The organism is Vibrio rotiferianus (assembly GCF_002214395.1).
Lineage (GTDB): Bacteria > Pseudomonadota > Gammaproteobacteria > Enterobacterales > Vibrionaceae > Vibrio > Vibrio rotiferianus.
Genome location: NZ_CP018312.1, coordinates 748,831 through 864,173 on the forward strand (window position 1 = coordinate 748,831; position 115,343 = coordinate 864,173).

Sequence of the window (115,343 nt, forward strand, 5' to 3'; positions counted from 1 at the left end):
TTGGTGAGACAGGTAGAAGTTTGGAATGATGGCATCATGAGCAAAGTCTTTTGAAGATGCAGAGTGATAGATTGGCTGGCCAGTAATTGGGTTCTTAGCAGTTGTCGTGCCATTAACATCAATGTTTGGGTTTACATAGATAGCGCCAACAGACACTTGGGTACCTTCTAGGTAAGTTAGCATTGCTGGGTTACGCCATTGTGAACTTGCGTTATCAGCCATTGCTGCTTCGCCAGCGTATGCACGGCCTAGGCCTGTTGCTGAGTACTCTGCAAGTTGGAAACCTGCTGCGTTTGCAACACCTGATGTGCTCAATAGGCCAAATGCCACTGCTGCTGAAAGGAGAGTCTTGTTGGTTTTCATTGTAATGTTCGCTGAGTTATTTATAACGTGGGGCGAAATTTTACGACTAGAGTTATTACTTTAAAAACGAAAATCCAATAAAACAGTGTTTTTGGTCTAAATTCCTAAAAAATGAGCGTTTTGTAGAATCTTTATCTGACTGTAACTGCTGTGTGAATAAAACTCAGCGAACAACTGTGAGTTATAATGGTGTCTTAGAGGTACAGTTGTGCGCTTAAATACAGGGAGTTATCTGGAATAGATAAGAAAAAAGGCTGGAATTCCAGCCTTTTACATAGAGAGTGATTATATTAGTTCGTCGCTTACTGCTTAGAAGCTGCGGCTGTATTGTAAGCCGAATAGAATCGCGTCTGCATGGGTTGTCGCTGATAGCGATGAGATGTTTGCAGGCCCTGTTAGAGGGTTTCCTGGAACATGCATTGGGTTCGGCGTTGACTCGTTTACATCTACATCTTTACCCATCAAGTAAGTAAAGCCAAAGTCTACGTTTGACTTGTTATCGATGTGGTATGTGAAGCCTGCTGAGAACCATTGACGGTCTGAATCAGGAACCGATACAGAAGTTAGGGAGTCTTGTGCACTTGTGTCGTACATGTAACCTGTACGAAGCGTCCAATCGCTGTTTAGGTAGTAAGTACCACCAATTGCGTAGTGCCAACCATCTTGCCATTGGTATTGCTTATCGTAGCTTGAACCAAGTGGTGAGCCCTGAAGGTTACGGAATTCGATCTGATCAAAGGCGCTCCAGCCAATGTACTGAACAGAGTAGTGTACGGCAAACTTAGTGTCGGTAATTTTATGGTAGCCAGAGAACTCTGCCATATCTGGTAGAGGAAGTGTGATTTTCTGACCTTTGTCGTCTTTTGCTTCCATCTCTGGGCTGTAGCGGTAAGACAAACCAAAGCGGTTGTTTTCGTCTAACTCGTAAACCGTACCTACGTTAAAGCCTACTGCCCAACCATCAGCTTTATCAACATCCACTAGAGTACCTAGCATGCCATGTTCGCGCTTCATTGTTCCTTGGCCATAGATAAGATCTAGACCAGCACCAAAGCTCCATTGTTCATTTAGACGGTAAGAGCCCGCAACGCCGAGGTTTGCACTTTTAACGTCAGTCAGGCCGCCGTACTCTTTTGCTACAAAGCTGTCATCAAACTCAGTTTTGGTACCAAAGTTAGAGTAAGCATTTACACCCCAAGCAAATTTGTCATTTACAGGAACGATTAGGTGGATATTGGGTGCAATAGAAGTGTCACCAGCATCGTCGTAGTTTGAAGGTGTGCCTAGTGGGGCAGTTAAACCGCGGTAAGTTGCATCTTTTACTTCAATCATTGAAGTAATGCTTTCAAAACCTACCGACAGTTCCATTGTGTCAAATAGTGCCATTGCTGCAGGGTTACGAGCCATTACAGATGCGTTATCTGCAATTACGGCATCACCTGCGAATGCGCGACCGATACCTGTCGCTGATTGTGCGTTTAGCTGGAAACCAGCTGCCATTGCTTGGCCTGATGCCATTGCAACCGTTACTGCTAGGAGAGTCTTTTTAAACAGACGCGTGTTCTGAGTCATTTTTTATTCCTTATTAGTTTCGTCTCTTTGGACGATAAGTTGAGCTTTTGCTCAGTGGCGCAGATATTAGTATTAAGAGTGGACCATACAAATCCGACCATTGAATAAATTTGAATAAAAATTGCAGAAATGATGTCTAAATGTCGGGAAATTGCATCTAAAGTGCATAAATTAGAGTTTTGACTCTAAATCAAATAGCTGGCGTGAATGCTTTTGAGGTGTTTTATAAACAAAAAGCCGCCAAATTTCGAAATTTAGCGGCTTTTAACTTGTTAGTAGCGTAGTTTCGCTGAAGTTGTTACATCGGCTGAATAAGCGTCGCTAGCTTGTCAGCGATGGTTTCAACATCTTCACCGCTTTCACCTACTAGGATCATACTGTTGGACCCAACAGGTTTTACAACGCCAGTCATTCCATCTTTATCGAAGCCGACGGTTGCATCACTCTCTACTTGAGTAATGAACATCGTCACTTTGCCTTTCGACCCCTCGAAAACCATGTGCAGTGCGTGTGAGTCAGCGAAACCACAATGGTTTAGATAGTAAACGTGATAAGGGAAGCTCTTCGTAAACTGGTAATGGAAGGGCATCATCTTGGCGTTTACTTGTTTGCTTGAAACGTCTTCATTTAACGTTTTCACAAACGGTTCTTCTGCGATGACGTGTTCAATCGCGGTATCAGCTAAGCTTGCTTGCGCAGGAGAAACCACAAAATTCCCCCAGTTGATCTGCCCAACGAGTAAACCTGCGGTAAAGGCAACGGATGCGGCTAGAGCCATCGCTTTACGTGCAAAGTTTGGTCTAACCACGTTATCTTCATCAAGTGCGTTTGATGTCTGGCTAAATAAAATTTTGTCAGCAAGATCTTCCGGTGCATCCACATTCATGGCTTGCTTAATCTTTAGGTCAAGATCCAAAACGTCATCAACAAACTTACTATTAGCGTCGTTACTAGCGATAGCTTGGAGAATCTCTTCATCCTTTTGTTTTGGATCCGACAAAATACGACGACGAAACTCTAAATCATCCATTTTTTTGTCCTCTCTGAGTATCTTGAGAATCCAACATCTCTTTTAATTGATTACGTGCACGAAATAGGCGCGTCATTACCGTGTTCTTATTTAGTTCAAGAATGTTGCCGATTTCTTCTCCACTGAAACCGCCCACAACTTGAAGAAATAAAGGTTCACGATATTCGACATCAAGCTTCATGATCTGAGCTTGTAGCCATTCCTGTTGATGATGTGGGTCATCGGTAACTTTAGCATCATTGCCATAGTCATCGATATCAACCAAATCAAATTGTTTACGTTCGAAGCGGCGCGCGTTTTCTCGTCTTAATATGGTAATAAGCCAAGATTTCGCAGCCTTTTCATCTTGAAGACTATCCAACGACTTCCATGCTCGCAGACAGGTCTCTTGAACCAAATCTTCTGCAACCGCTTTATCCTTGCACAACCAGTATGCGTAGCGATACAAGTCTCTGTGATAGCCCCGAACAAGAGCTTCGTATTTTCTTTGTCTGTCCATATCAGAGTTGACCGGACTGTCGGAGTTTTTCTTTCCGAACATTTTAAATATTGCCACAGGAGCCTCCATCTTGCTCTGTGAGGTCTTAAATACCAAAGTGACTACATATCAATGTAGCTCAGCAGCATAAATTACTAGTCTTATAGTCAGTCGCTTACCGAGAGCGATGACAATTTGTCTTTATTGTTTTTTATGATGTCGTTTGTCAGCTCGATACCGTTCAAATACTCTTTTTGATCTTTGAGTGAACAGGAATATATAAAAACACCATAAAAATTGATCTATTTCAAAATCTCATACACTGAAGGGGCTATAGTACATCTTGTCATCTAGTTAGTCATTGCGACTAACATGTTGAGCAAGATGACACTTCCTTTTGAAGGCTGACTTTACTTTCTCCTAATCAGGAAACTGATTAATTTTACAATTGGCGTATGTTAATTGTTTTATAGATATTCCGACCACACAGTTTTGTGTGGTTTTTTTTTGCCAATTTTCCACTTCCCCCTCTCTTCCTACTAGAGCTTATATAGTTCGTTTATCTTAAACGCAGAAGAATCAATGAACTAGCGCAATAGATCTACTCGCTTCACGTTTATTTAAACGCATGTTTGATAAATTTAACAAACTGATTACAATGCATCAGGTCAGACCTCTTGTATTTAAGGAGAAACAATGGGCAAGCAGGAAGTGAAAACACGCCACGGTGAACGTGTTGCTATTGTCGCAGGGCTACGAACCCCCTTTGCTCGTCAAAGCACTGAGTTCAGCCAGGTGCCAGCGGTCGATTTAGGCAAAATGGTAGTGAGCGAAATGCTTGCTCGTACAGACATCGATCCGAAACTCATCGAACAAGTGGTATTTGGGCAAGTAGTTCAAATGCCAGAAGCGCCAAATATTGCACGTGAAATCGTGCTTGGTACCGGTATGCATATCCATACCGATGCGTACAGTGTGACTCGTGCGTGTGCAACCAGCTTCCAAGCTGCAGTCAACGTGGCTGAAAGCATTATGGCGGGCAGCATTGATGTTGGTATCGCGGGTGGTGCGGATTCTTCATCTGTTCTGCCAATTGGTGTTTCGAAGAAACTTGCCGCTAACTTGCTTGCGTTAAGCAAAACCAAAACGCTGGGTCAAAAGCTCAACATTCTTAAGAAACTCAGCTTCAAAGATTTAATGCCAGTGCCGCCGGCAGTGGCTGAATATTCGACGGGGCTTTCTATGGGCCAGACTGCCGAGCAAATGGCGAAATCGCACGGCATTACTCGTGCAGAGCAAGATGCTTTGGCGCACCGTTCTCATTCTTTAGCTTCGCAAGCTTGGAAAGACGGAAAGATCCAAGATGAAGTGATGACCGCTTTCCCTGAACCTTACAAAAAGTGGATCTCTGAAGATAACAACATTCGTCATGACTCAACATTAGAAGGCTACGCAAAACTGCGTCCGGCCTTTGATCGCCAATACGGCAGCGTAACAGCAGCGAACAGTACGCCATTAACCGATGGTGGTGCAGCTGTGATGCTAATGCGTGAAGGCAAAGCGAAAGAACTTGGCATGGAAATTCTTGGCTACATTCGCGGTTATGCGTTTTCGGCTATTGGCGTAGAAATGGACATGCTGATGGGGCCAACATACGCAACAGCAAAAGTGTTGGAGAATACGGGTCTAGAGTTGTCAGACCTGACGTTAATCGACATGCATGAAGCGTTTGCTGCTCAAGCGCTTGCGAACGTGAAGATGTTTGCTTCTGATAAATTTGCCCAAGAAAACCTAGGTCGTTCGAAAGCGATAGGTGAAATCGACATGGATAAGTTCAACGTTCTTGGTGGTTCAATTGCCTACGGTCACCCATTTGCAGCAACTGGCGCTCGTATGATGACCCAAACACTGCGTGAGCTTAAACGTCGTGGCGGTGGTCTCGCGTTGAATACAGCATGTGCCGCAGGTGGTCTTGGTGCAGCAATGATTTTGGAGGTTGAGTAATGAGCGAGCAAAAAGCATTTAGTCTAAAGATTGATGAGCAGAACATTGCTTGGCTAGCCATCGATGTGCCAAACGAAAAAATGAACACTCTGCAAGCTGCGTTTGCAGATGAGATGAAAGAGATCTTCGCTCTACTCAAAGACTCCAGTGGCGTAAAAGGGATGATCATTCATTCCCTAAAACCAGATAATTTTGTCGCGGGCGCCGATGTTCGTATGCTTGAAGCGTGCACCACGGCAAGTGAAGCCGAGGCATTGGCTAAGCAAGGTCAAGAGTTGTTCCAACAGCTTTCCGAGCTGCCTTATCCGGTTGTTGCTGCGATTCATGGTCCGTGTCTTGGTGGTGGTTTAGAGCTTGCTCTCGCGTGTGACTACCGTGTATGTACCGATTCAGATAAAACGCGTCTAGGCCTGCCAGAAGTGCAGCTTGGTCTGCTGCCAGGTTCTGGCGGTACTCAACGTCTTCCGCGTTTGATTGGTCTGTTGCCTTCGTTAGATTTAATCCTTACAGGTAAACAACTGCGTGCTAAGAAAGCGAAAAAACTGGGTGTGGTTGATGCGTGTGTGCCACATACGATCCTTCTTGATGTAGCAAAACAGCTTATCGAAAAAGGGAAGAGCAAAGGTAAGAAGAAGCAATCGACCAAAGAGAAGTTGATGTCGGGCAGCGGTTTAGGTCGTAAGTTTGTGTTTGAGCAAGCCGCGAAGAAAACCAATGAAAAGACCCGTGGTAACTACCCAGCAACGGTTGCGATTCTAGAAGTGATCCAGCATGGCCTTGAAAAGGGCTTTGCGCAAGGTCAAGAGCTTGAAGCGAAGCGCTTTGGCGAACTGGTGATGAGCTCAGAATCTAAAGCATTGCGCTCTATCTTCTTCGCCACCACTGAAATGAAGAAAGAAAACGGTGCGGAAGCAGACCCAGTTACAGTCAATAAAGTTGGCGTGTTGGGTGGCGGTTTAATGGGGGCGGGCATCAGCCACGTTTCTGTTGCGAAAGCGAAAGTGCCAGTACGAATTAAAGACGTCAGCAATGATGGTGTGCTTAACGCATTGAACTACAACTACAAGTTGTTCGACAAACAGCGTAAGCGCCGCATTATCTCGAAAGCAGGTCTGCAATCGAAGATGCTGCAATTGTCTGGTGGTATTGATTTTACAAGCTTCAACCATATTGATGTGGTTATCGAAGCGGTGTTTGAAGATCTCGATCTGAAGCAAAAGATGGTTGCGGATATTGAAGCGAACGCTAAACCGGAAACCATTTTTGCGACCAATACGTCTTCTCTGCCAATCCACAAAATTGCGGAAAAAGCAGAGCGCCCAGAAAACATCGTCGGTCTGCACTACTTCAGCCCTGTAGAGAAAATGCCGCTGGTGGAAGTGATTCCTCATGAAACTACGTCAGAAGAGACCATTTCTACGGTTGTTGCACTTGCGAAGAAACAGGGCAAGACACCAATCGTTGTTAAAGACAAAGCTGGCTTCTATGTAAACCGTATTCTGGCACCTTACATGAACGAAGCTGCGCACATCTTGCTGGCAAATGAGCCGATTGAACAACTTGATGGTGCTCTGCTTGACTTCGGTTTCCCAGTTGGTCCGATTACTTTGTTGGATGAAGTCGGCGTTGATATCGGTGCGAAAATCATGCCGATCTTGGTTAATGAGTTGGGCGAGCGATTCAAAGGTCCAGACGTGTTCGACACACTACTGAACGACGGTCGTAAAGGCCGTAAGAGTGGCAAAGGCTTCTACACCTACAAAGGTAAGAAGAAAGAAGTCGATAAGTCTGTGTACAAGCTGCTGAACCTAACGCCAGAATCAAAACTGAGCGACAGTGACATTGCATTACGCTGTGTATTGCCAATGCTAAATGAAGCCGTTCGCTGTTTAGATGACGGTATTATTCGTTCTCCACGAGATGGCGATATCGGGGCGATCTTTGGTATTGGTTTCCCGCCATTCCTAGGTGGTCCATTCCGCTACATGGATCAATTCGGTTTGAAAGAGCTGGTTGAGAAAATGAACGAGTTTGCATCGAAATACGGCGATCGTTACGCGCCATGTGATGGTTTGCTGACTCGAGCTGGCGAAGGTCGTAATTTCTACGACTAATTGCCATAGCAAAAATTAGAAAGGCTTGCGTGATGCAAGCCTTTTTGATTTCTGAAAGAGGAGCCGTTTACAGACAATTAGTCGTCATTCTTGCCTTTGTTTTTTCCCTTTCCTTTATCATTTCCATGACCTTTACCAGGGTTATCATCACCATGGATACTGGCGTTACCTTTCCCTTTTCCTTTGTCGTGTTTACCAGAGCAGTCGTCTGACTTAATTGATACGTTATCACCATCAAGGCGCAAACAGTCCTCACTTAACTCGAAGCCGTCACCTTTAATTGAGATATCTGCGTAAGCAGCGGGAGCAAGTGGCATTAGTACAGCAGCAAGTAAAAGTAGCTTTTTCATGTAATCCTCGTGTCTGCGTATTTATTGAACAAGGTAATTACAGCATAAACGAAAGTCTCATTTTTACCATTTTACGCCAGTCCTGTGGTCGAGCTTTACCCTAAACCACAGTCTTTTGGACGCAGTTGAAATTCCTCTGTTGAACCTATTTCTAACCCTAAATCAATACGCGGAGCATCAATATGCGATGTTCCTTGAGAATGCATTACTAAACGATTGGCAGTACGAGGTTTAAGTTCATTTACGACAAAACGAATCATATCTGTACGGGTAAGGCTTTTTAGTTCCTGTAGTACTTTTTCTCGCTGGTTGAACTCAGTATCTTTGTTTCCGATGGCAACCCAAAGACGCTGTGCTCTGCCACGTAATGTCGTGTCTGGCGCTGCTATCTGGTTCCACAGCCCGCGTTTACTACTGTGCCACTGGTACTCATTGAGCTCTAATAGCACCATGTAAAAAGCATTTAAGAATTCATCAATCGAGGTAACCAGTTCGGCGGGAGCTGCGTTAGGTGATTGCACGTAAAGCACTATACCTGGATGGCGATTAAGCGGCATATTGCCAGTGCCGACCATGTAACCAAGCTGCTGTTTAGTCCGGATTTCATGGAAGAAGGTTGCGGACATCAAATGATTCGCAAGTGAGTACAGGGCAATATTGCGAGGCTCTATATCTTCACACTGATGGTAGATAACAACCGCAGAATCTTGCTGGTTGCAATGCACTTCACGTTGGAAGCTGCCGTTTTCACCCAGCATGACCAATGGACGGAGCGCCTCCTCGTAGCGCTGCTCTTTTACGCGCAGAGCATCTTTCAAGGTAGTTGCCATATTGTGAGCTTGCTGGCGCTGCCAGTCGCCATATACAAACATCTCAACGTGCAGCTCGGCAAGAATCGACTCCACAAACACAGACAGCTCATCCACCTCAATTTCTTCCAGTGCTTCAACCAATGTTGCGAATGGAGGATTGTTTGGTTGAAGTAATCCTGTCAACGCATTGAAAAGCTGCGAAATAGGACGATCTTGGGAAGAATTTCGCCAATTACGTAGCAGTTGCTGTTTGATGGTTTCAAATCGAGCAGGACTAAATTCACGCGCCGCAAAACGATGCAGAATCATCTCTAGCAGTTGAGGCAGTTTTTGGCTAAAGCCCGACAGCGTGAGAGTAACTCCGCCTTGGTGAGCGTACATGTTGTAGCCCATGCCTGCGATTTCCGCTTGGTAGGTTTCTTGCGCCAGAGAATCGAGGAACATCTCAACACATAGCCGGGTTTTCACGATGTTTTTCGGAGATGCTACCGCGTGAGAACTATCAATAGCGACATACACGACGCCTTTTGGTACGCGGAATTCGTCATCTTGCAGATGCCAGAGTCGGAAGCCTTCCAGATCTTCAACCAATTCTGGTAGCGACCCTCCATTTTCGAATGGCCTCGGGTCTAGGTCATAACAAATGTATGGGTTCTTTTCTGGTAGCACGAAGTGCCAGCTAGGATCGATTTGTTGATAGAAACGACGTTGGTCTTCGCTGAATGGGGTGACCGAGTAAGGCGTGAAGTACCACTCTGCGGTTTGGTTGTATTCCAAACCTTTTGCAATCAACGTGACACGAACATTTTCAACCGAAAGATATTGCAACAATGAACGTTGAAGCTCTTCATCGTAGCCTGCCATTTTGTAGTCACCATAAACCGTGTCTTCCGGTTGATAGTGCTGCATGTTGATCACTAGATGGCTGACCAAATCCATTGGACGAGATGGCTCTTGGAAGCGGAAAGCCGATTCTAACACCGCTTGTTTTTCCAAGTAGCGCCACTCATCCATGCCATCTTGTTTGATCATGGAAAGGTACTGGAATACAGCTTGAACGATCTCATCGACATGATCTAAGCCGCTTGGCGTCAGTGTACAGCTCACCGTAAAGTCTCGATAGTTGCTGCCACTCGCGCCACCCCCTGCAGAGAGGGAAGTGATCCAGCCTTTCTCTTTCAATTGGATCATCAGACTGCCTTCGCCTTCATAGCCTAACAGGTGGGCAAAGTAGGAGAGGGGCTTCACGCTATAGTGCTCATCCATTCCTGGCATTGGGAAAGTCAGGATCAGTTTGCGGAATTCTTTGATAGGTTCGACTTGGACCAAAATGCTTGTGCTGTCTTCAGTGCCGATAGGCACATCGATCGACTTACCGCGCAGCTGGTGGTTTGGAATATCAGCAAACATGGTTTCCACCCACGCTTGCTGTTCATCCAGAGATTGCGGACCAAACAAAGTCAGCGTCATCAAATCTGCGGAATACTGTGAATGGTGAAACTCAACAATCTCATCGCGAATGGATTTGCCATCGCGATCGCCTAGTGTACCTGCGTTGCCGACGGAGAATTTAGCGAATGGATGTTCAGGGTTAATGACTTCTTTGTTTACTTGATACAGACGGCGAGAGTCATCATTGAGTTTGAGCTTGTATTCGGAGTCGACTGCTTGGCGCTCTTTGTCTAGCGCTTCTTCATTAAACAGTGGTGCGGTAAAAAATTGACTAAAGCGATCGAGTGCCGTTTCAAATGCAGTTGGTGTCACATCGAAGAAGAAACAAGTGTGCTCAGTACCCGTCCAAGCATTGTTGGTGCCACCATGTTGACTAATATAACTTTGAAACTCGCCAACTTTAGGGTATTTTTCCGTACCCAAAAAAAGCATGTGTTCTAGGTAGTGTGCCAGACCTTGACGATCCATTGGGTCATCAAAGTGTCCAACGTTAACTGCTAGGGCTGCTGCCGACTGTTGAGCCGTGTCAGAATGAATCAGCAATACGCGCAGAGCGTTACTCAATGTAATGTAGCGGTATTGATTTGAATCGTTTGGACTTAGGTGCACGATGCGTCTCCAGATTTCGCATTACAGTAATTATGATCCCTGAGTGGGGAGGCGCAAATCTGCGCTTCGACAAATACTGCTTGCCGCATTTTTGTTATTCGTAAGAGTACTGCATAAGCCCACTAGCTATTGCTATGGGGTTCGAGCTATTTGAAGGAATGCACTGAGTTCATAACTTCATCGTAGAATGTGATGAACTGAGTATATTCTTTTTAATAGATTGTTAAGAAAGTCGCTATCTTTAGCAAGCGAATTGGTATAATGAACCGATAATTATATCAGTATTTTGATTCCAGCATTATTAAAGTTAGCCCGCTATCCATATAAAGATAGCAGTCAACCTTTTGGTAGCGTTAGCTATCCCTAGGAAATAACATGAAAATATTTATCTTGCGTCACGGTGAAGCGGAACATTTTGCGAACTCCGACGCAGAAAGACAACTGACCCCAAGAGGCAGAACTGAATCGGAAGCAGTTGCTCGTGCATGTAAAGAACAAGGTTTTGCCCAATTCGATAAAGTATTGGTGAGTCCGTACATTCGGGCTGAGCAAACTTGGCAAGAAATCAGCGCACACTTTTCGGCAAAGAGCATCGAAACGTGTGAAGAGATTACGCCTTATGGGCAATCAGACCAAGTATTTGATTTTGCAAATGCATTGATCGAAGTAGAAAAGCTTGAATCGCTGCTGTTTGTGTCACACTTACCACTGGTGGGATACTTAACGTCAGAGTTTGTAAAAGACATGACGCCGCCAATGTTCCCGACATCAGGTTTAGCGTGTATTGAATATGATCCGCAAACACAACGCGGTGAAGTCCTGTGGCATATCACGCCATAGGACTTTAGAACTCGGGATTCCAGCTCGAGACAAACAAAAAGGCAGGGTCAACCTGCCTTTGTCGTTCTTGCTAGCTAGTGCCTTATTTTTCTGGAATAGAAAGCAGCACCAGTAGGGCACCATCACCGCCAAATTCTAGAGGTGCTTGGTGGAATGCCATTACGTCTGGATGTTGAGCCAGCCAAAGCGGCGCTTTCTGCTTCAAGATATGCTTACCAATGCCGTGTTGCACACACGCACAGTGGATTTCGTTTTTCACGCAGTAAGCGATCATCGCGCCGAGCTCACGCTTGGCTTCTTGCTGTGTCATGCCGTGCATGTCTAAGAAGACATCCGGCACATACACACCACGACGAAGTCGTTTCACTTCATAAGTGGACACATCGTCGCGCGCATAACGAGTTGGTCCCTCTTCGTTAAGAAGTGGAACGAACTCATCAGAAAAGTAAAACTCAGAATCACTCGCTTCACGGTTTGAGCGTTTGATTTCTTTTTGCTTAGTATTTTTTTTTGGTTGCTGGATTATGGTATCCTGTCGCAACTTTTTTACGCCCTGTACTGCATCCTGAAATAAGGCGAAATCGTCATCGTGTTCGGTGTCTTTTTTGCTCATTAGGTTAACAATTTCATTTTTACAATTTATGGCAGTATTGTAGCGCTTTTCGGAGGCAATTTTGGATAAGATTTTTGTAGAAGAGGCGGTATCGGAGCTGCATACCCTTCAAGATATGATTCGTTGGACGGTAAGCCGCTTTAACGCCGCTAACCTGTTTTACGGTCATGGCACTGATAATGCGTGGGATGAAGCGGTTCAGCTTATCCTGCCAACATTATACTTGCCGATTGACGTGCCTCCGCATGTATTGAACTCTCGCCTAACGACAAGCGAGCGTTTGCGTATTGTTGAGCGCGTAGTAAAACGCATCAACGAACGTACACCAACTGCATACCTAACCAACAAAGCATGGTTCTGTGGTCTTGAGTTCTTCGTTGATGAGCGTGTACTTGTGCCACGTTCTCCAATCGGTGAATTGATTCAAGCGGAATTCCAACCTTGGTTGGTGGAAGAGCCTACGCGTATCATGGACCTATGTACGGGTTCTGGTTGTATCGCAATTGCTTGTGCACATGCATTCCCTGACGCAGAAGTAGACGCGATCGATATCTCAACCGACGCACTTCAAGTTGCTGAGCAAAACGTACAAGATCACGGCATGGAGCAGCAAGTGTTCCCAATCCGTTCTGACTTGTTCCGCGATCTACCAAAAGAGAAGTACAACCTGATCGTGTCTAACCCACCTTACGTGGACGAAGAAGACATGAACAGCCTACCAGACGAGTTCACGCACGAGCCTGAACTGGGTCTTGCTGCAGGTACTGACGGTCTAAAACTGGTTCGTCGTATTCTTGCTAACGCACCAGACTACCTAACAGACGATGGTATTATTGTGTGTGAAGTCGGTAACTCAATGGTTCACATGATGGAACAGTACCCACAAATTCCATTCACTTGGATTGAGTTCGAGAACGGTGGTCACGGCGTATTCATGCTAACGCGTGACCAGCTGGTTGAGTGTGCAGAAGAGTTCAAACTGTACAAAGACTAAGTCAGTCGAAACAAACGAGTTGATCAAATAATGAAAACACCGAGCCTAGTGCTCGGTGTTTTTTTATCCGCTTCGCACTGAGCTTGGAAAATTTCGGATGTTTTGTTTTTTCCACCAAATCGGGCTTTACATCAAAACGTAATACCGCCACTATGATTCCACGAAGAATTGAAAAGCAGTTGCGCTCATGGAGAGCGTGGCGACAAGAACTTGAGGAAGTAATGGCAGGAAACAGTATCGGACAACATTTCCGAGTGACGACATTCGGAGAAAGTCACGGTATCGCACTAGGATGTATCGTAGACGGATGCCCTCCAGGTTTGGAAATCACTGAGGCAGATCTGCAAACGGATCTTGATCGTCGCCGTCCTGGCACATCACGTTACACTACCCAACGTCGTGAACCGGACGAAGTAAAAATTCTTTCTGGCGTATTTGAAGGTCAAACAACAGGTACTTCAATTGGTTTGATGATCGAGAACACAGATCAACGCTCTAAAGACTACTCAGACATCAAAGACAAGTTCCGTCCAGGACACGCTGATTACACTTACCACCAAAAATACGGTGTGCGCGATTATCGAGGTGGCGGCCGTTCGTCTGCTCGTGAAACGGCAATGCGTGTGGCGGCTGGTGCAATCGCTAAGAAATATCTGAAAGACGAGTTCGGTGTTGAAATCCGCGCTTACTTGTCGCAAATGGGTGACGTTTCAATCGATAAAGTGGATTGGAATGAAATCGAAAATAATGCGTTCTTCTGCCCAGATGCAGACAAAGTAGAAGCGTTTGACCAACTTATCCGTGACCTGAAAAAAGAAGGCGACTCCATTGGCGCAAAAATTCAGGTTGTGGCAACAAACGTACCTGTTGGCCTTGGTGAACCTGTATTTGATCGTCTAGATGCAGACATCGCACATGCGCTAATGAGCATCAATGCGGTGAAAGGCGTGGAAATCGGCGACGGTTTTGATGTGGTAAACCAAAAAGGCAGCGAGCACCGTGATACGCTTTCTCCAGAAGGCTTCGGCAGCAACCACGCGGGTGGCATTCTTGGCGGTATCTCTACCGGCCAAGAGATTGTGGCAAACATCGCGCTTAAGCCAACCTCAAGCATTACGGTTCCAGGCGAGACTATCACTAAAGAAGGTGAACCAACTCAGTTGATCACTAAAGGCCGTCATGACCCATGTGTGGGTATCCGTGCTGTGCCTATTGCAGAAGCGATGCTGGCTATTGTCGTGATGGATCATTTGTTACGCCACCGTGGTCAAAACCATGGCGTACAAACCGAGACTCCAAAGATTTAAAAAATAGCGCCGATGGGCGCTATTTTTTTATTTTGAGTCGCGGAGGAAGAACTCTTGCGAGCTCATCCCAAACCGCTCTACTCGCTTTGGAATGAGTGGCTTTCCCGAGACAAAGTAGTTGAATGGGAGCGGTAAAGTCCACAGTATAGCTGTCGAGTATGGTTGTCAGTTCGCCGCTCTTTAATTCTGATGCGATGACATTAGGATCAAGTCTCGCAATACCTACTCCTTGTTTGAGCAACTCTACCAAGGCCCTTGCATCATCACTTTGTATTGCGCCCTCTACTGATACGGATTCAATGTTTTTATTTTCATCGACAAATTGCCAATGGTTCTGTGTAGAAGTCTGATTGGCAAAAACTAAACACTGATGGAAAACCAATTGGTTCGGGTGGGTGGGATAGCCATTCACTTTTAAATAGTCATCACTTGCGACGAAGCACCAACGCTTTTCTCCAATCTTTCTCGCCAGCATTGGTGAGTCTGGTAACTCACCTATCCGGATTGCAATATCAATTTTGCTCTCAATTAAGTCGACACAGTTGTCATCAAAACTCAGTTGAAATTGGATCTGTGGAAAGCAAGCTACCAGATATTTCATTTGTGGTAGCAAATAGTGTTGCCCAAGAAGTGTCGAGCAACTGATTTTCACCTTGCCACTCGGTATCGTTTGTTGGTCGAGTAGAAAGGTTTCCATCTTGTCTATTAGAGAAGGAAGTTCTTGAGTAGTATTGAGTAACGCTTCTCCCGCCTCAGTTAAAGTTAGCTTTCGAGTGGTTCTTTGGAGCAGGCGTTGCTCTACAATCTCTTCTAACTGGCGAATTTTCTTGCTTACAGAAGAGCGCGGTAAATTGAGTTCATTTGCTGCAGACTGAAAACTTCCTCGCTCTGCGACAAGGCGAAAGGTTGCCAAGTGTGGGAGTAATTTATGGATATCAAAGAGGCTATTGGTGCTCATATAGAAACAAAATGATGATGGTTTGGTAGCTAATAATTATTGATACTTTCAATTAACCTGACTTTGGATTCAATTCAAAGGAAGGAAAACATGAAGTCAAACGCAATATTGGTCACAGGAGCAACGTCTGGGATAGGGTTGGAATTAGCTCGAAAGTTAGCAAGTGAAGGCTATCACGTTGTTATAACAGGTCGAAATAAAGTGAAATTAGATGATGTTGCAACAAGATTAGGCGCTAACATCACTACGTTACTGTGTGACAATGAAAACCACCATGATGTACAAGCTATTGGTAAAGAGATTCAAGCGCTGAATATTAAGTTGGATGGCGTGGTTTTTAATGCTGGTGTTTACTTCCCTAACGAATTAGGAACTACATCGCTTGAAGAATTTGAGCTTACTTTAAATACCAATTTTAAAGCGCCGTTTTTTATGTTGCAGTCGTTACTTCCGGTGATGAATAACCCGGCCAGTGTCGTGATGGTCTCCAGTTTGGTTGTTGAAAAGGCCTTTGTGAATTCTTCACTTTATACGTCGAGTAAAATGGCGCTAGAAGGTCTAGTGGGAGTATTGAATCTAGAACTTGCTGAACGAGGGATTCGTATTAACAGCGTACGGCCAGGAGTAACCGCTACCGATATTCAAGAGAAAGCAGGAATGTCTCAAGAAGCATTTAATGGGTTGAAATTGGCGATGAAAGAGACACCAGCAGGTAGAATTTTAACGCCAAAGGACATCGTTCCTGCGATAGAGTTTCTACTATCTGAGTCATCCATTGGGCTGCGAGGTGCTGCTTTCGATATTGATGGAGGTTTTAGCTTATAAACACAAAAGGCAGCTCAATGAGCTGCCTTTTTTAATTGGGTTTCAATTGGTTTCGCATTCAATTAGTGAATTGAACCTTCCGTTTCCAAGTGGAATGAAGGTAAGCGCCATTTGAAGCGTACTGCAGCCATACGCAGCATGTAACCAGTAATCAGAGTGACAATCGTCGCGGTTACATCTGGTACGTTGAACTCAAGCAGAGCTAGGTACAAACCTGATGCGATAAGTGCTACCGATGCGTAAAGCTCTTCATGCAACACAAGCGGCGTTTGGCGACAAATCAAATCGCGTAGCAGGCCACCAAATACGCCAGTTACCAATGCAGATACCATACAGATTCCAGGGTGCAAGCCCATGCCAATCGCCACTTTGGTACCGATGATGCTAAATACGATCAAGCCCAGCGCATCCAAACGGATGAACAGGCCTTTGAGCTTAATTACCCATTTTGCTAAGCCAGTAGTTAGTACACCCGCAACGCACGTGATTGCTAGAAATTCTGGGTTCTTTACCCAACCCAGTGGGTAGTGACCTAGTAGAATGTCGCGTACTGTACCGCCACCAATTGCCGTTGCACTGGCTACCAACATAACGCCAAACCAATCCATTTTTCTTCGACCAGCGCTCAATGCACCAGTCATGGCTTCAGCCGTGATACCAATGATGTACAACACACTTAGCAGCATAAGGGGACACTCAAATAAAAGGGCTCTGTCATGATCCTTGAGATTAAGGAAAACAGCAGCAAAACTTACCAACAAGATTTAAGCCTTGGGAGGGGCTCAAACCCAAAAAGAATCTCGCTTTAAGTGGCGTTGAAGTCGCCAGCATTAAGCTTAAAAATAAGGCGTGAGTGTAGTGGGAAATGTGATCTGTGACGAATGAGAAATTGTATGGAGAAAGCCGCTTTCAGATAAACTCAGCTAATAACCAAACTTGTTGTGTGGCTTTACCTGCGTAACAAAAACAGCGACAATGCGCACCGCATATCAATTTGAAGTACAGAATCGATCATGAACCACGAATATCAAGACCTTATCACCATTTTCAATAATACATTTCTCGAGTCTTTTAATACTAAGCTAGAACTCGGTGGTGATGAGCCGATTTACTTACCAGCAGATCAAGAGCATCCCCATCATCGGATTATTTTTGCTCGTGGTTTCTATGCGTCAGCGCTGCACGAAATTGCCCATTGGTGCGTAGCAGGACCCGAGCGTCGTTTGCTGGAAGATTTTGGTTACTGGTATGAACCTGACGGCCGCACAGCCGAGGTTCAAGCTGAGTTTGAAAAAGTTGAAATTCGCCCTCAAGCGTATGAGTGGATTCTAGCGAAAAGTGCTGACTTCCCTTTTAACGTCAGTTGTGACAATCTACACGGCGATTTTGAACCAGATCGTCTTGGTTTCATGCACAAAGTGCACAATGAAGTAATGGGTATTCTAGAAAACGGTCTTCCGCCTCGCGTGAAAATGCTATCGGATGCGTTGTGTGCTTTTTACCAAACCAAGCCGCTGGAAACGTCTGACTTTATCGTTAAATAACCTCAGAGAAGCTCCATGATTATTGAATTTGAAGAAAAACTACTAGAACTGATTGATGCTCGCATTGAAACGGCATCGGATGATGAATTGTTTGCTGGTGGTTATTTGCGTGGTCACATTTCTCTGTCTGCTGCAGCGTGTGAAGAAGAAGGCATTAACGATGTGACAGAGCTGAAATCTCGCATCGAAAATAGCCTCGAAGCAGCGCGCTCAGAACTGACGCCTGCGGATCGCGTGATAGTGAGCGATCTGTGGCAAGAGCTTCAAGCGCAAGCTTAAGGCTCGGTTAGTTGCTCTAAGCTTCTAGTCAAAACAAAAAAGAGTTGAAATAAACTCCTTCGAAATTTTCGAATCTCTCCTTAAAATTTTTGTGGTTGTAGCACCTAGGCTCACCTTTTACTCTAGTGAGTACAAAACGTGAACAAAGGATTACAACCATGAAAATTATCGCATTCGGCGCTTCTACTAGCTCCACCTCTATCAATAAAACCCTTGCGACTTACGCTGCCAACCTTGTTGAAGGTGCAGATGTGCAAGTGTTAGACCTCAATAGCTACGATGTTCCTTTGTTCAGTGAAGACAAAGAGAAAGAAATTGGTCAAGCGGAAGGTGCAAAGGCGTTCCTTGCAGACATCGCTACGGCTGATGCTTTGGTGGTTTCTTTTGCTGAGCATAACGGCTCTTACCCAGCGGCTTACAAAAATCTATTCGATTGGGCGACACGTATCGAGCGCAACGTATTCCAAAACAAACCTGCGGTGTACTTAGCAACGTCACCAGGCCCTGGTGGTGCACAAACGGTTCTCGCTGCGGCAACAGGCTCTGCGCCTTACTTTGGTGCTGAAGTGAAAGCATCGCAATCTATTCCGAGCTTCTACGATAACTTTGATTTGGAAACAGGTCAGTTCCGTAATGCGGAAGTTGCCGAGCAAGTGAAAGCGGCTGTGGCAGCATTGAACTAAAAACTTGTAACCCCCTCTAACTCCCCCTTAGAAAGGGGGAGGACGAATGCGGAGCTAAGAACTTGTTCCTCCCCTTTTTAAGGGGAGGCTAGGAGGGGTTCTTTGCGTATTCGAAACGCGTTACAACTCAGTAATCGCCTTACCTTTACGTAGCTTTCTTACCCACATACGGCTAGGGTGCAGCTCAGTTAGGACATCAACAGGCAGTGGCAACGGGTCGCCACAGATTTGTGATGCCAACACTTCGGCCATTAGGGGCGCTGAGCTCAAACCGCGAGAACCTAAGCCTAGGAAACAGAATAGGTTAGGGAGCTGGTGAATCGCTTCAACGTCTTGTTCTTGCTGATTTTGCAGATCCGCATATTGCGTTTTGATGGTTTCAAAGTCGCCTACGTTACCTACAAACGGCAGGTGATCACGGCTAACGCAGCGAATGCCTTGGCGTGATAAATTACCAGAGGTATCGACTTCTTTCGTCCAAGCTTGGTTTGGCAGACACTTCACCAATTTCTCGGCGTTGTCTTTTTGTGCTTCCTCGTCAAACTCGTAGTCTAGGTGACTGCGGTCGTAGCTTGCACCGATGCATAAGTGCTGATTATTTGGGTTAACAGGAGTCATGTAACCGTCGTAACACAATACTGTTTTCAGCTTAGACAGCGTTTCAGTTGCAGGGGCGTGGCTAACTTGGCCTTTTACCTGACCCATCGGTAGAGCAGCGGTTTGGGTTAGTGTTTGGAATTCACTGCCGTTAGCTACCACCACGGTTGAGTGTTCAAAGCTTTGACCGTTTGCTTTCAATGTCCAAAGCTGACGCGCTTCGTCCCAATTTAGTGACTCTACTTGATGCTCGAACTTCGCTTCAAAAAGCTCTGTTTTTTCTAGCTGAGAAATCAAACCTCGGGTGAGTTCAGCAGGACATAACCAACCGCCAAGAGGGTAATGAACCGATGCCATATCGATCGGCAAGCCAATTTTTTCAGCCGTCTCTTCAGCAGATAGTTTGTGAATCAACTCTGGCGTGAAATTACCAGCAAGCATTTTTTCCAACTTGTCTGCAGATTTGTTATCCCACATGAGTTGCGTGATGCCACACCAATCGTGATCAAATTGGATATCTTGCGCTGCTTGGTCAACAAACTGACGGGCAAACAAAAAGCCCGGAGCAAACACACGAGAAACGCCTTTGTGGGGACCATTTAATAATGGGTACACAGCACCTTGGCGGTTGCCTGATGCGCCTTCAGCAGGTTGAGCATCTTTGCAGTAGAGTGTGACATTTTGACCGCGGCGAACCAGCGTTTTTGCCAGAGCCGCACTTGCAATACCGCCACCTATTATCGCAATGGAATCGTGATTACTTGACGCAGTGCGGTTGAACCAAGGTAAGTGGTTTGAATGCCTTTCACGTTGTTCCATCGAACCGGCGATCATTTCACGTTTGGTGCCAAAGCCTTTGACTTTCTTCATTGCAAAGCCCGCTTCGTTTAAGCCGCGACGGACAAAGCCCGCTGCCGTAAAGGTTGCGACCGTGCAATCCTTTTTCGCCAATTTTGCCATGCCGTTGAATAGGTTTTGGTTCCACATTTCTGGGTTTTTGCTTGGTGCAAAACCGTCTAGGAACCAAGCATCAATCAAGCCTTGCTCAGCATAAGGAACAAGCGGCATGCAGTCTTTGATATCGCCAAACCAAAGATCGAGTGTGATAGCGCCGTCTTCTAAAACAATGCGATGACACTCAGGCACTGCGGCTGGATAGTGCTGTTGCAGTTTTTCGGCAAACTCTGCCAATTCTGGCCATGATTGATGCGCTTTTTCTAAGTCCGACTTGCTCAGTGGGTACTTCTCAAAGCTGACAAAATGCAATTCTTTTAGCGCTGCCTCTGGATATTCGCGACGAAATTCGGTAAACCATTGCCACACAGCTAAGAAGTTCAACCCTGTGCCAAATCCGGTTTCACCAATAACAAAACGTCTTTGGTCAAATTCCTGCCATCTTTCTGGTAGATGATTTTGTTTGAGGAACACGTAGCGCGTCTCTTCAAGACCGTTTACGTTGGAGAAATAGACATCATCAAATTGGTCTGAAACTGGTGTCCCAGCTTCGTTCCAACCAAGTTCTGCATTTTTAATTGAAGTCATAATGGTGCAAATATGTGATTTGGCGCGGTTAGAATTCGTCGATTGTACGAATTTATGGGAAAGCTGACCACTTTTGTTGACTATCTTAGTTATTATCTAGCTGATTTTTGAATTATAGGAATGTCATAATGAAACGAGTCGTAATCACCGGTATGGGTATTGTTTCAAGTATCGGTAACAACGTCGAAGAAGTTCTAGCGTCTCTTAAAGCGGGCAAATCTGGCATCACTGCGTCTGAGCAGTTTAAAGAAAACGGTCTGCGCTCGCAGGTTTGGGGTGATCTGAAAATCAACCCAGCAGAGCACATTGATCGTAAGCAGATGCGCTTTATGGGTGATGCGGCTGCTTATGCATACCTATCCATGCAGCAAGCAATTGAAGACGCTGGTCTATCTGAAGAACAAGTTTCAAACGATCGTACAGGTATCGTTGCTGGTTCTGGTGGTGCTTCTGCATTCAACCAAACAGTTGCGACAGACACAATGCGTGCGAAAGGCGTAAAACGCGTAGGTCCTTACATGGTGCCGCGTACTATGTCTTCAACAGTGTCTGCGTGTCTTGCAACACCATTTAAGATTCGTGGTGTGAACTACTCAATGAGCTCAGCTTGTGCAACATCTGCACACTGTATCGGTCACGCGATGGAGCTTATCCAACTTGGCAAACAAGACATCGTATTCGCTGGTGGTGGTGAAGAGCTAGATTGGTCTCAAACTATGATGTTTGACGCGATGGGCGCACTATCTACTAAGTACAACGAGACTCCAGATAAAGCATCTCGTACTTACGATGCAGACCGTGATGGTTTCGTTATCTCTGGCGGCGGCGGCATGCTGGTTATCGAAGAACTTGAGCACGCTCTAGCTCGTGGCGCGAAAATTTACGGTGAGATCGTAGGTTACGGTGCGACTTCTGATGGCTACGACATGGTAGCACCATCAGGTGAAGGTGCGGTTCGTTGTATGAAGATGGCAATGCAAGATGTTGATGCTATCGACTACATCAATACGCACGGTACATCGACTCCAGTTGGTGACGTGAAAGAGCTAGGTGCTATCCAAGAGCTATTCGGTGACAACAGCCCTGCTATCTCTGCAACGAAAGCGATGACAGGTCACGCACTAGGTGCAGCTGGCGTTCACGAAGCAATTTACTCAACGCTAATGCTAGACAATGGCTTCATTGCTCCAAGTGTGAACATCTCTAACTTGGATGAAGCAGCACAAGGTCTAGACATCGTAACGGAAGCTCGTGACGCTGAGCTAACGACAGTTATGTCAAACAGCTTTGGTTTTGGTGGTACAAACGCGACATTGGTAATCAAAAAGTACCAAGCATAAGCGACCCAAAGCTAACTGAATTTGTTGGGCTGTGATTCTCTTCGTGGAGTGAACCGACCAACAAACCAGTTTCCAGAGCTTGATCAGGTCAACTGATCGAACAGACGCAGACTTTATCCCAAGGAGAGCGGGATAGGATCCTTTTGTTCTGGAACTTTGCCCGGCTAATTTAGCCGGGCTTTTTCTTTTCTGAAACCTGCTTTTGAAAGTCACTTGGGTATAGTTGTTGAGATTTTTCAAGAAAAGGGCACAATCGCTTTAGCTTCGCATCTTGCGAATAAACGAACTCATACAAATGGATGTTAAACGCTGGCGCTATGAAAATTATTGTTGATGAAAATATGCCGTACGCTGAAGAGCTATTCAGCCAACTCGGAGAAGTGATTCTAAAACCCGGTCGTACACTGACAGCCGATGATTTAGTGGATGTAGATGCGCTAATGATTCGCTCTGTCACCAAAGTAAACGCAGAGCTGATCAGCAAAGCAAACAAGCTGAAGTTCGTTGGTACAGCAACGGCAGGCATGGATCATGTAGACCAAGCACTATTGCAAGAGAAAGGTATTTTCTTCACCGCAGCACCAGGTTGTAACAAAGTTGGTGTTGCTGAGTACGTGTTCAGTGTCATGATGGTGTTAGCACAGCAGCAAGGATTCTCGGTTTTCGATAAAACCGTTGGCATCATTGGCGCGGGGCAAGTCGGTAGCTATCTTGAAAAATGTTTGAAGGGCATGGGCATTAATGTGCTTATTAATGACCCGTTCAAACAAGAAGAGGGTGATTCTCGCATCTTCACTCCGCTAGCCGAGTTGATCGAACGTTCTGATATCATTACGCTGCACACGCCAATCACCAAAGATGGCCCATATCCAACGCATCATCTGATTGATGAGAAGGTGCTAAATGGTCTTCGTAGCGATCAAATTCTTATCAATGCGGCACGCGGTCCAGTCGTGGACAACCAAGCGCTTAAGCAACGTTTACTGAAAAACGACGGCTTTACAGCGGCACTCGACGTGTTTGAATTTGAACCAGAGGTTGATATGGAGCTTCTGCCTCTGCTAGCATTCGCAACCCCTCACGTTGCAGGCTATGGTCTGGAAGGGAAAGCTCGCGGTACGACGATGATTTTCAACAGCTACTGTGAGTTCTTAAATAACGAATTACGTGCGCATGCCAGCGATTTACTGCCAACCGCGCCTGTTCCTACTATGGTATTGGACAGAGCATGGGATGAAGCAACGCTGCACAACATCACGCAGTTAATCTATGATGTGCGTAAAGATGACGCTCTTTTCCGCCGCGAAATCAGTAAGCCAGGCTCTTTTGACCTGATGCGTAAGAACTACTGGGATCGCCGCGAGTACAGCGCTGTCACGCTAATGGGTAATGAAACATGTAATCTTGCACCATTAGCAGAACTAGGTTTTCAGGTTGAGGTAAGTCAATGAGCCAGCAATACAATGTTGCCGTATTAGGTGCGACCGGCGCGGTCGGTGAAACAATTTTGGAAGTGCTTCAAGAGCGCAAATTCCCAGTAGGCGAAATCTTCCTACTAGCGAGTGAGCGCAGTGAAGGTAAGACTTACCGCTTCAATGGTAAAACGGTACGTGTTCAAAACGTAGAAGAGTTTGATTGGTCTCAAGCGCACATCGCGTTGTTCTCTGCTGGCGGTGAACTATCTGCTAAATGGGCACCAATTGCAGCTGACGAAGGTGTTATCGTAATCGACAATACGTCACACTTCCGCTACGAATACGACATTCCTCTTGTTGTTCCAGAAGTAAACCCAGAAGCGATTGCAGAGTTCCGTAACCGCAACATCATCGCGAACCCGAATTGTTCAACCATTCAAATGCTGGTGGCGCTGAAGCCAATTCACGATGCAGTTGGTATCGAGCGCATCAACGTATCGACTTACCAGTCTGTATCTGGTGCAGGTAAGTCAGGCATTGATGAGCTTGCAGGTCAAACAGCAAAACTGCTAAACGGTCTACCAGCTGACAAGAAGCAATTCTCTCAGCAGATCGCGTTTAACTGTATTCCGCAAATCGACCAGATGATGGAAAACGGCTACACCAAAGAAGAAATGAAAATGGTGTGGGAGACGCAAAAAATCTTCAACGATTCATCGATCACAGTAAACCCAACGTGTGTTCGTGTACCAGTGTTCTACGGTCATGCAGAAGCACTTCACGTTGAAACTCGTTCTCCAATTGATGCGCAAGAAGTTATCAACCTTCTTGAGCAAACGGATGGTATTGAAGTATTCCACGGTGAAGACTTCCCAACACAGGTTCGCGATGCGGGCGGTAAAGACCATGTTATGGTTGGTCGAATCCGTAACGATATCAGCCACCACAGCGGCGTAAACTTATGGGTCGTTGCGGATAACGTTCGTAAAGGCGCAGCAACTAACGCGGTTCAAATCGCAGAAGTTCTAATCCGCGACTACTATTAATTGGTACTTGGTCACTTTGATTAAGGATCTTAAAGCCTCGCTCAGTGCGAGGCTTTTTTGTTCTATCTGAAAAAAATTGTGTGAGATTAGTACGAATATTTCGCGAGCCCCACATTTTTTATCCTCAAACCTATAGTTTTGCTCGCTATATCCGATATATTTAACCGATCACCATTTAAATTATTTTTAGCACACAGACTGAGCTTTTTATGCATCAAAACTATAAGCGTCTATTAGCTGCACTAATGCTGATGGGCGCGACTCAGACATCGTCAGTGGTACAGGCTGAAGCAATTCGACTTGTCGGCCCCTCTGGTGAAGTGCAAGCTGCTCCGAGTTATGCAGAGCAGATAGAAAGAGCGCTTCCAGCGACTCCAGAAAATTTACAGCCTTCACGTTTTTACGGCCCTACCGGTCAAAATGAAACGTTATGGTCTATCGCGACTAAGTTAAGGCCATCAAACTCAGTTTCTGTTCAGCAAACGCTACTTGCCATTTATCGTATCAACCCTCAAGCGTTTGAGAATCAGAATATCCATCTCTTGGAACCTGGTAGCCGTTTAAGAGTGCCATCTCTTGAGCAAACTCGGATTGCTACAACCCCACAAGCGGCGGCTGTAATGAAGGCGCATCAGGCAAAACTCAATCAAGCGACACAGCCAAAACCTGTTGAACCTAAGCCTGAACCTGTACGTCCAGTCCAAGCAAAGTCTGAGCCTCAAACTACTACGCCGAAGATAAATGTGGTTCAACCTGAGGAAGTTCAGATTACCGAGAAACCGCTTCCTAAAGTGGAAACTTCTCCTCAGGGAGAGCAACAGGTATCGGCATTAAAAGAAAAGCTGCAAGTATCTCAAGGCGAGTTGGAATCACTCGAAGAAAAGAATCACCATTTGAGGTTGATGCTTTCTGAAGTTCAAACCGAAGTAGATTCTTTAAAAACTGAATTAAATGACGAAGAGCGCATTCGCTCAGAAGTTGAAAAATTATTAGCTGAAGAACGTCAACGCGTTGCTGAGCAGCAAAGAATGCAGCCGAGCACATTGGATAAAATTTTGTCCAATGGCTGGTTAGTTGGTCTCGCCGCATTGATTCCAGGTGCATTGATTGCCTTATTGATCGTGATGCTGTTGGGACGTCGTTCAGCTGCGAAAGAAGAAGCCGCGGAAACTGAAACGCCTACACCTGAAATGGCAGCTGCACCGCTCGCTATTGGTGACTCCATTGATGAGCTTGATGAAGAGTTGAGTCTAGATGATGATCTCTTTGGTGATGATAGTGACCATGACGAGCTGTTCTCTGATGACAGTGGTCAAGAGGATGACGACGTCTTTGCAAGTTTGGACGATGACGATCTTGACTTCAATCTTGAAGGGGAAGACGGAGAAGATCCATTCGCTGGTATTGGTGACGATGGCGACCTTGATGTTGGTTTAGATGACTTTGATTCGTCAGCTAATGGAATCAGCGTTAATGGTGAAGAGAAAGCGTTAGGTCTTGAAGAGATGGAACGCGCACTAGATGAAGTATCACCAGAACTAGATTTAGATGATACCGCTTCAGGTGATGACTCTGCTTTCGATCTCTCTGATGAGCCGGCAGATACTGGTTTGTCTATGTCAGAAGATGAGTTCTCAGAACTACTATCTGCTGATGAACCAACAGAAGAACTTGAATCGGGTGCATTAGATCAATCAATGCTCGATGACTTGTTCTCTGGACTTGCAGAAGAAGATGATGCTCCGATTGAAGACAGTTCTCCAAGTGAAGTAAACGAAAATGCGTTTGGCGCTGGAATGGCATCTGATGATGACATCGATCAGCTATTAGCACAGTATGAGCAACCAGCCGAAGAGGTTGAAGAGGCTAAATCAACAGCGAACGATGAGTTTGATTTGAGTGAAGACAGCGATGCATCTGCTTTACTCGATGAGTTGCTCGGAGAAGATGATGGCGGTTCACTGTCAGAGTTAGACCCACTTGAAGAGCTTGAAGAACTTGCAGGCTACGATGAAGAGCACATTGACGAAAGTAGCACAGACCTACTCGATGAACTGATTGATTTAGATGAGGATGATAGTGAAGACTTCGATCCTCTAAATGAATTAGAGCAACTGTCAGGCTTTGATAATGATTCAGAGGCATTGGAGTTAGATGAAAATAGCACAGAGTTGCTCGATGAATTATTAGATTCGGATGCTGATGAATTTCTTGAAGAGGACTCCGAGTCCGATAAAGATGCATTTGATGAACTTATCGGTCAAGACGATACAGAGAGCGATGAAGATGAACTATTGTCATCACTTGGCTTTGAGGAACTTCTAGCAGAGCAGTCGCCAGCGGTTGAAGAGAGCTCCTCTTCTTTAGACACTGACTTTGACATTGATGCGCTAGTTTCTGAGCAGCAAGTAGAAGGCTCTCAAGCTGAAGATGAGCAGTCAGTACAAGCTGAGGAAGAGCGCAGTTTTGACCGGAATCAGTTCGTTGGTGATTTGGAAGAGATTTCACCTAAAGGCGATGCTTTACTTAACGAGCTGTCTGAAGCAGAAGCTCAAGATGAGCCTTTGGAAGATGCAGAGGTTGCCTTTGAAGCTGAATCAGCTCTTGAGTCAGAGCCATCAGATCTACCAGAGCCAGTGGTAGAGGAGGTTATTGAGCCTGAGTTTGAAGAGCCAAAAGTAACACCAACACCAAATACTTCTCCGAACGAGTTTGGCGTTCCTCAAGAGGAAGACTGGTTACTTGATGAAGAGTCATCACAACCAGAGCAGCCAGTTGCTGAAGCGGAAGAGTTCAACTTCGATGAGCTAGAGTTGCCAGAGTTTGGTGAAGAAGATGCGATGGCATCTATGGCTGAAGAGCCAGCAGAGCCGGAAGCCGCAGCTCAACCAGAGCAGCCAGTTGTCGAAGATGAAGAGTTCAACTTCGATGAGCTAGAGCTACCAGAGTTTGGTGAAGACGATGCGATGGCATCTATGGCTGAAGAGCTAGCAGAGCCGGAAGTCGCAGCTCAACCAGAGCAGTCAGTTGTTGAAGATGAAGAGTTCAACTTCGATGAGCTAGAGTTGCCAGAGTTTGGTGAAGAAGATGCGATGGCATCAATGGCTGAAGAGCCAGCGGAGCCGGAAATCGTAGCTCAACCAGAGCAGCCAGTTGCTGAAGATGAAGAGTTCAACTTCGATGAGCTAGAGTTGCCAGAGTTTGGTGAAGAAGACGCGATGGCATCCATGGCTGAAGAGCCAGCAGAGCCAGAAGTCGCAGCTCAACCAGAGCAGCCAGTTGCTGAAGCGGAAGAGTTCAGCTTCGATGAGCTAGAGCTACCAGAGTTTGGTGAAGAAGATGCGATGGCATCGGTGGCTGAAGAGCCAGCAGAGCCGGAAGTCGCAGCTCAACCAGATCAGACAGTTGTTGAAGATGAAGAGTTCAACTTCGATGAGCTAGAGCTACCAGAGTTTGGTGAAGAAGATGCGATGGCATCCATGGCTGAAGAGCCAGCCGAGCTGGAAGTCGCAGCTCAACCAGAGCAGCCAGTTGTTGAAGATGAAGAGTTCAACTTCGATGAGCTAGAGCTACCAGAGTTTGGTGAAGAAGATGCGATGGCATCGGTGGCTGAAGAGCCAGCAGAGCCGGAAGTGGCAGCTCAACCAGAGCAGTCAGTTGTTGAAGATGAAGAGCTCAACTTCGATGAGCTAGAGTTGCCAGAGTTTGGTGAAGAAGATGCGATGGCATCAATGGCTGAAGAGCCAGCAGAGCCGGAAGTGGCAACTCAACCAGAGCAGCCAGTTGTTGAAGATGAAGAGTTCAGCTTCGATGATCTAGAGCTGCCAGAGTTTGGTGAAGAAGATGCGATGGCATCATTGGCTGAAGAGCCAGTGGAGCCGGAAGCGGCCTCTCAACCAGAGCAGCCAGTTGCTGAAGCGGAAGAGTCCAACTTCGATGAGCTAGAGCTACCAGAGTTTGGCGAAGAAGACGCGATGGCATCGGTGGCTGAAGAGCCAGCAGAGCCAGAAGTGGCAGCTCAACCAGAACTGCCAGTTGTCGAAGATGAAGAGTTCAACTTCGATGATCTAGAGTTGCCAGAGTTTGGTGAAGAAGACGCAATGGCATCAATGGCTGAAGAGCCAGTAGAGCAGGACGTTGAAGAGCAATCCGAACAGGATGCATTGTTTGACATGTTTGCTCAGCCAAGCGAAACGGTAGCACCAGAGTTTTCGGCGCCATCTGAACCGGAAGTGTCTGATTTTGATGAAGCTGCAATGGCGAATCTACTTTCTGAAGACAGTATGGATTCAGAAACCTTCGATACTGATTTGGACAGTGACACCATAGCAAGCGCAGGCATGGATATTGAGGCTATGCTTGACGTTGGTGATGATTGGGATGGTTTCAAGCTTTCTCCTGAAACTGAGTACAGTTCTCGTGGGGAGGAAGTTCCAGAAGATGAGCGTGAGGTTTGGAGTTCATCAGAGGCACTTGAGCAACCAAGAATCACCGAAGAAAACTGGGGTGAGCAAGAAGACCTTACCGACTTTGACCCAAAGAAAAATCAGTTCATGACGATTGACGAATTGATGGCTCAAGTGGATAAAGATGGTGGTGAATTTGAAGAACAAGATCTCAAACTTGATGTTGGTTTGAACGAGTTTCCTGATGTGATTGGTGATAATGGTGATGTCGACGTAGATAGTAACGCAGAGGCGGCAGGTAAGCTTGACCTTGCAAAAATCTACCTAGAGATGAATGACCCGCAAGGTGCGGTCAAACTGCTAGAGGAAGCCATTGTTTACGGTGAAGATGATATTCGCCGCGAAGCGAAAGGACTCATCGACGCCATCAACGGTCGATAAACAAAAAATGGGTAGCAAACGCTGCCCATTTTTGTATCTGGAAGGACTTACGTATATACTTCCCGCCCCATTTTAGAGTTCGAAGGTTAAAATGAGAATCGCATTAGGTATCGAATATAACGGTACAAATTACTTTGGTTGGCAACGCCAAAGAGAAGTGAAAAGTGTCCAAGAAGAGCTAGAAAAAGCACTCTCTGTTGTCGCGAACCACCCTGTAGAAGTGCAGTGTGCTGGTCGTACAGATGCTGGTGTGCACGGCACAGGTCAAGTTGTTCACTTCGACACCAACGTAAGTCGAAAAATGGTTGCTTGGACAATGGGTGCAAATGCGAACATGCCAAGCGATATTGCTGTCCGTTGGGCGGTAGAAGTACCTGACGACTTCCATGCTCGATTCTCAGCAACTGCACGTCGTTACCGCTACATCATCTTCAATCATGCATTGCGTCCAGGTATCTTAAATTCGGGTGTGAGTCATTATCACGGTGATTTGGACGAGAAAAAAATGCACGAAGCTGGGCAGTACTTACTCGGTGAAAATGACTTCAGCTCATTTCGTGCTGCGCATTGTCAATCATTGAGCCCTTGCCGCAACATGATGCATCTCAATGTAACCCGTCATGGTGATTATGTTGTTATCGACATTAAAGCCAATGCTTTTGTTCACCATATGGTTCGCAATATTACTGGCAGCTTGATTAAAGTAGGCCGCGGTGAAGAAAAACCAGAGTGGATTAAGTCACTTTTAGAAGCGAAAGACCGCAAGTTAGCAGGAGCGACAGCAAAGGCGGAAGGTTTGTATCTGGTAGATGTGGACTATCCAGAAGAGTTTGGATTACCAAGAGTGCCGATCGGCCCCTTATTTTTGCCAGATAATTTGAACTAAATTCACGAACTTAATTCAAAATATCGGTACTTTAGAAGAGATCGCTGCGATAACCATTGTTGCGTCACCTGTATCAAAAATAGGTACAACCAGTTTTTTATCTACAGTCGCGGCAAGATATGTTTTAATCCGTCCGTAATATTCCGAATTTATATCTTTCGCAATGAAGCGGAAGAGTTGAGAGAAAAGGTCTTCCATGAGTTGGCTTGAAAAGATTTTAGAGAAAAGCAACCTTGTAAGTTCACGCAAAGCTTCTATCCCTGAAGGTGTGTGGACTAAATGTACATCTTGTGAGCAGGTGCTATACCATGCTGAACTTGAACGTAACCTAGAAGTTTGTCCTAAGTGTAACCACCACATGCGCATGAAAGCGCGTCGTCGTTTGGAAACTTTCCTAGACGAAGGTGAGCGCGTCGAGCTAGGTACAGAGTTTGAGCCGCAAGATAAACTGAAGTTTAAAGATTCCAAGCGCTACAAAGAGCGCATCTCTGCTGCTCAAAAGAACAGTGGTGAGAAAGATGCATTGGTTGTGATGCAGGGTGAACTGCTAGGCATGCCGCTTGTGGCGTGTGCGTTTGAATTCTCTTTCATGGGTGGTTCAATGGGTTCAGTTGTTGGTGCTCGCTTTGTAAAAGCGGTAGATGCTGCAATTGAAAACAACTGTGCACTTGTTTGTTTCTCTGCAAGTGGTGGTGCGCGTATGCAGGAGGCACTTATGTCTCTAATGCAAATGGCGAAAACCAGTGCTGCACTTGAACGCCTTTCAGAGAAAGGTCTGCCATTCATCTCTGTACTTACAGATCCAACAATGGGTGGCGTATCAGCAAGTTTGGCGATGCTAGGTGACATCAATATTGGTGAACCTAAAGCGCTGATTGGCTTTGCTGGTCGTCGTGTTATCGAGCAGACTGTACGTGAAGATCTTCCTGAAGGCTTCCAGCGTAGTGAGTTCCTTCTGGAGCACGGTGCGATTGATATGATCGTTGACCGTCGTGAAATGCGTCAGCGTGTGGGTGGTCTAGTGGCTAAGCTAACTAACCACAAATCTCCTATGGTGGTTTCGGTTAACGAATCTCCAAATGAAGAGCCATATTCTGTACCAGAAGCGGACGAAAAAGGGTAAAGTATCAACTAACATAAAAACCAAAGAAATTAATGGTTAAAGTTAGATGACCCAAAACTCTATTCCTCAAGCCACATCCCCTCTAGCGGTGTGGCTTGATTATTTAACAAAACTCCACACTTCAGCAATCGACCTTGGCTTAGACCGCGTTCAAGCGGTAGCACAAAAAGCCAACCTCACTAAACCAGCTCCTACTGTGATTACTGTTGCCGGCACCAATGGCAAGGGTTCAACCTGTGCGCTGATGGAAGCCATTCTATTGGACGCTGGCTACTCAGTCGGTGTGTACAGCTCACCACACCTTATTCGCTACAACGAGCGTGTTCGTATCAATGGCCTTGATGCCGATGACAGCAAACACTGTGAAGCGTTCGACTTCATCGAGAAACAGCGCGGCGATATCAGCCTAAGCTTGTTTGAATTCGGTACGTTAGCTGCTCTTCGTATTTTTCAAGTAGAGAAGGTGGATGTGGTTCTGCTAGAAGTTGGCCTTGGCGGTCGCTTGGACGCGACCAACGTGGTTGACCATGACGTGTCAGTTATCACTAGTTTGGCCATTGACCATGTTGATTGGCTGGGTGATGACATTAATGTGATCGGTTTTGAAAAAGCTGGCATTTACCGCGCGGGTAAACCTGCGATTTGTGGTCAACCAACGCCACCAGCATCGGTCGCTGCACACGCTGATGATATCGGCGCGGAATTCTACCAGGTTGGTATTCAATTCGATTACCACCTGACTGACAATGGTTGGAAGTGGTGTAGTGGCGCGTTCGGTCTTGATGATCTTCCGCTTCCTTCTCTGCCTTTACCAAATGCAGCTACTGCTTTAATGGCTCTCGGTGCTTCAGAATTGCAAATCACTGACATTAACATCGTTAATGGCTTGAATAATGCACGCCTAGCTGGCCGAATGCAGGTTCTGCAAAACAGTCCTGAAATCGTACTTGATGTTGCACATAACCCTCATTCAGCAGAATACTTAGTTGAGAAGGTAAAGCGCCAATACGCAGATAAAAACATCCACGTAGTGGTGGCGATGCTGCACGATAAAGACATCAAGGCAACAATCGAAGCGTTAAGCTCAATTGCTACACAATGGTATCCGTCATCGCTGACTGGCCCACGAGCGGCTACAGCAGAAGAACTATGCCAACACTTACCTCAAGGTCAAGTTCAGTTCCAAACGCCAGTAGAAGCGTTTGAGGACGCGAAAATACACGCGACTCAAGACGATGTCATTTTGGTGGTTGGTTCCTTCCATACCGTTGGTGAAGTGTTGGAGCATTGGCAATCAAATAATGAGTAATCAAAGGTAATTTGATGGCAAGTAAATTCCAGAGTCGTTTAGTCGGCACCATCATTCTAGTCGCTGTAGGGGTTATCGTCCTTCCAGACGTACTAGATGGGAAGAAACTCCACTACAAAGAAGAGTTTGCCAGTATTCCTATTAAGCCTGAACTTGATAGCGATGTGGAAAACTTCGAAATTTTAAAACCTGTCGAAGATGATATTTCACTGCCTGACTCTCCAGTGACGGCGACAGTGAATGATTCAGAAGTCGTTGAAGCGGAGGTAGTTGAGTCGAATCAAACGGCTGGGACACAGTCAGAAGAAACGAAACAGCCAGAACAGGTGGAAGTCGCAGTTCGACCGATTGAAGAAAAAAATCAATATGAAGATTCAGCCTGGATCATTCAGTTGATGGCTCTGAAAAATCATGAGAATGCAGTTGCACTAGTAGAGGATTTACAGAAGCGTGGTTACCAAGCTCATGTGAAAAAAGAGAAAACCTTTACTCGTGTGATTGTTGGTCCTGATGTATCAAAAAGTAAACTTGAACGACAGGTCAAGGAATTACAAAAAATTACAGGCTCAAAAGGTCAATTGCTTAAATTTAAGCCATTAAATCCATAAGAAAACGTTTGCGTCAGCATTTTTTCTGTTAAAATGCGCGCCAACTTAAGATGAAGAAAACATGAATTGGTTAGATTTTGTCATTTTAGGTGTGATCGGATTTTCAGCTCTGATCAGTTTAGTTCGCGGTTTTGCTAAAGAAGCTTTGTCTTTGGTGATTTGGTTTGGAGCATTTTTTATCTCCAGCAACTACTACGCCAAATTGGCGGTGTACTTCACCAACATCGAAGATGAAATGTTTCGGAACGGAGCCGCAATTGCGGCGTTATTCGTCGCAACCTTAGTGGTTGGTGCAGTGGTGAATTACGTCATTGGTCAACTGGTACAAAAAACAGGACTGTCCGGCACCGATCGAATTCTTGGTGTGGTGTTTGGTGGTTTACGTGGAGTACTGATTGTTTCTGCGGTGCTGTTTTTTATGGATGCGTTTACTGCATTCCCAAGCTCGGATTGGTGGAAAGAGTCACAGTTGGTCCCAGAGTTCAGCCGTATCATCGCCCCATTCTTCGAGCACTTACAAGCAACATCAAGTTTTTTGTCTGGCACTATCTAGTAGTGCCAGCTACTGTCGCAAATCGAGGATTAGGACATGTGTGGTATTGTTGGAATCGTGGGCACAACGCCTGTAAACCAGTCTATTTATGACGCGTTAACGGTGTTACAGCATCGTGGCCAAGATGCCGCTGGTATTTGTACCATAGAAAGCAATCGTTTTCGTCTGCGTAAGGCGAACGGTTTAGTGAAGGATGTGTTTGAAGCCAAACACATGCAGCGCTTGCAAGGTGAGGTGGGTATTGGACATGTACGCTACCCAACTGCAGGCAGCTCAAGTGCCTCAGAAGCTCAACCTTTCTACGTAAACTCTCCTTTCGGTATTACACTTGCCCACAACGGGAACCTGACTAACGCGCACGAAGTTCGTCAGAAACTGTTTGAAAAAGACCGCCGCCACATTAACACCACTTCAGATTCTGAGGTCTTACTTAACGTATTGGCTCATGAAATCGACACAGTGAAGGGGAACGTTACTTCAGAAGATGTGTTCCGCGCCGTAACAAATGTACATCGTACAATCCGTGGTGCTTATGCCGTCGCTGCAATGATCATTGGGCACGGTATGATTGCATTTCGTGACCCACATGGAATCCGTCCACTTTGCCTTGGTAAGCGCGAAGAGAATGGCAAAACAGAATACATGGTGGCATCAGAATCAGTCGCGTTAGATGCGGTTGGTTTTGATTTTGTACGTGACGTTGCACCAGGTGAAGCAATTTACGCAACGTTCGATGGTGAGTTGTTTACTAAGCAATGTGCTGACAATCCTAAGCTTAATCCATGTATCTTTGAGTTTGTTTACTTTGCTCGCCCAGATTCATTTATCGATAAAATTTCTGTTTACAGCGCACGCGTTGAGATGGGTAAGAAACTCGGTGAACGTATCAGCGAAGACTACGCAGATCTCGATATCGATGTTGTTATCCCAATTCCAGAAACTTCTTGTGACATTGCTCTGCAAATTGCTCAAGCGATCGACAAACCATACCGCCAAGGTTTTGTGAAAAACCGTTATGTCGGCCGTACCTTTATCATGCCGGGTCAGCAGCAGCGTAAGAAATCTGTGCGCCGTAAGTTGAATGCGATTCGCTCTGAGTTTAAAGGCAAAAACGTACTACTTGTTGACGATTCTATCGTGCGTGGCACAACGTCTGAGCAGATCATTGAAATGGCTCGTGACTCCGGTGCGAATAAAGTATTTATGGTGTCTGCAGCACCTGAAGTTCGTTTCCCGAACGTATATGGTATTGACATGCCAAGTGCAACAGAATTGATTGCTCACGGTCGCGACAACGAGACCATTTGTAAGCAAATTGGTGCAGACGCGCTTATTTATCAGCGCCTTGATGATTTAGTTGAGGCGGTTGGCCTAGGTAACCAAGACATTGCTCAGTTCGATACCTCAGTATTTAACGGCGAATACGTTACTGGTGATATAGATCAGCAATATCTCGATTTCTTAGATGGTATGCGTAATGATGATGCGAAGACGGAACGCGAAATTCAACAAGATTTAGCGAACCTTGAACTGCATAATGAAGGCGCATAATCCACGACCTCTAAAGAAATAAAAAACCAGAGCGAAGGCTCTGGTTTTTTTATGGCTCTTGACTTAGTGAATGTTGTAAGCGATCACGAAATCAATGAATAAGCGCACTTTTTCAGGAAGGTGGTCTTTGTGGTTGTAAAGCATGTAGATATCACGCGGGTTTGCGCTCCAATCTGGCAGAACGCGAACTAAATCACCACTCTCAATAAATTCTTTGATCATCACGTCAGGCATTAGCGTAATCCCAAGGCTGTCTGAACAAGCGCTACGAACAACATTTAGCGCGTTAGCTTGGAAGCGACCTCGCTCGATGTTAACGACAGATTCACCCTTGCTGTTAATCAACGTCCACTTAAGAAGAGGGTGCCCTTTAAGTAGCGAGTGATTGCTAAGTTCTTCTGCATGAGTTGGGGCCGGGTTTGCAGATAAGTAGTCGGGACTAGCGACTAAAATATCTTTAACTTCGCCGATCTTACGTGCAATTAGACTCGAATCACGTTGAGGGCCTACACGGAAAATAACATCCCATTCGGTCGGATCAAGTTGATCTGCATTGCTTTCAGTTGTCAGTTCAATATTGATATCTGGGTACTGGCGCATAAAACCATTGAACATTGGCATCATCATGCGCTTAGTCAGATTATATGGCGCGGATATCTTTATCTTGCCAGACGCACCACGGCATTCGTCGGTGATCTCTTCAGCAGCAGAAGTAAGGCGTTGAAGAAGGGGAGAACACTCATGATAAAAACGTTCTCCGGCTTCTGTTAGAGACAGTTTTCGCGCATGGCGGTTTAACAGTCGCAAGTTAACCGAATCTTCTAGCGCCTGAATACGTCGGGTGATGGTTGCCACCGGAATCATGGTCTTACGCGAAGTTGCGGTATAGCTCCCATTTTCGACAACTAATCGAAACAGGTTCAAATCATCTAATTTCATATTTCCAGACACTTTAAATTACCGTTTTTGGCTAATTTATAATTAACTTTGTGATCAAAGTTTGCTTTAAGTCAACATGTTGCATCATTTCAACACACGAGACATAGCTGAGTAAATACTGATAAAACATGCAATATTTGTATAAAACTCATTTTAAGGCTACGGTTTATAACAAGGTGAAAGGGCCTGATGTCTTGCTGCGCAACGTTTCGTGAGACGTAAATATAACAAAAATAATGACTTATTAATTTGTTTTTTGACTGAGCTTTGTGAGGTGTAAAGGTATGTATAAGACTCACAGTCAAACAGCAATAGCCTCGGCGCAAGAAGCGGTTAATCAGAAACTGATCATGTTAGTGGACGACGATCCGATTTTTCGCAAAGTGACTAGTGCTTATTTGGAAAGTCAGGGATTTAAGGTAGTAGAAGCTGAAAACGGGCTAGAAGCACTGCAACAACTTCGAAATAATGATCCCGACGTTATATTGTGTGATTTATCAATGCCAGTGCTCGATGGTATTGAGTTCGTCGAAGAGGTTAGTCTAGAGTATCCATCACTACCCCTTATTGTAGTTTCTGCTACCAATGAGATGTCAGATGTTGCGAAAGCCTTAAGGTTTGGAATAAAAGATTTCTTACCCAAACCCATTAGTAATTATGAACATCTCTATCAAGCAGTTGAAAACACCCTAGAGGATTCTGATTGTCATTTTTCAGAGCAACGCGATTTTTCAAGCCAGTGGTTCCGTGTTGATGATGGCGGCGAGATGCCAGATGAACAGGAATTGCATTGGCACTTAGAGTATCTGCAAAACAACCCAAGCGCCGCTCGGGATCTGCTGCATGCTTTGCTGCCAGAGAAAGATACCACCCAAGGTGATTGGAAGTGTTCATATAGGTTGCTGCAATCCACTGACGTTATGCCTTTGGTATTTGATTATCGATGGTTGATGAATGGTCAGTTTGCATTTTACTTGGTGGATTCTGCTTCTCAGTCAGATAAAGGGGTAGCGACAACACTCCTTATTCGAGCTTTATTTGATGATTACCTGAGGAACCTGAAGAGCTTTAGTGCTGACCTTAAAGACCTTGTCGAGATTATTGAAAAGGGCATTCAGTGTTCAGAGTGTGCAGCGCCAGTCAATGCGGTATTTGGTGTGGCGGATCTGGCTTCTTCTTCAATATCGATACTACCAGCAGGCTTAGACAGCCAATGGATCAATGGCAACATGAATCACCATGTCCCAGCGGGAATGAGTTTAGGAGAGGGAAGTGTGAAGAACTTCATTACCAGAGATTTAACCATTAATACCAATGGTCAGCTTTCAATAGGTTGTATTGGCTCTTCAAGCTTTAGCCTCAGCATCATTCAGATGAGTCGGCTTATTTAGTTGTGGGAGTGTATTTATACTGAAACGGCGCATTGCGCCGTTTTTTGTTGGTTCGTATCCGGCTTCTTATTCTATAAGCCCTTACTTTTTGTTGGTGTTTAGCGTTTGCTGTTTAAGGTATAGTCATCGCTTAAAACAATAATGACCCATTTGTGCAACGTTAATTTAACGCAGTGCATTTGGGAGAAGTAAAGTCAACTAGTGAGAAGAAGCCCATGGCAGACAAAGAATTTAAAGAGCCTTATAATGTTTTTTACTTTTTAGGTTTTATTGCAGTCCTTTTGATCCCAACTCTACCTGCAACGTTAACCTGGCTTCGCGTAATGAACGGTTACGCAGGCTTTTAATTAAAAGATAGTTTATTGGAGTCCACCATTCGTATTAAGCGTTACTTTTTCAATATTGCAGGTGGACTCTGCATGATACTTGGCATTGCAGGTATCGTTCTTCCTTTGCTCCCGACCACACCTTTTATCCTTTTAGCGAGTGCCTGCTTTTTACGTGGTAGCCCGACATTTCATCGTTGGCTACACGAGCATAAAACTTTTGGGCCGATGTTAGAGAACTGGCACAAACACAGAGCGGTAACTCGAAAAGTTAAGCAACGTGGTGCGTTGTTTATCGTATTGAGTTTTACCGTATCAATTCTGGTTGCTCCCATCATCTGGGTAAAAATTGCGCTTTTAGTGATGCTAATCGTTTTACTCAGTTGGTTTATGCGTCTACCTGTGACTGAGCTTGTTGCTGACAGAGAAGAAAATCACTAAGATTGTAGGGAATAGTGTGCCCGCTCTTCGAGTGGGCGTTTGTATTTTCAGCGCCCGTGATTTTTTAAAAAAGCACATGGTGGTGAAAACCTATTGTTGATTGCCCTCATAATATTGTGATTAGAACAGAGGGTGATGAGCCAATCTAAGTAAACCGGTATTATGACTACAGAAACAATTTCACTGATCAAATCTAGCATCAAAAGCATCCAAGACTACCCAAAACCAGGTATCCTTTTCCGCGACGTAACTAGCCTTCTTGAGGACGCAACAGCGTACCAAGCAACGATTAACCTATTGGTTGAGCGTTACAAAGACATGGGCTTTACTAAAGTTGTGGGCACAGAAGCTCGTGGTTTCCTATTCGGCGCACCTTTAGCGCTAGAGTTAGGCGTGGGTTTTGTTCCTGTGCGTAAGCCTGGCAAGCTTCCTCGCCCGACGGTTGCTCAATCATATGAGCTTGAATATGGTGTCGATACGCTAGAGATTCATACTGATGCAATCGTAGAAGGCGACAAAGTACTGGTTGTTGACGATCTGCTAGCAACTGGCGGCACAATTGAAGCAACAACGAAGCTTATCCGCCAACTAGGCGGTGAGTTAGAGCATGCTGCATTCGTTATCAACCTGCCAGAAATCGGTGGTGATAAGCGCCTAGAAGGTCTAGGCCTGAACGTATACAGCATTTGCGAGTTTGAAGGACACTAATACATTCAATGAGTTATTTAGCTTTAGCGCGAAAATGGCGTCCTAACAAGTTTGACCAAGTCGTAGGCCAGAACCATGTTCTGACGGCTTTAGAGAACGCGTTAGCGCAAAATCGCTTACACCATGCGTACTTATTTAGCGGCACTCGAGGCGTTGGTAAAACGTCGATTGGCCGACTGTTTGCTAAGGGCCTGAACTGTGAGACAGGCATTACCGCTAACCCTTGTGGTGAGTGTGATACCTGTCGTGAGATTGATGAAGGTCGTTTTGTTGACCTATTAGAGATTGACGCAGCTTCTCGTACTAAAGTTGAAGACACTCGTGAACTGTTAGATAACGTTCAATACAAACCCGCTCGCGGACGTTTTAAAGTGTACCTCATCGATGAGGTACACATGCTTTCGCGTCACTCTTTCAATGCACTGCTAAAAACGCTGGAAGAGCCGCCTGAGTATGTGAAGTTCTTGTTGGCGACCACGGATCCACAAAAACTGCCAGTAACGATTTTGTCGCGCTGTTTGCAGTTCCACCTAAAGCCAATCAGTGTTGATGATATTCATCAGCAACTTGACCATATTCTGGCAAAAGAACAAGTCTCTGCAGAAGCAAGAGCACTTGGCATGATCTCGCACGCTGCAGATGGCAGTATGCGTGATGCATTGAGCTTAACTGACCAAGCTATTGCTCTAGGTAACGGTACAATTCAAACCGATATCGTTAGCCACATGCTTGGAACAATTGATACTGACCAAGCGATTCACTTACTTGAGTCGATCAGCAGTAAGCAACCTCAACAGGCGATGGATAAAATCCAACTACTTGCATCGAATGGTGTGGAGTGGGATGGATTGTTACAACAACTGGCGTCGCAGCTTCATCGTGTTGCGATGTATCAAGCTCTACCATCGACCTTGGATCAGGCTCAACCTGATGCTGAAAAAATCGAATTATTGAGTAAAGCTCTGACACCACAAGATGTGCAGCTTTACTACCAAATTGCTTTAAAAGGTCGTGAAGATCTGACGTTGTCACCAAATGGTCGCGTCGGCATGGAAATGATTGTATTGCGTATGATGGCATTCCGCCCATCAGCGAGTAATGGCGCAAACGTGATTTCTACATCATCACAGCCACAAGTCGCGTCAGCTGCGAGTACAAGTCAGCCAAAAGCGGCTCCGCAGCAGTCATCTCAACAGCCACCATCGCACCAACAAGCATCCGTGTCTCAAGCGCCCGTACAGCAAACGCAAAGCCGCCCAATGACATCGGCACCGCAACAACAAGCTGTATCTCAGCCAATGAGTCAGCCTGCGGCGCACAACCCAAGTGCTATGGATGAAGCGCCACAGTACCAACCTGAGTATCAAGGTGGCTACGACATGGTACCACCACAATATGATATGGCTCCGCCAGTGAGTGAGAACCCTGCACCAACGCAGCAAGCTCCTCAACAGGCTCAGCCACAAGAAAGTGCTCCGGCATCTGCTCGTGGTAGCTTGAGTGGTTTGCGTCATCAATTGCGTTCGCAACGTCAAGGGCAGCAGCAAGTACCAAATCAAACTGGTGGCCCAAAAAAGTCTAACGCGACATCTGCACAAAAAGAATCGGTTATTGACCGTTTAGCGCAATTGCATGGCAATTCCGCGCAGGTGTCGCCTAAATCTGCTCCTCAAGCTGAAAAACAAGCACCAGAGGATGAAGCGTACCGTTGGCGTCCAACCAAACCGGTTGAAAAGAAAGCCAATACGCAGTTGACACCTACGCAGCTCAAGCAAGCGCTAGAGCATGAAAAGACGCCAGAGATGGCTCAGAAGCTTGTTGATGAATCGCTAGAGAAAAGCGAATGGGCGAACTTAATTAGCCAAATGAATACCCCAAAATTAGTGGAACAATTGGCATTAAACTCGCATTTCAACAAAGAAGGCTCGACAGTTTCGCTACAATTAAGAGGCAGTCAGGCACACTTGAATACCGACAGAGCGCAAAGTGAGCTTCTGAGCGCACTGAACAATGTGTTGGGAGAAGAGTGTCACCTGAGCATCGGAGTCGGCGAAAACGGTGAGACGCCGCTTGAGTTGAGAGACAGGCTCTACCAAGAAAAATTACAACAAGCTCTGAACAGCTTAGAGAACGATCCACATGTTCAGTTCATCGAACGTCGATTTGCAGCAGAGCTTGATAAAGATAGTGTTCGTCCTATCTAAAAATTGAACGGAATGGGGTTGAAAACGTAATGTGATAACCCCATTAACAGATGCAACACCTAATTAAACCAGAGAGATAAACATGTTTGGTAAAGGCGGTATGGGCAACCTAATGAAGCAAGCCCAGCAAATGCAAGATCGCATGCAAAAGCTTCAAGAAGAAATCGCGAATATGGAAGTAACTGGCGAGTCTGGTGCTGGTCTAGTTAAAGTTACAATCACTGGCAGCCACAGTGTGCGTCGTGTAGACATTGACGAAAGTCTGATGGAAGACGACAAAGAGATGCTAGAAGATCTTATTGCTGCAGCATTCAACGATGCAGCACGTCGCGTTGAAGAGACTCAAAAAGAGAAAATGGCTTCTGTAACTGGCGGTATGCAACTACCACCAGGTATGAAGATGCCATTCTAATCTGCTGAATCTTAATTAAGCGGATTTTTAATGCGTACCAGTCATATGCTGGAACAATTGATGGAGGCCTTACGTTGTCTACCTGGGGTTGGCCCCAAGTCGGCGCAACGTATGGCCTTTCATTTGTTACAGCGTGATAGAAAAGGCGGTTTGCAACTGGCAGACGCGCTGAGTCAGTCCATGACAGAAATTGGTCATTGCACTGAGTGCCGTACTTTTACTGAAGAAGAAGTCTGCCATATCTGTACTAACCCAAAACGCCAAGAAAACGGTCAAATTTGTGTAGTAGAAAGCCCAGCAGACATTGCAGCAGTAGAAGCCACTGGTCAATACTCCGGTCGGTACTTTGTGCTGATGGGGCACTTATCACCCCTGGATGGTATTGGCCCAAGTGATATTGGCCTTGATGTGTTGGATTACCGTCTCCGTCGAGGTGATGTTTCTGAAGTGATTCTCGCCACCAACCCAACGGTGGAGGGGGAAGCAACAGCACATTACATCGCAGAGCTGTGTAAAGAACATCAAGTTGATGCAAGCCGCATTGCCCACGGTGTACCAGTCGGTGGCGAGCTTGAGCTCGTGGACGGGACAACCTTGTCACACTCCCTTCTGGGGCGACACAAGATTTAATAAAAAAGCCGCTGAATTCAGCGGCTTTTTTGATCTTGCGGTTTGCGAACTACTTAATCGTTTGATTCTTTACCAAGAAGATTCTTGTAGATAAGCGCGCCTAGAATACCGCCCACGATTGGTGCTACCCAGAATAGCCATAGCTGAGACACAGCCCAGTCACCAACAAACACCGCAACACCAGTACTGCGTGCTGGGTTAACCGAAGTGTTAGTCACAGGAATACTGATTAGGTGGATAAGAGTCAAACACAGACCGATCGCGATAGGAGCAAAGCCTTGCGGTGCGCGTTTGTCTGTCGCGCCCATGATTACGATAAGGAACATCATCGTCATCACCACTTCAGTCACAAGTGCCGCCATCATTGAGTATTGACCTGGAGAATGTTCACCGTAGCCGTTTGAAGCGAAGCCCGAACCGACAACATCAAATCCCGCTTGGCCAGTCGCGATAACATAAAGCACGCCACCTGCAATCACACCACCGACAACTTGAGCAATGATATAAGGTACAACGTCTTTAGTGTCGAAACGGCCGCCAGCCCATAAACCGACAGTCACAGCTGGGTTTAGGTGACAGCCAGAGATATGGCCGATAGCAAATGCCATAGTAAGAACGGTCAAACCGAAAGCAAAAGAAACGCCTAGTAGGCCAATGCCCACATCTGGAAAGCCAGCAGCCAGTACAGCACTGCCACAACCACCAAGTACTAACCAAAAAGTACCAAACACCTCTGCCATGTATTTATTCATATTGTTTCCTATGCGGATTGAGATTACCCGCTGAACATAGTTGAGAATTGTCAGAAAAGTGTGAGCTAGCACTCAGAAATTAAGCAGATTGCGAGATATGGGTAAACTCGTCTCAGGTATGAAACAGAATTGTCGCCAACGGAGGGGGAGAAAACAGAGACGAAAACCTCGGCTACCACTTAGATAAATGATAACCGAGGCGAGAGGATGGATTAACTAAAAGCGATAAACGGTGAGATACACAGCAAAATGCCTGTAGCAATGATTAGGTATAAAGAAGCACCTTTGTATTTATGCAGAGAAGGCACTTGATACACTAGGTAAGCTGGGATCAAACAACCAATCAGACCAAAGATAGGGCTACATACTGAAGTAAAGCTCAGCACAGGTAAATTCAGAACGATAGCACCCCATGCCATCAATATCGCGAATAAGATAATGCCTTTTGTCACAAGCTCTTTGTTGATTTGTTCTTCTGGCATGACCTTCTTAAGAGCGAGCATGGCTAGGCCTTGGCAAGAATCACGGAAACCAAGGTATACGCCGAAGAATGCAGTCATCACTGAGAAGATATTGAGCATTAGGCTTAGAAGTTTCAGAGTTGTGCCGTCCATCCCTTGAGCTACCATCGCCAAGGCTGAGATGTTTTCTTCTGCTGCTTTTACTGCCTGTTCATGAGACATTGCTAAGGTAAATGAAATTGCGTAGAAGAACACGGTGACAAACAAAATACCGAAGGCAAGCTTCATCGCGCGCATTGCTTTGAAGCGTGCAACTTCAATCGACTTCTCTTTAGAACGGTAAGAGATCACCATTGGGCTTAAGCTTTGAATGAACAAGATAGAAGTGAGCGTGAACGGCAATAGCTCTATGGCATCTTTCAAGCCAGCACCTGCTGTTGGTACGCTACCCACGTTTGCTAAATCCCACTTCTCAATCATCATGAAGCCAAGCAATGCAACAGTACACAATTTGATTAATACCAATCCTGTACTGACTTTGAATAGGATCTTCTCACCACGAGAAGCGATGGCTACCAAAGCACAAACCAAAGCTAGACCGTACAGCGGATTTTCTGACAATAGCCCTTTGGTTACGCCAAAACTATGTAGGAAGGAAGCTGAATCATTGTTGATCGCAGTGGAATAGACAAATACCCAGATCACCAACATGATGAAGTAGAGCATGCCTAATAATGCTCCCCATTTATTACCTAGGTAACCGGAGATGACACCTGCGTAATCTTGGCATTTCGGTGAAGTGGATAAGGTATTGATGAAGAGGCGTTGGAATAGATACATTGCAGGGTAGCCAATTACTGCAGAGGCTAGGAACACCCATAGGCCAAGCACGCCAACCTTAACGGGGAGGAACACAATACCTGCACCGATAGCCATACCGATACTCATGATAACCCAACCCCAGTCGGTGCTATCAAACTTAGTTGCGGCTCTCCATTCTTCTGCCGTCATGCCAGCTTTAACGTGAGGCGGTTCATTTGTTATTGGAAGAGTTTGTGTAGGAACAGTAACGCTCATTGTCGTTTTCTCTTTGTTTGTATGAATTTTTCTCAAATCTATTTGAGAAAAACTTTAACAACAATTTTTTTGTGGAAAATTCAGATAAATTTGAGATCTCGACAAAAATACTCAATAAAATCTGAAAAAAGATCGATTTGTGTGATCTGAGGTAGTTGTTGTGTTCGCATTTAGTTGAAAGAATAGCTTTGAAATGACAGCTTACTTAAGAGCTTTTAGATTAAAACTAAAAATTATGTGAGGATTAACATGAAAGAATTGATCGCTTCAGAGCACGCTCCAGCCGCTATTGGCCCTTATTCACACGGTACTGCTTATGGTGACTTGATTTTTACTTCTGGTCAGCTTCCTGTTGATAGCGCGACAGGCAAAGTGGTTGAGGGCGGCATTACTGCTCAGAGCCATCAATCTTTGACGAACCTGAAACACGTCTTAGAAGCGGGTGGCGGTAGTATTGATACTGTTTTAAAAACAACTTGCTACCTAGCAAACATCAGTGATTTTGCTGAATTCAATAAAGTGTATGCAGAGTTTTTCAATAAAGATTGTCCTGCACGCAGCTGCTTTGCGGTGAAAGATCTTCCGCTAGGTGTGTTGATTGAAGTTGAAGCGATTGCTTGCAAGAAGTAATACGGAGAAAAAAGCATGAATCAGCAATGGAACCAATATATCCAAATCATTAAGCAAGTCGTAAAACCTGCGCTCGGATGTACAGAACCCATTGCTGCTGCATATGCGGCAGCAGTTGCAAAGCGTGAGCTTGGAAGCCAGACCCCAGACAGGATTGAAGTTCGTGTCTCTGACAATTTATTTAAAAACTCGATGGGAGTTTATGTTCCCGGAACCGGGAAAATTGGTCTTAAGATCGCTGCGTCAGTTGGTGCGTTGGCAGGAGATCCTAATGCAGAACTTGAGGTTCTTGCCAAAATTAATCAAGACGACGTAACTGCCGCCCAGAAACTGATTGATCAAGAGCGTGTCAGTGTTGCACGTATCGACACACAAGAATTTATCTTTTGCAGCGTGACTATGACAGCTAGGGATGAAGTCGTTTCAGTGACGATCAGTGGCGGACATACCAACATTATTCAGATTACTCGTAACGGTGAAGTGACGTTTGATGCACCTCAGCAACAGCGTGTTGCAACAGGATCGATTTGCGAAGGCGTCGATATCTCGATTAAACAAATCTACGAATTTGCACTACAATCGCCTTTTGAAGACATCAAATTTATTCTAAAAGCGGCGGAGTTAAATAGTTCTTTGGCGCAAGAAGGGATCGATCGCGGTTACGGTTTGGAGATAGGAAGAACGCTGAAAGGCAATATCGATCAAGGTTTGCTTGGCAATGATTTGATGAGCCGAATTCAGATGATGACGTCTGCGGCATCCGACGCTCGAATGGGTGGTGCGACACTGCCCGCTATGAGCAACTTTGGTAGTGGAAACCAAGGTATCGCAGCAACGATTCCTGTCGTTATTGCTGCAGAAGCGTTCCAAAGCAGTGAAGAGCAGCTAGCACGCGCATTGATAATGAGTCATCTTGGCGCGATTTATATCAAATCCTACTACCCACCATTGTCTGCTTTCTGTGGCAATACAGTAACCAGCGCGGCGGCATCCATGGCGTTAGTGTATTTGGCAGGCGGCTCGTTTGAACAGTCATGTTATGCGATTCAGAACGTAATTAGCGACAGTTCGGGCATGGTATGTGATGGGGCGAAATCGTCCTGCGCGATGAAAGTCTGCACTTCCTCTACCACCGCGGTACGCTCATATTTGATGGCGATGGGTAACCACAGCGTGAAGAATCAAGGTATAGTAGGCGACGAAGTTGAACAAACGATAAGAAATGTAGGTTCAATGGTTAGACTTGGTATGCCATATACTGACAAATCTATAATCGATATTATGTCGGCCTAGCCTCAACGTTTTTGCTAAGGGAAGTAACATTGCAACTTAAGAAACTCACCAAAAGTGACTTAGATATTTTGAATTCAATGAAGAACGTCGTAGATGGTATTGCTCGCATGTACGGTGAGCATACCGAAGTCGTCCTTCACAGTCTTGATGCGGAAGCACCGGAAATCATCAAAATTGCCAATGGCCATGTTACTGAACGTGGAGAAGGTGCACCGATTACCAACTTAGCAAGAATGAAACTACTTGAAGGCAACGACGTTTCGGATTCGTACGTAACCAAAACGGCGAGTGGCAAGACTCTGCATTCAATTACCACTATTGTCCGCAACCCCAAAAATAAACCAATTGGTTTGCTGTGCATTAATGTGGATATGGACGTACCGATGCAGGATTTCTTAAGGTCGATTATGCCGGTTCAGCAAAATGATTGTTGTTCGGGGAATGCTCGTTCGCCGGAGACGTTCGCACGTAATATCGATGAAACCATCATCAGCACCATTGAGACAGTGCAGTCGGAAGTGTGGGCTAACGAGGCGATTTCACCTTCAAAACGTAACCGAGAGCTGGTGACGCGTTTACAGGGCTTAGGCATCTTCAAGTACAAAGATGCGGTATTGATGGTGGCAAATCATCTCGGTATTTCACGCGATACGATTTACCTTTACCTTCGAGAGCTGGGCAGCAACGATTAAGTCAGTAGCTCGAGCTCTGTAATATTACTGATCGCTTCTTGATTGGTTTTGCCACACACGACCGGGCAAGGTTTAAAGTCGTGGCAAACTTTTGGGCGTTCAGGTTTTCCGAAAAGCTTACATAGGTTGTCATCATTCAATTGAATACAGCGCTCTCCAGCTGGTTTGCCCTTTGGCATGCCAGGAATCGGAGAAGAGATACTTGGTGCGATGCAACACGCCCCGCAGCCCAATCGACATTCCATTTATAAGCCCTCGTAAAAAATAAGGGGGCATTATGGACATTTCTCGCCAGATTGGAAGTATTCCAACTAAATTCCCTTCATCTAATTGAACTCTCCTTTCTCTTAATGATTAAAATCAGCTGGTTACCTGTTTGCCTTATCTTTGAGTAGTTAGCAAAACTTGAACTTTTGCCGCTAGAGGAGTATAAAACGCACCCTATTCATTCCCATTCAAAACATAAGTAGTAAGCGTATGAGCACTCCATTTTGGCAAAGTAAATCGTTAGAGCACATGACAGAAGAAGAATGGGAATCTCTCTGTGATGGTTGTGGTAAGTGCTGCTTGCACAAGCTAATGGATGAAGATACTGACGTAATCTACTACACCAACGTTGCGTGTAGTTGGTTGAACAGTAAAACCTGTTCTTGTAAAGACTATCCGAACCGTTTCACATCAGGTGAAGAGTGTACCAAGCTCACGCGTGAAGACATTGATGATTTCACATGGTTACCTCATACCTGTGCTTATCGTCTGCTCGCAGAGAAGCAATCGTTGCCAGAGTGGCACCCTTTGATTACGGGGTCTAAGTCAGCCATGCATGCGGCTGGTGAGAGTGTACGCAATAAAGTCGTTTACGAGATTGATGTGGTGGACTGGGAAGACCATATTTTGAACCACCCTAATCGTTCGTAACCAAGTTTTACCAAGCCTCTCAAGTATATGAGAGGCTTGTTCGTTATGGGCAAGATAAAAAGGAGCTTAGTTTCTCAAGAAACGGTTATAGACGAAAAGTAGGACGAAAGCACCCAGTGTCGCTGTGATTATACTGCCGATATTGACCCCATCCGCGCCACCAAGTCCGACAAAGCTTCCTAAAAAACCACCCACGAATGCCCCGGCGATACCGAGTAGCATGGTTGCAATCCAGCCACCACCATCCTTACCGGGCATTAGCCATTTTGCTAACGCGCCTGCAATCAAGCCAAGAATAATCCACGATAGAACACCCATAATTTTCCCTTACATAAGTTGAAGTTACACGGATACGACTAAATCATAGTTCATTCCATTTAAGCGGGATGGGGAATATTTTGAAGCTGCGCTATGAACTTTGACATATGAGTAACGAAATGCTGTTCGACATTTAAAGTCGTGTTGTAAACTTAAGAACTATAATTTCAGGTGTTTAAGTCTCTTTGAGTCAAAATTGGACTCTAAGAACGGAATCACGTCTTTGAATGAGGTAATAATGGCGTTTCTATCCCCCCTTAAAGTGCGTTTCGCTTCCTTGTTATTTGTATTGACAATAGTCATGGCTTCTCTGAGCACTTTTATTGCGCAGGCAACAGAGAGTGAAGCAGAAGTCCCAAAGGTTTCTGCTGCGGAGCAAGCGATTGATAGCATCAACACAGACATCATCGATTTGTCTGAAACCCTGAAACAAGCGAGTGGTGATGAGCGTGATGCGCTACAACTGCAGCTTTTCCAGAAAAACGAGGAATTAAGAAGCCGATTAGCAACTGCCATCGACCATGAATCGATTCCTCATAGCAAACTACTTGAGTTGGTGAGAACGCAAGAGAAGTACTCTGTCGGTGCGACTGCTTATTTAGATGAGAAAATCAAAACACTTTTGGTGGAAATCAATAAGGCGAAGGATGAAGACAAACTTTCTTTGATCAATAGCTATCGAGAGTTGCAGCAATATCTTGATGCAAGCTATGACTCGAGCTGGCAAAACCTGACTTGGTTGAAAAAGCTCAATATCCAAGATCAAGATGCGGAATTGGAGCTTAAAGAAGGAGTCGATAAGCGAATGCGCTTACTTTCGGCTTCGATTGAATACTTGAATCAACAAAGTGGTGTCATTGCCTCTCAGTTGTCTTCAAGCCCTGAATCAGAGAAGGCATCGCTCCAACTAAGCCAATTAATACTTAAGCAGAGACTTGGTATTGCAACGGACAGCTTGCGAAAACTGATTTCCATTGGTGATAAAGTTGGTTTAGAAACCTCTGAATATAAGCGTCAGATTTTCGAAGTGACAGGGAGCATTACCCACGACCTACTCAACACCAAAGTGGTGCTATCCATTGTGAGCCACTGGTCAAACTCAGCGGTAGATTGGCTAGCTGATAATGCGCCTCAACATATCTTCCAGCTGTTCGTATTTGCGTTAATTCTCATTATTGCCCGTGCCTTAGCCAAGCTTACTCGTAAAGTGGTGAGTAAAACCGTTGCTTCGAAAAACTTAAAACTCTCTCACCTAATGCAAGATTTCTTTATCTCAATGTCAGGTAAAGCCGTTTGGGTGATTGGTATCATGGTCGGCTTATCGCAAATAGGTCTCAACCTAGCGCCAATTTTGACAGGTTTTGGTATCGCGGGTGTGATTATCGGTTTTGCGCTGCAAGATACGTTGTCGAACTTTGCGGCGGGTATGATGTTACTTATTTACCGTCCGTTTGATGTTGGCGATTTTGTTTATGCTGGTGGGGTAGATGGAAAGGTAAGCCATATGAGCTTAGTGAACACCACAATTCGTACCTTCGACAACCAAATCATTATCGTACCAAATAGCAAAATTTGGGGAGATGTGATTAAAAACGTCACTCATGAGCGCATTCGTCGTGTTGATATGATTTTTGGTATCGGCTATGCCGATGATCTGCTCAAAGCAGAAGAAGTGCTAAACGATATTGTTACGTCGCACCCTTCGGTACTTCGTTCACCTGAACCTAATATCAAGGTACACACCTTAAATACATCTTCAGTTGATTTCATTGTTCGTCCTTGGGTGAAAACCGATGATTACTGGGATGTATATTGGGATGTAACCAAGGAAGTGAAACTGCGCTTCGATCGTGAAGGCATTTCGATTCCATTCCCGCAACAAGACGTGCACTTACACATGGTGGAAAAGAAAGAGTCGTAGACACCTCCTCTTTAACAGATAACAACAAAGGCGCTCAATGAGCGCCTTTTTATTGGTGTTTTTCTTGGTATTGCTGTCGAGATTTAGACCTGGTCGAAGAAAGTCACTTTAGGCTCGCTAACCAGTAAGTCTTCAATCTCCTTCAATAGGGCTTGAAAGTGCGCCGTGTTACAATGTGAGTCAAACGCGGCTTGGTCTGCAAACTGCTCTTGAAACAAGAACTGGCTTGGGTTGTTTTTATCTTGGAACAGTTGGTAACGCAGGCAACCCGGCTCATTACGAGTAGGTTCTAGCATGCCTTCTAGCGCTTGCTTGAGTTGCGAAATAGAGTCTGTTTTAGCATGAAATGCAGCCGTTAAATGAATCATTGTTGTGTTCACTTCTTTGTCGTTATGAAAGATTTCGTTTTTATAGGTAACGACCTTGACGTTGCAAGAACTCAATCTTGTAGCCGTCTGGATCGGTAATAAAGAAGAATGTCGCCAGGTGCTTTTGTTGGTGATCAAACGCTTTAATGTCACTCGCCTCTATGTCTAAGTTCTTTAGGCGTTGATGGGCGGCCTCGATATCTTCGACACTGACAGCGAGGTGGCCGTAACCAGTACCATGAGTATACGGCTCGCTCTGATCATGGTTGTGGGTAAGTTCGAGTTCGAAGCCCGTTTCTGGGTTGGCCAAATAGGTAAGAGAAAACCCGTCGAAGATATATTGGTCTTTGATTTCTAGCTCAAGTGCATTGCTGTAAAACTTAAGAGAACGCTCCAGATCACTTACGCGGATCATGGTATGAATCATTTTTGTCATGAGTACTCCTTATTAGTGCGCCCAGACTAGTCATTTTTCGGGAACAATAGGTAGTACTCAAGTACGACAATCAAATAGGGGCTTAGTTAAGTTCGCTGAGCGCGCTTTCAATCGTTGCTTGAGGTTGGCGTGCATAAGTAAGGCAAGCACAACGTAGCAGGGAAGCGAAATTGTTGACTTCACCATTGTGCTTTAACGCTTCTTGGTAAACGGTGCTGATGAACTTAGGCACCGTCATCTCTTGCGCGGAAGCAATCTCTTCAAGAATTAACCAAAAGCTCGATTCTAGTTTTACGCTGGTGGCATGCCCATCAATGCGGATAGAGCGGGTGATAAACTGATAATTTTCTTGGGGTTGTTTAGCAAATATTTCGCACATGTGATGTTGTTCGTTTTACAAATGAACCGAAGATATTGGAGCTTGAGAAGCGTAGCGTCAACCGTTTTGAGTACAAAAAACGCCCTCAAGTGAGGGCGTGGAAGTGCACCAATGTAGTCAGTGCGGAGCATGGATTATTTGATTTGCTGGATAAGGTATTCACCAAGTTGTGAGTGATGCATTATCTTCGATACTGGCAGAATGGTACCCGCTGGTCCCCAAGCGAACACATTGACTGGTGTATGCGTGTGTGTGCCGGTTCCCCAAACGGTATTTTGTTTAGTGGCTTGTTCACGAGCTAGCAAGTTACCCCTGTCGTTGTATGGGAAAAATGCATCAAAGTCATTAATGGCTGGGACAGTTTCTTCACTCAAGTACTTATGGCTAGCTAAGCGGTACGGGTTAGGTTGACTTGCTAGTACGCGTTCTGCTTGCTCTGGAGTAATAGAGAAATCGCTGTTGGCGTTCACAATGTCAGCCAGCCTTTCAGGGGTTTGCTGCGCTTTATCAAGTTTTTGGAACTCGCTGATCATGCCGTAGTAGCTTTGCTTTTGATTGTAGAGGCCATCGAGAATATCGAACTGACCAAAGTTGAAGTTTGGCGCGTAATCACGCTTCGCGAAGGCTTCACCACTACGCTTTTCAGGCTTAGGAAGATTGGCTGAAGAGTAGCTGAAACCAAAAGAACCGGTTTCATGGTCGGCAGTGACGATCACTAGCGTATCCTCACGGTTTTTTGCCCATTCATAAACGGAATTTACGGCTTCATCGAACTTGATCAACTCATGCAGCATGGTGCCAGCATCGTTGCTGTGACCTGCCCAGTCAATTTGTCCGCCTTCTACCATCAAGAAGAAGCCGTCTTTGTCTTTTGAAAGCACATCTAACGCCTTCTCGGTCATCTCTTTGAGAGAAGGTTGGCTTCGTTTTGGATCATTTTTACTCTGGCTGTAGGCAATGCCATCATTCATGCCAGAGTAAGCAAATAGGCCGAGTACTTTGTCGCCTTTCGCTTTCTCAAGCATGTTGCGGTTGAATGCTAAGCTGTAACCCTGCTGTTGAGCTTCGGTGAGTAAGTTACGTTCATCTTTGCGCTTCGATTTTAGGTAAACATCACCTTGAGTGAGTTTCTCAAGTTGCTTGTAGGTATCGCCTTTGTCGTTGGTTGATTTTGGAATCCAATGACGAAGCCCACCAGAAAGCATCACATCAACGCCAGTTTCTAGCATGTCGACTGCAATGTTGTTCTCAAGTGAGCGATGAGGCTGGTGCGAGGCAAAAGCCGCGGGTGTGGCGTGCGTCATTCGGGTATCCGATACTAAGCCCGTCGCCTTACCTTTTGCTTTTGCTTTTTCCAAAATAGTTTCGACATGGTTGCCTTGGCTATCGATACCAATCACTTCAGAAGCGGTGGGGATACCAGTCGCAAGCATGGTCGCAGAACAGGCTGAATCTACAACAATGGCGTCTTCAGGGTTTGTCAAAGAGGAGCCGATAACACCTTCTTGGGCGAGTTTGTAGAGCGCGGTGGTTTCACCTTGGTAAATTGAGTTCGGTGCGTGGTTCGCGTAGGTTTCTAGCAAACCAACTTGTTGAGGGCCCATGCCGTCACCAATCATCAAGATAACGTTTTTGATTTCTGCCGATAGGGCATTGAAAGAGAGCGTCGAAGCCGCCATTGCGGTTACGATTGGGGTCACTAAGTGCTTCATTGTATATTCCTTATTTATAAAAGCGCTGGCATTACAACAAGGATTGATGAAGAAAATACTACAGTAACAAAAGATTCATATGAAAGTCATTGCGATGTTCTAGGGTGACAATAAAAAAAGCTCACCGAAGTGAGCTTTGAATTACGTTTAGGAGTTGAAAGTCATGAGCTAAAGTTACACCGCGTAAGCAGTACTTTGGGCCACGATTTGATTAAACTCGGCTCTGGACTGCTGGGCAGCTTCCGATAACTCGAGTTTTCTCTCTTTTGCTTTTACCACGTTATCCAATAGGGTTTGCAACTCCTCTTGCATCTCCTGAGGTAAGTGATGGTCTGCAAAATCACTGTCGTCACTATGCTCAAGAGCAAAAGCGCGAATACGTTTACGAAGTCTCATTAATTCAGCCAGCGCGTCACGCTCCTCTTCAGCTGCTTCTTGAGCAGCATCGCGTGCGCGTTCAAATTGTGCCATTGCCATCCCTTCGGTTGACCAAGGATCGAATTCTGGCAGCTCTTCAATGTTGATGGTCGGCTCTACGTAATCTTCCTGATGGCGAATATCCAGTGTGGTAGCGCGAACCGCTGATACCATCAACATGATGGAAATTCCTAGCAGAGGTAAGCCACCAACGATCGCTGCGGTTTGTAGCGTGCTTAGACCACCCATGAACATCAGAACGGTAGGAAGGAAAGACAGCGTGAATGCCCAGAACATACGGTTCCAGCGCATTGGTTCTTCTGTCACGTTGTTTTGCACTACAGAAGCAAGAATGTAAGAAATGGAATCAAACGTCGTCGCAGTAAAGATAATGCAAAGCAGCGTAAAGACTGCAATGACGAAGTAGCTCATTGGCAATGCATCAAGCATAGAAAATATTGCAGCTGTAGCACCTTCAGCATTTAAGATTCCCACGACGTCTAACTCCCCTGACAGCTGCAGAGACAAGCCATAGTTGCCTAGAATCATGAAGAATAGGAAGCAACCCAACGAGCCAAAGAAGATTGATCCGGAAACCATTTGTTTGATCGTGCGGCCACGAGAAATACGTGCAACAAACAGGCCCATGCTTGGTGCGAACACTAACCACCATGCCCAGTAGAAAATCGTCCAATCTTGTGGGAAGTGGGTATTGTCGAATGTACCGTAACCACCGAATGGTTCAGCCCAAGTCGCCATCACGAAAAAGTTCGATAGCATACGGCCAATCGAATCCAAACCCGTCTCCAGCATGAAGATAGTTGGGCCTAAAGCTAACACAAAAGCGAGTAGCCCCATGGCACCCCAGAAGTTAATGTTACTTAGGACTTTGATGCCTTTTTCCATACCTGCGTAAGAAGAGTAAGCAAAAATAGCGGTACAGATTAAAAGTACTAACACTTGGCTGTAGGTGTTCTTAGGCATGCCGAACAAGTAATGTAGACCTTCACCAATCAAAGGTGCCGCCAAGCCCAAACTGGTTGCTGCACCGCCAAGTAGGCCAAAGATAAATAGTACATCAACAATCTTGCCCGCTTTACCTTTACTGCGCTCTTCGCCAAGCACTGGCATCAGCGCACTGGAAACTTTCAGTACAGGCTGTTTACGTACGTAGAAAAAGTAGGCGATAGGTAATGCTGGAATAAGGTAGATAGACCAAGCAATTGGCCCCCAGTGGAACAGACCGTACGTTGCAGCCCAACGAACGGCTTCTTCACTGCCTGGCTCTAGTTGAAAAGGAGGAGATTGGTAGTAATAAGCCCATTCGATACAGCCCCAGTAAAGAATGCTGGCACCAATACCACCACAGAACAGCATCGCCGCCCATGAGGCTGTAGTAAACTCTGGCTTTTCGTCTGGGTCGCCTAGCTTAATTTGCCCCATGTCGCTGAATACCACGTAAATCATAAAGATAAAAGCGGCAAGCCCAAGTGCAAGGTAGAGGAAGCCGAGCTTGTCGGTCATAAAGGTCTTCGCAACCGCAATCCATTCTGCACCTTCAGCTGGAAACAAAATTAAAGGGAAAACAATCGAAAGGAGAAGCGCAATTGCGCCGAAAAAAGTGGGTTTGTCTATAAGAGAAAATGCGTCTTTCACAGTTCATCATCCGTTAATGAATAGTTACCCATTATGGACTTGGACAAAAAACGCGTTCAAATGAGGTTACTTGTCGTAACGAAAGAAACTCTTGTTTAATCTTTTGATTTTTGGGTGGATTTTAAACATTATCCAAAAAAGCTAAACAAGCGCTAAGATGATTCCACCAACGGTGAGTGCTGCTGAAAGGTATTGACCCGCAGAGTAGGAGTCATCCTCTTCTTCTTTAATCTTATCCGGATGATCCATGCCTAACGCACCATGGGCGAATGACTCAACTTTGTCTCCCACGGTTTTGTTTTCAGCTTTGACTTCGTGGCCATTTTGGTCGATGTCTTGCAGCGCGGCTAACAAGGCTTTGCCTTCATCAGACAAGGTCACCTTATTTTTCTCTATTTGTAATGGTTTAGGCGCATCATCACTACCAGCAACTTTGTTAGCTTGTATCTTAGCTGGCTGACTGGAATATGCATTGACCGAGTTGCTTCCTACTGGATTCATCTGTTACCCCTTCGAACAACAGCACTCCTTCTATGAGTGCAGGTAAAAAGCAGTTATTTCTATATCGGCGGCAATGGATAATTCTTGAATCAATCAAACAAAAAATAGGTCTGCTTTTGCCGCCTCTGGTTTATACCCAGAAATTAAAGCAAAAAACAGACCTATTTTTCTTTATCGATTGTAAGGTATTTCGGATTACTTACATTGAAGGTCGTTGTTTCGTTTCGTGAGGTGTTTGTACGCCGCCATACGATTCGCGTCTTGTACGTAGCGTACTGGTGGATCAAGGACCTCAAGTTGGTAATCAGAACCATCAGACGTAATGTCCGCAGTAGGCGTAATAACTGCGACGTTTAAATCTGGGTTGCGATTCAAGATAGATGTTGCTGTGCCTAAACCACCTTCGGTGTGGAATTTACCAGCAACATGAACCACTTGAGCCCCTGGGTGTTTTTCTAAGTATTTTACGATGGATTCCGCCATGGTCTCGTCCCATGTAACCTGAGCTGCGTATTGCTTCTCGGTCTGTTCTGGCTTGCCATGGTGCATGGATGCCATGAACTTTTCTTTGTATGGGCTGTTTGCGGTGTTGACTTCATTTGCAACAAAACTGCGCTCGTCAGAATCGAGCTTATCTAGGTAGTCGATACCTTGGCGTCCAATACAACGCACAATGTCTTTTGGCGCATTTGATGCGATCACAGGAATCTCCGCTTGCTTAGCAAGCTCCACCAATGGGCGGTAGTCACTTTCGTAATTTGGCCAAGCATTACTTTGCTTCATGAAGTACTGCTCGCCGATTTCGCCGTTTAGGTACGAATCCAAGATTACTTGCTTGTCGCGTGTGACCTGTTCCATTGAAAGAGCAAGGGGGCGGTTAGCAGAAGATAACTGCTTTAGCATGTCGGTCTGAAATCGGTGGACACCTGCATGTGTATGCCATTCACCAATTAAAATTACGTCAGCTTGCTGTAGTTCAGGGGGCAGTTGATTGACGGAGATAACTTCACCGGATGGATCATGAAGTTGGTAGTCATAGAAACTGGATACGTTATTTTCAGTAACGTTAGGAGTTGTTGGTGTGTTAGATACACAGCCAGTGAGCAAGCCTGCAAAAATCAGACTCAATGTAGTAAAGCGCATTAAAAAGCCTCCAAAAATGTCCGAGTGATATTAATGGAGGCTGGCAGATGAATCAATGCTAATGAGAATAATTTACATTACAATCTATTGTTCGTTGCTTGATTGAGCTGCTTTCTTTCGATAAACGCGCAGCATAAAGTCAGCCTCACATTGGAAAAGTGTAGATGACTTTAATTCTTCGCGAAGTTCATCGCTGGCTTTCCATGCAAATGGGGTCATTTGTAGTAGGTCAAATGCTACGCCGTCTTTTAAGTCCATGGTGTAGTTGAGCTTTTGTTGATGCTCTAATTCAAACCCGTCAATGCTCTCAGGCTCTTCATTATGTAGGCGCACTTCTTGATAGATACGTTCACGGAATTGATACAGGTGACGACCCGCAGGAGTGACGGTAATGACGACGCCATTATCCTTGATGACGCGCTGAAGTTCTTCTGCCTTACATGGCGCGTAGATACGTAAAACCGCATCGAGAGATTGCTCGGAAAATGGTAGACGGTGGCTAGATGCCACGCTGAAATCACAGTTCGGGTAGCGCTTAGATGCATAACGAATCGCTACTTTAGAGATGTCCAAACCGTATACATTGGCCGCTTCATTTTGAGCGTGCAGAGATTGCTGAACTTGGTCAGTGTAGTAGCCTTCACCACAGCCGATATCCAAAAGCTGGTGGTCAGTGCCCTCAGCGTATTTTGCACATAGGCGAGCCACTTCTTGGCGCATTGGATCGTAATGGTTACCTTCTAAAAAACGACGACGAGCCTGCATCATCTCTTTGTTATCACCTGGATCTTTTGAGCGTTTATGGTGAGCAGGCATCAGATTCACGTAGCCTTCTTTGGCTAGATCGAATTGATGATTGTTATCACATTTAAACGTCTTTGCTGTGAGCGTAAGAGCTTGATGACATAGAGGGCATTGATAGTTCATGACGATCTCTGGACAAATAGTAGGGCGGCAGATTCTATCAAAAAGGGATGCGGCAAGCGAAAGAAAAAGAGCCGAATATATCGGCTCTTTTGAACGGTTTTACTAACGAGTGCTTAGTGAAAGAAATCCACTTGTTGCTTCAAGTTCTGAGCTTGCTGCTGTAGTTCAGTAGCGCTTTGCGACGTTTTAGCGCTGGTGTCACGGCTTTCGCGGTTGAGTTCACTGATAGAGTGAGCGTTAGCAGCGATTTCTTGTGAAACTTGAGCTTGCTCTTCTGACGTTGCGGCAATGGCATCGGCTTGAGAGGCGATGGATTGTACTTGTCCTGCTATAGCTTCAAGTGCCGTACCAGCTTCTTGCGCCTTATCGAGTACTTTATTCGCATTTTGCTGGCTTTCGTTCATCATGGAGACCGCATTACTGGTTGAGCCTTTTAGCTTTTCAATGATCTCGACAACGTCTTTAACGGAAGTCTGTGTTCGGTGGGCTAGGGTACGAACTTCATCAGCAACTACGGCAAAACCACGACCTTGTTCGCCAGCTCGCGCGGCTTCAATTGCGGCATTGAGTGCGAGGAGGTTGGTTTGCTCTGCAATCTCATCAATCATCTTAGTGACGGTTTGAATGCTTTCACTGTCATTGTTTACTTGTTCGATGGCTGCTGCCGATTGATCAAGTTGGTCATTCAATTGTGCTACATCGATGCAGACACCTTCGACAACTTCCAAGCCAGATTGGCTGTCGGTGTTCGCAGAGCGAACGTTTACGGCAATCTGTTCCACTTGCTGTGCAACAGATTGAGCTGAGGATGCCATTTCTTCAATGGCCGTAACAACTTGTTCTACTTGCTCTTGCTGTAAGTCTGATTGCATAAGATTGCGGTTGGCATCATCAACAACGCTGGTTGAGTTACTTTCAACCTGATCGCTGGTGGTACGAATTTCCCCAACTAGATCATCGAGCTGGTTTGCCATATTGGCTACGCCATTGTTCAAATTGATGATTTCGTTATTGGATGCTTGACCGGTCGCAGGGATATCTATGCTGACTTCACCTTTGGCTAGTCGAGCCATGAAGCCATTTAGTACAGTGAGCGGCTTCAATGTTCGATTCAGCACGATAGTTAACACGATGAAGGTCGCCGCACCAACAATCACTGAAATAATGATGATCAGCTTAAGTAGAGCTTGGCTTCCTTTGGTCACCTCGTTGATAAAGGTGCCGCCAAGTAGCTTCCAGTTCCATCCCGGAACTTCGGTAAATACTAAGTATTTTTCACCAATGTTACCCTGATACTCGAACGGGTAGCGAATCAGACCACTTTGTTGCTCAAAAATTTGATGGAAAGGTTTGTTGCCGTTGTAGTCTGCTACATCAGTAATTGGCGGATCAGTCTCTTCATGGCTTGGATGAAGAAGGTAATGGCCTTGATTGTCTTTTTCGTTGTCAACGAGGATGGTGTAACCCGTGTCACCCCAACTTACCGATTCCAGTGATGCAAAAAGGTTTTGTGTTGCTTTTTCAACTGGCAGACCAATAAATGAAATACCGTTGACTTTACCATTCGAATCTTTCAGTGGCGCATAGTAGGTGATGTAACGTTCACCATACAGCTTGATCTGAGCGTAATAGGGCTGACCACTTCGAATTTTTTGGTAGCCTGGGTGATCAGAGCCTAGCGTTGTGCCAACAGCACGGTTTCCTTGAGGGTCCTTTAAAGAAGTTGATACTCGAATAAAGTCATTACCAAGTGGGGCGAAAATTGTCGCGATGGCGCCAGTGTCGCGAGTGAAGCTATCAACGAGTTTAGTATCTCCGATTAAGCTTTCACTGTATTGGGTAATATTTGGTACCTGCTTACCCATAAAATCAACGGAGTAACTTTCGACATATACACCGGCGAGGTAGCCATTACGAAAAGTTGACTCCAGTACTTCCGCAGTATGCAGGTAAGCATTGAATTGCCCAGCAATGGTTTTTGCCATGGATTCAACTTTAGATTGATGTTCTTTCAGAGTGCTTTCTAATAACACAGTTGAAGCGTTTTGATAAACAAGCGCAGCAATGCTTGAAAATGCGACGAGTAGACACAGCGTGATCACCAGCTTGAGCTGGAAACCGACACTTTGATTTCTATAGTTGTCTAGCATGTAGTGTCTTTCCTGATATTGGTTAAAGTTATGATTTCTGTATCGGCATGCTAACGATTTATATGATGAGTTTTTTTGATATTTATTAAGTTAATTGTCAAAAGTATGAGCAACCAATAGCTTAGATAGGAAATGACCGCTTGATTGCTCAGTTTATTTCAGAAAGAACGGATGAATCGCCACTCTGGATAGCGATCTTTTTGTATTCATTCAATTCGTCGGTTAGATGGTGAGAAAAAGAAAACTCATACCTTCGGTTTCGGTCACGTTAATCCATGTTTTTTCTAGGTATTGTTGCTTCTTTCCTAGCGTTTAGTAGAAGCCGATATGACGAAAAAAATCATTCTAGACACAGACCCAGGTATTGATGATGCAATGGCAATTCTTTTTGCTGAAGCGCATCCAGATATAGAGTTAATGGGCATCACGACGGTTTATGGTAATGCGACGATAGATAATGCGACTCAGAATGCCCTTTACCTAAAACAGAAGTTTGGTATGAATGCTCTGGTTGCTAAAGGGGCAGATAAGCCTTTAGTGAAAGCCCCTGTTGGAGCCACGGTTGTCGTACACGGTGAAGCCGGCTTTGGTGATGTAAAAGCGCCGAGTTCACTGGATGTGAGTGCCATTGACACGCCAGCCTATCAGTACATCATCGACAGCGTTAGAGCAGAACCGGGAGAAATCACCTTGGTGGCTGTTGGCCCACTTACCAACCTTGCGCTTGCACTCGAAGCGGACCCTGAAATCGTGAATTTGGTGAAAGAAGTGGTTGTGATGGGCGGCGCTTTTGGCGAGAACGATCATCGAGGCAATGTTACGCCATACGCTGAAGCGAACATCCATGATGACCCTCATGCTGCAGACAAAGTATTCACAGCTTCTTGGCCTGTTGTGATCATTGGTTTAGATGTGACAGAAGAGAGTTTCTTTACGGGGCAATATCTTGATCAACTAAGAGAGGACGCAGGAGAGGTAGGGCAGTTTATCTGGGATGTCAGTCGCTACTACTTGAAGTTTTACTCTGAGAAGGTAGGAATGGATGGCTGTCATGTTCATGACCCTTCCGCGATTGCTTATGTGATTGAACCTGAACTATTCACGTTCCGTAGTGGTGCCGTCAGGGTGGTCACTGATGGGCCAGCAGAAGGAATGACGATTCAGAAAATCGACCAACGCAAATATATGCATGATGAGTGGAGTGCTTTCTCTGCGCAAAACGTTGGCGTCGGTGTGAAAAGCGATACACTGCTTTCGCTTTATCGAGAGTCTATTATTCGTTATTCCGAACGATAATGGAGTGAGGTTATCTGTAATAGTCGATAACTTGCACGGATAGCCTCTCGTTGCCTGACTCTACGGGAAGAGTAAAAGTATTCGACGCTGGGTATTGATTTTGATTGTCGTAGGTAAGCCCCTCAATCTTCTTGAACGGTTTGCCTTCAGCGTAGAACATCTCAATGCTTACTGCCGTTTTCTCGTCCGCGGAGACTTGGAAGCGGCAAATTCCGGTTGGGCAATAGACTAGAAATTGTTTTGGTGACAACTGCTTGTATTCGGAGACGTTTTTCTCTGCGTGTAACAAGACCTCAGAGCTAGCACAGCCAAACAATAAGCTTGTAAGAAGTGATATTGAATAAATGTGGTATTTCATGGTTGCTCCATCGTCTCAATTCGCTTTGATTGGTCTTAGTATGGAATTGTAAAAAAGGCCGGGTGAACCGGCCTTTAAAATTGGATTACTGCGCAGAAATCACAGTGATAAGCTCGTGCGTCTCGCCAGGTTGAAGCGTTTTGCCTTGCTCGATACTTGGAGCGTGAACCGTCGACTCAACACACATCATGGTTTGGTAACCGTTGTCAGCCATATCACCCATGCCTTGCGCGCCCTCTGCCCAAGGGTTCCACAATACTGCCGAGTTATGACCTTGGTTCTCTACGCTCAATGTGCGGCCTAATACTGGATCTTTCACCAAAATTTGCGCTTCTGGTTGAGTGTAAACACGGTCGATAGTATCGGTTAGCTGAAGAACTTCGCCACCTTTGCAGATTTCACCTGCTTTTAGGCTATCGATGTATTCAGGACCCATACCTGTTGTTTGTGCTTGGTTGATGTCACCGACATTTAGGTAAGTGTGCAGCGCGCCAGAGAATGTCCACTCTTCATCATCGATGTTCATGACTTTCAATGTCACTTTTAGCTCGTCGTTGATCTCAACAACTAGGCGAGCATCGAACATGTGTGGCCAGATATCGTGAATCTCTTCAGTTGGGAACAGAGCCAGTTCAACGATCACGCCATTGTCGTTCTCACGGTGTTCAACTAATTCCCATTCTGCAGTGCGTGCAAAGCCATGTGCTGGCGCAGCAACGCGGCCAAACCAAGGCCAACAAACTGGAATGCCACCACGCAGTGCCGCTTTACCATCAAAGATTGCTTTCTCGCTCATCCAGATCAGATCTTCTTGGCCTGCTGGTGTAAACGATACGACATGACCGCCGTGTAGTGCGATGCCTGCAGTGGCCTTCTCATGAATAACGCGGACGACTTTAACCTGATCGATTTCTACGATTGTCACGTTGTCAGATAGAACCGTTAGGGCAGGGAGAGTTTTTAAATCCATGTGCTGTTTCCTATAGCTGGGGGAGAGACTTTGCGACACACTTCATACATCAAATGTAAAACAGAGTCTGTCTTCTCTCAAATTCCAGATACAAAAAAGGCGACTCTAGAGCCGCCTTTTCTTTAACGAAGTTATTCGCTAATTGCTAACTGTCTAATTACTTAGAGATGTGAGCGATTAGGTCTAGAACTTTGTTTGAGTAACCGATTTCGTTGTCGTACCAAGATACAACTTTAACGAAGTTTTCAGTTAGAGCGATACCAGCTTTAGCATCGAATACTGAAGTTTGAACTTCGCCGATGAAGTCTTGAGAAACAACTTGGTCTTCAGTGTAGCCTAGAACACCTTTTAGTTCGCCTTCAGAAGCTTCTTTCATTGCTGCACAGATAGCTTCGTAAGATGCGCCTTTCTCTAGGTTAACTGTTAGGTCAACTACAGAAACGTTAGCTGTTGGTACGCGGAAAGCCATACCAGTTAGTTTGCCGTTTAGTTCTGGAAGAACAACGCCTACAGCTTTAGCAGCACCAGTTGAAGATGGGATGATGTTCTGAGAAGCACCACGACCACCGCGCCAGTCTTTAGCAGAAGGACCGTCAACAGTTTTTTGAGTTGCTGTAGTAGCGTGAACTGTAGTCATAAGACCAGATACGATACCGAACTTGTCGTTAAGAACTTTAGCGATAGGCGCTAGACAGTTAGTAGTACAAGAAGCGTTAGAAACGATGTCTTGACCAGCGTAAGTGTCTTGGTTAACACCCATAACGATCATTGGAGTCGCGTCTTTAGAAGGACCAGTTAGAACAACTTTCTTCGCACCAGCAGTGATGTGCTTACGTGCAGTCTCGTCAGTTAGGAAAAGACCAGTTGCTTCAGCTACTACGTCAACGTCGATAGCATCCCATTTTAGATCTTCAGGGTTGCGCTCTGCAGTTACACGTACAGTTTTACCGTTAACGATTAGGTTACCGCCTTCAACTTCAACAGTACCGTTGAAACGGCCGTGAGTTGAGTCGTACTTAAGCATGTATGCCATGTAATCTACGTCGATAAGGTCGTTAATACCTACAACTTCGATGTCGTTGCGCTCTTGCGCTGCACGGAATACGAAACGACCGATACGGCCAAAACCGTTAATACCTACTTTGATAGTCATTATAGTTGCTCCACAACTTAATTTCTGATTAAAGATAACTGGTAGTAAAATTACAGAATCCAGTAAACATCTGCAACAGATAATCGGACTTAACTTGTTTAAAGTCAAAAAAAAGCGACGCTTTTTTTAACAATTCTTCGCAAATGCTCGTTTTTTAAACTTTTATCTAGTTATTCTACATTCCAGTTGGCGTAATATAACTTTTGAGATAAGTACTCGTATCAAATTAATTACACATGGTGTCCTGGTGAGAAAGTATGTGCTACAACTGTTACGAGAAGCAAGTTTTTTGCTCAAAAAGTCATTGCCAAAAATAAGAAAGAAGGAAATGAATGCTGTGAAGAAAGATGGAATAAAAGTAACGAAGTCCGATGAGTACTGGCGTGAGCAGTTATCTGTTGAGGAATATCATGTCTGTCGTGAGCAAGGTACTGAACCTCCATTTAGCGGCAAGCTGCTCCATAACAAAGATACCGGAGTGTATGCATGTACCTGCTGTAATGCGCCTCTTTTTGTGTCCGACAACAAGTATGATTCCGGCTGTGGGTGGCCAAGCTTTGATGCACCAATAGATAATGATGCGATTCGTTATTTGAAGGACTTAAGTCACGGAATGGTTCGAACTGAGATACGTTGTGCGGCATGTGATAGCCATCTAGGTCACGTTTTTGAGGATGGTCCGGTGTCTACCGGTGAACGCTACTGCGTCAACTCGGTGTCGTTAATTTTCAACAAATCAGAACAATAGTCGCAATATATAATGTAAGAATGTTTCATCCTTTCATTTTTCATTCATAACAAGTGAGTGGCTGCTTACCAAAATGCAAGAACACCCTAAAAAGGGTGTTCTGTTCAATTAATTATTACCTTATTCAGCTTGGTTAAGCAGCTATTCAAGGTTAGTAGGAATGAGGCTTGGGTGATAACGGCCTTTATCAATCGCCTTTGCGACGTTACCTGCTATATCGTCAAGCGAGTCATATTTGCTTGCATCGGAAAAGTTAAACATGACTTTTAGGTTTTTTTCTGAGGCGACTTGCACATCAAATCGCTTCGCTACCATCGTCCAAATGTAAGCACGTTCTTTTCTGTTCAAACCTTGATGGATACTTGCCATAGACTTGAGGATCTCAGGGTTCACTTTTCCGTCCTGAGCCAGAGACAATGCCTTATCGAGAATAGTGATAGTCTTTTCTTGATCGCGAGTTGTGTAAAAAGTGGCTAAAGCGAACTGCAATTCGGCAGTATCTAAAGCTGTCGTTCCTTCCATTTGCAAGAATCGTCGTCTCGCATTGTTGTCACCAGTTTGAGACCAAAGAAAGTACAGCGTTGATGGATCTGATGTAGATTGTAAATCATTAACAATGCGCTCTAGCTCATCAATACTATTAACTAAAGCATTGAAGCGTTGCCTTTTAAGTGCACTTTGGTCGATAGGGGTGATCTGAGAAGCGAGTTCTAGACATTTTCGGTACTCAGCAACCAGCTTATATTCTTGAACTTTATTTGCTTCTGTTGGGGCTTTCATTACTTCAAAGCGGTGCCATACCAAATTGGTACGCGGAATACGGCACTGCCCATCGCTCATGTTGAGCTGTTCGCAACGAAGTTCAGGATTCTTTTCGCACAGCTCTTCGGTTGTTAAGTTTCCTTCAAAGCAGCCAGTGAGTAATAGAGAAAAGGTGGTTGCAACTAGCCAATTTGTACGTTTCATCATTTTGCTTGTGATCCGTTACACCAATTTATTTGTGTTGTCTTGACTCTGTTTAGTATCCGGTTATTTTCTGTGATGAAAATGTAATAAAAAGGTACATGATGAACGCAGAACAATTACTAAACGCGATAACCCCAGAAGTCTATGATCGCTTGGTTTATGCGGTCGAAACGGGTAGATGGCCTGAGGGTACACCACTTTCTCAAGAGCAGCGAGACTCATGTATGCAAGCTGTGATGTTGTTTCAATCTAAGCACAATACGGAAGCACAGCACATGACGGTTGCTGCAGGTGGGGAAATAAGCTTTAAGTCGAAACAAGAACTTAAGAAGCAGTTTTGTCAAGAAGAGGCAGATATAGTTAGAGTGAACCCAAACTTAGACTAAAATTTACGCCCCAAAAAGCCCAACGTATAAGTTGGGCTTAGCATTTGAAATGAGTTTACAGGCTCATTTCTCCTCTTAATACTTCCTGCATCTTGTCTTTGATTTGTTCGTAAGACAGATCTTGGCTTAACAAGTAGTGCAGTTTTGCTAGCGCTGCTTCTGGCGTCATATCAAAGCCGCTGATAACACCTGACTCCGCAAGAGCACAGCCTGTTGCATAGCCACCCATGTTGACTTTACCCGCCAGACATTGAGTGAGGTTCACGACGATGACTCCGCGCTCAGATGCTTCTTTCAGATGGCCAAGTAATTCTGGATTTTGTGGTGCATTGCCCACCCCAAACGTCAGCAGGATCATCGCGTTTACAGGCTGAAGTAGCGTGTTGCGAATTACTTCGTGCGAAATACCTGGGTACATAGTGATCACGCCAATAGGCTGTGGTGTGATGTTGTGTACTTTGAATTCACCTTCTGGCTTTGCCCCCACAGTAATGTTGTTGCTGATTTGGATATTGATACCCGCTTCCAGCAATGGAGGTAGATTAGGTGAAGTAAAGGCATTAAAGCCATCTGCATGAGACTTGGTACTACGGTTTCCGCGCATCAACTGGTTATTGAAGAATAATGTGACTTCGTTGATTGGGTAATTTGCCGCAATGTGTAGCGCGTTTAGCAGGTTCGCTTGACCATCCGAACGTAACTCCGCCAACGGGATTTGTGAGCCTGTCACGATAACGGGTTTGCCCAAGTTTTCTAACATGAAAGACAGCGCAGATGCCGTATACGCCATAGTATCGGTACCGTGAAGGATCACGAAACCATCGTACTTTTCATAGTTGTCACGGATGTCATCGGCGATCTGCTGCCAGTCTGCCGGAGTCATATCAGAAGAGTCGATCAGAGGCTCGTACTCATGGATCGTATAATCTGGCATCTCTGGACGGTGAAACTCTGGCATGCTAGCAAGTTGTTTTTCCATAAAACCTGCTACTGGTACGTAACCATGGTCATCGGATTTCTGCATACCGATGGTACCGCCAGTGTAAGCGATGTAGATGTGTTTTCTAGTCATCGTTATATTTAACTTTCATGTAGGGGAACAGTGGCGGGGATTATAGCGGAATGAAACCTAATAAAAAGGGGCATCTCGCACAGAGCTGCCCCTTTTAGACCATGATTCAGAGTGCTATTGCACTTGGCAAGTTAAACAGAATGCGTATTGGCCTTTAGGATCGTTGAAGCTTTGTAGCATACTTGCGTCTTGTTCGAACTGTTGAGCAATAGGTTGAAGGCTCTTCGGTAAAAAGCTTGTAGCGTCGATACCTAGAGACACTTTCACTTGGTTCATGAACTCTTGGATAAACTGCTCGGTAGGTGATAGAGGTTCTTCCACCCAGTAGATGCCGTAGTCAGTGATGTCAGCAAGCTGCGCTGCCAACTTAACGGCATCATCGAAATCACCCATTTGGTCCACAAGACCGAATGACATCGCATCTTGCCCAGTCCACACTCTACCTTGCGCCACCTTATCTACTTCTTCTAGTGACATATCACGATTAGTACCAACTAAAGAAATGAAACGCTTATAGCCATGCTCGATACCAAGCTGGAATGCGTCAGATGCGCCTTTAGAAAGACCAGTGGTAAAACCTTCACCGGAGAATGGGGATGTACCAACACCATCAGTGCTGATGCCAATTTTGTTGAAGCCTTTCTCGAATGTCGTAATGACACTGAAGATACCAATTGAACCTGTTAGCGTTGTTGGTTGAGCTACAATTTTATCGGCGCTCATAGAGATCCAGTAACCGCCTGAAGCCGCGAGGCTAGACATGGACACAACCACAGGTTTGCCCGCTTCTTTCAGTGCTTCGATTTCGTTGCGAATAACTTCTGAAGCAAATGCGCTACCCCCTGGGCTATCTACACGAAGAACCACAGCTTTTACTTTGTCATCGTTACGCGCTTGGCGAAGCAAGCTTGCCACTGTATCGCCACCAATTGTGCCACGCGGCTGCTGACCATCCATAATTGTACCGCTTGCAACGACAACCGCGACATCACTCTCTGGTAGTGAAAGGTCAGGACGCATAGTTACAAGGTAATCGTAGTAGCTCACTGCGTTATAGCTGTCTTTACCGTCACTGCCAAATTGTTCGGCGAACAACTTACGAATATCTTGACGGGTGGCGAGTTCATCAACCAAGCCTAACTTTTTCGCCAATTGGGCAATATCACCATCCACGGATTTCATTTGAGCTAGCAACTCGTCCATCGTCGGATTCAGAACTTTCACATCGATATTGCGGTTAGTGGCAACATCGTCCACAAAAGCGCTCCAAAGCTGCGTGATCCAACGTGTTGCTGATTCTTTTGCTGCATCTGACATATCATCGCGAATGAATGGCTCGATAGCAGACTTATAGGTACCTACGCGGAACACGTGTGTTGAAACGTCTAGCTTCTCAAGCAATGTTTTGTAGTACATCGAGTAAGAACTGTAACCCTTAATCAGTACACCGCCATCAGGAGCGAGATAAACTTTGTCTGCGTAACTTGCTAGGTAGTATTGGCTTTGGTTGTAAAAGTCACCAACGGCATAAATAGGTTTACCTGACGCTTTGAATTCATTGAGTGCTTTTGCGATATAACGAAGCTTCGTCAAGTTTGTTTCTGGCATATCGCGGAGCGCGAGTACTAGGCCGGATATCTTCGGGTCGTCTTTCGCGTAACGAATGGTATCGACGATGTCGAATAACACGTTCTCTTTCGGGATTTCGTTACCAAGAACTGAGCCAGCTATCGAATCCATCGGGTTTACATAGCGACGTTGTTCTACGATAGGGCCAGACAGGTTCATCACCAGCGCGGATTCTTTTTCAACGGTAGGTTGACCTTCGCCCGTGTAGGTAAAGGCAAAGTAGAAAACGGCAATCATCACTAGGAAGATCAAGTTTGCCAGTGCAAGTCTGACAAAGGTGATGGCTTTCCATATCCCCTTAAATATCAGACCAATAAATTTGAAGAGTTTTTTCATCTTGTCTCCATAACGAGATAGTCATTCCCTAATCTTACAAAGTATGGGTTCTTATCTCTAAGATCTCAAAAGATAACAATTTTTTTAGCTTATCACGGCAATTCAACAATTGGCATATTTTAACGTGAGATTGACGCGTGTTGCAAAAATGTAAACGGCTGTTTGATTTTTTGATTTTTGCGGCGTACTGTGGTCAGACCACAACAATAAAAATGGATGTTTAGTGATGTCTGCCATGTACCCGAACTTGTTAAAGCCACTGGACTTAGGTTTTACACAACTACGAAACCGTGTCCTGATGGGATCAATGCACACAGGCCTAGAAGAGCATAAAGAAGGTCTACAAAAGCTTGCCGCGTTTTATGAAGAACGTGCAAAAGGCGGTGTAGGTCTGATCGTGACGGGCGGTTTCTCTCCCAATCTACGTGGTCGATTACATCCTTTGAGTGCAGAGTTCAGTAAACCTAAGCACGCTAAAGCACACAAGGTAGTAACAGAAGCCGTACATAAACATGGCGGTAAGATCGCTCTGCAAATCCTTCATGCTGGGCGCTATGCAATGCACCCATTCGCACAAAGTGCGTCAGGCATGAAAGCGCCAATCGCGAAGTTTGCCCCAAGTGAAATGAGTGCTCGCCAAATTAAAAATACCATCGAAGCATTTGCTAATAGTGCAGAGCTGGCTCAGCTAGCTGGCTATGATGGTGTTGAACTGATGGGCTCTGAAGGTTATTTGATTAACCAATTCTTATGTAAACGTACCAACATGCGATATGACGAATGGGGTGGCAGTTATAAAAAACGTATGCGCTTCCCGGTTGAAATCGTTAAAGCGGTACGTAAAGCGGTCGGTGAAAAATTCATTATTATCTTCCGTCTTTCAATGCTTGATTTGGTCGAGCAAGGAAGCACGTTTGAGGATGTAATTGAGTTAGCGAAAGCGTTAGAAGAAGCAGGCGTAACCATTATCAACACGGGTATCGGTTGGCACGAAGCACGTATTCCGACCATTGCCACTCAGGTTCCTCGTGGCGCATTCACGTGGGTGACAGAGAAAGTCAAACCTCATGTGTCAGTGCCTATTATCACCTGTAATCGTATCAATACCCCAGACGATGCCGAACGTATTCTCTCATCTGGGCAAGCAGATATGGTCTCAATGGCGCGACCTTTCTTAGCTGACCCGTATTTTGTTGCCAAAGCGGAGCAAGAGAAATCTCAGTTAATCAATACGTGTATTGGCTGTAACCAAGCCTGCTTGGATAATGTTTTCAAAGGTAAGCGCGCAAGCTGCTTGGTTAACCCGCTGGCGTGTTACGAAACGGAAATCGTTGTTGAAGACGCTTTCAAGAAGAAAAACATTGCTGTAGTCGGTGCTGGACCTGCGGGTTTGGCTTGTGCGACGACACTGGCTGAGCGTGGGCATAAAGTTGATTTGTTTGAGAAGAATGATCGCATTGGCGGTCAGTTCCGCTTGGCCATGCAGATTCCGGGTAAAGAAGAGTTCCGTGAGACTATTCGTTACTTTGCAAACCGCATTGAAGAAACGGGTGTGAATCTGCATCTAGAGACAGAAGCCAATTATGATTTACTTACTGAGTACGATGAAGTCGTTATGGCATCAGGTGTTGAGCCACGTAAAGTCAAAATCGATGGTATTGATAACCCAGAGAAAGTCGTCGACTACCAAACGTTGATTCGAGATAAAACCCCAGTTGGTGAGAAAGTCGCGATCGTCGGTGCTGGTGGTATTGGTGTGGATGTTGCCACCATGATTACAGAGCCAGTCGGCCAAACACTTGATGATTGGCTGCATGAGTGGGGCATCGATAAAGAGATGTCTCAACCGGGTGGTTTGTATCCTTATCCAGATGCTGTGAGCGATAAAGAAGTGTGGGTGCTTCAACGTCGTAAGGGGCGTGTAGGTAAAGGCCCAGGTAAAACGACCGGTTGGATTCACAAACGTACATTAGAGAAGCGCGGTGTTCATCTGTACGGTGGCGTATCGTACGACAAAATTGATGATGCGGGTTTACATATCCATGTGAATGGCAAAGAGCAGTTGTTAGAAGCCGACAAAGTGGTGATTTGTGCTGGTCAAGAGTCAGTTCGCCCATTCGAAGATAAATGGCATGAATTGGGAGAGAAGCTGCATATCATCGGTGGTGCCGATCATGCTGGTGAACTGGATGCGGTTCGGGCCATTCGTCAAGGCGTCAAATTAGCAGTGAAACTCTAACTCCTCGACACATATCTTAATTTTTCATTCGTTCTTAACTTTTATAGCTGCGCCAAGTGCGCAGCTTTTTTTGTTTCTAAGTCCCTATAAAACAGAGTGTTATTTGGGAAAGTGGATTATGCTAAAGTGAGTTGCGTAAAAAATAATAACTCAATCAAATAAGGATTTGCTCATGGAAGCTCTCGAACTTTTGCTCAACCGTCGTTCTATTGCCAAGTTGTCTGAGCCCGCACCAGAAGGTAAAGCGCTTGAAAACATCATTCGAGCAGGTCTACGAGCCCCTGATCATGCAGCGCTAACACCTTGGCGTTTTGTTATTGCTCAGGGTGATGGCCTGAAAAGGCTGTCTGATATTCTGGTTAAAGCAGCAGAGGCGGAAGAGAGTGATGAGGCGGTTGTTGAGAAAGTGAGAAATGCCCCTTTCCGTGCTCCTATGGTAGTTACTATTATTGCTAAAGTGACAGAGCATGAAAAAGTGCCTGCAATTGAACAGTACCTTTCTGCCGGTTGTGCTGCACAAGCTATGCAGATGGCAGCGGTGGCTCAGGGTTTCCAAGGTTTCTGGCGTTCAGGTAAGTGGATGTTCCATCCAGAAGTACACCAAGCTTTTGGCCTTGAAGGCGAAGACCAAATCGTCGGCTTCTTATACTTGGGGACACCAGGTTGTACCCCAATGAAGGTACCTCAAAGAAACCTCTCTGATTATGTCGAGTTTCTTTAATCAAAGGATGATTATTACTGTTTATCTGTACAGTTCTTCTTGATTTATTAGGGCGACATTGGATAATGTGGCCCTAATTGTTTTTACTTCCAAGTCCTTATGTCTCGTCTGTTTATTGCTGAAAAACCAAGCTTAGGTCGCGCGATCGCGGCGGCTTTGCCAAATCCCCAAAAGAAAGACCAAGGCTTCATCCGTTGTGGTAATGGAGATGTGGTCACATGGTGTATTGGCCACTTGTTAGAGCAAGTCGAGCCCGATGCTTATGACGAACGTTATAAGAAATGGAATATGGCAGATTTGCCTATCGTTCCACAGCAATGGCAACTGAGACCGCGAAAAAGCGCGAGTAAACAGCTTACGGTGATCCGTAAACTCCTCAAAGACGCGACAGAGGTTATCCACGCAGGAGACCCAGACCGAGAAGGTCAATTGTTGGTGGACGAGGTTCTGGATTACTGCAAGCTTTCCAAAACTAAGAAAGAAGCTACACAGCGACTTCTTATCTCTGACTTGAACTTACCCGCGGTAAAGCGTGCGTTAAGCTCAATGCGTAGCAATCGTGATTTTATTCCTCTTTCTGTGTCGGCTCTGGCCCGTTCTCGTGCTGATTGGCTTTACGGAATGAATATGTCTCGCGCTTATACCTTACTGGGACAAAAAGCGGGCTATCAAGGTGTTTTATCTGTGGGGCGTGTGCAAACACCAGTGCTCGGTTTGGTGGTGCGCCGAGATGAAGAAATCGAAAACTTTGTACCCAAAGATTACTTCACGTTGCATGCTCTGATCCCGTATCAAGATCAAAATGGCTCGTTTGATATTCGTGCGCGCTGGAAGCCAAGTGAAGCCTGTAAGCCATGGCAAGATGAGGAAGGGCGTGTTCTCAGCAGAAGGCTGGTCGAGAACGTGGCGAACCGCATTACCAACCAACCTGCGAAAGTGACCGAGTCGGAACAAAAGCAAACCAAGCAATTTGCACCACTACCATATTCATTATCAGCATTGCAGATTGATGCTGCCAAGCGTTACGGCATGAGTGCGCAGCAGGTGCTGGATACTTGTCAGGCGCTGTATGAGAAGCACAAGCTGATCACGTACCCACGTTCTGATTGCCGTTACTTACCGATGGAGCATTATTCGCAAGCGGGATCAGTGACTTCTGCTATTGCTAACAATGCCAAAGAGTTACAAAGCGCGGTGCAAGGTGCTGACTTATCGATTAAGTCTAAAGCGTGGAACGACAAAAAGGTAGATGCTCACCACGCAATCATTCCAACACCAAAACAAGCAAATGTGAACGCGTTATCTGGCAATGAGATGAAGGTATATCAACTTATTGCACGACAATACTTGATGCAGTTTTATCCGGCAGCGGTTTATGCTGAGGCGAAGCTGGTGTTTGATATTGCTGGTGGTATGTTTATCGCCAAAGGTCGTCAGCTTGTATCGCCGGGCTGGAAAGCGTTAATGGGGAAAACGGATAAAGAAGATGATGGCATTGATGCGGTTCCACCGTTAGCAGAAGGGAGCGTACTGACTTGTCGTGAAGGTGAAATTAAAGATCGTAAGACTGAACCACCAAAGCACTTTACAGAAGCAACACTGCTTCAGGCCATGACGGGTATCGCTCGTTATGTTGCAGACAAAGAATTGAAGAAGATATTGCGCGAGACGGATGGCTTAGGAACGGAAGCGACTCGAGCCGGTATTCTGGATACGCTGTTTAAGCGCCAGTTGCTGACTCGTCAGGGTAAATCGATTTTGAGTTCGCCAGCGGGGCGTGGCTTGATTCATGCGCTACCAATGGATGCGACTTATCCTGATATGACAGCGCATTGGGAGCACCAATTACAAGGAATGGCAGAACGAAATCAAGCGTATCAGCCTTTCATGCAAGCGTTAGAACAGCGTATTGATGGATTGATGGGCGAAGTGAAATCGGGTCCGATTCCTGATTCTTTACGTCATCTTCCTAAAGTAGAGCGACCAGCATTCAAGCGTAAGAAGCGCAGCTATTCGAAAGGTGGTACATCGAAATCAACCTCCGGCAAACGTAAGTCTTCTTGAGACAGTAAAAGCGGCATTGATGAGTGCCGCTATTTATTTTTCAAATGGACAGTGAATTCTAATCAAACAAATCGTTCACCCTATCTCAATTGCTTGGGTATGGCGTTTCCCTAAATTTCTTAAACTACAAATTGGCTCATGATTCTCACTGAAATGAAGCAACTTTCCGTTGCCTCGCTGTAACTTATTACCAAATAGAGCTACCAAGGCAATTGTGTTCCGTCGTAGTTAATAAACTGGCCAGAATTTGCTTGCGTGCTTTGCTCAATGACTTTTGCTAACCCTGCAGCAGAGGTTTTAGTGTCGATAAGCGCATTTGGTCCGCCCATTGCAGTGCGTACCCAGCCAGGATGAAGCGCAAGCACAGTGAACCCCTCATCGGTTAAATCGTTACTTAAGCTCTTAACAACGGAGTTGAGTGCCGCTTTAGAAGAGCGGTAGATGTAGCCACCACCAGAGGTGTTTTCAGTCATGCTTCCAACTTTAGAAGAGATACACGCAACCTTCTTCGAGCTACCTTTTTGTAGCAGCGGGTAAAAAGTTTCCACTAGTTTTAATGGTGCGATGGTATTTATCTCGAAGACCTTTCGCCATTCCTCGATATCAGTGTTACCAAAGCCATAGCCTTTAGGACCGTAGTAACCAGCGTTGTTAATCAGCACGTCGATAGCCGGTAACTTGCTAGCTAACTCTGCGACTTGCTGGTAATTAGTGACGTCCAATTGATGCAAAGTTAATGTGCGGTAGTTTGATGCTAATGCTTGTAGCTCTGAACTCTCTGCTAGGTTACGGCTAGTCGCGTGTACTTGAGCACCTTGTTGTAAATACAGTTCAGCTAAACTCAAGCCAATACCGCGATTCGCACCAGTGATAAAGACTGTTTGACTCATGGAAATACCTATCTATCTGATTCAATGAGGTTACTAGGAGATAGAATCATTGTGTTAGCTTAAGGCGATAAAATCAACTAACCACCACGCACCTAGCATCATCGACATGAATAGAGATATCGCGCAGAAAGAGCCAAAGAAAGTACCAAGGATCGTATATAGGGTTTTATTCATAACAGAAGGAAATTAATTGATATTGAAAATCATTATTAATTAATTTCCTTTTTATTCAACTCTTGGAGTTGGTACTATTTCACAACGATTTATGAAAAGAATGTCTCATGCTACCCCTTATCTATCACCCTATTTACTCACAACTTGAGCTGCCAGAAGGCCATCGCTATCCGATAATGAAATATCACTATCTCTATCAAGCGGTAGTGGAGAAGCTTGCGACCAAAGGGTGGGGAGAACAAATTGAATTCTTCCAACCAAACCCTTTGAGTGTGGATGATATCAAACGCGTTCATAGTGGAGAGTACGTTGATTTATTGGTGACGGGGGCTATACCGGCAGTCAAAATGCGTCGAATCGGGTTCCCTTGGAGTGAGGCCCTTATCGCTCGGACACTCACGTCGACAGCAGGTACGGTATTGACAGCAGAGATGGCGCTAGAGCATGGCGTCGCGATTCATCTCAGCGGCGGTTATCATCACGCACACAAAGACTTTGGTAGTGGCTTCTGTCTTTTCAATGATCTTGCTATCGCGGCGAAGCACATGCTGGATCATGACCATATTGACAAGGTGATGATCATTGATAGCGATGTACACCATGGTGACGGAACGGCCACTCTGTGCGAGGACGAACCAGACATCATCACGTTGTCTTTCCATTGTGATAAGAACTTTCCAGCGAGAAAGCCAGATTCCGATCTTGATGTCCCTTTGAGTCGTGATACCAATGATGAAACGTTCTTAATGACGTTTAAAGAAGTGGTTGAAATGGCGATTAACTTATATCGTCCAGACATGGTGATTTACGATGCTGGTGTGGATATTCATACCGACGATGAACTGGGTTATTTTGACGTGTCGACGGAAGGCATATTTGAGCGAGACCGCTTCTTAATGCAGTTAATGAAAGACAAAGGTATTCCTGTCGCGGCCGTCGTTGGTGGCGGGTATCGAAGTGACCACGCTGACTTGGTGCCTATCCATATGCAGCTTGTTGAATCTGCAGAAAGCGTGTTTCTCCATAAGTAAGAAGTTATAGCCTTGGCATCTATACTTAGAGTAAGTATTGGTAACGAGAGGTTGCTGCATATGGACTTTACAGAAAAGCTTCGTTTGCGGGAGAAAGCAATTGAAGACCTATATTTTGCTGAAGTCGATCGCCAACTCATTGAAGCGATGCATGAGAAGCAAAGGCAAGAAGAGCCAGAGAGAATAGACTCGACTCCACAATCGTTAAGTGGAAATGATATCAGCAAATAACTGGCGTCATGATGGTTACAGTAACATCTTAAGCCAGATATCTGTTCAACCTTACTAAGTGTATCGGAGGGTAGGGAATGTGACTCTGCGCTTGCATTCAAGGAGGGGGGGGGAGAAATCCCTTTTTAAACCTTCAGATACGAAAAAGCCCACTAATTGCTTAGCGGGCTTTCTCTAAATGTGGCTGAGGGCCGGGGTTGCGTTCAACTAGGGATTTACAAATCCCGTAATTTTCCAAGCGCTAAAACGACGAAAGCCCGTTGATTTCTCAACGAGCTTTCTAAATGTGGCGGAGAGATAGGGATTTGAACCCTAGATACGCTATTAACGTATGCCGGTTTTCAAGACCGGTGCTTTCAACCACTCAGCCATCTCTCCGTTGTTGAGGCGCATAATATAAGGCTTTGAAAATCTTGTAAACCCCAAAACTGTTCGTTTGGTTATTTCGTGATCACAATTGTGTTGTTTGGTGTTTATTTAAACAAAAACGGCTTTCAAAATGAAAGCCGTTTAAGGTGAGTTAGTTGCTCTTTGTATAGAAACGCTGTAGTTCAGTCAGGCCTTGCATTAATACTGGCAGTTTAGGGCTAGTATCACGTAGGCGCTGATAGTCTTGATTATACAGCTTGTAGTTTCCAAACTTGTCGATAACGGTAGTCTGGTTCTCTGTAATAAGTGCAAGCTCTTTAGTATCTCCCGCCAAAATCCAACGGCGACGGCTTTCATCAAATAGATTGCGGCCACTACTGTATTCATTTGGGTTTGATGATACGCCTAGCATGTCTTGAAGCAGGGTAACGGAAAGGTCAAGGTGGCTAGTACTATGGCTAAACTCTGCAGGCAACATTCCAGGCCAGTGAACAACCATTGGCACTTGAAGTTGATAGCGACTGTAATTACTGTTTGCACCCCAGCTGTTTGTCTTAGTTTCGTTGAACTCACTACCATGGTTAGAGGTAATAACAACGATGGTGTTTTCTAACAACTGCTGCTCTTCTAGAGTGGTCAGGATGTTTTTCACCGTAGTATCTGCCGACTGTACTGCTTGCTCATAAGCTTGCTTAAATCGTTCACTTGCGCTCAGTTCATTATTAATAGAAGCAGGCTCGGACTCAAAGTTATCTACGGTGGTCACTTCAATGTAGCTAAACCATGGCGTACTAGCTTGCTCTGTTAGCCAAGTATTCCACGCAATCAGCGACTGAGCTTCAGTATGTGCTTGGGTACCATCTAAAGTAGGAGCCAGCTCTAAACCTCGGAAGATAACCTCTGGATATAAATCGTCTTCAAATCCATTCCCGCTGAACAAGCCGAATGAGTAGCCTTGCTCTTGCAATACATTCAGCATAACGGGTGATGAACCTTGTGCTTTAATGCTGCTTGCATAGCTTGTTGGTAAACCATAAAACAAACCAAAAGCGCCAAAAGCATCATTGCTCGAGCTGTAATGGTTGGTAAAGTTTTGATTATCTAATGCAAACTGATAGGTATTTGGCATTTCAGAGGCATTCAGGGCATCTGCACGCAAATTATTGACACTGATCATCAGTACATTGAGCTTATTGCCGCGGCGATTAAACTCTAACTTTTCCAATGGGTAACTAACGAGATCAATGTTGTCGCGGTTTTCTTCTAAGCGTTTCAGGTACTCTTCACGATCAAGTAGACCATGTTTTTCCATAAAGCTTTTTGCTGTCATTGGGTACGACAGAGGGAAATTCGAGCGTTGACTTGTAATTGGACTATAGAAATAGGCGTCAGCCCATATATAAACAAGATGGCTAGCCATAAAGCTTAAGAAGAACACTGCAGCGAGTGGTCGGCCAACATGTTTATGAGATAGTTTACGTTGTTTACGCCACACCCACTCGGATAAGCCGAGTTGGAGTAAGAAAATAAGCGGCATTACAACAAAAAGGTGCTGTAAGTCTGCGCTAATGGCGCTTTTATCTTCACTAAACAACAATTCCCAAACGACGGGATTTAAGTGAAGGTTAATGGATTGATAGGCTTGGGTATCAATCAATAAAACGGTTTGACCGACGGTCGCGAATACCACTGCCACCAAACGAAAGAGTTTTCGTGATGGCAGGATAAACGTAAGCGGAAAAAGAACCAGTAAGTAGAGAGCAAATACTAGGAAGCCAAAGTGACCCACCCAGGATACCGCCAGATAAAATTGCCCTAACAAAGTTTCGGGCCAAGGTGACTGGACGATATAGCGTGTACCTATCAACATCGAAGCTATGATGTTGAAGAATGCGAACCAGTGACCCCAACCAACCAGTCGAGATACGCGTTCGCCGTATGAGTTTCCGCTGTCTACCATGTACTTGTTCTATTGTCCGTTATTAGTGTGATTTTGGGGCTTCAAGAGAAGACATTAGTGCCTGAGCAAATTTTTCAGCAATAATCTTACGTTGTGAAGCAGCAACTCGTTGATTTAAGACATTGGTTGCGATATTTCCGGCAATCATTAGCGTTAACTCTGGCGTTGCGGCATGTTTTTCAAGAACAGCACCCACTTCAGCAAGAATTTTCTCTACTTGGTCGTCAGTATATTTAGATGTAATCGGCATAAAGACTCTAATAATGATAGTAAAAGCGGCTTATGATACCCTACAATGCCTAGCAACTTAAACCTTGTCGCAAGATAAAATCACTATGAGCCTTCATCTTTCAAACGTAATATTGCATCAGTTGAGCAAAAATGATCAGGACGAACTGGTTGTTACCTACCGTTCAGACTCTCTCGAAAATGACGCATCCACTGAAAATCTAGTCGCAGAACTGCATCGAGTATTCCATTCTAAAGCAGGAAAAGGCTTTGGCTGCTTCCAGTCAGACAGCGAATTTCAGTTTTGGCTTCAAGAAATGCGCAAAGGAGAACGAAATTTTTATGACTTCTCACAAATTAGTGCAAATCGCTTGAAAGATGAGTTGATTAAATACCCTTTTGCAGACGAAGGTATTTTAGTATTTGCTGAGTACCAAAGCTTGGCTACCGACTATCTGTTTATTGGTATCTTGCCACTGAACCAAAGCTTAAAAGTAACGGAAGGTTTAGATATCAGTGCGACTGACTATCTAGATATCACTAAGATGGACATCGCTGCACGTATTGACCTATCAAGTTACGATACTGACCGCGATTCAAACCGCTACCTTTCTTACATCAAAGGTCGCGTAGGTCGTAAAGTAGCGGACTTTTTCTTAGATTTCCTACAAGCAGATGTGGGTTTAGATACTAAGCAGCAAAACCAAGTCTTGATGCAAGCGGTCGAAGACTTTTGTGCTGACTCAAAGCTTGAGAAGCAAGAAGCGAACGAGTACAAAAAGCAGGTTTACAATTACTGTAACGAACAAATCAAATCCGGCGACGAAGTTCAAATTTCTGAACTGTCTGGTGAATTGCCACCAAGTCAAGATGGCACTAGCTTTATGGATTTCACTAAAGAGCAAGGCTACGAGTTGGAAGAATCATTCCCTGGTGATCGTTCAACCGTACGTAAGTTGACTAAGTACGTTGGTGCTGGTGGCGGCTTGAATATCAGTTTTGATAGTTTGCTACTTGGTGAGCGTATTTTTTACGACCCAGAAACCGATACCTTGACGATTAAAGGCACGCCTCCAAATCTAAAAGACCAGTTGAGTCGAAATTAATCATTTTCAAAAGAGAGCTAGAGTAGCTCTCTTTTTTTATGTGAGGTAAGCCCAGTAAACCTGTAATTGATGTTATATTCTTGTTATTAATGGAGTTCACCTGAGGGCTAGGGATTGATTCAAGCTAGAAGTGTTTTAAGACGATTTTCTTGGTTGTTGTTTATCATCTGGAGTATTGCAGCGGTGGCATTGTGGACCAGTTACCGTTCTACAGAGCAGTCTGTGAAAGCCGTTGATGAGCTGGGCACAAAAATCGATGAAGTACGAAATTCATTTCGTTTTGAATTACCTTATCGAGTACAGCATGCTGACGATATCTCGCTAACTCTACAGCTGATCTACGCAGTTAGGTTACAACTTGAAAGCCAATCTAAGAGTGCCTTATGGGCTCCGGATGTCACTCAGTTGCTTTATACGACAGATCGATTTTTAGAAAGTGCGAACAAGTTTGTTACTAGTGATCTTGAGTTGTTATCTCTTGCGGAAGCATTACAAGAAACAAGGGTCGCAGCTGGTGGTAGTGACGCGTTGCAGGCGATGGTTGCTCGCCTTGGGGCACATATATTGGATGCTCTCTTTATCAATCGCGCTAACAATCAAACTTCTTATCAAGAGTTGGATCAATTGTTTATTGAGTCGATGAGTTTACCGCAGGCACAAAGAGACGATTTTCAGCGCTTATTGGCTCAGGCTTCTGGCGTATTGTCTCGCCATGCTCAGGGCAAGTACCTAGTAACCCACCTTTCTAGTCCCGACTTTACTCATCAGCTACGAAAATTCGAAGAAGAAGTTCACCTCCGATTAGAACACCTTGTACTCATGATGACGCTACTAAGTGGCAGTCTGCTATTTGTTTTCAGCTATATAGTTTATGAAACCAAACAGCCTCATCCTAATAAAGAACCTCACTTATCTGAACCCCAGCGATTAGGGGGGGCTTCTTGTTCTGAACAGGGCATTCAGGAACCGAACGAAGACGTTAACGATGTGAGTCAGTGTTCAAATCAGAAATCGTCGGACTTTCATGCACCTACTGCAGTGTATGAACCTAGAGAAACGGCTGAGAGTAAGTTCATTGATATCGATAAAATGTTGGATGCACTCTCGGGAGATGAAGAATCAGTCAGGATGCTGTTGGATGTGTTTATCCAAGATCATGCTGGTGATTCGGACAAGTTACGCCAATTACTCAGTGAAGATCTCGAACACGCTCAGCGAGTCGCGCACAGTCTAAAAGGTGTTTCTGGTAGTTTAGGAGCGATGCCACTGCACCATATTTCAGCGGAAATCGAAGACTTGCTCAAACAAGGAAGCCAAGTACCAGAAAGTGTGCTGCTTAAGCTGACAACCATACTTGAAAGTACAATACTTTTCGCAAAAGACAGTCTTGAAACTGAAACCCTTCAAGAATCGCTAACGGATTGATATTCCTCTGACTTAAAATAGGTTTCTATGAGGTAAAAAGCGTTGCCTCAAGCTACTTCGTTAATAAACGGAGTGCTTATCCTGTTCTTATTCTATCGAATATAGGTATTTATCATGTGTTTTCGTCGGTTAGCTGTCACTCTGGCTATATGTCTATCATCAATCCTTTCTGGCTGCTCTTTATTAGAAGTAAAGATCGAGAGCCAGACAGTTCCGTTGACAAAGCAAGAGTTAAATATGCGCATTATGACGCGTGAATACGCTCAGCAATTCTTCGCTCAGGTCGAGCAAGCTGCCGATGTGCTGCATGAACGCTATGAGTCTACGGATAAAGTGAATCAATCTTACATTCTACTTTGGAAAATTAATGCGGAAGAGGGGCTTCAAGCTGCGGCTTACCAAGTATCACCAATGGCGGCGTTGATTGATACCTGGGTGTTTAGTCACCAAATGAACCAATTCTACAGTGCAGGCGCGGGTAAAGGCTTGTTTGCAACGGATGAAGCAACACAAGTATCTGCTCACTTAGCGAAAGAAGTTGATAAGCTGGCGCAATCTTTGTTGAAGAAGGACGTGTACGTCAAGACTAAGGTGTTCGTAGCTGATTTTGTTGAGAAGTACCCATTTACTGATTTAAGCATGATTCGCACACCTGCTTACCGAGCATGGCTAGCTGCAAACCAAATCAGTGAAGAAGAAGCGGTAACGACTCTAGGTACAATGCCAGAAGCCATTGGCGATGTATCTGATCGTCTAAGTTTGGTTTCTGAACAAACTCCAAAGATCATGACGTGGAAAGCACAGCTATTAGCACTAAACAGTTCGGCAAGTATTGAGCAAGTCAACGCTGCACTGAACAGCCTTAAAGTGACTTCAGAGTCGCTGAAAGACTTTATCGATAATAACCCGGAATATATGCGCAATTTAGCTGAGCAAATGGCCTTGAAGTTGCAGCCCCTAGTGGAAGATATCGATCAAAAAACAGAAGAGCGTTTATCTCAGTTGAGTGAAGAGCGCCAGGCTTTAGAGTTGATGGTGGCGAGAGAGCGCCAAGAGATAGCTCAAATCATCACAAACGAACGTGAGAAGTTCGCTCAAGATCTCGACCATGTTTCACAAGAGGTTGTGAACCTTGCCATGGATAAACTGATTGAACTCGTGAAGAGCACCATCATCTACTTCATTTTGTTCATTCTCGTGATCTTCTTTGCTCCCCTAGTTTTGGGTTATGCGTTGGGTAAACGTTCAGCGGTAAGAACCAGCACTAAATCTGCTTGATTGGTCAGAACTTAAATGACAAACGTAAAAAAGGACCGAATCGTCGGTCCTTTTTTCTATCTGTCGAACAATAAGAAGACTTAAGCTGTTTGCTGTTTAAGTTCGCCTTCCGCTTCTTCTGTTGCTGGCGCAGTTGGTTCGCATTTATCAACAAACCAGCCCATGTAAGAGGTAAAGATTGTCACGATGATACATACGAAGCTTAACCACATGAATGGCGCGTAAGAAAGCGTTGCGACACCAAGAATACTCGCCATGTAGATTCCGTTATCACTCCATGGAACCATACCTGATGTTAGCGTGCCGCCGAACTCAGCGTTACGAGATAGATTTTTACGCTTGTAGCCAAGACGGTCATAGTTCTTCGCACAAATTTTAGGAGTAAGGATCAGCGATACGTACATTGCTGAGCCAAATACGTTGCCCATAAACGCGGTGCCGATAGTACTTGTTGCTAGTGAGCCTGCGCTTTGTACACGTTTTTCAAACAGTTTAGCAATCGTTTCTAGTACACCCACTTTATCTAGTAAGCCACCGAAGCCAAGGCCAAATACGATAACCGCGACAGAACCAAGCATCGAAGACATACCACCACGGTTCAAGATGGAATCAATGAAATCCACGCCTGAAGAAATCGCAAATGGTGCCCAAGCTGTGTTGAACGCTGTTAAGAAGTCCACGTCTTGGATCATTACTGCCCAAATAATACCTAGCAGAGAGCCGAAACTGATCACTGGGAAAGAAGGCATACGCATCGCTAGCAGTGCTAACACGATGATCACCGGAACAAAAGAATAAGGCGTAATGAAGAATTGCTGTTCCATTGCCTGGATAACAGAGTCTACTTGGCTCATGTCAACTTTGCCTGCAAAGTGGAAGCCAAATGCAGTGAACATGATGCCAGTGATGATGTAGCTGATCAGCGCGATAGGTAACATGCCCTTGATATGCTCAACCACTTCTACGTTCGACATTGAAGACGCAAGAATTACCGAGTCTGAAAGTGGCGACATTTTGTCACCAAAGTAACAGCCTGATAGAACTGCACCAGCCGTAATTGGAGCCGGAACACCAAGACCTTGACCTATGCCCATCATCGCGATGCCTGCTGTACCAGCCGCACCCCAAGAGGTGCCTGTTGCCAACGCAGTTAGCGAGCAGATGATCATGGTTGCTAGCAAGAAGATAGAAGGATGAATTGCCTTTAAACCGTAGTAGATGATGGTAGGTACAATACCGCCACTGATCCAAGTACCGACTAAGGCACCTACAGCAAGAAGAATAAGCACTGCACCTAAGCCATTAGAAATGCCATTCAGTGCTGCTTTTTCAAGATCTTTGTATTGGTGACCTAATCTTAGGCCCAATAGCATGATAATGAACCAACCAATATACAGCGCCAGCTGAATTGGAAGGTCTAGTTTGGCAGTAAATGAAAATGCCAAAAGTAGAAACAAACCTAGCGAGATAAATACCTGTATCAGACTAGGAAGACGTGTTGTAACTTGCTTCATATGTGCCTCTGTCGTTCATGGAGCAATAGAGGAAGGCCGCTCCCTGTTTTAATCGCGCATAACATACATTAACAAAAATTATATTTCGAACATTTGGTGCTTTATCTTGACTTTCGTCCGTAAAAACGTTTGCTTGTAAAATTAATAACTGAAAAAGATTAAATTTAATGGTTTGAAATGTTTTGTGGTGTAAAAATCGTGTGCTTCAATTGTTATTTTCTCACTGAGTGGTAAGACCAAAGGATAAAGGGCGAGTGATGTTTCAGGGGGGATAGATAATGGGATGAATATGAAAATGCGATAAAATACCCCAAGTAGGTATCTTTCTCAGTAAAGGTTAAAAAAGTTGCGTTTATTTGCAAATTAGGGCTTGAGATTTTGTGTCGAAAATTGAACTATGGAGCAAGTTTTAAAAATATACATGGAGAGTTAATGCGATGAGAGTAGGTTTAGTTGGTTGGCGCGGCATGGTCGGTTCGGTTCTGATGCAGCGTATGGTCGAAGAGAAAGACTTCGATTTGATTGAACCAGTTTTCTACAGCACGTCTCAAATAGGTATCCCAGCTCCAAACCTAGGTAAAGAAGCTGGTCTACTTCAAGATGCGTTCGATATTGACAGCTTAAAACAGCTTGATGCGGTGATTACGTGTCAAGGTGGTGGTTACACAGAGAAAGTTTACCCAGCACTACGCCAGGCTGGTTGGAAAGGCTACTGGATTGATGCAGCTTCTACACTACGTATGGCAGAAGACTCTATCATCACTCTAGACCCAGTAAACCTAGCGCAAATTCAACAAGGTATTCACGGTGGCACCAATACGTTCGTTGGTGGTAACTGTACAGTAAGCTTGATGCTAATGGGCCTTGGTGGTCTGTTCGAGAAAGGTTTAGTTGAGTGGACAAGTGCAATGACGTACCAAGCAGCGTCTGGCGCAGGTGCACAAAACATGCGTGAGTTGATCTCTCAGATGGGCGTAATCAACGACTCTGTAAGCTCTGAATTGGCAAACCCAGCAAGTTCTATTCTGGATATCGATAAAAAAGTTGCTGACACAATGCGCAGCTCTTCATTCCCAACCGATAAGTTTGGTGTGCCTCTAGCGGGTTCTTTGATTCCTTGGATCGATGTTAAACGCGACAACGGTCAGAGCAAAGAAGAGTGGAAAGCGGGCGTAGAAGCAAACAAAATCCTTGGTTTCCAAGATGCGCCTGTTCCTATCGACGGTACTTGTGTACGTATCGGTGCGATGCGTTGTCACTCTCAAGCATTGACCATTAAGCTCAAGCAAAACGTGCCAATGGATGAAATCGAAGAAATCATCGCAACGCACAATGATTGGGTTAAAGTGGTGCCAAATGATCGTGACATCACCGCTCAAGAGCTAACACCAGCGAAGGTGACTGGTACGTTGTCTATCCCAGTTGGCCGTCTGCGTAAAATGGCAATGGGTGATGACTTCCTAAACGCCTTCACTGTAGGTGACCAACTATTGTGGGGTGCAGCAGAACCACTTCGTCGAACTCTGCGCATCATCCTTGCAGAGAAAGCATAACCTGTCTTATAAATGAGACGTTAAACCGAAAGCGCCCAATGGGCGCTTTTTTGATATTCACGTGACAAAAAATTGACTTTTGACCTTTAGCTTTGCTGCGTCTTACAAATCGGAGCGCTGTTATGAAGCAAACATCTAAAGGTTTCACCCTTATTGAACTCGTTGTTGTCATTGTTATTTTAGGCATTCTTGCAGTCGTTGCTGCACCGCGCTTTTTAAACTTACAGCATGACGCTCGGGTCTCTTCAATTCAGGGCATGGCAGCCTCTGTGCACAACGCTGCGGAACTTGCTTTCGGTAAATCGGCTATTGAAGGACAAGAAAAGCTTCCGGCGTACCATGTTGATGGTGCAGGTAGCGTCCAATTTGGTTACCCAATTGTAGAAAATGGTGGTCTAGAACAGTTTATGACGGCTGACATGAACTACAAAAACGGTGATGGTGAATGGGTCTGGGATGCATTCAATACTGGTAAAACTCCAGCCGATCCAAACTATCGAGTGATCACGCAATCAAAGTGGGTAAAAGCTTATGACCGAGACTCAATCAAAGCAAGTAACTGCTATGTAAAATACACCACTGCAATGGAAGAGGGTGATGATTACAAGGTAGAAGTCTTCACTGATGGTTGCTAAACCAAGAGCGGGCTTCGTCCTGCGGGAATGCTTTGTTGCGTGAGAGCCAAAAGCGATGGAAAAGCCGATGTTAGTTCATCGGCTTCTTTGATCGTAGATCTGGTGTGCAGGAACGTACAACGCCTTGATCAGAGAAACAAGTAGATAGAGAGCCTCAACTCGCTCTTTCGTCGCTCTTGAGGGTGACGGGCATTGTTGTCTAAATTCAAATACGCCATTCCCGATTTTATTCCTCCTCGTCCGCGCTTACGACACGATTATCAGGATCCGCCAACTCGCTACCACAATGCTTACAGTGCATTGCATCAGAGTCATGACCAGAGCGATTGCAGTTTGGACACTTAACCAGTTGCTTATGCGCATTCATTTCGTTGCTCAGTTCCGCGGTAATAATGCCAGTCGGGACAGCAAGTATTGAATAGCCCAACAACATAGTGAGGGATGCAATGGCTTTACCCAAGTGAGTTTGCGGCACCATGTCGCCATAGCCAACCGTCGTAATAGTTACGATCGCCCAGTAGATGCTTTTCGGAATACTCGTAAAGCCGTTGTGCGGACCTTCAATAACAAAGATCAACGCGCCAAAAATGGTGACAAGAATGCCTACCGTGCTAAAGAAGATAAGGATCTTACGACGCGCCATTAATAGAGAGCGCAGCAAGATGTTGGAATCTTGCAGGTAGCGAACGAGTTTGAGGATACGGAAGATCCGCATAACACGCAGTAATCGCACCACACCCATAAATGAGGCACCTGGGAAGAATATCGCCAAGTAGGTAGGCAGGATGGCTAACAAGTCAACGACGCCATAAAAGCTGGTGGCATACGATTTAGGTTTTGGAGAGCAGTAAAGCCTTAACAAATACTCGATAGTGAACAGGGCTGTGAAGGTGTATTCGATATAACGCAGCTCTCGAGACCATTCGGTCATTACCGATGGCAGTGATTCAAGAATAAGAACCACAAGCGAAGTAATGATGGCAATAATAAGTGCGATATCGAAGGCACGTCCGGCACGAGTGTGAGTACCGAAGATAATGACGTATAAATGATGCTTAAAAGACTTGCGAGGCATGATGTTGCACTGTCAGCGTTAGAATGAAACGGATTGCAACATCATACCAGAAGTTAGGAAACTTAGGCTAAACCTGGAAATAGGTTTCTCAAGCCGTTGGCAATAAACTCGATACCTAGTGCACCAAGGATCAGACCCATGATACGAGTGATAACGTTAATACCTGTCTGACCTAAAAATCGTACGATCAAAGGTGCGGAACGGAACAGCAACCAAGAGCACAGACAGAACAGTACAATGGTAATACTAATGCCTACTGTATCGAAGGCACTTGGGTAGCGTGCGCCATAAACGATAGTCGAACTGATCGCACCTGGGCCAGCCATTAATGGCATAGCCAGTGGTACTACGCCAATCTGTTCACGGCTGACGTATTCCGATTTCTCTTGTTTGTTTTGCTTATCTTCACCCAACTTACCGCTCATCATCGAAAACGCGATACTCAGAAGAAGCAAACCACCCGCCACTCGAAATGAATCCAGTGAAATGCTGAACATATCTAATAGCAGCTGACCAGCAAACAGCGAGATGATCAGAATAACCGCAACAGCAACATTCGCTGTCGTCGCTGTTTTGCTCTTCTCTTCTGGTGTCATATGCCCAGTCAAAGAGACAAACACAGGCATGATACCGACTGGGTTAACAGCGGCAACCAAACCTAAGAAAAACTGTAGGAAAATCGCTAACTCTAAAGTTTGCATAAGTTGTTCTCATCAATATTCACAATAGTGAAAAGGAGGGAGGGTATTTTTAGCGCGTAATGTAAGGCAAAAGAGGGGAGACACAAAATGAAAAAAACTAACGTATTGCCCAGTCTATTTGTGAGAAAAACTAATTATTGAAGAAAATGTATCCAAAGTGGAAATGTTTTGTTACCGAGAAAGTTGACGCGAATGTAGGCTGAATTATACAAACGTTAACATTCGCACATTTTTGATAAAAAAAAACGTTGTTTGTAGAGAGATATAACGAGTCGGATATACTCTCAGTAGCACAAAAATTTAGGCTTACATGTAATTTTGTTGGCTAAAAATGAAACTTTTTTACAGATTATTGTAGTTTCTTTTGTTTTTTGGTTTGTTTGCTTCTTTTTTGTTCAATAAAAAGTTAAGTTTTATTTACTTGTTTATCAATGATTTATGCTGTTTTGTTGTGGTAAACCACTACTTTTGGGGTATTTCGAGAGTGAGATCTGATCCAAGTCAATTTTTTTCACACTCTGAAATATTATACTCAGCCCTGAAAGCAATTTACTAAGACGGTTGTTGGTTAAGTAGCTGATAAACAGTGGAAACAGCAAGCAGTGGCCTTAATAAAAAGTTTTTAATATTTGTTAATTTTAGGAGAATCCCTATGCCTGTAACTAATATGGCTGAACTAGATGCAATGATTGCTCGCGTTAAGAAAGCGCAAGAAGAGTTCGCTACTTACTCTCAAGAGCAAGTAGATGCAATCTTCCGCGCTGCGTCTCTTGCAGCTAACCAAGCTCGTATCCCGCTAGCTCAACAAGCGGTTGAAGAATCTGGTATGGGTATTGTTGAAGATAAAGTAATCAAGAACCACTTCGCTTCTGAGTTTATCTACAATAAATACAAAGACGAACAAACGTGTGGCATCCTTGAAGAGGATGACAACCTAGGTACAATGACTATCGCAGAACCTGTAGGTATCATCTGTGGTATCGTACCAACAACTAACCCAACTTCTACTGCAATCTTCAAATCTCTAATCTCTTTGAAGACTCGTAACGGTATCATCTTCTCGCCACACCCACGTGCGAAAAACTCTACTAACGACGCAGCTAAACTAGTTCTAGATGCAGCAGTAGCAGCAGGTGCTCCAAAAGACATCATCGGTTGGATCGACCAACCATCTGTAGAGCTTTCTAACGCTCTTATGAAGCACGACGACATCGCTCTTATCCTTGCAACTGGTGGCCCAGGCATGGTTAAAGCAGCTTACTCTTCTGGTAAGCCAGCAATCGGTGTAGGTGCAGGTAACGTTCCTGTAGTTATCGATGAAACAGCTGACATCAAGCGTGCTGTAGCTTCTATCCTTATGTCTAAGACTTTCGATAACGGCGTAGTATGTGCTTCTGAGCAGGCTGCAATCGTTGTTGATGAAGTGTACGACGAAGTAAAAGAGCGTTTCGCTTCTCACAAAGCTTACGTACTAAGCAAAGGTGAAGCAGATAAAGTTCGCAAAGTTCTTCTAATCGATGGCGCACTAAACGCGAAAATCGTTGGTCAACCTGCTCCAGCAATCGCTGAAATGGCAGGCGTGAAAGTTCCAGCTGACACTAAAGTTCTAGTTGGTGAAGGTCTAGGCAAAGTTTCTTACGATGACGCATTTGCTCACGAGAAACTATCTCCAACTCTAGGTCTATTCCGTGCTGACAACTTCGAAGACGCTGTTGCTCAAGCAGTAACAATGGTTGAAATCGGCGGTATCGGTCACACATCTGGTCTATACACAAACCAAGACGTTAACGCAGACCGTATCCGTTACTTCGGCGACAAGATGAAGACTGCACGTATCCTTGTAAACATCCCAACTACTCACGGTGGTATCGGTGACCTTTACAACTTCAACGTAGCACCTTCTCTAACTCTAGGTTGTGGTTCATGGGGTGGTAACTCTATCTCTGAGAACGTAGGTCCTAAGCACCTAATCAACAAGAAAACTGTAGCGAAGCGAGCTGAAAACATGTTGTGGCACAAACTACCTAAGTCTATCTACTTCCGTCGTGGTAGCCTTCCAATCGCTCTTAGCGACCTAGAAGGTAAGAAACGCGCATTCCTAGTAACTGACCGTTTCCTATTCAATAACGGTTACGCAGATGACGTAGTACAACTACTTAAAGCTCAAGGCATGGAAGTTCAAACGTTCTTCGACGTTGAAGCTGACCCAACGCTATCTGTAGTTAAGAAAGGTGCTGAAGCAATGCAAAGCTTCCAACCTGACGTAATCCTAGCGCTAGGTGGTGGTTCACCAATGGATGCTGCGAAGATCATGTGGGTAATGTACGAGCACCCAGAAACAGCATTTGAAGAACTAGCAATGCGCTTTATGGACATCCGTAAACGTATCTACAAGTTCCCTAAAATGGGTCAAAAAGCTGAGCTTGTATGTATCACTACAACTTCAGGTACTGGTTCAGAAGTTACTCCATTCGCGGTTGTTACTGACGACAAGACTGGTGCTAAGTACCCACTAGCTGACTACGAACTAACGCCAAACATGGCAATCGTTGATGCTAACCTAGTAATGAACATGCCTAAGTCTCTAACAGCATTCGGTGGTTACGATGCAGTAACTCACGCTCTAGAAGCTTACGTATCTGTTCTTGCGAACGAATACTCAGATGGTCAAGCTCTACAAGCTCTTAAGATGCTAAAAGAGTACCTACCATCAAGCTACGCGAACGGTGCAAACGACCCAATCGCTCGTGAAAAAGTACACAACGCAGCAACTATCGCTGGTGTAGCATTCGCGAACGCATTCCTAGGTGTTTGTCACTCAATGGCGCACAAGATTGGTGCTGAGTTCCACCTACCACACGGTCTGGCGAACGCACTACTAATCTCTAACGTTGTACGTTACAACGCGAACGACAACCCAACTAAGCAAACTGCGTTCTCTCAATACGACCGTCCACAAGCACGTCGTCGTTACGCTGAAGTAGCTGACCACCTAGGCCTAAGCCAAGCTGGTGACCGTACTGCTCAGAAGATTGAACGTCTACTAGCATGGTTGGATGAGCTGAAAGGCGACCTAGACATCCCAATGTCTATCCAAGCGGCAGGTGTTTCTGAAGCTGACTTCGTAGCGAAACTAGATGAGCTAGCGGTTGAAGCGTTCGATGACCAATGTACTGGTGCGAACCCACGTTACCCACTAATCTCTGAGCTAAAAGAAGTTCTAATGGCTGCTTACTACGGTAAAGCTTTCGTTGAAGGTGAAACTTTCGAAGGTACTACAGTAATCAAGAAAAAAGCAGACCAAGAAGCAGCGAAAGCAGCTCCTAAAGCTAAAAAATAATAAGCGGAAACGTAATTAAGATTCGCTTATGAGAAAAGGTTTTCGCTAGCACGAAACCTTAATCGGGAAAAGGTTAAAGCCCCAGTCGTATGACTGGGGCTTTTTTTATCTTTTGATGTCGCTCTGAAATGTATTTACCCATTGAGGACGAATTATGGATACTTCACATAAAAAGCGGCGTTAAACTTCAGTACTCACCACTCGGCCACTGAAGTACTCATTGGAAACGATATACGCAGTATTCCGCACCAGTTCATCTTGAATTTCAGCCCAATGTCGTTCGTCTAGATCTTCTTTCATATGGTTAAGCGATGGGATGACACCGCCTACACGTATATTGAATGGAGTCAGCTCTTTCGCCCAACTTAGCGTAAACCCAGACACTAGCGCGGCCATACTCTCAACACCAGTCAGGTCTTGGTGATCATCATGAGATATCACATTGATTATCACGCCTTTTTTGTTTCTATTGCGAAACCGTTCTGCCCCAACTTGTCCATAGGTATAAAGAAAGCGAGCTGCACTAGAAAGGTGGTCAATGTATGTGTTCATCGGTTCTGGGTCCATTAAGCTCGGCATTGGTGAGCTTGTCCAGCAATTGACAATCACATCTGGGGAAGCGTTAAGCTGGGATTCAATTTGGTCAAACAGAAGGTTGATGGAAGTCGGAGTATCGCCACAGACGTTAATGGCATAAACCTTATCGGTGAATGTCTTAATTTGAGCGTAGCTTGCACTTAGGTTTTGTGGATTGCTGTCACACAGAACTAGAGTCGCGCCCAGATGTGCAAAATGATTGGAACACGTTCGTCCTAGCACGGAGCCGGCTGCAGTAACGAGTATGATTGAATCTTTGATATCCATAACACCTTCACTATTTAGGCAATGATAACCAGTAGTTTGTGCTTTTAGCATGGATCAAAAATGTTATAGGCAGTGTGAAAAGCCTCAAACTAACGGCTTAACCCTGAGGTAAATGTTGGGTTCTTTGCAAGGTGTCACATTTCTGGCGTGCGTCAAATGAAACCGGACGCTTGGAAAGCTGTTATTTATGCTTGAGCGTGGATTTGGTACTGGCGTTGAGCGGTTACGAGTTGGTTGTATAAGCCTGCCTCAGGAATCAGCTTTTTGTTACGTTCCCCAAGGCTGCGGCGCTCATGGCCGGAAAGGTTGTGGTAAACCTCTTCCGGTAGATTGAATGTGTCTTCAGGGAGGTAAGTAAGCGCGTCAGGCTTTAGATAGTGGCTCAGTTTCGCCGAAGGCAATCCAGCATCATGAAACTGTTTCGCTTGCTCTGCGGCTAACTCGTAGCTGCTGCTATCAGAACGCAGCGCCTGAGGTTGAGATAGACCGAATTGTTGGCGAAGAATGTCGTCGCTAGTGATAACTTCTTGGACTTCTTCAACTGGAACCACATCGCGTACATCATTTGAAAACATCGATAGAATCAGCGAAAAATCGGCACGACGACCTTCATGCACGGCATGGTTGATACCATTACCGAACTGAAGTTCGTTGATGATTGCTGCTTTGTCTAAAGTATGGATTTGCATGATGTTCCTCGTTTGATGCACTTTTAACGGCAACAGCGGAAAGAACTTTAGGAAAAAGAGGGGATTAATTGAAGAAATAGGTTGTTGAAGCAATAAAAAAGCCCGCGATGATGCGAGCTTTTAAATATGACTAAATTGAACTCAGGGGAAGTAAATTACTTCGCTAGGTTCTCAGCTACGAAGTCCCAGTTTACAAGTGCCCAGAAGCCGTTCATGTAATCAGGACGTACGTTGCGGTAATCGATGTAGTAAGCGTGTTCCCACAGGTCAACAGTTAGAAGTGGAGTAGTACCTTCTTCTGTTAGAGGCGTTGCTGCGTTAGAAGTGTTAACGATCTCTAGAGAACCGTCAGCTTTCTTAACTAGCCAAGTCCATGAAGAACCGAAGTTGTTGATTGCTGCATCAGTGAACTTCGCTTTGAATTCTTCGAAAGAACCGAATGCTGCGTTGATTGCATCAGCAACTGCACCAGTTGGTTCGCCGCCCGCGTTTGGCGCTAGACAGTGCCAGTAGAACGTGTGGTTCCAAATCTGTGCTGCGTTGTTGAATACGCCACCAGTAGAAGTCTTGATGATTTCTTCTAGTGTTTTGCCTTCGAACTCAGTACCAGGGATAAGACCGTTTAGCTTAACAACGTAAGTGTTGTGGTGCTTACCGTGGTGGAAATCTAGAGTCTCTGCAGAGATGTGTGGTTCTAGTGCGTCTTTCGCGTAAGGAAGAGCTGGTAGTTCAAATGCCATTGCTCGATTCTCCATAGATATGAAAGGGTTACCTTTCGATTGCTTCCAGTGTTTTTATTTATATGTAGTCGTTACGACTGACTTGAAAAGTATTTTAGCAAGTTTTTACTTTATTAAAAGCCCGATATGAAAATATTTTGACAGAAAGGAGGGCTAGCGCGATAACTTCCAAGGCCATTACTAAGTGTAAAGAGAGCGAGTTATTGGTCCTATTGTTGTGTCAAACAACTTGGGAAGCGCTCGTTATTGCACCGCGTTGTTTTCCTTGCTTACTTTCGGTAGACAGGGAGTCAATGACAAGGCGCTGAATCCTAACTCTTGAAGTTACTTGGGCATACACACCAAAACAAATCGCCTCCACGTGTACAGCAAAAAGCCGATTCGGCTTTTAAACCTTATGGAAGTGGTCGTTTTCTCAAGGTGTCCATTTTCTTAAGTTAGAATAAGTGACTACGCTCGGATTCCTGTATCTTGAAGTTACTTTAGTACAAAAGCTTACTAATTATATGGTTTTTATTCTGTGTTTATTGAGTAGAATGTGGCAATAATTAAAGTTCACATCCATGAATGAGGAAGCGATGGAAACTATCGATAAAATCAAACAGCAGATTTCTGAAAACTCAATCCTGCTGTACATGAAAGGATCACCGAAACTACCTAGCTGTGGTTTCTCTTCTCAAGCAGCACAAGCGCTAATGGCTTGTGGTGAGAAGTTCGCTTACGTAGACATTCTACAAAACCCAGACATCCGTGCTGAGCTACCAAAGTACGCTCAATGGCCAACATTCCCACAGCTTTGGATTGCAGGTGAGTTGATCGGTGGTTGTGACATCATTTTGGAAATGTTCCAAAAAGGTGAACTTCAGCCTCTAATCAAAGAAGCGGCAGCTCGTGTTGAAGGTGACGCGGAGTAATTCGTAAATACTCACATTTGGCGATAGAATACGAAGGAGCCGCATTGGCTCCTTTTTCTTTTTTAGGTTAGTGGAATGAACATAAAGCTTTACTACGTACATGATCCAATGTGCAGTTGGTGTTGGGGTTACAAACCAACCATCGAAAAATTGAAACAACAACTGCCAGGCGTGATTCAATTCGAGTATGTGGTGGGTGGGCTTGCGCCAGATACTAATCTGCCGATGCCACCAGAAATGCAGCAGAAAATTGAACAAATTTGGAAGCAAATCGAAGCACAGCTTGGTACTAAGTTTAACTACGATTTCTGGACATTATGTATACCAGTACGCAGCACTTACCAATCTTGCCGAGCGGTCATTGCAGCCGGTTTCCAAGATTCTTATGAGCAAATGTTAGAAGCAATTCAGCACGCTTATTACCTTCGTGCTATGCCACCTCATGAAGAAGCGACACTTTTGCAATTAGCGAAAGAAATCGGTTTAAATGTGCAGCAGTTTAAGAACGATATGGATGGTTCTCTGCTAGAAGGAGTCTTCCAAGATCAGTTGAGCTTAGCAAAGAGTCTTGGTGTTAATTCCTACCCAAGTTTGGTATTGCAGATCAACGATGCTTATTTCCCGATAGAAGTCGACTACTTATCGACGGAAACGACGTTGAAGTTAATTCGCGAGCGTATTATTGAAAACATGTCTGCTCAATAGCCTCTGAAGCATCTTATGAATTATAAAAGCCTAGCGTTATCGTTAGGCTTTATCATTGAGGTTAAACTCTTCCGAGCCCTACATTATTGCCTTTAGCTTATCCGCTTAGCCTTCTACCGTTGTGGCCAGAAGTTCTTTCTCGAAACTTTCAGATAGATCTAAGATCTTATCAATAAGATGTTCGACCTTTGTTTGAACATCGATGCTGAACTCTAGCTCCTCAATCATCTCTTCACTTATTTGCTCTAGCTCAGCTAATGGTCGAGCGATGGCATCGCAGGTGACCATCTGTGCCGCCCCTTTCATTCTGTGTGCGGTGGTTCTTAGGGGCTTGTATTGGTTCTCTTTCCATAGCTGCCTGAGCAATTTACTATCTGCTGCAAGTGTTTGGTTAAACTCTCGTAATAGGTTGTCAATGATTTGTCTATCTCCAAATAGCTCCTTGAGTTCTTGGTGATTGATGAATTGGGGTTGCTCTGGTTTAGAAGATGCCTGTTCAGCAACTATTGGTTTGTTGGGGTTGTGCTCTGAGGTGGCCGCTTGCTCCATGCTTAATTCAATTGAGCTGAACAGATCACTGAAAGCATGGCTGTCGTTGTCTGCGGTTTTGCTAAGTTCAACCTCTGGATTTAATAGCGTACTTGAAATAGGTGGTAGCCACTTTTCAATCGTTAGCTTGAGTTGTTTTATTGATACCGGCTTGACTAAAAAGTCGTCCATACCATATTCATAGCAATGGGAATCTTCCCCCTGTACTGCATTAGCTGTTAATGCCACGATTGGCAGTCTTATTTCGGTGGTAGTAGGAGAAGAACTACACCCTGTTTGGATGATTTCCATTCTCGGGGCAATAAAAGTTACTCCAGCTTCAGGCAGCAAATGCGATAGTTCTTGCTCACTCCCGCAGAGGCGTTGTTGTTCATCGCATTGTTGCTCAATCTTACGAATGGTTGCTGATAACGTGTAGCCGTCCATCGCCGGCATATGGCAGTCTGTTAATAGTAAGCCATATCGAGTGGACTTAAGGGCATCTAGCGCTTGCTGCCCATCATCGACGATATCGGCATGTACACCGATTTTTTCAAGTTGTTTAGAGATTACCTGCTGATTAATTGGATGATCTTCGGCAACTAAAATTAAGCGACCATTTAACTCGGCTTGCTCTCGTGACTCTTTTGGTATGTGGTGACTGGTCTCTGATTCATGTGGTGGAAGTAGAGGTTCATGACTTACAGGTTTAGTCAGCACATGCACTAAGTTATCTGGAATAAGTGGGTTAACAGATAAGCACCAACATTTGCCAAGAGGCTCTGGTGATAACATTGGGCTTTGGTTTATGACTGTAAAACGCGTACCTGGGGCATGAGCCTCAATCCAAGCATCGGTAATGGCGAGTTGCTGCCAAACTGACATTGCGACAAATATGTGCTTTGGTTGGTCGTTAATGACAGAGTCTTGCAAAAGACTTTTTTGGCTAATATTCATAACTTTAGGTTCTAGACCTAAGTGTTTTATGTAACGGCATAGTTCTTCTTGTTGTATGAAGTACCCGACGATGAGAACGCCATTTGAGTAGGAGTTTGCCTGCGTATTTTCTTCACTAATTTCGATTGTGCTCTCAGGAAGCGCTAAAGCCGGAGTTGTGAGGTGGTGCTTGTTAGTCACGATAGGGAAGCTTAACACTAGCGTAAACTGACTTCCTTTGCCCTCTTCGCTGTGTAATTTTAGTTCCCCGTTCATCTGCTCAATGAGTTTCAGAGCAATTGACAGTCCTAATCCTGTACCACCAAAACGACGGCTTGTGGTTTTATCAACTTGCTCAAATGGTTGGAAGAGAGTGTGTTGTTTCTCTTTGGGGATACCGATTCCTGTATCTGATACCGTTAAACTGAGTGTCTGTTTGGTGCTGGTGGTTTCAAGCACATCGAGTCCCAGTGATATAACGCCATGCTCAGTAAACTTAATTGCGTTATTTAGGAAGTTGTTGAGGATTTGATGAAGGCGAATATCATCAGCTACTAAGGTTTGAACAAGCCGAGGATCTTGCCAATAATGGAAAGCCAATCCTTTCTGTTGTGCGTGAATAGACTGCGGTTGGACAATCCTCGCCAGTACTTTGCCAAGTTCAATTTCGGTTGGTGTTATTTCGAGCTTACCTGCTTCAATTTTTGAGTAGTCTAAAACATCGTTGACGATGTGGAGTAGGTTTCGTGCTGATTGATGAATACCAGCGTGCAAGTTCAGCAGTTCGTCGTTTAAGTTATGTTCCTGCATCAATTCCAGTAAGCCTAATATCCCACTGATAGGTGTCCTCACTTCATGGCTAATTGTTGCAAGAAACTGAGATTTCGCAGCTGTAGCGCTTTCGGCTTTTTGTCTTGCGTAATCTAATGCCTGCTGCTGCTTTTTCAACTCAGTGATATCCGTGACAACGGTATTCCACTCCAACAGTGGTTTATTGTCTTTCGCTCTTATTCGTATCTTGCTGGATCGTAGAGGTTTTTGGTGGTGTCTTGTCGCTGAAATATGACTATTAAATCGCACCCACTTTTCTTCACTGTGCTTGTTTGCAAGTAGGTGCTCACTTTCCCATCGACCTACTTTAATTGCCTCTCTCATCTCTTGCTCTAACTGGTCTAACTTACCTGGAGCGATAAGTTCAAATAAACAAATAGGGCTCTGTTTAACAGCGTCAGGTGAGAGGGAAAACATATCTCGAACGCCTGCACTGACAAAATTAACGTGTATGTCGAGTGGGGACTTCGCATCTTGATGGGTATGTTGAAGTACAACACCATTAATATTATCAGCAAGTGTTTGTAGGTGTGCTTCGGCTTTTTTTGCTCTATTCTCGGCGATTTTTCTTTGCTCGATTTCCGCTGCCATTTTTCTATTCCACAGCACTATGCCAAGAATAATACACAAAATCGCAGTGCCTAAAATGGCTGACCATTTTGCAACCTCCCGAGGGGAAAGGCCTTCTTGATACTCGTAATTTAGCCACTTTCCTTCGAGCCTATCCAACTCCTGTGGAGGCAAGGCATCAATGGCTTTGTTTAGAATGCTGAGCAGCATCGGATGCCGAAAGTTGACGGCTAAGGTGAGAGGAGCACTATTTTGCTCGCTAATAACCCCTGAGACTTTAAATTGGCCAACATAGTCTTTGTGTAACAATGGAGCTGCGTGATGCAACGAAGCCAGAACATAATCGGTTTGCTCTTTTTGTAAAGACTGGAATGCTGAGACATGGTTGATAAAAGGAATTGGACGGCAGGTAAGACATAAAGCAGACAAAATGGAGGCTCCGCCAGTATGCTCGATTATCGCAACAGATTCACGACCATTAGGTGCAAAGTTCGATAGTTGCTCTGCTCGGCTCAGTAACACCCAAGGCTCATGACTGTATGGTTGACTAAAGTCCATAGTACGACGCGCTTCAGCTGAGGGGGTTGCTCCCGTTAGTGCCATCAAATCGCCTTTTTCGAAAGCCGTTTGCTTTGCTTCTTCCGAAGAATAGGCGACTGGGGTGAAGGTTACGCCTAATATGTTGCCAATTAGCCCCAGTACGTCAGCACTTAACCCGGTGTGTTGTTGTCCGGTTAAAAAATCATATGGTGCCCAATTGGCATTTACGCCAACGGTTATTTTGGGGTTTTTGCCTAGCCAGTTTTTCTCGTCTTGGGTGAGGTTTAGCGCGCCATATTCTAGCAACATACCGTGCTGGGCTGGCGTCAGCCATTGATTATAAATCGCCTGAACAGAGTGAGATTTAATGTCTTCTAGAGCGAAATTAATTCGGCTAAGTAATTTGTGCTTTCCCTTTTTTACGGCGAAGTGGAGGTGGTCAGCCGGTAAATCCGGCAATATAGATAATACGAGAGAATCTTTAGGGGAGTTTTTCAGTAGTGTTGATAATGCCAGTGCGTCTCCAATGTATCCGTCTACTGAACCTTCCGCGATTGCTCTAAACGCGGCCTGGGTATTATCCAATGTTGTAACCTGACTTTGAGGAAGAAGGCGAGGTAGCAAATCATTAAGTGCAAAACCTTTTTCTATAGCAAGGTTGGCGCCAGACAGGTCGGAGAGTTCACCAATACTGTGTTGTTGGGTGATAACGGCTCGTCGAATACTGAACATCGGCTCACTGAATGCCATGTAATTTTGCCGCTCTGGTGTGGCAGACACTCCAACTAATAAATCCAGTTCGCCTTGCTGAAAGGCATTGAGTACGTCACTGAACGTAGGATAAAGCTCGATCTTGTATCGAAAACCGGCTTGATTAGAGACTTGCTCAAGCATGCTTATTAGCAAACCTTCGGTGATCATGTGGCCTGAAGTTGTTTGATGTTGATAGCTATAAGGTATAAGTGCGTATTCGGGCAACCCCACGATAAGCTCCGGTCTATCGATTTGACTCGGCGTAAACTTCTTGTCTTGGATGCTTGCATAGCTGAGTGTTGACCATAAAAAGATCAGCAAGCAGAATCCAAAGCCAATGAACTTATCTCGTTTGAATTGTAGGACCTGAACTGTCATAGGCTCTCTCACGTTGAGTGTTTACTTCAAATCCAAGTTTTACCCGACTGCAACTTGACTGGTTTCTATTAAAGGGGGAAGGTCAAAGTTATCGAGTTGTTCGAACGTAAGCCGCTGTAATAATGCCAAGCCTGAATCGTCGTTATTGAGATACGATTTGGTTTGTATCCTGACTTGTTCCAGTTCCTCTTGCATGCCAATTGCTTGGTAACACATAGCAAGTAAGAAATGAGCTTCGATATCACTGTCCAAAAAATCACTATGAGACAAACTCCAAATGAGTTCTTTAGCGGTTTCTGGTTGATTTAGTTGGAGTAGCTGTAGGCTTCTGCATAGATTTTGCAGTGGTTTGGTGAGAGGTAAGGTTTTTTCTACATTAGTTAGGCGTTGCCATGCACTATCTGGACGCCACATTGCCAGTTCTTTACCTGTCAGGCTTTGATAATCTGACCACAGAATCAGTGCTCGCTTGCCTGCGCTGTCCCAGATGGAATAAGGCATAAGCCGAGCGAGTGACCTGAGATGAATATTTGCTTCGGCTGTGTTTCGATTGAACAGTTGCAACCAAACCATAGTCGTTGTCATTTCGATATTTGTACTATTGACAGACAAAACTTGATTGATCAACTTTTGAGCTTCTTCCATTTTGTTGGCACACAAGCAAATCTTTACCTTGAGTTGCAGCAGCTTAATATTACGGGGGTTAGCATCGATTAATGCTTCAATGTTGTTCAATGCCTCTTCGTATCTCTTTTGAGCAAAGTAAACTTCAATAACCTTTATTTTGGCTGGCAGATAGTCATGGAGCTGCAATAGACCATTAAGCATGGCGTGCGCTTGATCGAGTTGTTGATGCTTTATCAATACATTGGACATATAGATAATCGCGTCTTTTAACGTAGCTGGATCAGGTGCTTGAGCAAATAGTGGTTTGACGGCATTGAGATCTTGTTTTAGATAGGTCTGCTCTAAGGTCGCAAAGAATTGTTGACGAGAAAGGGCGAGAGAGACACGTTTGATAATATCATCTGCTCTGATAGGTTTTATCAAATAGCCGTCGGGTTCAAAGTGTGAATAACCAAAGAAGATATCTTGAGTGTCATTGCCAGTGACCACAAACACTAAGGTGCTCGCTTTTATTAGTTCCTTTTGTCTTAAGAATTCGAGTAATTGAAGGCCGTTGCTTCCTGCTCCTAGATCGTGGTCGATAAGTAAGATATCAAATCGATGAGAACGGCATGCAGCAATCGCGTTTTGAGCATTGGCGGCACTTATGACGTTATTATTTGGTACGCCTAGTTTGATCAGTAATGCTCGAGTTGCACTTTGAATAACGCTACTGTCATCAATAATGAGATATCGTGATTGGGCGAGTATATCCATATCATAGCCTTTTGACGAAATAGTAATTGGCCGTGTTCTTATCCTTTAATCAACGGCTTATTAGAAGTTAAAGTGTAGCCAAGAGTGATACTTTTTCCACTTGTTGCATATTGTTCTGTGAAGGTGTGTAAGCGTGTTTAAGTTGAAGGCGAGGTCTTTGGCAAACAGTAGAAATAAAAAAAGGCCGCGTAGGCGGCCTTTTTAGAAGGGAGTTGATAGGGCTCTATAGCACCATTGCAGCAATCCAACCGAAGATAATCAGTGGAATGTTGTAGTGGATAAATGTTGGTACCACTGTTTCCCAAATGTGTTCGTGCTGACCGTCTGCGTTTAGGCCAGATGTTGGACCTAACGTTGAGTCAGAAGCAGGAGAGCCAGCATCACCTAGAGCAGCTGCTGTACCAACAAGTGCGATGGTTGCCATTGGAGAGAAGCCGAATGCCAAAGCCAGTGGTACGTAGATCGTCGCAAGGATTGGAATCGTTGAGAACGATGAACCGATGCCCATAGTTACTAACAGACCAACGATCAGCATCAGTAGTGCTGCCAGCGGCTTGTTGTCACCGATGCTTGTTGATAGCGATTGTACTAGCGTTTCTACACCACCAGTTTGCTTCATTACTGCCGCAAAACCTGCTGCCGCAATCATGATGAAGCCAATCATTGCCATCATGTGTACGCCTTTAGTGAACACATCGTGCGTTTCTTTCCACGCGATAACGCCGCCGAAAGTGAATACCATGAAGCCAGCCAATGCACCAATGATCATTGAACCAGTGTAAAGCTGCATGCTTAGTGCTGCGATAATGCCTAGACCAGCGACCATGATGTGTTGTTTATTAATCGTCTCGCCCGTCTCATGAACAACCGTTAGCTCTGTTTCTTTGTATTCACGAGGTTTACGGTAGCTAACAAAAATTGCGGTAAGAAGACCAAAAATCATACCTGCGCCAGGCAGTAGCATTGCGGTAGGTACTTGGCTTGCCACCACATCGGTTAGACCGTTGTCATGCAGGTTCTTCAGTAGGATGTTGTTTAGGAAGATACCACCGAAGCCAATAGGTAGAACCATATATGGCGTGATCAAACCAAAAGTCAAAACACAAGCGACTAAACGACGATCCAGCTTAAGCTTTGCGAATACGCCTAATAGAGGTGGAATCAAAATTGGAATGAAGGCGATATGTACCGGAATCACGTTTTGAGAGGACATGGTAACAAGTATAAGAGCAACCAATACTGCGTACTTTAGACCAGTAGTCGACGCAGAGCTCTCTTTACCATTTAAGCGCTTAATAACGCTTTTTGCCAGAAGGTCAGTGATGCCAGAACGAGAAATCGCAACAGCGAAAGTACCTAGCATTGCGTAGCTCAGTGCGATAGTCGCACCGCCACCTAGGCCACTTTCAAATGCGGCAACCGTATCCCCAAGGCTCATGCCTGCAACAAGGCCACCAACGATGGCACTAAACGTGAGGGCTACCACCACGTTTACGCGCATCAATGCTAACGCGAGCATGACGCACACAGATATAACGACAGGATTCATACTTTTCCTAATATGTTGTGTTTATTTATTATTCTTCGTCAACAAGCGGCCAACCGCCGAGGGCCTTCCATTTGTTGACGATGCCACAGAATAACTCTGCAGTTTTTTGTGTATCGTAAAGGGCTGAGTGAGCCTCACGATTGTCAAAATCCATCCCTGCTGTTTTGCATGCTTTGGCAAGAACAGTTTGACCATAAGCAAGTCCACTTAATGTTGCGGTGTCAAAAGTGGCAAATGGATGGAAAGGGACTCTTTTTAGTTTGCAGCGCTCGTTAGCTGCATTAACAAAACCTAAGTCGAAAGCCGCATTATGTGCAACCATGATCGCTCTTGAGCAATCTGCTGCTTTTTGCTCTTTACGGATTAACTTGTAAATCTCTTTTAGTGCTTCTTGTTCAGAAACAGCTCCACGTAGCGGGCTAAAAGGGTCACGAATGCCGTTAAATTCCAGCGCTTCTTTTTCCAAATTCGCGCCTTCAAAAGGTTCGATATGAAAATGAATGGTTGAGGCAGGATGCAGATCGCCATTTTCATCCATGCTTAGGGTGACGGCGCAAATTTCTAAAAGTGCATCAGTTTGAGCATTGAAACCTGCGGTCTCAACATCAACTACCACTGGGAAATAACCTCGAAAACGCTTTTTCAGGGTTAGAGCTTCATTTTCTATTGTCATGTCGGCTTATTTTTGTGTGACGAAGGCTGCATTATTGCAGATTCTACCGATGAGAAAAACCGCAATTTCTCATAATTATCTAATTCAACAATGCCTATATAAAACAAGACTTATACTCTGAATTAGCAGGTATGTAACTCTCTAATCTGGCGAAGTAATTTTTCATTTTATATAGAAGGTAAGTGGAAGGCGGCCTCTGTTTGGTCTTAAGCTATTATAGTTGGCGAGAATTTTGCATTATTTCGATAGTTTTCAATAGAACCAGATCAACGGCAATTGCCTGCCGTTTAAGAGATTATATCTAAATGAAGAAATGGCTAATAACAAGTGGTGCAGTACTCTCTATGCTAAGTGCAAGTGATGCATTGGCAATGGGGAAGCGTTATTTAGCCACACCGCAGCAGTCTCAGTGGGAAATGGTGGTCAATACTCCGTTGGAATGTCAGCTTGTTCATCCTATTCCTAACTTTGGTGATGCTGTGTTTTCATCTCATGCGAGTAAAAAAATCAACTTAGATTTTGAATTGAAGATGCGCCGCCCAATGGGTGAGACGCGTAATGTGAGCCTGATATCAATGCCGCCTCCTTGGCGACCGGGAGAGAACGCAGACCGCATTACTAACCTCAAGTTTTTCAAACAGTTTGATGGTTATGTTGGAGGGCAAATGGCTTGGGGTATTCTGTCTGAGCTAGAGAAAGGCCGTTATCCTACGTTTAGCTATCAAGACTGGCAAAGCCGTGATCAGCGTATAGAAGTGGCTCTGTCATCGGTATTGTTTCAAAGTAAGTACAATGCGTTTAGTGATTGCGTTGCTAATTTGCTGAAATATAGTTTTGAAGATATAGCGTTCACTATTTTGCATTATGAACGCCAGGGCGACCAGCTCACAAAAGCATCAAAAAAACGGCTCTCTCAAATTGCTGATTACGTGCGTCACAATCAAGACATTGATTTAGTGCTTGTGGCCACTTATACAGATACCACCAACGGTAAAAGTGAAAGCCAAAACTTATCTGAGCGAAGAGCTGAGTCATTGAGAGATTATTTTGAATCACTCGGTTTACCGGAAGATAGAATCCAAGTGCAAGGTTACGGTAAGCGTCGTCCAATTGCGGACAATGGATCTCCAATTGGTAAAGATAAGAACCGTCGCGTGGTGATTTCTCTAGGACGAACCCAGGTCTAACTGAACTGCTAACCAATAAAAACGCCAGAGTTTGACTCTGGCGTTTTTGTATCCACTTGACGTTGTTAGTAGTTTTATTCGTTGCCGCTTAGCTTGTGTAATAGGTTTTAGTTTAGGCGAAACTTTGCAATGATCTCACAATTAGTCGCGGTATCAATTTTCTCGACTTGTTTTGCGATTGCAGGATTTGGGTGGCGCTTCATGAAATCGACAAGAGCTTTGGTACAGCAGCCAATCGAGTCAATAAAGCTTGCGCAATCTGTATTAGGACATTGAGGGATCAGCGTCAGCACTTTCTCAGAAGCGAGTTGAAGATATTTGAGCTCATATTCTGTGTCGCCTGCCCAGCGCCAAAATTGGGCAAGGTTGTGGCATGAAATCACCGAAATCAATAATCGCTCGTCGGCTTCTATTTCCACGCATTCGCTAATATCTTCACTCAGGCTAAGGGCTTGCTGGTAATGAAGAATGCTACGAACAGGGTCATCTAGTTGAAGTGCCGTATCGGCTAGAAGTGTGTGTTTTTCCCATTCACTGATCATTATCGTTATCCCACATGTCGATGTTGGTGGTGAATCTAAACGATAATTATTATCAAGTAAAGTAATTTGTTGATAAAAGAAAGGCAGGTCTCAGACCTGCCTGCAAATAATAGCGAGTTTCAGTAGGAGAGGCTGAGTTAGCCCTCTAGGCCTGCTGATGCTTGTTTATTTTGAATCAGTTCAATCATGTAGCCATCTGGGTCTTTAACGAAAGCGATATGAGTCGTTCCGCCTTTAACTGGGCCTGCTTCGCGAGTCACGTTACCGCCAGCTGCTTTGATTGCGTCGCAAGTTGAGTAGATATCGTCTACGCCAATTGCGATGTGGCCAAATGCAGAGCCTAGGTCGTACTCGGTTTTACCCCAATTGTAAGTCAGCTCAATGACGGCACCTTGAGACTCATCACCGTAACCAAGGAACGCCAGCGTGTATTCGTACTCTTTGTTTTCATTAGTACGAAGCAACTGCATGCCCATGACTTCAGTGTAGAACTTGATAGATTTGTCTAGATCACCCACGCGCAGCATGGTGTGAAGAATTCGACCGTTTGACATTATTTGCTCCTAGCGATTGTTTCAGACGGGGTTATTCGTCTGGGTACACTTTTTCTTTGAATTCACACAGATCTTCGATGATACAACTGCCACAGCGCGGCTTTCTTGCCACACATGTGTAACGACCATGAAGGATCAGCCAGTGGTGTACATCAAGCTTAAACTCTTTTGGCACCACTTTAAGAAGTTTTTCTTCTACGTCGTCGACGGTTTTACCCATCGCAAACTTGGTACGGTTAGAAACACGATAGATGTGCGTGTCCACTGCAATAGTTGGCCAACCGAAGGCGGTATTCAGTACCACGTTAGCGGTTTTACGACCTACACCCGGCAAAGCTTCAAGTGCTGCACGATCTTCTGGCACTTCGCCGTTGTGCTTCTCTAGCAAGATCTTACAAGTCTTGATGGTGTTTTCGGCTTTTGAATTAAATAGACCGATGGTTTTGATGTATTCCTTTAAACCATCGACACCCAAATCAAGAATGCCTTGTGGTGTGTTCGCTACAGGGTAAAGCTTGTCTGTTGCTTTGTTTACACTTACGTCTGTCGCCTGCGCAGAAAGCAGTACGGCAATAAGCAACTCAAACGGTGTGCTCCAGTTAAGCTCCGTCTGAGGGTTGGGATTGTTTTCTCGGAGTCGTTCGAGAATTTCAATTCTTTTGACTTTGTTCATTGCTGACTTCCAAACCCGTCTTTGCGGTTTATGAAAAAGGCCCTACGAGTGGTAGAGCCTTGATTTTAGAATTCTTATATTATGCGTTAGTTACGCGAGCACGCTCAATGGCTGGTTTTTCTTCTTTTGGCTGACGTGCCTGAATTGAGCTGTCGATAACGTTTTTCAACGCAATCAAAAGTCCTACGCCGATAAAAGCCCCTGGCGGCAATAATGCCAATAGGAAGCTGCTATCAAAGTGGAAAACTTGAATACGCAGTGCCGCAGCCCAGTCTCCCAATAGTAGGTCTGCGCCATCAAATAGAGTACCGTTACCGATAAGTTCACGCATAGCACCAAGTACAACCAATACTGTTGTCATACCCAGTCCCATCCAGAAACCGTCTAGTGCTGCTGGCAATGGATCATTCTTCGATGCGTAAGCTTCTGCACGGCCGATGATAATACAGTTAGTTACGATCAGTGGGATGAAGATGCCCAGAGATAGATACAGTCCGTAGGCATAAGCGTTCATCAGGAGTTGAACACAAGTTACCAAGGCGGCGATGATCATAACGAAAACGGGAATACGGATTTCTTTTGGTACGTAGTTACGAATCAGTGAAACCGTCACGTTCGAACCAACAAGCACCAATAAGGTTGCAATACCCAAACCAAGGGCGTTGGTAATAGTGGAAGAAACCGCAAGTAGAGGACACAACCCCAGAAGTTGCACTAGGGCAGGGTTGTTGCTCCACATGCCGTTTTTCATTAGCAGTTTATTTTCACTCATGGTTGCCTCCTGCGCAGTCTAGGGGCTGATTTAGAATCTCATCACGAGACTTATTTACGTAGTTTACTGTGTTTCTCACCGCTTTCACTACCGCACGAGGGGTAATGGTTGCGCCAGTAAACTGATCGAAATCGCCACCATCTTTACGAACTTGCCAAGAATTCCAGTTACTTTCTGTCACTTGCTTACCAGTGAAGCTCAAGATCCAGTCCGTAACGCGTAGATCAATTTTATCACCCAACCCCGGTGTTTCTTGATGGCTTAGGATACGAGTACCAAGGATCTTGCCTTGGTTATCGATGCCAGTGATGATTTTGATTTCACCGTTGTAGCCATCTGGTGCGATGGACTCAATCGCCATTGCCGTCGGTTGGCCATCTTTAGTGGCAATGTAAGTTGGCATCGAGCGAACCGTACCTAGATCCGGCGCAGATACCATAGTACATGCCGCAACAAGGTTGTTGTCATGCATTTCTTCCGGAATCACTTGGTTAAGAACCGACAGCAATTGCTTTTGTTCCTGAAGCTTAATTTGATCTTTTGTTAGGTACTGAGTCAGTGCCACAAGACCTGTTGTAGCACAGGCGAAGATCGCCAATGTCAGACCATTTTTTCTAATAGCGGTTAACATGTTTACCTCAGTGACCGTAAGTTCTTGGTTTGGTGTAGTAGTCGATCAACGGTACACACATATTGGCAAGCAGAACGGCGAATGCAACGCCATCTGGGAAGCCACCCCAACTACGAATAATAAATACCAACGCACCGATTAGAGCACCAAAAATCAAGCGACCTTTCACGGTCGTTGATGCTGAAACAGGGTCGGTAGCGATGAAGAACGCGCCTAACATCGTTGCACCTGAAAGTAGGTGGAAGATTGGTGACGCGGTTTCTCCCGGCATGATCAAGCTAAACACGGTACTAAACAGTGCCAAGCTACCTAGGAAACCAACAGGAATGTACCATTGGATGATGCGTTTCTTGATCATCACTAGGCCACCAACCAAGTAAGCTAGGTTTACCCATTGCCAACCGATACCCGCAAGCCCACCAAACATTGGCTGTGAAAGTACCTCACTTGGCGTAGCACCGGTATGAATACCGGTTTTGAATGCATCTAATGGAGTTGCCATTGTTACGCCATCCACACCAGCGCGAACTTGTTGCAGCGACAAACCATCAAAGTCATAGCCAGTGAAGATCAGAGACAACGCGTCTGCAAAAGTCACATGCTCAGACATTAATGAAACAGGCGCGCTCCAACTTGTCATTTGGACAGGGAAGGAGATAAGCAATACAACGTAAGCGACCATTGCTGGGTTAAATAGGTTTTGACCAATACCACCGTATAAGTGCTTTGCAATAACGATGGCAAAAATCAAACCGATAACCATGATCCACCAAGGGGACCATGGTGGGATTGCCACGGCTAATAGCCATGCTGTCACGATGGCACTGTTATCACGTAGTGCGCGTATTGGAGAACGCTTACGCACAAGCATGACTAATGCTTCAAGTGACACTGCGACCGCAATAGCGAACACAAGTTGAATGATGGTGCCCCAACCAAAGAAGTAGGTTTGAGCCACTAAGCCAGGAATAGCGCACAGTGCTACCCATTTCATCAAATCAGGCGTGCTGCGACGGCTGTGAGCGTGTGGTGAACTGGCAATAAAAAACGACATTACTCGTTCTCCTCAGTATTGTTCTTATTCGCTTCTTGCTGAGCTTTACGTGCTTTGGCACGAGCAATGGCAGCGGCAACAGCGGCTTTCTTTGGATCCACTTCTGGTTCTTCAGAAGGCGTTTCTTCAACAGATTCTGTTTGTGCGTCTTGCTGAGCTTTGCGTGCTTTGGCACGAGCAATGGCTGCGGCAACTGCGGCTTTCTTCGGATCTTCAGCTTGTTCTGCAGGCGCTTCCGTTTCTATAGATTCAGTAGAACCTTCTTGCTGAGCTTTACGCGCTTTGGCACGAGCAATAGCTGCGGCAACTGCAGCTTTCTTTGGATCCACTTCTGGCTCTTCAGAAGGCGTTTCTTCAACAGATTCTGTTTGTGCCTCTTGCTGCGCTTTACGCGCTTTAGCACGAGCAATGGCAGCGGCAACTGCTGCTTTCTTCGGATCTTCAGCTTGTTCTGCAGGCGCTTCCGCTTCAACAGTTTCTGTTTGTGCTTCTTGGTGGGCTTTACGCGCTTTAGCGCGAGCAATGGCAGCGGCAACAGCAGCTTTCTTTGGATCCACTTCTGGCTCTTCAGAAGGAGCTTCCGCTTCAACAGATTCTGTTTGTGCCTCTTGCTGCGCTTTACGTGCTTTAGCACGAGCAATAGCTGCGGCAACAGCGGCTTTCTTCGGATCGACTTCTGGTTCTTCAGAAGGAGCTTCCGCTTCAACAGATTCTGTTTGTGCTTCTTGCTGAGCTTTACGTGCTTTGGCACGAGCAATCGCTGCAGCAACAGCGGCTTTCTTTGGTTCTTCAGCTTGTTCTGCTGGTGTTTCCGCTTCTGCAGATTCCGTAGAGTCTTCTTGCTGAGCTTTGCGCGCTTTTGCACGAGCAATGGCTGCGGCAACAGCGGCTTTCTTCGGATCTTCCGTTTGTTCTGTAGGCGCTTCAGCTTCTACCGATTCGGTTGAATCCTCTTGTTGTGCTTTTTTCGCTTTAGCTCTGGCGATAGCTGCCGCGACGGCTGCTTTCTTGTCACCAGCTTCAGCAGGTGCTGATGCGTCTTCTTGTTGAGCTTTCTTCGCTTTAGCACGGGCAATCGCTGCGGCAACCGCTGACTTCTTGTCGTCAGCATTATCTGTAGCTGCGTCGCCTTGTTCTTTTTGCGCTTTGCGTTCGCGAGCAAGACGTTTGCGTTCTTCGCGTAGCTTCGCCATTTCTGAGTTATCAGGCTCGGCTGCACCAGATTGAGCCGCCGCAGCTTGTTTGGCTTTCGCTTTGGCAATCGCGGCTGCAACCGCAGGTTTCACTGCTGGTTCCGCTTTGGCTTCGGCATTGTCTTTTTGTGCTTTCACGCGAGCGATGGCTGCAGCAATCGCATCGTCACCGCCAGAGGCTTTCATGTCTTTACGACGATCATCTGCGGCTTTCTTAAAGCGATTTTCACGTTCTGCTTTTTCGCGTTCCATACGCGCTTTCTTCTCTTCAAAGCGCAGCTTAGCTCGTTCAGCTGCTGCCGCTTCTTGAGCGCGTGTACGGATTTCAGCTTTCGCTTGACGATAGTATTGAACCAGTGGGATTTCACTTGGGCACACAAACGCGCACGCGCCACATTCAATACAGTCTTTTAAGTTCAGCTCTTCCAGCTTTTCGTATTCTTGGCTTTTTGCATACCACTGAAGCTGCTGTGGCAATAGCGATGCAGGGCACGCTTCCGCACATTGGCTACAACGGATACATTCCATTTCGTATTGGTCAGAAGCGATCTCTCGACGCTTAGGTGCCAGAATACAGTTTGCCGTTTTAGTGATAGGAACCTGAGCGTGGGGGAGTGTAAAGCCCATCATTGGACCACCCATGATCAGGCGCTGCAGTTTCTTATCTGCTTTGTAGCCAAACTCGTCTAACAGTGCTTGTACTGGCGTACCAAGTAGCGTCCAAACGTTACGTGGTTGCTTGAAGGTCTTACCCGTCAGAGTCACGATGCGATTTACTACAGGTTCGCCATCGATCACTGCACGTTTAATTGAGTAGAGAGAACCAACGTTTTGAACCAGGATGCCAATATCTGCAGGGATAGCGCCGCTAGGAACTTCTTTGTTGGTCAAAATCTTGATGAGCTGCTTCTCACCACCAGAAGGGTATTTGGTTGGGATAACGCGGATCACGATGTCTTTATTCATCGCCGCTTGTTCCAGTGCTTTGATTGCTGCTGGCTTGTTATCTTCAATACCAATGATGGTCAGTTTTGGCTTAAGGATATGCTCGACGATCTCGATACCTTGGATCAGTTCGTCTGCATGTTCCTGCATGAGTTTGTCATCGGCGGTAATGTAAGGTTCACATTCTGCCGCATTAACGATAAGAATTTCGGTACGTGCAATACCCGATTGGATCTTCTTAGCGGTAGGGAAGCCTGCGCCACCCATGCCAGAGATACCAGCAAGGCGGATCACGTCGATCAATGCATCAGCGGATTCTTGGGTGTAATCGGCTACTGGCGTTTTCTCACACCAAGTATCGTTACCATCTGGCGTAATCACTGCGCACAGTTCGCTTAAACCTGATGGGTGCGCAACAGTGCGTGGCTCAATAGCTGTTATTTGCCCAGAAGTTGGAGCATGAACAGGAACAGTAAAACCACTGTCTGACGCCGTTAGCTGTTGACCTTTCAACACTGTGTCACCAACAGCAATCAATAGATTACCTGCTTTACCGATGTGTTGTTTCAGAGGTAGGACGATTTCCGACGGAATGGCTGCATGAACCAATTCAGTTTTGTTGGATTGCTTTTTGTTTTCTGCCGGATGCACGCCGCCTGGGAAATCCCATAGCGAACCAGTACGAATTTGTTCAATCAAAGACAACATACGAAACCTTATTTAATTGAATCAGTCACGTTCGCTGCATTGGCAGCATCCGTAATGTTAACCACTGGAATGGCATTAAGCTTCCATTTCCAGCTCTCTGTGGTGGTTTCCACAGGAATCATTTCAATACAGTCAGTTGGACAAGGAGCAACACACAAGTCACAACCGGTACACTCGTCTTTGATAACGGTATGAAGGGCTTTAGTACCACCAACAATCGCATCCACAGGACACGCTTGAATACACTTGGTACAACCGATACACATATCTTCATGGATAAAAGCAACGGTTTTGACTTTGCTGTCGAGATCGTGTGCCGACTCTTCCGCTTCGACGCCCATTAGATCCGCCAGCTTTTCAATGGTCGCTTGGCCACCTGGAGGACATTTATTGATTTTATCGCCATTCGCGATTGCTTCTGCGTATGGACGACAACCAGGGTAGCCACATTGGCCACACTGAGTTTGCGGTAGGATAGAATCGATTTGATCGACAATTGGATCCGCTTCGACTTTGAAGCGAATCGATGCAAAACCAAGTATGGCCCCAAATACAGCGGCGAGGGCAGCAAGAGCGATGATCGCAATTAAAATCGTACTCATCGTTTACTTCACCAAACCTGTAAAGCCCATAAAGGCAAGAGACATCAGGCCTGCGGTAATCATCGCAATCGATGCGCCTTTAAACGGCACTGGTACGTCGGCAGCAGCAATACGTTCACGCATTGACGCAAATAGGATCAGTACCAAAGAGAAGCCAACCGCTGCGCCAAAACCGTAAATGATCGATTCGATAAAGTTGTGGTTCTCATTGATGTTAAGCAGAGCAACACCCAGAACCGCACAGTTCGTTGTGATCAAAGGTAGGAAAATACCCAACAGTCGATAAAGCGTCGGGCTGGTTTTGTGCACGACCATTTCGGTGAACTGTACAACAACAGCGATCACCAAAATGAAGCTCATGGTTCGTAAATATTCGATGCCTAGTGGACGCAAAACATAGCTTTCCACCAAGTATGCACACACAGACGCGAGCGTTAGTACAAAAGTTGTAGCTAAGCCCATGCCAATTGCTGTTTCCAGTTTTTTAGATACGCCCATAAAAGGACACAAGCCTAAAAACTTCACCAGTACAAAGTTGTTCACCAGCACAGTGCCGACCAACAACAAAATATATTCGGTCATAGTTATTACGTTCTTAAAATCCGATCCCAATATTATCGTGTTTTGTGACACCAATAACAACCAGAGAACGGTGTGGTTTTATGCACCCGATGGAAAATTATACGTGTATGTGATGTGAGCGGATGAATTAATAAGAAATTGAAAAGTTTGGTGAATGGTTGTTAACAAAGTAAAACGCAATTAGTGCTGCTGATTTAACGTGGCTTTGCTGGTAGTCAACTAACATCAGGGGAAGAACAAAAGCGTGTTTCTGGGAAGAGCTTTTGTTGCAAGAGAGGTGGTAGTTTGTATAGGTGGATCGCTAGATACGAAAAAGCCGCGTCTTAGACGCGGCTTCTCTGAATTTGGCTCCTCCTGCTGGACTTGAACCAGCGACCTGCGGATTAACAGTCCGTCGCTCTACCAACTGAGCTAAGGAGGAATTGCTTTGCTTGAAAGCGGGGCGAATCTTACCGAGCACCTATGTTTCTGTCAACACCAAAAAATAGATTTTTCGCAAAAAAGAATAGTTTTTTTTCTTTACTTTTTTGTACACCTTGCCAGTTAAGGGCTGGAGTTACTTATCCACCAAAATTGTGGATAACTATGTTGATGAGATCTGAGTAAAGGCGTTTTATATGAAACTGAACAACTTTTAAGCGAAGGGATATTTAAATAAATTGGGATTAAATCTAAATAAAACAGGGGCTTCGCTTATCTTTTACTTAGAATTAAGGTGGTGGATAAAATTTCGGCTTTTGGGGATAAAAGCTTGTAGAACGATATTTTGGGGAAAAGTTGTGGAAACTAAGAATTGATAATAACAGGAGGTCATCGATCAGGGCGAAAGACTATAACAGACTCGCTTTGAGAAGGCTAGAGTAAAAACTACATCGTTTAAAATTTCATAACAATGCGCTATAAAATTCAATTAGGCATAGATTTAAACTACCAAGGTGTATATATATACAGCTAAAGTGCAGTAAATTTGAGGAAGGGTATGAGTAAAGTTTATGAACTGGTCTCTGAATATCAGCCATCTGGTGATCAGCCAACCGCTATTAAGCAGTTGTTAGAAGGGTTAGATGCTGGTCTTGCCCATCAGACACTGTTGGGTGTAACGGGGTCGGGTAAAACATTCACACTGGCAAATGTGATCGCAGAAGCACAGCGACCAGCGATTCTTCTTGCCCCTAACAAAACCTTAGCTGCTCAATTGTACGGCGAAATGAAGGCTTTCTTTCCCAATAACGCGGTGGAATACTTTGTGTCGTACTACGACTACTACCAGCCAGAAGCGTACGTTCCGACCACGGATACGTTTATCGAGAAAGACGCTTCAGTTAACGCGCATATTGAACAAATGCGTTTGTCCGCTACAAAAGCACTACTAGAACGTAAAGATGCCATTATTGTCGCGTCGGTATCGGCTATCTATGGTTTGGGTGATCCAGAATCGTATCTACAAATGATGTTGCACTTACGTCGCGGTGATGTGATTGATCAGCGCGATATGCTACGCCGCCTTGCAGAGCTGCAATACTCACGCAATGACGTTGCATTTGAACGTGGCCAGTTCCGTGTTCGAGGTGAAGTGATTGACATCTTCCCGGCCGAATCAGACCAAGATGCTGTACGTGTAGAGATGTTTGACGATGAAGTCGATTGCATTAGCGTATTCGACCCATTGACTGGAGTGGTCAAACAGCGCGACTTGCCGCGTTATACTATTTATCCAAAGACGCACTATGTTACGCCACGTGAGCGTATTCTTGATGCGATTGAAAGCATCAAAGATGAGCTTGAAGTGCGTAAGAAGCAGCTTCTGGATAACAATAAGCTTCTAGAAGAACAACGCATCAGCCAACGCACCCAATTCGATATTGAGATGATGAACGAGCTGGGCTTCTGTTCAGGTATCGAAAACTACTCTCGTTACTTGAGTGGCCGTGCTGAGGGTGAGCCGCCACCGAC

General features: G+C 45.0%; 101 protein-coding genes and 2 tRNA genes (2 of these 103 only partly in view). 49 read left to right on the top strand and 54 right to left on the bottom strand.

Annotation, left to right across the window (positions count from 1 at the left end; translation table 11 throughout):
- From BSZ04_RS12580 to BSZ04_RS12595, 4 genes are all read right to left on the bottom strand, one after another.
- Positions 1–363, bottom strand: partial view of an outer membrane protein transport protein gene (locus BSZ04_RS12580; protein ID WP_071234604.1) — the 5' end (the start) only. The gene continues 951 nt to the left of window position 1, outside the view; the window shows 363 of its 1,314 coding nt (coding positions 1–363); it begins with the start codon at positions 361–363; the stop codon falls past the left edge of the window.
- 309 nt (positions 364–672) lie between these two features.
- The gene (locus BSZ04_RS12585) at positions 673–1,935 is read right to left on the bottom strand and encodes an outer membrane protein transport protein (protein WP_010449569.1); all 1,263 of its coding nucleotides are present in this window, start codon (positions 1,933–1,935) and stop codon (positions 673–675) included.
- 298 nt (positions 1,936–2,233) lie between these two features.
- The gene (locus BSZ04_RS12590; protein ID WP_088880503.1) at positions 2,234–2,965 is read right to left on the bottom strand and encodes a DUF3379 domain-containing protein; all 732 of its coding nucleotides are present in this window, start codon (positions 2,963–2,965) and stop codon (positions 2,234–2,236) included.
- Complete coding sequence (locus BSZ04_RS12595; RefSeq protein ID WP_038884331.1) at positions 2,958–3,533, bottom strand: sigma-70 family RNA polymerase sigma factor; 576 nt, start codon at positions 3,531–3,533, stop codon at positions 2,958–2,960. The genes BSZ04_RS12590 and BSZ04_RS12595 overlap by 8 nt, the downstream gene beginning before the upstream one ends.
- A gap of 606 nt (positions 3,534–4,139) precedes the next feature.
- On the opposite strand from BSZ04_RS12595, the gene fadI reads away from it, so the two are divergent.
- The gene (gene fadI / locus BSZ04_RS12600) at positions 4,140–5,447 is read left to right on the top strand and encodes an acetyl-CoA C-acyltransferase FadI (RefSeq protein WP_005433092.1); all 1,308 of its coding nucleotides are present in this window, start codon (positions 4,140–4,142) and stop codon (positions 5,445–5,447) included.
- Complete coding sequence (gene fadJ / locus BSZ04_RS12605; protein WP_088880504.1) at positions 5,447–7,561, top strand: fatty acid oxidation complex subunit alpha FadJ; 2,115 nt, start codon at positions 5,447–5,449, stop codon at positions 7,559–7,561. Before fadI ends, fadJ begins: the two co-directional genes overlap by 1 nt.
- A gap of 77 nt (positions 7,562–7,638) precedes the next feature.
- On the opposite strand, the gene BSZ04_RS12610 is transcribed toward fadJ, so the two are convergent.
- Together BSZ04_RS12610 and BSZ04_RS12615 are read right to left on the bottom strand one after the other, a co-directional pair.
- The gene (locus BSZ04_RS12610) at positions 7,639–7,911 is read right to left on the bottom strand and encodes a hypothetical protein (protein ID WP_010449561.1); all 273 of its coding nucleotides are present in this window, start codon (positions 7,909–7,911) and stop codon (positions 7,639–7,641) included.
- 95 nt (positions 7,912–8,006) lie between these two features.
- Positions 8,007–10,784, bottom strand: coding sequence for an insulinase family protein (locus tag BSZ04_RS12615; RefSeq protein WP_088880505.1), 2,778 nt, complete (start codon positions 10,782–10,784; stop codon positions 8,007–8,009).
- Positions 10,785–11,159: 375 nt separating this feature from the next.
- Here BSZ04_RS12615 and sixA point away from each other — a divergent pair, with 375 nt between their 5' ends.
- Positions 11,160–11,624, top strand: coding sequence for a phosphohistidine phosphatase SixA (sixA, locus tag BSZ04_RS12620; RefSeq protein ID WP_010449557.1), 465 nt, complete (start codon positions 11,160–11,162; stop codon positions 11,622–11,624).
- An 82-nt stretch (positions 11,625–11,706) separates the two neighbouring features.
- Here sixA and smrB read toward each other — a convergent pair whose 3' ends face one another.
- On the bottom strand, positions 11,707–12,237 hold the full coding sequence (gene smrB, locus BSZ04_RS12625) for an endonuclease SmrB (RefSeq protein WP_010449555.1): 531 nt from the start codon (positions 12,235–12,237) through the stop codon (positions 11,707–11,709).
- Positions 12,238–12,298: 61 nt separating this feature from the next.
- Between smrB and prmB the strand changes: the two genes are divergently transcribed.
- Complete coding sequence (prmB, locus tag BSZ04_RS12630) at positions 12,299–13,231, top strand: 50S ribosomal protein L3 N(5)-glutamine methyltransferase (RefSeq protein WP_088880506.1); 933 nt, start codon at positions 12,299–12,301, stop codon at positions 13,229–13,231.
- Between the two features lie 221 nt (positions 13,232–13,452).
- Positions 13,453–14,538 carry a chorismate synthase gene (gene aroC, locus BSZ04_RS12635; RefSeq protein ID WP_005433120.1) on the top strand — a complete coding sequence of 362 codons (1,086 nt, stop codon included), beginning with the start codon at positions 13,453–13,455 and terminating at the stop codon, positions 14,536–14,538.
- Between the two features lie 19 nt (positions 14,539–14,557).
- Here the strand turns inward: aroC and BSZ04_RS12640 are convergent, their stop codons facing one another.
- The gene (locus BSZ04_RS12640; RefSeq protein ID WP_088880507.1) at positions 14,558–15,496 is read right to left on the bottom strand and encodes a LysR family transcriptional regulator; all 939 of its coding nucleotides are present in this window, start codon (positions 15,494–15,496) and stop codon (positions 14,558–14,560) included.
- 90 nt (positions 15,497–15,586) lie between these two features.
- On the opposite strand from BSZ04_RS12640, the gene BSZ04_RS12645 reads away from it, so the two are divergent.
- Entirely contained in the window at positions 15,587–16,321 is a 735-nt protein-coding gene (locus tag BSZ04_RS12645; RefSeq protein WP_038884342.1) for an SDR family NAD(P)-dependent oxidoreductase, read from the top strand.
- Between the two features lie 62 nt (positions 16,322–16,383).
- On the opposite strand, the gene BSZ04_RS12650 is transcribed toward BSZ04_RS12645, so the two are convergent.
- Positions 16,384–17,007: a trimeric intracellular cation channel family protein gene (locus tag BSZ04_RS12650; RefSeq protein WP_005433103.1), complete on the bottom strand. Its 624-nt coding sequence runs from the start codon at positions 17,005–17,007 to the stop codon at positions 16,384–16,386.
- A 327-nt stretch (positions 17,008–17,334) separates the two neighbouring features.
- On the opposite strand from BSZ04_RS12650, the gene BSZ04_RS12655 reads away from it, so the two are divergent.
- From BSZ04_RS12655 to BSZ04_RS12670, 3 genes are all read left to right on the top strand, one after another.
- A complete protein-coding gene (locus tag BSZ04_RS12655; RefSeq protein ID WP_038884343.1) occupies positions 17,335–17,865 on the top strand; it encodes an elongation factor P hydroxylase in 531 nt (176 codons plus the stop codon).
- Positions 17,866–17,880: 15 nt separating this feature from the next.
- Positions 17,881–18,144, top strand: a complete 264-nt coding sequence (locus tag BSZ04_RS12660) for a YfcL family protein (protein ID WP_010449546.1) — start codon at positions 17,881–17,883, stop codon at positions 18,142–18,144.
- 158 nt (positions 18,145–18,302) lie between these two features.
- Complete coding sequence (locus BSZ04_RS12670; RefSeq protein ID WP_088880509.1) at positions 18,303–18,827, top strand: NADPH-dependent FMN reductase; 525 nt, start codon at positions 18,303–18,305, stop codon at positions 18,825–18,827.
- A 120-nt stretch (positions 18,828–18,947) separates the two neighbouring features.
- On the opposite strand, the gene mnmC is transcribed toward BSZ04_RS12670, so the two are convergent.
- On the bottom strand, positions 18,948–20,966 hold the full coding sequence (mnmC, locus tag BSZ04_RS12675; RefSeq protein ID WP_088880510.1) for a bifunctional tRNA (5-methylaminomethyl-2-thiouridine)(34)-methyltransferase MnmC2/FAD-dependent 5-carboxymethylaminomethyl-2-thiouridine(34) oxidoreductase MnmC1: 2,019 nt from the start codon (positions 20,964–20,966) through the stop codon (positions 18,948–18,950).
- A gap of 128 nt (positions 20,967–21,094) precedes the next feature.
- Between mnmC and fabB the strand changes: the two genes are divergently transcribed.
- The 10 genes from fabB to purF all read left to right on the top strand — a co-directional run bounded on the left by fabB (position 21,095) and on the right by purF (position 35,644).
- Entirely contained in the window at positions 21,095–22,306 is a 1,212-nt protein-coding gene (gene fabB, locus BSZ04_RS12680) for a beta-ketoacyl-ACP synthase I (RefSeq protein ID WP_010449539.1), read from the top strand.
- 317 nt (positions 22,307–22,623) lie between these two features.
- Positions 22,624–23,757, top strand: coding sequence for a 4-phosphoerythronate dehydrogenase (locus BSZ04_RS12685; RefSeq protein ID WP_088881595.1), 1,134 nt, complete (start codon positions 22,624–22,626; stop codon positions 23,755–23,757).
- Positions 23,754–24,767 carry an aspartate-semialdehyde dehydrogenase gene (locus BSZ04_RS12690; protein ID WP_010449535.1) on the top strand — a complete coding sequence of 338 codons (1,014 nt, stop codon included), beginning with the start codon at positions 23,754–23,756 and terminating at the stop codon, positions 24,765–24,767. The genes BSZ04_RS12685 and BSZ04_RS12690 overlap by 4 nt, the downstream gene beginning before the upstream one ends.
- Before the next feature lie 209 nt (positions 24,768–24,976).
- The gene (locus BSZ04_RS12695) at positions 24,977–29,614 is read left to right on the top strand and encodes a FimV/HubP family polar landmark protein (RefSeq protein ID WP_088880511.1); all 4,638 of its coding nucleotides are present in this window, start codon (positions 24,977–24,979) and stop codon (positions 29,612–29,614) included.
- A gap of 91 nt (positions 29,615–29,705) precedes the next feature.
- Positions 29,706–30,500 (top strand): tRNA pseudouridine(38-40) synthase TruA, encoded by a 795-nt coding sequence (truA, locus tag BSZ04_RS12700; RefSeq protein ID WP_010449526.1) that lies wholly within the window; start codon positions 29,706–29,708, stop codon positions 30,498–30,500.
- 196 nt (positions 30,501–30,696) lie between these two features.
- Positions 30,697–31,623: an acetyl-CoA carboxylase, carboxyltransferase subunit beta gene (accD, locus tag BSZ04_RS12710; RefSeq protein WP_038887054.1), complete on the top strand. Its 927-nt coding sequence runs from the start codon at positions 30,697–30,699 to the stop codon at positions 31,621–31,623.
- A 46-nt stretch (positions 31,624–31,669) separates the two neighbouring features.
- Entirely contained in the window at positions 31,670–32,932 is a 1,263-nt protein-coding gene (gene folC, locus BSZ04_RS12715; protein ID WP_088880512.1) for a bifunctional tetrahydrofolate synthase/dihydrofolate synthase, read from the top strand.
- A 14-nt stretch (positions 32,933–32,946) separates the two neighbouring features.
- Entirely contained in the window at positions 32,947–33,540 is a 594-nt protein-coding gene (locus tag BSZ04_RS12720; RefSeq protein WP_088880513.1) for an SPOR domain-containing protein, read from the top strand.
- A gap of 61 nt (positions 33,541–33,601) precedes the next feature.
- Positions 33,602–34,093 carry a CvpA family protein gene (locus tag BSZ04_RS12725; RefSeq protein ID WP_009842584.1) on the top strand — a complete coding sequence of 164 codons (492 nt, stop codon included), beginning with the start codon at positions 33,602–33,604 and terminating at the stop codon, positions 34,091–34,093.
- A 36-nt stretch (positions 34,094–34,129) separates the two neighbouring features.
- On the top strand, positions 34,130–35,644 hold the full coding sequence (gene purF / locus BSZ04_RS12730) for an amidophosphoribosyltransferase (protein WP_010449512.1): 1,515 nt from the start codon (positions 34,130–34,132) through the stop codon (positions 35,642–35,644).
- A gap of 63 nt (positions 35,645–35,707) precedes the next feature.
- On the opposite strand, the gene BSZ04_RS12735 is transcribed toward purF, so the two are convergent.
- Positions 35,708–36,583 carry a LysR family transcriptional regulator gene (locus BSZ04_RS12735; protein ID WP_010449511.1) on the bottom strand — a complete coding sequence of 292 codons (876 nt, stop codon included), beginning with the start codon at positions 36,581–36,583 and terminating at the stop codon, positions 35,708–35,710.
- A gap of 284 nt (positions 36,584–36,867) precedes the next feature.
- Between BSZ04_RS12735 and BSZ04_RS12740 the strand changes: the two genes are divergently transcribed.
- The 7 genes from BSZ04_RS12740 to recR all read left to right on the top strand — a co-directional run bounded on the left by BSZ04_RS12740 (position 36,868) and on the right by recR (position 42,695).
- Complete coding sequence (locus BSZ04_RS12740; RefSeq protein WP_071234615.1) at positions 36,868–37,974, top strand: response regulator; 1,107 nt, start codon at positions 36,868–36,870, stop codon at positions 37,972–37,974.
- 215 nt (positions 37,975–38,189) lie between these two features.
- Positions 38,190–38,321, top strand: a complete 132-nt coding sequence (locus BSZ04_RS25375; protein ID WP_010449509.1) for a hypothetical protein — start codon at positions 38,190–38,192, stop codon at positions 38,319–38,321.
- 15 nt (positions 38,322–38,336) lie between these two features.
- Positions 38,337–38,741 (top strand): YbaN family protein, encoded by a 405-nt coding sequence (locus BSZ04_RS12750; protein ID WP_088880514.1) that lies wholly within the window; start codon positions 38,337–38,339, stop codon positions 38,739–38,741.
- Positions 38,742–38,903: 162 nt separating this feature from the next.
- Positions 38,904–39,449, top strand: coding sequence for an adenine phosphoribosyltransferase (apt, locus tag BSZ04_RS12755; protein ID WP_045385826.1), 546 nt, complete (start codon positions 38,904–38,906; stop codon positions 39,447–39,449).
- A gap of 8 nt (positions 39,450–39,457) precedes the next feature.
- Positions 39,458–41,653 carry a DNA polymerase III subunit gamma/tau gene (gene dnaX / locus BSZ04_RS12760; protein WP_088880515.1) on the top strand — a complete coding sequence of 732 codons (2,196 nt, stop codon included), beginning with the start codon at positions 39,458–39,460 and terminating at the stop codon, positions 41,651–41,653.
- An 82-nt stretch (positions 41,654–41,735) separates the two neighbouring features.
- Positions 41,736–42,065 (top strand): YbaB/EbfC family nucleoid-associated protein, encoded by a 330-nt coding sequence (locus BSZ04_RS12765; RefSeq protein WP_005380618.1) that lies wholly within the window; start codon positions 41,736–41,738, stop codon positions 42,063–42,065.
- A 30-nt stretch (positions 42,066–42,095) separates the two neighbouring features.
- Positions 42,096–42,695 (top strand): recombination mediator RecR, encoded by a 600-nt coding sequence (gene recR / locus BSZ04_RS12770; protein ID WP_010449502.1) that lies wholly within the window; start codon positions 42,096–42,098, stop codon positions 42,693–42,695.
- A gap of 53 nt (positions 42,696–42,748) precedes the next feature.
- Here the strand turns inward: recR and aqpZ are convergent, their stop codons facing one another.
- Together aqpZ and BSZ04_RS12780 are read right to left on the bottom strand one after the other, a co-directional pair.
- Positions 42,749–43,447 carry an aquaporin Z gene (aqpZ, locus tag BSZ04_RS12775; RefSeq protein WP_045385831.1) on the bottom strand — a complete coding sequence of 233 codons (699 nt, stop codon included), beginning with the start codon at positions 43,445–43,447 and terminating at the stop codon, positions 42,749–42,751.
- A 212-nt stretch (positions 43,448–43,659) separates the two neighbouring features.
- On the bottom strand, positions 43,660–44,919 hold the full coding sequence (locus BSZ04_RS12780) for an aromatic amino acid transport family protein (protein ID WP_010449500.1): 1,260 nt from the start codon (positions 44,917–44,919) through the stop codon (positions 43,660–43,662).
- A gap of 315 nt (positions 44,920–45,234) precedes the next feature.
- On the opposite strand from BSZ04_RS12780, the gene BSZ04_RS12785 reads away from it, so the two are divergent.
- The 3 genes from BSZ04_RS12785 to BSZ04_RS12795 are packed head-to-tail and all read left to right on the top strand — an operon-like array spanning position 45,235 to position 47,600.
- Entirely contained in the window at positions 45,235–45,615 is a 381-nt protein-coding gene (locus BSZ04_RS12785) for a RidA family protein (RefSeq protein WP_010449499.1), read from the top strand.
- Between the two features lie 15 nt (positions 45,616–45,630).
- Entirely contained in the window at positions 45,631–46,908 is a 1,278-nt protein-coding gene (locus BSZ04_RS12790; RefSeq protein ID WP_088880516.1) for an L-cysteine desulfidase family protein, read from the top strand.
- Between the two features lie 29 nt (positions 46,909–46,937).
- Entirely contained in the window at positions 46,938–47,600 is a 663-nt protein-coding gene (locus BSZ04_RS12795) for a helix-turn-helix transcriptional regulator (RefSeq protein WP_010449497.1), read from the top strand.
- On the opposite strand, the gene BSZ04_RS12800 is transcribed toward BSZ04_RS12795, so the two are convergent.
- The gene (locus tag BSZ04_RS12800; RefSeq protein ID WP_038884280.1) at positions 47,597–47,845 is read right to left on the bottom strand and encodes a YkgJ family cysteine cluster protein; all 249 of its coding nucleotides are present in this window, start codon (positions 47,843–47,845) and stop codon (positions 47,597–47,599) included. The genes BSZ04_RS12795 and BSZ04_RS12800 overlap by 4 nt on opposite strands.
- Positions 47,846–48,077: 232 nt before the next feature.
- On the opposite strand from BSZ04_RS12800, the gene BSZ04_RS12805 reads away from it, so the two are divergent.
- A complete protein-coding gene (locus BSZ04_RS12805; protein WP_071234618.1) occupies positions 48,078–48,518 on the top strand; it encodes a YcgN family cysteine cluster protein in 441 nt (146 codons plus the stop codon).
- A 66-nt stretch (positions 48,519–48,584) separates the two neighbouring features.
- Here the strand turns inward: BSZ04_RS12805 and BSZ04_RS12810 are convergent, their stop codons facing one another.
- Complete coding sequence (locus BSZ04_RS12810; protein WP_010449493.1) at positions 48,585–48,836, bottom strand: GlsB/YeaQ/YmgE family stress response membrane protein; 252 nt, start codon at positions 48,834–48,836, stop codon at positions 48,585–48,587.
- A gap of 238 nt (positions 48,837–49,074) precedes the next feature.
- On the opposite strand from BSZ04_RS12810, the gene BSZ04_RS12815 reads away from it, so the two are divergent.
- Positions 49,075–50,757, top strand: coding sequence for a mechanosensitive ion channel family protein (locus tag BSZ04_RS12815; protein WP_088880517.1), 1,683 nt, complete (start codon positions 49,075–49,077; stop codon positions 50,755–50,757).
- Positions 50,758–50,840: 83 nt separating this feature from the next.
- Here the strand turns inward: BSZ04_RS12815 and BSZ04_RS12820 are convergent, their stop codons facing one another.
- From BSZ04_RS12820 to BSZ04_RS12860, 9 genes are all read right to left on the bottom strand, one after another.
- The gene (locus tag BSZ04_RS12820) at positions 50,841–51,125 is read right to left on the bottom strand and encodes a putative quinol monooxygenase (protein ID WP_088880518.1); all 285 of its coding nucleotides are present in this window, start codon (positions 51,123–51,125) and stop codon (positions 50,841–50,843) included.
- Between the two features lie 40 nt (positions 51,126–51,165).
- A complete protein-coding gene (locus BSZ04_RS12825) occupies positions 51,166–51,561 on the bottom strand; it encodes a VOC family protein (protein WP_010449489.1) in 396 nt (131 codons plus the stop codon).
- Between the two features lie 82 nt (positions 51,562–51,643).
- Entirely contained in the window at positions 51,644–51,940 is a 297-nt protein-coding gene (locus BSZ04_RS12830; RefSeq protein WP_045393533.1) for a ribbon-helix-helix domain-containing protein, read from the bottom strand.
- A gap of 134 nt (positions 51,941–52,074) precedes the next feature.
- Positions 52,075–53,652 (bottom strand): alkaline phosphatase, encoded by a 1,578-nt coding sequence (locus tag BSZ04_RS12835; protein WP_088880519.1) that lies wholly within the window; start codon positions 53,650–53,652, stop codon positions 52,075–52,077.
- Positions 53,653–53,826: 174 nt separating this feature from the next.
- Positions 53,827–55,725: a BCCT family transporter gene (locus BSZ04_RS12840; protein ID WP_088880520.1), complete on the bottom strand. Its 1,899-nt coding sequence runs from the start codon at positions 55,723–55,725 to the stop codon at positions 53,827–53,829.
- Positions 55,726–55,866: 141 nt separating this feature from the next.
- A complete protein-coding gene (locus tag BSZ04_RS12845; RefSeq protein WP_045393540.1) occupies positions 55,867–56,226 on the bottom strand; it encodes a hypothetical protein in 360 nt (119 codons plus the stop codon).
- 195 nt (positions 56,227–56,421) lie between these two features.
- Positions 56,422–57,369: a ChaN family lipoprotein gene (locus BSZ04_RS12850; protein ID WP_088880521.1), complete on the bottom strand. Its 948-nt coding sequence runs from the start codon at positions 57,367–57,369 to the stop codon at positions 56,422–56,424.
- An 84-nt stretch (positions 57,370–57,453) separates the two neighbouring features.
- Positions 57,454–58,296 (bottom strand): 23S rRNA (guanine(745)-N(1))-methyltransferase, encoded by an 843-nt coding sequence (gene rlmA, locus BSZ04_RS12855; protein ID WP_010449482.1) that lies wholly within the window; start codon positions 58,294–58,296, stop codon positions 57,454–57,456.
- Between the two features lie 113 nt (positions 58,297–58,409).
- Entirely contained in the window at positions 58,410–60,446 is a 2,037-nt protein-coding gene (locus tag BSZ04_RS12860; RefSeq protein WP_088880522.1) for a methyl-accepting chemotaxis protein, read from the bottom strand.
- Between the two features lie 327 nt (positions 60,447–60,773).
- Between BSZ04_RS12860 and BSZ04_RS12865 the strand changes: the two genes are divergently transcribed.
- Complete coding sequence (locus BSZ04_RS12865) at positions 60,774–61,742, top strand: nucleoside hydrolase (protein WP_088880523.1); 969 nt, start codon at positions 60,774–60,776, stop codon at positions 61,740–61,742.
- Between the two features lie 10 nt (positions 61,743–61,752).
- Here BSZ04_RS12865 and BSZ04_RS12870 read toward each other — a convergent pair whose 3' ends face one another.
- From BSZ04_RS12870 to gap, 3 genes are all read right to left on the bottom strand, one after another.
- A complete protein-coding gene (locus BSZ04_RS12870; protein WP_071234630.1) occupies positions 61,753–62,100 on the bottom strand; it encodes a spore gernimation protein in 348 nt (115 codons plus the stop codon).
- 85 nt (positions 62,101–62,185) lie between these two features.
- A complete protein-coding gene (locus BSZ04_RS12875) occupies positions 62,186–63,070 on the bottom strand; it encodes a D-hexose-6-phosphate mutarotase (RefSeq protein ID WP_088880524.1) in 885 nt (294 codons plus the stop codon).
- A 157-nt stretch (positions 63,071–63,227) separates the two neighbouring features.
- Positions 63,228–64,223, bottom strand: coding sequence for a type I glyceraldehyde-3-phosphate dehydrogenase (gene gap / locus BSZ04_RS12880; RefSeq protein WP_010449472.1), 996 nt, complete (start codon positions 64,221–64,223; stop codon positions 63,228–63,230).
- Between the two features lie 328 nt (positions 64,224–64,551).
- On the opposite strand from gap, the gene msrB reads away from it, so the two are divergent.
- Positions 64,552–64,971, top strand: a complete 420-nt coding sequence (gene msrB / locus BSZ04_RS12885; RefSeq protein WP_010449470.1) for a peptide-methionine (R)-S-oxide reductase MsrB — start codon at positions 64,552–64,554, stop codon at positions 64,969–64,971.
- A gap of 141 nt (positions 64,972–65,112) precedes the next feature.
- Here msrB and BSZ04_RS12890 read toward each other — a convergent pair whose 3' ends face one another.
- Positions 65,113–65,937 carry a DUF2989 domain-containing protein gene (locus tag BSZ04_RS12890; protein ID WP_088881596.1) on the bottom strand — a complete coding sequence of 275 codons (825 nt, stop codon included), beginning with the start codon at positions 65,935–65,937 and terminating at the stop codon, positions 65,113–65,115.
- A gap of 101 nt (positions 65,938–66,038) precedes the next feature.
- On the opposite strand from BSZ04_RS12890, the gene BSZ04_RS12895 reads away from it, so the two are divergent.
- Positions 66,039–66,323 (top strand): YeaC family protein, encoded by a 285-nt coding sequence (locus BSZ04_RS12895; RefSeq protein ID WP_038884303.1) that lies wholly within the window; start codon positions 66,039–66,041, stop codon positions 66,321–66,323.
- Positions 66,324–66,378: 55 nt separating this feature from the next.
- Here BSZ04_RS12895 and ansA read toward each other — a convergent pair whose 3' ends face one another.
- A complete protein-coding gene (ansA, locus tag BSZ04_RS12900) occupies positions 66,379–67,395 on the bottom strand; it encodes an asparaginase (protein ID WP_010449463.1) in 1,017 nt (338 codons plus the stop codon).
- 114 nt (positions 67,396–67,509) lie between these two features.
- Positions 67,510–69,360, bottom strand: coding sequence for a signal peptide peptidase SppA (gene sppA / locus BSZ04_RS12905; protein ID WP_010449461.1), 1,851 nt, complete (start codon positions 69,358–69,360; stop codon positions 67,510–67,512).
- A 226-nt stretch (positions 69,361–69,586) separates the two neighbouring features.
- On the opposite strand from sppA, the gene BSZ04_RS12910 reads away from it, so the two are divergent.
- The 3 genes from BSZ04_RS12910 (at position 69,587) to BSZ04_RS12920 (ending at position 74,384) form a co-directional block, all read left to right on the top strand.
- A complete protein-coding gene (locus tag BSZ04_RS12910) occupies positions 69,587–71,599 on the top strand; it encodes an NADPH-dependent 2,4-dienoyl-CoA reductase (protein WP_010449460.1) in 2,013 nt (670 codons plus the stop codon).
- Positions 71,600–71,771: 172 nt separating this feature from the next.
- Complete coding sequence (locus BSZ04_RS12915; protein ID WP_088880525.1) at positions 71,772–72,320, top strand: NAD(P)H nitroreductase; 549 nt, start codon at positions 71,772–71,774, stop codon at positions 72,318–72,320.
- 99 nt (positions 72,321–72,419) lie between these two features.
- On the top strand, positions 72,420–74,384 hold the full coding sequence (locus BSZ04_RS12920; RefSeq protein ID WP_088880526.1) for a DNA topoisomerase III: 1,965 nt from the start codon (positions 72,420–72,422) through the stop codon (positions 74,382–74,384).
- 200 nt (positions 74,385–74,584) lie between these two features.
- Here BSZ04_RS12920 and BSZ04_RS12925 read toward each other — a convergent pair whose 3' ends face one another.
- Positions 74,585–75,274, bottom strand: coding sequence for an SDR family oxidoreductase (locus BSZ04_RS12925; RefSeq protein ID WP_088880527.1), 690 nt, complete (start codon positions 75,272–75,274; stop codon positions 74,585–74,587).
- Between the two features lie 281 nt (positions 75,275–75,555).
- On the opposite strand from BSZ04_RS12925, the gene BSZ04_RS12930 reads away from it, so the two are divergent.
- Together BSZ04_RS12930 and BSZ04_RS25035 are read left to right on the top strand one after the other, a co-directional pair.
- Positions 75,556–76,479 (top strand): histone deacetylase family protein, encoded by a 924-nt coding sequence (locus tag BSZ04_RS12930; protein ID WP_088880528.1) that lies wholly within the window; start codon positions 75,556–75,558, stop codon positions 76,477–76,479.
- A gap of 60 nt (positions 76,480–76,539) precedes the next feature.
- A complete protein-coding gene (locus tag BSZ04_RS25035; RefSeq protein WP_167381311.1) occupies positions 76,540–76,710 on the top strand; it encodes a hypothetical protein in 171 nt (56 codons plus the stop codon).
- Positions 76,711–76,997: 287 nt separating this feature from the next.
- On the opposite strand, the gene BSZ04_RS12935 is transcribed toward BSZ04_RS25035, so the two are convergent.
- The 3 genes from BSZ04_RS12935 to BSZ04_RS12945 form a co-directional block, all read right to left on the bottom strand.
- Positions 76,998–77,088, bottom strand: a tRNA-Ser gene (locus BSZ04_RS12935).
- A gap of 142 nt (positions 77,089–77,230) precedes the next feature.
- Positions 77,231–79,039 (bottom strand): DUF3413 domain-containing protein, encoded by a 1,809-nt coding sequence (locus BSZ04_RS12940; protein ID WP_010449443.1) that lies wholly within the window; start codon positions 79,037–79,039, stop codon positions 77,231–77,233.
- Between the two features lie 22 nt (positions 79,040–79,061).
- Positions 79,062–79,289, bottom strand: coding sequence for a YejL family protein (locus BSZ04_RS12945; RefSeq protein ID WP_010449442.1), 228 nt, complete (start codon positions 79,287–79,289; stop codon positions 79,062–79,064).
- A gap of 85 nt (positions 79,290–79,374) precedes the next feature.
- Between BSZ04_RS12945 and yejK the strand changes: the two genes are divergently transcribed.
- The 3 genes from yejK to BSZ04_RS12960 all read left to right on the top strand — a co-directional run bounded on the left by yejK (position 79,375) and on the right by BSZ04_RS12960 (position 83,076).
- Positions 79,375–80,373 carry a nucleoid-associated protein YejK gene (gene yejK / locus BSZ04_RS12950; protein WP_010449441.1) on the top strand — a complete coding sequence of 333 codons (999 nt, stop codon included), beginning with the start codon at positions 79,375–79,377 and terminating at the stop codon, positions 80,371–80,373.
- 114 nt (positions 80,374–80,487) lie between these two features.
- Entirely contained in the window at positions 80,488–81,798 is a 1,311-nt protein-coding gene (locus BSZ04_RS12955) for an Hpt domain-containing protein (RefSeq protein WP_088880529.1), read from the top strand.
- Positions 81,799–81,912: 114 nt separating this feature from the next.
- The gene (locus tag BSZ04_RS12960) at positions 81,913–83,076 is read left to right on the top strand and encodes a hypothetical protein (RefSeq protein WP_029561015.1); all 1,164 of its coding nucleotides are present in this window, start codon (positions 81,913–81,915) and stop codon (positions 83,074–83,076) included.
- A gap of 80 nt (positions 83,077–83,156) precedes the next feature.
- Here BSZ04_RS12960 and nhaC read toward each other — a convergent pair whose 3' ends face one another.
- Positions 83,157–84,590, bottom strand: a complete 1,434-nt coding sequence (gene nhaC / locus BSZ04_RS12965; RefSeq protein ID WP_010449438.1) for a Na+/H+ antiporter NhaC — start codon at positions 84,588–84,590, stop codon at positions 83,157–83,159.
- Between the two features lie 437 nt (positions 84,591–85,027).
- Here nhaC and asd point away from each other — a divergent pair, with 437 nt between their 5' ends.
- Complete coding sequence (gene asd / locus BSZ04_RS12970; protein WP_010449437.1) at positions 85,028–86,143, top strand: aspartate-semialdehyde dehydrogenase; 1,116 nt, start codon at positions 85,028–85,030, stop codon at positions 86,141–86,143.
- Between the two features lie 122 nt (positions 86,144–86,265).
- Positions 86,266–86,778, top strand: coding sequence for a type II secretion system protein (locus BSZ04_RS12975; protein ID WP_071234639.1), 513 nt, complete (start codon positions 86,266–86,268; stop codon positions 86,776–86,778).
- 226 nt (positions 86,779–87,004) lie between these two features.
- Here the strand turns inward: BSZ04_RS12975 and BSZ04_RS12980 are convergent, their stop codons facing one another.
- The gene (locus tag BSZ04_RS12980; RefSeq protein ID WP_005444660.1) at positions 87,005–87,853 is read right to left on the bottom strand and encodes an ion transporter; all 849 of its coding nucleotides are present in this window, start codon (positions 87,851–87,853) and stop codon (positions 87,005–87,007) included.
- 62 nt (positions 87,854–87,915) lie between these two features.
- Entirely contained in the window at positions 87,916–88,554 is a 639-nt protein-coding gene (locus BSZ04_RS12985) for a YchE family NAAT transporter (protein ID WP_010449435.1), read from the bottom strand.
- Positions 88,555–89,206: 652 nt separating this feature from the next.
- Here BSZ04_RS12985 and adhE point away from each other — a divergent pair.
- Positions 89,207–91,894, top strand: coding sequence for a bifunctional acetaldehyde-CoA/alcohol dehydrogenase (adhE, locus tag BSZ04_RS12990; protein WP_010449434.1), 2,688 nt, complete (start codon positions 89,207–89,209; stop codon positions 91,892–91,894).
- A 180-nt stretch (positions 91,895–92,074) separates the two neighbouring features.
- On the opposite strand, the gene BSZ04_RS12995 is transcribed toward adhE, so the two are convergent.
- From BSZ04_RS12995 to sodB, 3 genes are all read right to left on the bottom strand, one after another.
- Entirely contained in the window at positions 92,075–92,758 is a 684-nt protein-coding gene (locus BSZ04_RS12995) for an SDR family oxidoreductase (RefSeq protein WP_088881597.1), read from the bottom strand.
- Between the two features lie 185 nt (positions 92,759–92,943).
- Positions 92,944–93,447, bottom strand: a complete 504-nt coding sequence (locus tag BSZ04_RS13000; protein ID WP_010449432.1) for a VC2046/SO_2500 family protein — start codon at positions 93,445–93,447, stop codon at positions 92,944–92,946.
- A 155-nt stretch (positions 93,448–93,602) separates the two neighbouring features.
- Positions 93,603–94,187, bottom strand: a complete 585-nt coding sequence (gene sodB / locus BSZ04_RS13005; protein WP_005444665.1) for a superoxide dismutase [Fe] — start codon at positions 94,185–94,187, stop codon at positions 93,603–93,605.
- Between the two features lie 578 nt (positions 94,188–94,765).
- On the opposite strand from sodB, the gene BSZ04_RS13010 reads away from it, so the two are divergent.
- Both BSZ04_RS13010 and BSZ04_RS13015 read left to right on the top strand, forming a co-directional pair.
- A complete protein-coding gene (locus BSZ04_RS13010; protein ID WP_088880530.1) occupies positions 94,766–95,101 on the top strand; it encodes a Grx4 family monothiol glutaredoxin in 336 nt (111 codons plus the stop codon).
- A gap of 75 nt (positions 95,102–95,176) precedes the next feature.
- Complete coding sequence (locus tag BSZ04_RS13015) at positions 95,177–95,806, top strand: DsbA family protein (protein ID WP_088880531.1); 630 nt, start codon at positions 95,177–95,179, stop codon at positions 95,804–95,806.
- Positions 95,807–95,911: 105 nt separating this feature from the next.
- On the opposite strand, the gene BSZ04_RS13020 is transcribed toward BSZ04_RS13015, so the two are convergent.
- From BSZ04_RS13020 to rnt, 4 genes are all read right to left on the bottom strand, one after another.
- A complete protein-coding gene (locus tag BSZ04_RS13020; protein ID WP_088880532.1) occupies positions 95,912–100,342 on the bottom strand; it encodes a transporter substrate-binding domain-containing protein in 4,431 nt (1,476 codons plus the stop codon).
- A gap of 39 nt (positions 100,343–100,381) precedes the next feature.
- Complete coding sequence (locus BSZ04_RS13025; protein WP_088880533.1) at positions 100,382–101,725, bottom strand: response regulator; 1,344 nt, start codon at positions 101,723–101,725, stop codon at positions 100,382–100,384.
- A 223-nt stretch (positions 101,726–101,948) separates the two neighbouring features.
- Positions 101,949–103,274, bottom strand: coding sequence for a Na+/H+ antiporter family protein (locus BSZ04_RS13030; protein ID WP_010449421.1), 1,326 nt, complete (start codon positions 103,272–103,274; stop codon positions 101,949–101,951).
- Positions 103,275–103,302: 28 nt separating this feature from the next.
- Entirely contained in the window at positions 103,303–103,947 is a 645-nt protein-coding gene (rnt, locus tag BSZ04_RS13035; protein WP_010449419.1) for a ribonuclease T, read from the bottom strand.
- A 305-nt stretch (positions 103,948–104,252) separates the two neighbouring features.
- Between rnt and motY the strand changes: the two genes are divergently transcribed.
- On the top strand, positions 104,253–105,134 hold the full coding sequence (gene motY, locus BSZ04_RS13040) for a flagellar protein MotY (RefSeq protein ID WP_038885120.1): 882 nt from the start codon (positions 104,253–104,255) through the stop codon (positions 105,132–105,134).
- A gap of 107 nt (positions 105,135–105,241) precedes the next feature.
- Here motY and BSZ04_RS13045 read toward each other — a convergent pair whose 3' ends face one another.
- From BSZ04_RS13045 to BSZ04_RS13090, 10 genes are all read right to left on the bottom strand, one after another.
- The gene (locus tag BSZ04_RS13045; protein WP_010449415.1) at positions 105,242–105,676 is read right to left on the bottom strand and encodes a DUF2753 domain-containing protein; all 435 of its coding nucleotides are present in this window, start codon (positions 105,674–105,676) and stop codon (positions 105,242–105,244) included.
- 137 nt (positions 105,677–105,813) lie between these two features.
- A complete protein-coding gene (gloA, locus tag BSZ04_RS13050; RefSeq protein WP_005536423.1) occupies positions 105,814–106,230 on the bottom strand; it encodes a lactoylglutathione lyase in 417 nt (138 codons plus the stop codon).
- Between the two features lie 31 nt (positions 106,231–106,261).
- Positions 106,262–106,903 carry an endonuclease III gene (gene nth, locus BSZ04_RS13055; RefSeq protein ID WP_005536424.1) on the bottom strand — a complete coding sequence of 214 codons (642 nt, stop codon included), beginning with the start codon at positions 106,901–106,903 and terminating at the stop codon, positions 106,262–106,264.
- A 79-nt stretch (positions 106,904–106,982) separates the two neighbouring features.
- Positions 106,983–107,675 carry an electron transport complex subunit E gene (locus BSZ04_RS13060; RefSeq protein WP_010645729.1) on the bottom strand — a complete coding sequence of 231 codons (693 nt, stop codon included), beginning with the start codon at positions 107,673–107,675 and terminating at the stop codon, positions 106,983–106,985.
- The gene (gene rsxG / locus BSZ04_RS13065; protein WP_010449407.1) at positions 107,668–108,306 is read right to left on the bottom strand and encodes an electron transport complex subunit RsxG; all 639 of its coding nucleotides are present in this window, start codon (positions 108,304–108,306) and stop codon (positions 107,668–107,670) included. The genes BSZ04_RS13060 and rsxG overlap by 8 nt, the downstream gene beginning before the upstream one ends.
- 7 nt (positions 108,307–108,313) lie before the next feature.
- Entirely contained in the window at positions 108,314–109,360 is a 1,047-nt protein-coding gene (rsxD, locus tag BSZ04_RS13070) for an electron transport complex subunit RsxD (RefSeq protein ID WP_010449405.1), read from the bottom strand.
- On the bottom strand, positions 109,360–112,206 hold the full coding sequence (gene rsxC / locus BSZ04_RS13075; RefSeq protein ID WP_088880534.1) for an electron transport complex subunit RsxC: 2,847 nt from the start codon (positions 112,204–112,206) through the stop codon (positions 109,360–109,362). The genes rsxD and rsxC overlap by 1 nt, the downstream gene beginning before the upstream one ends.
- Positions 112,207–112,214: 8 nt before the next feature.
- A complete protein-coding gene (gene rsxB / locus BSZ04_RS13080; protein WP_005439677.1) occupies positions 112,215–112,808 on the bottom strand; it encodes an electron transport complex subunit RsxB in 594 nt (197 codons plus the stop codon).
- Between the two features lie 3 nt (positions 112,809–112,811).
- A complete protein-coding gene (gene rsxA / locus BSZ04_RS13085) occupies positions 112,812–113,390 on the bottom strand; it encodes an electron transport complex subunit RsxA (protein WP_005425202.1) in 579 nt (192 codons plus the stop codon).
- A gap of 345 nt (positions 113,391–113,735) precedes the next feature.
- Positions 113,736–113,811 (bottom strand) — tRNA-Asn (locus tag BSZ04_RS13090).
- A gap of 558 nt (positions 113,812–114,369) precedes the next feature.
- On the opposite strand from BSZ04_RS13090, the gene uvrB reads away from it, so the two are divergent.
- A protein-coding gene (uvrB, locus tag BSZ04_RS13095) for an excinuclease ABC subunit UvrB (protein WP_088880535.1) crosses the window boundary here: on the top strand, positions 114,370–115,343 show its 5' end (the start). 1,057 nt of this gene lie beyond the right edge of the window; the window shows 974 of its 2,031 coding nt (coding positions 1–974); it begins with the start codon at positions 114,370–114,372; its stop codon lies beyond the right edge, outside the window.

Excerpts from the sequence above, each read along its gene's own strand:
- BSZ04_RS12585 (WP_010449569.1), bottom strand. The coding sequence starts at position 1,935 with ATGACTCAGAACACGCGTCTGTTTAAAAAGACTCTCCTAGCAGTAACG.
- BSZ04_RS12590 (WP_088880503.1), bottom strand. The coding sequence starts at position 2,965 with ATGGATGATTTAGAGTTTCGTCGTCGTATTTTGTCGGATCCAAAACAA.
- BSZ04_RS12595 (WP_038884331.1), bottom strand. The coding sequence starts at position 3,533 with ATGGAGGCTCCTGTGGCAATATTTAAAATGTTCGGAAAGAAAAACTCC.
- fadI (WP_005433092.1), top strand. The coding sequence starts at position 4,140 with ATGGGCAAGCAGGAAGTGAAAACACGCCACGGTGAACGTGTTGCTATT.
- fadJ (WP_088880504.1), top strand. The coding sequence starts at position 5,447 with ATGAGCGAGCAAAAAGCATTTAGTCTAAAGATTGATGAGCAGAACATT.
- BSZ04_RS12610 (WP_010449561.1), bottom strand. The coding sequence starts at position 7,911 with ATGAAAAAGCTACTTTTACTTGCTGCTGTACTAATGCCACTTGCTCCC.
- sixA (WP_010449557.1), top strand. The coding sequence starts at position 11,160 with ATGAAAATATTTATCTTGCGTCACGGTGAAGCGGAACATTTTGCGAAC.
- smrB (WP_010449555.1), bottom strand. The coding sequence starts at position 12,237 with ATGAGCAAAAAAGACACCGAACACGATGACGATTTCGCCTTATTTCAG.
- aroC (WP_005433120.1), top strand. The coding sequence starts at position 13,453 with ATGGCAGGAAACAGTATCGGACAACATTTCCGAGTGACGACATTCGGA.
- BSZ04_RS12640 (WP_088880507.1), bottom strand. The coding sequence starts at position 15,496 with ATGAGCACCAATAGCCTCTTTGATATCCATAAATTACTCCCACACTTG.
- BSZ04_RS12645 (WP_038884342.1), top strand. The coding sequence starts at position 15,587 with ATGAAGTCAAACGCAATATTGGTCACAGGAGCAACGTCTGGGATAGGG.
- BSZ04_RS12650 (WP_005433103.1), bottom strand. The coding sequence starts at position 17,007 with ATGCTGCTAAGTGTGTTGTACATCATTGGTATCACGGCTGAAGCCATG.
- BSZ04_RS12655 (WP_038884343.1), top strand. The coding sequence starts at position 17,335 with ATGAACCACGAATATCAAGACCTTATCACCATTTTCAATAATACATTT.
- BSZ04_RS12660 (WP_010449546.1), top strand. The coding sequence starts at position 17,881 with ATGATTATTGAATTTGAAGAAAAACTACTAGAACTGATTGATGCTCGC.
- BSZ04_RS12670 (WP_088880509.1), top strand. The coding sequence starts at position 18,303 with ATGAAAATTATCGCATTCGGCGCTTCTACTAGCTCCACCTCTATCAAT.
- mnmC (WP_088880510.1), bottom strand. The coding sequence starts at position 20,966 with ATGACTTCAATTAAAAATGCAGAACTTGGTTGGAACGAAGCTGGGACA.
- fabB (WP_010449539.1), top strand. The coding sequence starts at position 21,095 with ATGAAACGAGTCGTAATCACCGGTATGGGTATTGTTTCAAGTATCGGT.
- BSZ04_RS12685 (WP_088881595.1), top strand. The coding sequence starts at position 22,624 with ATGAAAATTATTGTTGATGAAAATATGCCGTACGCTGAAGAGCTATTC.
- BSZ04_RS12690 (WP_010449535.1), top strand. The coding sequence starts at position 23,754 with ATGAGCCAGCAATACAATGTTGCCGTATTAGGTGCGACCGGCGCGGTC.
- BSZ04_RS12695 (WP_088880511.1), top strand. The coding sequence starts at position 24,977 with ATGCATCAAAACTATAAGCGTCTATTAGCTGCACTAATGCTGATGGGC.
- truA (WP_010449526.1), top strand. The coding sequence starts at position 29,706 with ATGAGAATCGCATTAGGTATCGAATATAACGGTACAAATTACTTTGGT.
- accD (WP_038887054.1), top strand. The coding sequence starts at position 30,697 with ATGAGTTGGCTTGAAAAGATTTTAGAGAAAAGCAACCTTGTAAGTTCA.
- folC (WP_088880512.1), top strand. The coding sequence starts at position 31,670 with ATGACCCAAAACTCTATTCCTCAAGCCACATCCCCTCTAGCGGTGTGG.
- BSZ04_RS12720 (WP_088880513.1), top strand. The coding sequence starts at position 32,947 with ATGGCAAGTAAATTCCAGAGTCGTTTAGTCGGCACCATCATTCTAGTC.
- BSZ04_RS12725 (WP_009842584.1), top strand. The coding sequence starts at position 33,602 with ATGAATTGGTTAGATTTTGTCATTTTAGGTGTGATCGGATTTTCAGCT.
- purF (WP_010449512.1), top strand. The coding sequence starts at position 34,130 with ATGTGTGGTATTGTTGGAATCGTGGGCACAACGCCTGTAAACCAGTCT.
- BSZ04_RS12735 (WP_010449511.1), bottom strand. The coding sequence starts at position 36,583 with ATGAAATTAGATGATTTGAACCTGTTTCGATTAGTTGTCGAAAATGGG.
- BSZ04_RS12740 (WP_071234615.1), top strand. The coding sequence starts at position 36,868 with ATGTATAAGACTCACAGTCAAACAGCAATAGCCTCGGCGCAAGAAGCG.
- BSZ04_RS25375 (WP_010449509.1), top strand. The coding sequence starts at position 38,190 with ATGGCAGACAAAGAATTTAAAGAGCCTTATAATGTTTTTTACTTTTTA.
- apt (WP_045385826.1), top strand. The coding sequence starts at position 38,904 with ATGACTACAGAAACAATTTCACTGATCAAATCTAGCATCAAAAGCATC.
- dnaX (WP_088880515.1), top strand. The coding sequence starts at position 39,458 with ATGAGTTATTTAGCTTTAGCGCGAAAATGGCGTCCTAACAAGTTTGAC.
- BSZ04_RS12765 (WP_005380618.1), top strand. The coding sequence starts at position 41,736 with ATGTTTGGTAAAGGCGGTATGGGCAACCTAATGAAGCAAGCCCAGCAA.
- recR (WP_010449502.1), top strand. The coding sequence starts at position 42,096 with ATGCGTACCAGTCATATGCTGGAACAATTGATGGAGGCCTTACGTTGT.
- aqpZ (WP_045385831.1), bottom strand. The coding sequence starts at position 43,447 with ATGAATAAATACATGGCAGAGGTGTTTGGTACTTTTTGGTTAGTACTT.
- BSZ04_RS12780 (WP_010449500.1), bottom strand. The coding sequence starts at position 44,919 with ATGACGGCAGAAGAATGGAGAGCCGCAACTAAGTTTGATAGCACCGAC.
- BSZ04_RS12785 (WP_010449499.1), top strand. The coding sequence starts at position 45,235 with ATGAAAGAATTGATCGCTTCAGAGCACGCTCCAGCCGCTATTGGCCCT.
- BSZ04_RS12790 (WP_088880516.1), top strand. The coding sequence starts at position 45,631 with ATGAATCAGCAATGGAACCAATATATCCAAATCATTAAGCAAGTCGTA.
- BSZ04_RS12800 (WP_038884280.1), bottom strand. The coding sequence starts at position 47,845 with ATGGAATGTCGATTGGGCTGCGGGGCGTGTTGCATCGCACCAAGTATC.
- BSZ04_RS12805 (WP_071234618.1), top strand. The coding sequence starts at position 48,078 with ATGAGCACTCCATTTTGGCAAAGTAAATCGTTAGAGCACATGACAGAA.
- BSZ04_RS12810 (WP_010449493.1), bottom strand. The coding sequence starts at position 48,836 with ATGGGTGTTCTATCGTGGATTATTCTTGGCTTGATTGCAGGCGCGTTA.
- BSZ04_RS12815 (WP_088880517.1), top strand. The coding sequence starts at position 49,075 with ATGGCGTTTCTATCCCCCCTTAAAGTGCGTTTCGCTTCCTTGTTATTT.
- BSZ04_RS12820 (WP_088880518.1), bottom strand. The coding sequence starts at position 51,125 with ATGATTCATTTAACGGCTGCATTTCATGCTAAAACAGACTCTATTTCG.
- BSZ04_RS12825 (WP_010449489.1), bottom strand. The coding sequence starts at position 51,561 with ATGACAAAAATGATTCATACCATGATCCGCGTAAGTGATCTGGAGCGT.
- BSZ04_RS12830 (WP_045393533.1), bottom strand. The coding sequence starts at position 51,940 with ATGTGCGAAATATTTGCTAAACAACCCCAAGAAAATTATCAGTTTATC.
- BSZ04_RS12835 (WP_088880519.1), bottom strand. The coding sequence starts at position 53,652 with ATGAAGCACTTAGTGACCCCAATCGTAACCGCAATGGCGGCTTCGACG.
- BSZ04_RS12845 (WP_045393540.1), bottom strand. The coding sequence starts at position 56,226 with ATGAATCCAGTAGGAAGCAACTCGGTCAATGCATATTCCAGTCAGCCA.
- BSZ04_RS12850 (WP_088880521.1), bottom strand. The coding sequence starts at position 57,369 with ATGCGCTTTACTACATTGAGTCTGATTTTTGCAGGCTTGCTCACTGGC.
- rlmA (WP_010449482.1), bottom strand. The coding sequence starts at position 58,296 with ATGAACTATCAATGCCCTCTATGTCATCAAGCTCTTACGCTCACAGCA.
- BSZ04_RS12860 (WP_088880522.1), bottom strand. The coding sequence starts at position 60,446 with ATGCTAGACAACTATAGAAATCAAAGTGTCGGTTTCCAGCTCAAGCTG.
- BSZ04_RS12865 (WP_088880523.1), top strand. The coding sequence starts at position 60,774 with ATGACGAAAAAAATCATTCTAGACACAGACCCAGGTATTGATGATGCA.
- BSZ04_RS12870 (WP_071234630.1), bottom strand. The coding sequence starts at position 62,100 with ATGAAATACCACATTTATTCAATATCACTTCTTACAAGCTTATTGTTT.
- BSZ04_RS12875 (WP_088880524.1), bottom strand. The coding sequence starts at position 63,070 with ATGGATTTAAAAACTCTCCCTGCCCTAACGGTTCTATCTGACAACGTG.
- gap (WP_010449472.1), bottom strand. The coding sequence starts at position 64,223 with ATGACTATCAAAGTAGGTATTAACGGTTTTGGCCGTATCGGTCGTTTC.
- msrB (WP_010449470.1), top strand. The coding sequence starts at position 64,552 with ATGAATGCTGTGAAGAAAGATGGAATAAAAGTAACGAAGTCCGATGAG.
- BSZ04_RS12890 (WP_088881596.1), bottom strand. The coding sequence starts at position 65,937 with ATGAAACGTACAAATTGGCTAGTTGCAACCACCTTTTCTCTATTACTC.
- BSZ04_RS12895 (WP_038884303.1), top strand. The coding sequence starts at position 66,039 with ATGAACGCAGAACAATTACTAAACGCGATAACCCCAGAAGTCTATGAT.
- ansA (WP_010449463.1), bottom strand. The coding sequence starts at position 67,395 with ATGACTAGAAAACACATCTACATCGCTTACACTGGCGGTACCATCGGT.
- sppA (WP_010449461.1), bottom strand. The coding sequence starts at position 69,360 with ATGAAAAAACTCTTCAAATTTATTGGTCTGATATTTAAGGGGATATGG.
- BSZ04_RS12910 (WP_010449460.1), top strand. The coding sequence starts at position 69,587 with ATGTCTGCCATGTACCCGAACTTGTTAAAGCCACTGGACTTAGGTTTT.
- BSZ04_RS12915 (WP_088880525.1), top strand. The coding sequence starts at position 71,772 with ATGGAAGCTCTCGAACTTTTGCTCAACCGTCGTTCTATTGCCAAGTTG.
- BSZ04_RS12920 (WP_088880526.1), top strand. The coding sequence starts at position 72,420 with ATGTCTCGTCTGTTTATTGCTGAAAAACCAAGCTTAGGTCGCGCGATC.
- BSZ04_RS12925 (WP_088880527.1), bottom strand. The coding sequence starts at position 75,274 with ATGAGTCAAACAGTCTTTATCACTGGTGCGAATCGCGGTATTGGCTTG.
- BSZ04_RS12930 (WP_088880528.1), top strand. The coding sequence starts at position 75,556 with ATGCTACCCCTTATCTATCACCCTATTTACTCACAACTTGAGCTGCCA.
- BSZ04_RS25035 (WP_167381311.1), top strand. The coding sequence starts at position 76,540 with ATGGACTTTACAGAAAAGCTTCGTTTGCGGGAGAAAGCAATTGAAGAC.
- BSZ04_RS12940 (WP_010449443.1), bottom strand. The coding sequence starts at position 79,039 with ATGGTAGACAGCGGAAACTCATACGGCGAACGCGTATCTCGACTGGTT.
- BSZ04_RS12945 (WP_010449442.1), bottom strand. The coding sequence starts at position 79,289 with ATGCCGATTACATCTAAATATACTGACGACCAAGTAGAGAAAATTCTT.
- yejK (WP_010449441.1), top strand. The coding sequence starts at position 79,375 with ATGAGCCTTCATCTTTCAAACGTAATATTGCATCAGTTGAGCAAAAAT.
- BSZ04_RS12960 (WP_029561015.1), top strand. The coding sequence starts at position 81,913 with ATGTGTTTTCGTCGGTTAGCTGTCACTCTGGCTATATGTCTATCATCA.
- nhaC (WP_010449438.1), bottom strand. The coding sequence starts at position 84,590 with ATGAAGCAAGTTACAACACGTCTTCCTAGTCTGATACAGGTATTTATC.
- asd (WP_010449437.1), top strand. The coding sequence starts at position 85,028 with ATGAGAGTAGGTTTAGTTGGTTGGCGCGGCATGGTCGGTTCGGTTCTG.
- BSZ04_RS12975 (WP_071234639.1), top strand. The coding sequence starts at position 86,266 with ATGAAGCAAACATCTAAAGGTTTCACCCTTATTGAACTCGTTGTTGTC.
- BSZ04_RS12980 (WP_005444660.1), bottom strand. The coding sequence starts at position 87,853 with ATGCCTCGCAAGTCTTTTAAGCATCATTTATACGTCATTATCTTCGGT.
- BSZ04_RS12985 (WP_010449435.1), bottom strand. The coding sequence starts at position 88,554 with ATGCAAACTTTAGAGTTAGCGATTTTCCTACAGTTTTTCTTAGGTTTG.
- adhE (WP_010449434.1), top strand. The coding sequence starts at position 89,207 with ATGCCTGTAACTAATATGGCTGAACTAGATGCAATGATTGCTCGCGTT.
- BSZ04_RS12995 (WP_088881597.1), bottom strand. The coding sequence starts at position 92,758 with ATGGATATCAAAGATTCAATCATACTCGTTACTGCAGCCGGCTCCGTG.
- BSZ04_RS13000 (WP_010449432.1), bottom strand. The coding sequence starts at position 93,447 with ATGCAAATCCATACTTTAGACAAAGCAGCAATCATCAACGAACTTCAG.
- sodB (WP_005444665.1), bottom strand. The coding sequence starts at position 94,187 with ATGGCATTTGAACTACCAGCTCTTCCTTACGCGAAAGACGCACTAGAA.
- BSZ04_RS13010 (WP_088880530.1), top strand. The coding sequence starts at position 94,766 with ATGGAAACTATCGATAAAATCAAACAGCAGATTTCTGAAAACTCAATC.
- BSZ04_RS13015 (WP_088880531.1), top strand. The coding sequence starts at position 95,177 with ATGAACATAAAGCTTTACTACGTACATGATCCAATGTGCAGTTGGTGT.
- BSZ04_RS13020 (WP_088880532.1), bottom strand. The coding sequence starts at position 100,342 with ATGACAGTTCAGGTCCTACAATTCAAACGAGATAAGTTCATTGGCTTT.
- BSZ04_RS13025 (WP_088880533.1), bottom strand. The coding sequence starts at position 101,725 with ATGGATATACTCGCCCAATCACGATATCTCATTATTGATGACAGTAGC.
- BSZ04_RS13030 (WP_010449421.1), bottom strand. The coding sequence starts at position 103,274 with ATGAATCCTGTCGTTATATCTGTGTGCGTCATGCTCGCGTTAGCATTG.
- rnt (WP_010449419.1), bottom strand. The coding sequence starts at position 103,947 with ATGACAATAGAAAATGAAGCTCTAACCCTGAAAAAGCGTTTTCGAGGT.
- motY (WP_038885120.1), top strand. The coding sequence starts at position 104,253 with ATGAAGAAATGGCTAATAACAAGTGGTGCAGTACTCTCTATGCTAAGT.
- BSZ04_RS13045 (WP_010449415.1), bottom strand. The coding sequence starts at position 105,676 with ATGATCAGTGAATGGGAAAAACACACACTTCTAGCCGATACGGCACTT.
- gloA (WP_005536423.1), bottom strand. The coding sequence starts at position 106,230 with ATGTCAAACGGTCGAATTCTTCACACCATGCTGCGCGTGGGTGATCTA.
- nth (WP_005536424.1), bottom strand. The coding sequence starts at position 106,903 with ATGAACAAAGTCAAAAGAATTGAAATTCTCGAACGACTCCGAGAAAAC.
- BSZ04_RS13060 (WP_010645729.1), bottom strand. The coding sequence starts at position 107,675 with ATGAGTGAAAATAAACTGCTAATGAAAAACGGCATGTGGAGCAACAAC.
- rsxG (WP_010449407.1), bottom strand. The coding sequence starts at position 108,306 with ATGTTAACCGCTATTAGAAAAAATGGTCTGACATTGGCGATCTTCGCC.
- rsxD (WP_010449405.1), bottom strand. The coding sequence starts at position 109,360 with ATGTCGTTTTTTATTGCCAGTTCACCACACGCTCACAGCCGTCGCAGC.
- rsxC (WP_088880534.1), bottom strand. The coding sequence starts at position 112,206 with ATGTTGTCTTTGATTGAACAAATTCGTACTGGTTCGCTATGGGATTTC.
- rsxB (WP_005439677.1), bottom strand. The coding sequence starts at position 112,808 with ATGAGTACGATTTTAATTGCGATCATCGCTCTTGCTGCCCTCGCCGCT.
- rsxA (WP_005425202.1), bottom strand. The coding sequence starts at position 113,390 with ATGACCGAATATATTTTGTTGTTGGTCGGCACTGTGCTGGTGAACAAC.